General features: G+C 31.9%; 110 protein-coding genes, 1 pseudogene and 1 riboswitch (1 of these 112 running past the window's edge). Of the genes and pseudogenes, 18 read left to right on the top strand and 93 right to left on the bottom strand.

Translation table 11 applies throughout. From position 1 onward, the window contains the following. The 9 genes from RAH41_RS09535 to RAH41_RS09495 all read right to left on the bottom strand — a co-directional run. Window positions 1–756, bottom strand: the 5' portion of a protein-coding gene (locus tag RAH41_RS09535; RefSeq protein ID WP_331222131.1) for a carbohydrate ABC transporter permease. The gene continues 69 nt to the left of window position 1, outside the view; the window shows 756 of its 825 coding nt (coding positions 1–756); the start codon lies at window positions 754–756; its stop codon lies off the left edge, out of view. A gap of 19 nt (window positions 757–775) precedes the next feature. Next, entirely contained in the window at window positions 776–1,729 is a 954-nt protein-coding gene (locus RAH41_RS09530; protein ID WP_331222130.1) for a sugar ABC transporter permease, read from the bottom strand. Between the two features lie 66 nt (window positions 1,730–1,795). After that, on the bottom strand, window positions 1,796–3,133 hold the full coding sequence (locus tag RAH41_RS09525) for an ABC transporter substrate-binding protein (RefSeq protein ID WP_331222128.1): 1,338 nt from the start codon (window positions 3,131–3,133) through the stop codon (window positions 1,796–1,798). Between the two features lie 137 nt (window positions 3,134–3,270). After that, the gene (locus RAH41_RS09520; protein WP_331222126.1) at window positions 3,271–5,634 is read right to left on the bottom strand and encodes a glycoside hydrolase family 10 protein; all 2,364 of its coding nucleotides are present in this window, start codon (window positions 5,632–5,634) and stop codon (window positions 3,271–3,273) included. A 474-nt stretch (window positions 5,635–6,108) separates the two neighbouring features. Continuing rightward, window positions 6,109–6,990, bottom strand: coding sequence for a LysR family transcriptional regulator (locus RAH41_RS09515; RefSeq protein WP_331222125.1), 882 nt, complete (start codon window positions 6,988–6,990; stop codon window positions 6,109–6,111). 8 nt (window positions 6,991–6,998) lie between these two features. Further along, window positions 6,999–7,301, bottom strand: a complete 303-nt coding sequence (locus RAH41_RS09510; protein ID WP_331222123.1) for a putative quinol monooxygenase — start codon at window positions 7,299–7,301, stop codon at window positions 6,999–7,001. A gap of 16 nt (window positions 7,302–7,317) precedes the next feature. Then, window positions 7,318–8,481 (bottom strand): iron-containing alcohol dehydrogenase, encoded by a 1,164-nt coding sequence (locus tag RAH41_RS09505; RefSeq protein ID WP_331222121.1) that lies wholly within the window; start codon window positions 8,479–8,481, stop codon window positions 7,318–7,320. A 16-nt stretch (window positions 8,482–8,497) separates the two neighbouring features. Next, entirely contained in the window at window positions 8,498–9,478 is a 981-nt protein-coding gene (locus tag RAH41_RS09500; RefSeq protein ID WP_331222120.1) for a zinc-binding dehydrogenase, read from the bottom strand. Window positions 9,479–9,572: 94 nt separating this feature from the next. Next, a complete protein-coding gene (locus RAH41_RS09495; RefSeq protein WP_331222119.1) occupies window positions 9,573–10,235 on the bottom strand; it encodes a type 1 glutamine amidotransferase domain-containing protein in 663 nt (220 codons plus the stop codon). 768 nt (window positions 10,236–11,003) lie between these two features. Between RAH41_RS09495 and RAH41_RS09490 the strand changes: the two genes are divergently transcribed. After that, a complete protein-coding gene (locus RAH41_RS09490) occupies window positions 11,004–11,420 on the top strand; it encodes a hypothetical protein (RefSeq protein WP_331222118.1) in 417 nt (138 codons plus the stop codon). 76 nt (window positions 11,421–11,496) lie between these two features. On the opposite strand, the gene RAH41_RS09485 is transcribed toward RAH41_RS09490, so the two are convergent. Next, entirely contained in the window at window positions 11,497–12,054 is a 558-nt protein-coding gene (locus RAH41_RS09485; protein ID WP_331222117.1) for an SAM-dependent methyltransferase, read from the bottom strand. A 192-nt stretch (window positions 12,055–12,246) separates the two neighbouring features. Here RAH41_RS09485 and RAH41_RS09480 point away from each other — a divergent pair, with 192 nt between their 5' ends. Next, on the top strand, window positions 12,247–13,314 hold the full coding sequence (locus tag RAH41_RS09480; protein WP_331222116.1) for a pyruvate kinase: 1,068 nt from the start codon (window positions 12,247–12,249) through the stop codon (window positions 13,312–13,314). A 41-nt stretch (window positions 13,315–13,355) separates the two neighbouring features. Here the strand turns inward: RAH41_RS09480 and RAH41_RS09475 are convergent, their stop codons facing one another. The 4 genes from RAH41_RS09475 to RAH41_RS09460 all read right to left on the bottom strand — a co-directional run bounded on the left by RAH41_RS09475 (window position 13,356) and on the right by RAH41_RS09460 (window position 16,769). Then, window positions 13,356–13,586 (bottom strand): hypothetical protein, encoded by a 231-nt coding sequence (locus tag RAH41_RS09475; protein ID WP_175403448.1) that lies wholly within the window; start codon window positions 13,584–13,586, stop codon window positions 13,356–13,358. A gap of 445 nt (window positions 13,587–14,031) precedes the next feature. Continuing rightward, window positions 14,032–14,895, bottom strand: coding sequence for a PIG-L family deacetylase (locus RAH41_RS09470; RefSeq protein WP_331222115.1), 864 nt, complete (start codon window positions 14,893–14,895; stop codon window positions 14,032–14,034). A 119-nt stretch (window positions 14,896–15,014) separates the two neighbouring features. Next, complete coding sequence (locus RAH41_RS09465; protein WP_331222114.1) at window positions 15,015–16,094, bottom strand: bifunctional glycosyltransferase family 2/GtrA family protein; 1,080 nt, start codon at window positions 16,092–16,094, stop codon at window positions 15,015–15,017. Between the two features lie 351 nt (window positions 16,095–16,445). Next, entirely contained in the window at window positions 16,446–16,769 is a 324-nt protein-coding gene (locus tag RAH41_RS09460; RefSeq protein ID WP_331222113.1) for a YbjQ family protein, read from the bottom strand. A gap of 367 nt (window positions 16,770–17,136) precedes the next feature. On the opposite strand from RAH41_RS09460, the gene RAH41_RS09455 reads away from it, so the two are divergent. Then, entirely contained in the window at window positions 17,137–17,844 is a 708-nt protein-coding gene (locus RAH41_RS09455) for a polysaccharide deacetylase family protein (RefSeq protein WP_331222112.1), read from the top strand. Window positions 17,845–17,930: 86 nt separating this feature from the next. Here the strand turns inward: RAH41_RS09455 and RAH41_RS09450 are convergent, their stop codons facing one another. The 6 genes from RAH41_RS09450 to RAH41_RS09425 all read right to left on the bottom strand — a co-directional run bounded on the left by RAH41_RS09450 (window position 17,931) and on the right by RAH41_RS09425 (window position 23,891). After that, a complete protein-coding gene (locus tag RAH41_RS09450) occupies window positions 17,931–19,034 on the bottom strand; it encodes an MGDG synthase family glycosyltransferase (protein ID WP_331222111.1) in 1,104 nt (367 codons plus the stop codon). 32 nt (window positions 19,035–19,066) lie between these two features. Beyond that, window positions 19,067–19,639, bottom strand: a complete 573-nt coding sequence (locus tag RAH41_RS09445) for a hypothetical protein (protein WP_331222110.1) — start codon at window positions 19,637–19,639, stop codon at window positions 19,067–19,069. 194 nt (window positions 19,640–19,833) lie between these two features. After that, window positions 19,834–21,063, bottom strand: coding sequence for a HAMP domain-containing sensor histidine kinase (locus RAH41_RS09440; protein WP_331222109.1), 1,230 nt, complete (start codon window positions 21,061–21,063; stop codon window positions 19,834–19,836). A gap of 100 nt (window positions 21,064–21,163) precedes the next feature. Next, a complete protein-coding gene (locus RAH41_RS09435; RefSeq protein WP_331222108.1) occupies window positions 21,164–21,838 on the bottom strand; it encodes a response regulator transcription factor in 675 nt (224 codons plus the stop codon). 28 nt (window positions 21,839–21,866) lie between these two features. After that, a complete protein-coding gene (locus RAH41_RS09430; RefSeq protein ID WP_331222107.1) occupies window positions 21,867–22,451 on the bottom strand; it encodes a phosphatase PAP2 family protein in 585 nt (194 codons plus the stop codon). Window positions 22,452–22,679: 228 nt separating this feature from the next. After that, on the bottom strand, window positions 22,680–23,891 hold the full coding sequence (locus RAH41_RS09425) for a serine hydrolase domain-containing protein (RefSeq protein WP_331222105.1): 1,212 nt from the start codon (window positions 23,889–23,891) through the stop codon (window positions 22,680–22,682). Between the two features lie 172 nt (window positions 23,892–24,063). On the opposite strand from RAH41_RS09425, the gene RAH41_RS09420 reads away from it, so the two are divergent. Continuing rightward, a complete protein-coding gene (locus tag RAH41_RS09420) occupies window positions 24,064–24,690 on the top strand; it encodes a trimeric intracellular cation channel family protein (RefSeq protein ID WP_331222103.1) in 627 nt (208 codons plus the stop codon). Between the two features lie 66 nt (window positions 24,691–24,756). On the opposite strand, the gene RAH41_RS09415 is transcribed toward RAH41_RS09420, so the two are convergent. After that, on the bottom strand, window positions 24,757–25,308 hold the full coding sequence (locus tag RAH41_RS09415) for an NADPH-dependent FMN reductase (protein ID WP_331222102.1): 552 nt from the start codon (window positions 25,306–25,308) through the stop codon (window positions 24,757–24,759). Between the two features lie 277 nt (window positions 25,309–25,585). Here RAH41_RS09415 and RAH41_RS09410 point away from each other — a divergent pair, with 277 nt between their 5' ends. Beyond that, window positions 25,586–26,500, top strand: coding sequence for a DMT family transporter (locus RAH41_RS09410; RefSeq protein WP_331222101.1), 915 nt, complete (start codon window positions 25,586–25,588; stop codon window positions 26,498–26,500). Window positions 26,501–27,176: 676 nt separating this feature from the next. Here the strand turns inward: RAH41_RS09410 and RAH41_RS09405 are convergent. Both RAH41_RS09405 and RAH41_RS22610 read right to left on the bottom strand, forming a co-directional pair. Then, window positions 27,177–27,758 carry a MerR family transcriptional regulator gene (locus RAH41_RS09405; protein ID WP_331222100.1) on the bottom strand — a complete coding sequence of 194 codons (582 nt, stop codon included), beginning with the start codon at window positions 27,756–27,758 and terminating at the stop codon, window positions 27,177–27,179. A 562-nt stretch (window positions 27,759–28,320) separates the two neighbouring features. After that, window positions 28,321–28,508, bottom strand: a pseudogene (locus RAH41_RS22610) (hypothetical protein); the annotation flags it as partial. A 258-nt stretch (window positions 28,509–28,766) separates the two neighbouring features. Between RAH41_RS22610 and RAH41_RS09400 the strand changes: the two are divergent. Next, window positions 28,767–30,368: a glycoside hydrolase family 10 protein gene (locus tag RAH41_RS09400; protein ID WP_331222099.1), complete on the top strand. Its 1,602-nt coding sequence runs from the start codon at window positions 28,767–28,769 to the stop codon at window positions 30,366–30,368. Between the two features lie 64 nt (window positions 30,369–30,432). On the opposite strand, the gene recQ is transcribed toward RAH41_RS09400, so the two are convergent. From recQ to RAH41_RS09280, 24 genes are all read right to left on the bottom strand, one after another. Then, window positions 30,433–32,544 (bottom strand): DNA helicase RecQ, encoded by a 2,112-nt coding sequence (gene recQ, locus RAH41_RS09395; RefSeq protein WP_331222098.1) that lies wholly within the window; start codon window positions 32,542–32,544, stop codon window positions 30,433–30,435. A 41-nt stretch (window positions 32,545–32,585) separates the two neighbouring features. Beyond that, complete coding sequence (locus tag RAH41_RS09390) at window positions 32,586–33,026, bottom strand: YaiI/YqxD family protein (protein ID WP_331222097.1); 441 nt, start codon at window positions 33,024–33,026, stop codon at window positions 32,586–32,588. Then, complete coding sequence (locus RAH41_RS09385) at window positions 33,010–33,726, bottom strand: pseudouridine synthase (RefSeq protein ID WP_331222095.1); 717 nt, start codon at window positions 33,724–33,726, stop codon at window positions 33,010–33,012. The genes RAH41_RS09390 and RAH41_RS09385 overlap by 17 nt, the downstream gene beginning before the upstream one ends. Window positions 33,727–33,809: 83 nt before the next feature. Further along, window positions 33,810–34,313, bottom strand: a complete 504-nt coding sequence (locus RAH41_RS09380) for an ankyrin repeat domain-containing protein (protein ID WP_331222094.1) — start codon at window positions 34,311–34,313, stop codon at window positions 33,810–33,812. Window positions 34,314–34,315: 2 nt separating this feature from the next. Beyond that, window positions 34,316–35,257, bottom strand: coding sequence for a hypothetical protein (locus RAH41_RS09375; protein WP_331222092.1), 942 nt, complete (start codon window positions 35,255–35,257; stop codon window positions 34,316–34,318). 4 nt (window positions 35,258–35,261) lie between these two features. After that, on the bottom strand, window positions 35,262–36,020 hold the full coding sequence (locus RAH41_RS09370) for a 5-oxoprolinase subunit PxpA (protein ID WP_331222091.1): 759 nt from the start codon (window positions 36,018–36,020) through the stop codon (window positions 35,262–35,264). Continuing rightward, complete coding sequence (gene pxpB / locus RAH41_RS09365) at window positions 36,007–36,750, bottom strand: 5-oxoprolinase subunit PxpB (protein ID WP_331222090.1); 744 nt, start codon at window positions 36,748–36,750, stop codon at window positions 36,007–36,009. Before pxpB ends, RAH41_RS09370 begins: the two co-directional genes overlap by 14 nt. Then, complete coding sequence (locus tag RAH41_RS09360; protein WP_331222089.1) at window positions 36,743–37,354, bottom strand: pyroglutamyl-peptidase I; 612 nt, start codon at window positions 37,352–37,354, stop codon at window positions 36,743–36,745. Before RAH41_RS09360 ends, pxpB begins: the two co-directional genes overlap by 8 nt. A 264-nt stretch (window positions 37,355–37,618) precedes the next feature. Next, window positions 37,619–38,575: a LacI family DNA-binding transcriptional regulator gene (locus tag RAH41_RS09355; RefSeq protein WP_331222088.1), complete on the bottom strand. Its 957-nt coding sequence runs from the start codon at window positions 38,573–38,575 to the stop codon at window positions 37,619–37,621. A 456-nt stretch (window positions 38,576–39,031) separates the two neighbouring features. Continuing rightward, complete coding sequence (locus RAH41_RS09350) at window positions 39,032–39,874, bottom strand: protein-glutamine gamma-glutamyltransferase (RefSeq protein WP_331222086.1); 843 nt, start codon at window positions 39,872–39,874, stop codon at window positions 39,032–39,034. 887 nt (window positions 39,875–40,761) lie between these two features. Next, complete coding sequence (locus tag RAH41_RS09345; protein WP_331222085.1) at window positions 40,762–41,790, bottom strand: Gfo/Idh/MocA family oxidoreductase; 1,029 nt, start codon at window positions 41,788–41,790, stop codon at window positions 40,762–40,764. Window positions 41,791–41,830: 40 nt separating this feature from the next. Continuing rightward, window positions 41,831–42,799 carry a sugar phosphate isomerase/epimerase gene (locus RAH41_RS09340; RefSeq protein WP_331222084.1) on the bottom strand — a complete coding sequence of 323 codons (969 nt, stop codon included), beginning with the start codon at window positions 42,797–42,799 and terminating at the stop codon, window positions 41,831–41,833. Between the two features lie 24 nt (window positions 42,800–42,823). After that, window positions 42,824–43,540, bottom strand: coding sequence for a ThuA domain-containing protein (locus RAH41_RS09335; protein WP_331222083.1), 717 nt, complete (start codon window positions 43,538–43,540; stop codon window positions 42,824–42,826). Window positions 43,541–43,583: 43 nt separating this feature from the next. Continuing rightward, window positions 43,584–44,330: a sugar phosphate isomerase/epimerase gene (locus tag RAH41_RS09330; RefSeq protein ID WP_331222081.1), complete on the bottom strand. Its 747-nt coding sequence runs from the start codon at window positions 44,328–44,330 to the stop codon at window positions 43,584–43,586. Window positions 44,331–44,350: 20 nt separating this feature from the next. Then, window positions 44,351–45,427, bottom strand: coding sequence for a Gfo/Idh/MocA family oxidoreductase (locus RAH41_RS09325; protein ID WP_331222080.1), 1,077 nt, complete (start codon window positions 45,425–45,427; stop codon window positions 44,351–44,353). 76 nt (window positions 45,428–45,503) lie between these two features. Next, window positions 45,504–46,367, bottom strand: coding sequence for an AraC family transcriptional regulator (locus RAH41_RS09320; protein ID WP_331222078.1), 864 nt, complete (start codon window positions 46,365–46,367; stop codon window positions 45,504–45,506). Between the two features lie 168 nt (window positions 46,368–46,535). Continuing rightward, on the bottom strand, window positions 46,536–46,910 hold the full coding sequence (locus RAH41_RS09315) for a DnaJ family domain-containing protein (RefSeq protein ID WP_331222076.1): 375 nt from the start codon (window positions 46,908–46,910) through the stop codon (window positions 46,536–46,538). Between the two features lie 224 nt (window positions 46,911–47,134). Continuing rightward, window positions 47,135–47,818: a hypothetical protein gene (locus RAH41_RS09310; protein ID WP_331222074.1), complete on the bottom strand. Its 684-nt coding sequence runs from the start codon at window positions 47,816–47,818 to the stop codon at window positions 47,135–47,137. A gap of 424 nt (window positions 47,819–48,242) precedes the next feature. Continuing rightward, on the bottom strand, window positions 48,243–48,728 hold the full coding sequence (locus RAH41_RS09305) for a GyrI-like domain-containing protein (RefSeq protein ID WP_331222073.1): 486 nt from the start codon (window positions 48,726–48,728) through the stop codon (window positions 48,243–48,245). A gap of 44 nt (window positions 48,729–48,772) precedes the next feature. Continuing rightward, complete coding sequence (locus RAH41_RS09300) at window positions 48,773–49,213, bottom strand: NUDIX hydrolase (protein WP_331222071.1); 441 nt, start codon at window positions 49,211–49,213, stop codon at window positions 48,773–48,775. Window positions 49,214–49,542: 329 nt separating this feature from the next. Continuing rightward, window positions 49,543–49,980 (bottom strand): GNAT family N-acetyltransferase, encoded by a 438-nt coding sequence (locus RAH41_RS09295; RefSeq protein ID WP_331222070.1) that lies wholly within the window; start codon window positions 49,978–49,980, stop codon window positions 49,543–49,545. A gap of 488 nt (window positions 49,981–50,468) precedes the next feature. Continuing rightward, window positions 50,469–51,524, bottom strand: a complete 1,056-nt coding sequence (locus RAH41_RS09290) for a peptide ABC transporter permease (protein WP_331222068.1) — start codon at window positions 51,522–51,524, stop codon at window positions 50,469–50,471. Further along, a complete protein-coding gene (locus RAH41_RS09285; RefSeq protein WP_331222066.1) occupies window positions 51,521–52,399 on the bottom strand; it encodes an ABC transporter permease subunit in 879 nt (292 codons plus the stop codon). Before RAH41_RS09285 ends, RAH41_RS09290 begins: the two co-directional genes overlap by 4 nt. Window positions 52,400–52,433: 34 nt before the next feature. Beyond that, window positions 52,434–52,964, bottom strand: a complete 531-nt coding sequence (locus RAH41_RS09280; protein WP_331222065.1) for a hypothetical protein — start codon at window positions 52,962–52,964, stop codon at window positions 52,434–52,436. A 220-nt stretch (window positions 52,965–53,184) separates the two neighbouring features. Between RAH41_RS09280 and pepF the strand changes: the two genes are divergently transcribed. Then, window positions 53,185–54,996 (top strand): oligoendopeptidase F, encoded by a 1,812-nt coding sequence (pepF, locus tag RAH41_RS09275; protein WP_331222064.1) that lies wholly within the window; start codon window positions 53,185–53,187, stop codon window positions 54,994–54,996. A gap of 59 nt (window positions 54,997–55,055) precedes the next feature. Here pepF and RAH41_RS09270 read toward each other — a convergent pair whose 3' ends face one another. The 5 genes from RAH41_RS09270 to RAH41_RS09250 form a co-directional block, all read right to left on the bottom strand. Continuing rightward, the gene (locus RAH41_RS09270) at window positions 55,056–56,435 is read right to left on the bottom strand and encodes an amino acid permease (RefSeq protein ID WP_331222063.1); all 1,380 of its coding nucleotides are present in this window, start codon (window positions 56,433–56,435) and stop codon (window positions 55,056–55,058) included. Between the two features lie 222 nt (window positions 56,436–56,657). Then, window positions 56,658–57,305: a nitroreductase family protein gene (locus RAH41_RS09265; protein WP_069032559.1), complete on the bottom strand. Its 648-nt coding sequence runs from the start codon at window positions 57,303–57,305 to the stop codon at window positions 56,658–56,660. 11 nt (window positions 57,306–57,316) lie between these two features. Beyond that, a complete protein-coding gene (locus RAH41_RS09260; RefSeq protein ID WP_331222061.1) occupies window positions 57,317–59,152 on the bottom strand; it encodes an ABC transporter ATP-binding protein in 1,836 nt (611 codons plus the stop codon). Beyond that, entirely contained in the window at window positions 59,133–60,872 is a 1,740-nt protein-coding gene (locus RAH41_RS09255) for an ABC transporter ATP-binding protein (protein WP_331222060.1), read from the bottom strand. Before RAH41_RS09255 ends, RAH41_RS09260 begins: the two co-directional genes overlap by 20 nt. Window positions 60,873–61,023: 151 nt before the next feature. Further along, window positions 61,024–62,802 carry a M3 family oligoendopeptidase gene (locus RAH41_RS09250; RefSeq protein WP_331222059.1) on the bottom strand — a complete coding sequence of 593 codons (1,779 nt, stop codon included), beginning with the start codon at window positions 62,800–62,802 and terminating at the stop codon, window positions 61,024–61,026. A 627-nt stretch (window positions 62,803–63,429) separates the two neighbouring features. Between RAH41_RS09250 and RAH41_RS09245 the strand changes: the two genes are divergently transcribed. Next, complete coding sequence (locus tag RAH41_RS09245) at window positions 63,430–63,990, top strand: 3D domain-containing protein (RefSeq protein WP_025671360.1); 561 nt, start codon at window positions 63,430–63,432, stop codon at window positions 63,988–63,990. 12 nt (window positions 63,991–64,002) lie between these two features. Here RAH41_RS09245 and RAH41_RS09240 read toward each other — a convergent pair whose 3' ends face one another. Continuing rightward, window positions 64,003–64,371, bottom strand: coding sequence for a hypothetical protein (locus RAH41_RS09240; RefSeq protein WP_331222057.1), 369 nt, complete (start codon window positions 64,369–64,371; stop codon window positions 64,003–64,005). Window positions 64,372–64,517: 146 nt separating this feature from the next. On the opposite strand from RAH41_RS09240, the gene RAH41_RS09235 reads away from it, so the two are divergent. Further along, the gene (locus tag RAH41_RS09235; protein WP_331222055.1) at window positions 64,518–64,652 is read left to right on the top strand and encodes a hypothetical protein; all 135 of its coding nucleotides are present in this window, start codon (window positions 64,518–64,520) and stop codon (window positions 64,650–64,652) included. Between the two features lie 217 nt (window positions 64,653–64,869). On the opposite strand, the gene RAH41_RS09230 is transcribed toward RAH41_RS09235, so the two are convergent. From RAH41_RS09230 to RAH41_RS09190, 9 genes are all read right to left on the bottom strand, one after another. Continuing rightward, entirely contained in the window at window positions 64,870–64,992 is a 123-nt protein-coding gene (locus RAH41_RS09230) for a hypothetical protein (protein ID WP_331222053.1), read from the bottom strand. An 84-nt stretch (window positions 64,993–65,076) separates the two neighbouring features. Continuing rightward, window positions 65,077–65,985, bottom strand: a complete 909-nt coding sequence (gene thrB, locus RAH41_RS09225; RefSeq protein WP_331222052.1) for a homoserine kinase — start codon at window positions 65,983–65,985, stop codon at window positions 65,077–65,079. Next, window positions 65,982–67,040 carry a threonine synthase gene (gene thrC / locus RAH41_RS09220; RefSeq protein WP_331222051.1) on the bottom strand — a complete coding sequence of 353 codons (1,059 nt, stop codon included), beginning with the start codon at window positions 67,038–67,040 and terminating at the stop codon, window positions 65,982–65,984. Before thrC ends, thrB begins: the two co-directional genes overlap by 4 nt. Continuing rightward, window positions 67,033–68,337, bottom strand: coding sequence for a homoserine dehydrogenase (locus RAH41_RS09215; protein ID WP_331222050.1), 1,305 nt, complete (start codon window positions 68,335–68,337; stop codon window positions 67,033–67,035). Before RAH41_RS09215 ends, thrC begins: the two co-directional genes overlap by 8 nt. 132 nt (window positions 68,338–68,469) lie before the next feature. Further along, window positions 68,470–69,375 carry a homoserine O-acetyltransferase MetA gene (gene metA / locus RAH41_RS09210; protein ID WP_331222049.1) on the bottom strand — a complete coding sequence of 302 codons (906 nt, stop codon included), beginning with the start codon at window positions 69,373–69,375 and terminating at the stop codon, window positions 68,470–68,472. Between the two features lie 129 nt (window positions 69,376–69,504). Beyond that, window positions 69,505–72,882 (bottom strand): methionine synthase, encoded by a 3,378-nt coding sequence (gene metH, locus RAH41_RS09205; protein ID WP_331222047.1) that lies wholly within the window; start codon window positions 72,880–72,882, stop codon window positions 69,505–69,507. Then, window positions 72,879–74,705, bottom strand: a complete 1,827-nt coding sequence (locus RAH41_RS09200) for a bifunctional homocysteine S-methyltransferase/methylenetetrahydrofolate reductase (RefSeq protein ID WP_331222046.1) — start codon at window positions 74,703–74,705, stop codon at window positions 72,879–72,881. Before RAH41_RS09200 ends, metH begins: the two co-directional genes overlap by 4 nt. An 80-nt stretch (window positions 74,706–74,785) precedes the next feature. Further along, window positions 74,786–74,889, bottom strand: a riboswitch (SAM riboswitch). Between the two features lie 112 nt (window positions 74,890–75,001). After that, window positions 75,002–76,867, bottom strand: coding sequence for a prenyltransferase/squalene oxidase repeat-containing protein (locus RAH41_RS09195; protein ID WP_331222045.1), 1,866 nt, complete (start codon window positions 76,865–76,867; stop codon window positions 75,002–75,004). 14 nt (window positions 76,868–76,881) lie between these two features. Next, window positions 76,882–77,178, bottom strand: coding sequence for a hypothetical protein (locus RAH41_RS09190; protein WP_331222043.1), 297 nt, complete (start codon window positions 77,176–77,178; stop codon window positions 76,882–76,884). 245 nt (window positions 77,179–77,423) lie between these two features. On the opposite strand from RAH41_RS09190, the gene RAH41_RS09185 reads away from it, so the two are divergent. Beyond that, window positions 77,424–77,873 carry a hypothetical protein gene (locus RAH41_RS09185; protein ID WP_331222042.1) on the top strand — a complete coding sequence of 150 codons (450 nt, stop codon included), beginning with the start codon at window positions 77,424–77,426 and terminating at the stop codon, window positions 77,871–77,873. Between the two features lie 138 nt (window positions 77,874–78,011). Here RAH41_RS09185 and RAH41_RS09180 read toward each other — a convergent pair whose 3' ends face one another. From RAH41_RS09180 to RAH41_RS09095, 18 genes are all read right to left on the bottom strand, one after another. Next, a complete protein-coding gene (locus RAH41_RS09180; protein WP_331222431.1) occupies window positions 78,012–78,290 on the bottom strand; it encodes a DUF3892 domain-containing protein in 279 nt (92 codons plus the stop codon). 365 nt (window positions 78,291–78,655) lie between these two features. Continuing rightward, entirely contained in the window at window positions 78,656–79,363 is a 708-nt protein-coding gene (locus RAH41_RS09175; protein ID WP_331222041.1) for an HAD family hydrolase, read from the bottom strand. Between the two features lie 444 nt (window positions 79,364–79,807). Continuing rightward, on the bottom strand, window positions 79,808–80,377 hold the full coding sequence (locus tag RAH41_RS09170; RefSeq protein ID WP_331222040.1) for a dihydrofolate reductase family protein: 570 nt from the start codon (window positions 80,375–80,377) through the stop codon (window positions 79,808–79,810). A 433-nt stretch (window positions 80,378–80,810) separates the two neighbouring features. Beyond that, a complete protein-coding gene (hutG, locus tag RAH41_RS09165) occupies window positions 80,811–81,770 on the bottom strand; it encodes a formimidoylglutamase (RefSeq protein ID WP_331222039.1) in 960 nt (319 codons plus the stop codon). Then, complete coding sequence (gene hutI / locus RAH41_RS09160; protein WP_331222430.1) at window positions 81,751–82,974, bottom strand: imidazolonepropionase; 1,224 nt, start codon at window positions 82,972–82,974, stop codon at window positions 81,751–81,753. The genes hutG and hutI overlap by 20 nt, the downstream gene beginning before the upstream one ends. A gap of 54 nt (window positions 82,975–83,028) precedes the next feature. Continuing rightward, a complete protein-coding gene (gene hutU / locus RAH41_RS09155) occupies window positions 83,029–84,687 on the bottom strand; it encodes a urocanate hydratase (protein WP_331222037.1) in 1,659 nt (552 codons plus the stop codon). Between the two features lie 17 nt (window positions 84,688–84,704). Continuing rightward, window positions 84,705–86,213, bottom strand: a complete 1,509-nt coding sequence (gene hutH, locus RAH41_RS09150) for a histidine ammonia-lyase (RefSeq protein ID WP_331222035.1) — start codon at window positions 86,211–86,213, stop codon at window positions 84,705–84,707. Window positions 86,214–86,319: 106 nt separating this feature from the next. Beyond that, window positions 86,320–86,751, bottom strand: a complete 432-nt coding sequence (gene hutP, locus RAH41_RS09145; protein ID WP_114342759.1) for a hut operon transcriptional regulator HutP — start codon at window positions 86,749–86,751, stop codon at window positions 86,320–86,322. Between the two features lie 236 nt (window positions 86,752–86,987). Beyond that, window positions 86,988–87,422, bottom strand: a complete 435-nt coding sequence (locus RAH41_RS09140) for a VOC family protein (RefSeq protein ID WP_331222034.1) — start codon at window positions 87,420–87,422, stop codon at window positions 86,988–86,990. Window positions 87,423–87,897: 475 nt separating this feature from the next. Next, on the bottom strand, window positions 87,898–89,817 hold the full coding sequence (gene abc-f, locus RAH41_RS09135; protein ID WP_331222032.1) for a ribosomal protection-like ABC-F family protein: 1,920 nt from the start codon (window positions 89,815–89,817) through the stop codon (window positions 87,898–87,900). 508 nt (window positions 89,818–90,325) lie between these two features. Further along, window positions 90,326–91,078 (bottom strand): SIMPL domain-containing protein, encoded by a 753-nt coding sequence (locus RAH41_RS09130; protein WP_331222031.1) that lies wholly within the window; start codon window positions 91,076–91,078, stop codon window positions 90,326–90,328. Between the two features lie 138 nt (window positions 91,079–91,216). After that, entirely contained in the window at window positions 91,217–91,363 is a 147-nt protein-coding gene (locus tag RAH41_RS09125; protein ID WP_331222030.1) for a hypothetical protein, read from the bottom strand. A 314-nt stretch (window positions 91,364–91,677) separates the two neighbouring features. Next, complete coding sequence (locus RAH41_RS09120) at window positions 91,678–92,649, bottom strand: DUF4822 domain-containing protein (protein ID WP_331222029.1); 972 nt, start codon at window positions 92,647–92,649, stop codon at window positions 91,678–91,680. 75 nt (window positions 92,650–92,724) lie between these two features. Further along, a complete protein-coding gene (locus RAH41_RS09115) occupies window positions 92,725–93,399 on the bottom strand; it encodes an ankyrin repeat domain-containing protein (protein ID WP_331222027.1) in 675 nt (224 codons plus the stop codon). Window positions 93,400–93,745: 346 nt separating this feature from the next. Continuing rightward, a complete protein-coding gene (locus tag RAH41_RS09110; protein WP_331222026.1) occupies window positions 93,746–93,943 on the bottom strand; it encodes a hypothetical protein in 198 nt (65 codons plus the stop codon). A 338-nt stretch (window positions 93,944–94,281) separates the two neighbouring features. Then, window positions 94,282–94,968 (bottom strand): response regulator transcription factor, encoded by a 687-nt coding sequence (locus RAH41_RS09105; RefSeq protein WP_331222024.1) that lies wholly within the window; start codon window positions 94,966–94,968, stop codon window positions 94,282–94,284. Continuing rightward, window positions 94,965–96,413 (bottom strand): HAMP domain-containing sensor histidine kinase, encoded by a 1,449-nt coding sequence (locus RAH41_RS09100; RefSeq protein ID WP_331222022.1) that lies wholly within the window; start codon window positions 96,411–96,413, stop codon window positions 94,965–94,967. Before RAH41_RS09100 ends, RAH41_RS09105 begins: the two co-directional genes overlap by 4 nt. An 849-nt stretch (window positions 96,414–97,262) precedes the next feature. Beyond that, window positions 97,263–98,732 carry a long-chain-fatty-acid--CoA ligase gene (locus tag RAH41_RS09095; RefSeq protein WP_331222020.1) on the bottom strand — a complete coding sequence of 490 codons (1,470 nt, stop codon included), beginning with the start codon at window positions 98,730–98,732 and terminating at the stop codon, window positions 97,263–97,265. 267 nt (window positions 98,733–98,999) lie between these two features. Here RAH41_RS09095 and RAH41_RS09090 point away from each other — a divergent pair, with 267 nt between their 5' ends. From RAH41_RS09090 to RAH41_RS09070, 5 genes are all read left to right on the top strand, one after another. Further along, window positions 99,000–100,079, top strand: a complete 1,080-nt coding sequence (locus RAH41_RS09090; RefSeq protein ID WP_331222018.1) for a site-2 protease family protein — start codon at window positions 99,000–99,002, stop codon at window positions 100,077–100,079. A 281-nt stretch (window positions 100,080–100,360) separates the two neighbouring features. Beyond that, window positions 100,361–100,537, top strand: a complete 177-nt coding sequence (locus RAH41_RS09085; protein ID WP_331222016.1) for a hypothetical protein — start codon at window positions 100,361–100,363, stop codon at window positions 100,535–100,537. Window positions 100,538–100,564: 27 nt separating this feature from the next. Further along, window positions 100,565–101,230, top strand: a complete 666-nt coding sequence (locus RAH41_RS09080) for a zeta toxin family protein (protein ID WP_331222014.1) — start codon at window positions 100,565–100,567, stop codon at window positions 101,228–101,230. A gap of 86 nt (window positions 101,231–101,316) precedes the next feature. Next, window positions 101,317–101,802, top strand: coding sequence for a DinB family protein (locus tag RAH41_RS09075; RefSeq protein WP_331222012.1), 486 nt, complete (start codon window positions 101,317–101,319; stop codon window positions 101,800–101,802). Between the two features lie 716 nt (window positions 101,803–102,518). Continuing rightward, window positions 102,519–103,046, top strand: a complete 528-nt coding sequence (locus RAH41_RS09070; protein WP_331222011.1) for an NAD(P)H-dependent oxidoreductase — start codon at window positions 102,519–102,521, stop codon at window positions 103,044–103,046. Window positions 103,047–103,118: 72 nt separating this feature from the next. Here the strand turns inward: RAH41_RS09070 and RAH41_RS09065 are convergent, their stop codons facing one another. From RAH41_RS09065 to RAH41_RS09030, 9 genes are all read right to left on the bottom strand, one after another. Next, window positions 103,119–103,478, bottom strand: coding sequence for a helix-turn-helix domain-containing protein (locus RAH41_RS09065; RefSeq protein WP_331222010.1), 360 nt, complete (start codon window positions 103,476–103,478; stop codon window positions 103,119–103,121). A gap of 141 nt (window positions 103,479–103,619) precedes the next feature. Next, window positions 103,620–103,856, bottom strand: a complete 237-nt coding sequence (locus RAH41_RS09060; protein WP_331222009.1) for a DUF3977 family protein — start codon at window positions 103,854–103,856, stop codon at window positions 103,620–103,622. A 55-nt stretch (window positions 103,857–103,911) separates the two neighbouring features. Next, window positions 103,912–104,082: a hypothetical protein gene (locus RAH41_RS09055; protein WP_331222008.1), complete on the bottom strand. Its 171-nt coding sequence runs from the start codon at window positions 104,080–104,082 to the stop codon at window positions 103,912–103,914. An 18-nt stretch (window positions 104,083–104,100) separates the two neighbouring features. Next, window positions 104,101–104,283 (bottom strand): hypothetical protein, encoded by a 183-nt coding sequence (locus tag RAH41_RS09050; protein WP_331222007.1) that lies wholly within the window; start codon window positions 104,281–104,283, stop codon window positions 104,101–104,103. Between the two features lie 287 nt (window positions 104,284–104,570). After that, the gene (locus RAH41_RS09045; protein ID WP_331222006.1) at window positions 104,571–105,110 is read right to left on the bottom strand and encodes a PadR family transcriptional regulator; all 540 of its coding nucleotides are present in this window, start codon (window positions 105,108–105,110) and stop codon (window positions 104,571–104,573) included. 47 nt (window positions 105,111–105,157) lie between these two features. Next, window positions 105,158–106,339 (bottom strand): ABC transporter permease, encoded by a 1,182-nt coding sequence (locus RAH41_RS09040; RefSeq protein ID WP_331222004.1) that lies wholly within the window; start codon window positions 106,337–106,339, stop codon window positions 105,158–105,160. A gap of 851 nt (window positions 106,340–107,190) precedes the next feature. Next, window positions 107,191–107,817 carry a tetratricopeptide repeat protein gene (locus tag RAH41_RS09035; RefSeq protein WP_331222003.1) on the bottom strand — a complete coding sequence of 209 codons (627 nt, stop codon included), beginning with the start codon at window positions 107,815–107,817 and terminating at the stop codon, window positions 107,191–107,193. A gap of 45 nt (window positions 107,818–107,862) precedes the next feature. Beyond that, window positions 107,863–108,081 (bottom strand): hypothetical protein, encoded by a 219-nt coding sequence (locus RAH41_RS22605; protein ID WP_419471589.1) that lies wholly within the window; start codon window positions 108,079–108,081, stop codon window positions 107,863–107,865. A gap of 453 nt (window positions 108,082–108,534) precedes the next feature. Continuing rightward, entirely contained in the window at window positions 108,535–109,452 is a 918-nt protein-coding gene (locus RAH41_RS09030) for a DMT family transporter (protein WP_331222001.1), read from the bottom strand. 97 nt (window positions 109,453–109,549) lie between these two features. On the opposite strand from RAH41_RS09030, the gene RAH41_RS09025 reads away from it, so the two are divergent. Then, on the top strand, window positions 109,550–110,419 hold the full coding sequence (locus RAH41_RS09025; RefSeq protein ID WP_331222000.1) for a LysR family transcriptional regulator: 870 nt from the start codon (window positions 109,550–109,552) through the stop codon (window positions 110,417–110,419). A gap of 282 nt (window positions 110,420–110,701) precedes the next feature. Here RAH41_RS09025 and RAH41_RS09020 read toward each other — a convergent pair whose 3' ends face one another. Further along, window positions 110,702–111,166 carry an SMI1/KNR4 family protein gene (locus RAH41_RS09020; RefSeq protein ID WP_331221999.1) on the bottom strand — a complete coding sequence of 155 codons (465 nt, stop codon included), beginning with the start codon at window positions 111,164–111,166 and terminating at the stop codon, window positions 110,702–110,704. A gap of 176 nt (window positions 111,167–111,342) precedes the next feature. Here RAH41_RS09020 and RAH41_RS09015 point away from each other — a divergent pair, with 176 nt between their 5' ends. Further along, entirely contained in the window at window positions 111,343–111,627 is a 285-nt protein-coding gene (locus RAH41_RS09015) for a site-specific integrase (RefSeq protein ID WP_331221998.1), read from the top strand. After that, window positions 111,567–112,181, top strand: coding sequence for a tyrosine-type recombinase/integrase (locus tag RAH41_RS09010; protein ID WP_331222428.1), 615 nt, complete (start codon window positions 111,567–111,569; stop codon window positions 112,179–112,181). Before RAH41_RS09015 ends, RAH41_RS09010 begins: the two co-directional genes overlap by 61 nt. 124 nt (window positions 112,182–112,305) lie before the next feature. Here RAH41_RS09010 and RAH41_RS09005 read toward each other — a convergent pair whose 3' ends face one another. The 3 genes from RAH41_RS09005 to RAH41_RS08995 form a co-directional block, all read right to left on the bottom strand. After that, window positions 112,306–112,461 (bottom strand): hypothetical protein, encoded by a 156-nt coding sequence (locus RAH41_RS09005; RefSeq protein ID WP_331221996.1) that lies wholly within the window; start codon window positions 112,459–112,461, stop codon window positions 112,306–112,308. Between the two features lie 526 nt (window positions 112,462–112,987). Beyond that, window positions 112,988–114,343 (bottom strand): FAD-binding oxidoreductase, encoded by a 1,356-nt coding sequence (locus tag RAH41_RS09000; protein WP_331221995.1) that lies wholly within the window; start codon window positions 114,341–114,343, stop codon window positions 112,988–112,990. A 491-nt stretch (window positions 114,344–114,834) separates the two neighbouring features. Continuing rightward, window positions 114,835–115,140: a hypothetical protein gene (locus RAH41_RS08995; protein ID WP_331221993.1), complete on the bottom strand. Its 306-nt coding sequence runs from the start codon at window positions 115,138–115,140 to the stop codon at window positions 114,835–114,837. Window positions 115,141–115,343: the final 203 nt, after the last annotated feature.

Raw genomic sequence — 115,343 nt, 5'->3', positions numbered from 1 at the left:
TGTAGGTGTAGTTGTTAAGATTGATGCGGCACTAATCAATTTCATATTGGCACCATCAAAATTTTGAGAAAGCTGTGCTAGACCGATTGATAATGTATACATGCTGCTGTCTGTCGAATTTAATAATGGCCATAAATAATCCCCCCATGTACCCATAAATGTAAAAATGGAAAGAGTAACAAGTGTAGGTTTCACAAGTGGTAGTGCGACCATATACCACACTTTAAAACGATTTGCCCCATCTAAAAAGGCTGATTCCTCTAGCTCCTTCGGTATTCTAAGATAAGCTTGACGCATTAAGAAAATCCCGAAAGCGGTTGATACTTGCATAACAACTAAGCCAAGGTGAGTATTTCGCAGTCCAAGAGTCCCTGCCAATTGGAACAAAGGAGCCATATAGAGTTGGAAAGGAACCATCATTGTTGAAATAATTAATGCTAATACAACACTTCGACCTCGAAAGTTCATTCTTGCGAGAGGATATGCAGCTAGACTACAAAATAATAAATTTAATGGAATTGAAATAGCCGTAACAATGGCCGTATTTAAGAAATAAGAAGTAAAATTTGATTTGTCAAGAGCGTTAACAAAGTTTGATATTGTTGGATGTTGAGGCAACATATTACCATAAATGCTTTCTCCTGAAGACTTTAAAGACATAAAAATAGTTATGAGAAATGGTCCAACTGTTAAACAGGTAATAAAAATCATAATGAAATATAGCCAGATTTTTTGCGTCATTCTTTTTAATTTCATTTTTTCGTCCACCTCTTTTTTATGCTCTTAAATCATCTTCACGTTTACTTGTTAGTTTCATTTGAAGTAGTGATCCACCAATGGCAAGTAACAGTAAAACCAAGCCTGCTGCAGATGCAGTGCTAACGTGAAGACTCATAAATTTATTGTAGATATACATAACAAGCGTTGTTGTTGCACCAGATGGACCACCACCAGTCGTTAAAGCTATTTCCTCGAACACTTTCATGCCAGCGATAATCGTCATTACCGATACCAACGTCACTGAAGGTGTTAACATAGGAAATGTAATGTGTCTAAACTGCTGGAAAATAGAAGCACCATCAATACTTGAAGATTCATATACGTCCTTTTGTATTGATTGGAGACCTGCTAAAAAGATAATCATATAATAGCCTAGTCCTTTCCATACCGTTATGGCGGAAACTGCGACTAATGCCGTCGTAGACTGGACTAAAAGATTTGTTGGCGAGTCAAATAGACCAAACTTTACTAACAAGTTAGAAATGACACCACTTTGAGAATAAAGCATTTTCCACATTAATGCTGCAACAACCATTGGCGTAATAACTGGTAAGTAATATAGGATACGAAAAGTACTAACTCCTTTAATTTTCTGGTTTACTAGTACTGCTAAAATCATTGGTAAAAAGACATTTAATGGCAAAACAATTATCAAAAATAAAAATGTGTTAATTAAAGCGTTCCAGAAATCTTTATCTGAAAATATCTCTTTAAAATTAGCTAAACCAACGTACTCGCCGGTACCCGCAATGATTTTATAGTCTAGGAAACTCCATTTAAAAGCTTCTAAGATTGGTATAATTAGAAAGATTCCCAAAATCAGAATTGATGGGAGTAAAAACAACCATGGTGTAAAGATTCTCGTACGCCACTTTTGCTTTTTAATTTTTTGATCAACATTAATGTTTGTTTTGTTGGTTTGAGGTGAAATAATTGATTCTCTACTCATCTTGAACTCCCCTTTAACTTTTAGAGACTAGCTTTTTTAGCAAAAAAGCTAGTCTCTTGAAATTCTTTAGAATGTTACTTTTTCACCTGATTTTTCAAATGATTTGTTCCACTCTGAAGCTAATTCCTTTAATGCTTCTTTTGGAGTTAACTTACCTTGTAAGTTTTTTACAAAGATATTTTTGATTGATTCGCGTAATTCTGCACTATTTTCTGTTGGTGGAATTAATACTTTAGCGCGAAGTAAAGATTTAGACGCTTCCAACATGCCAAAAGCTTTTGGTGAATTCCCTGGATTTGTGAAATAACTATCTTCTAATGACTCTTTTGTAGAAGGTAGAACTGTTCCTGCTGTTTTCGCAAACTCTAACTGATTTTTAGAATTCGTAACAAATTCAGCTAAAGCAACCGCTGCGTCTTTGTTATGAGTTTTTGACGGTACAGCATAGTTCATTACTGCAACATTTACAGGTGCATCAGCTGAATTTAAAGGCTGACCAGATTTTGATGCTTTATATACGTTTGGGGAACCTTGCTCTACCGGTCCAAGGAACGTTACCCCACCTTCAAGAAATGCTACATTTCCTGCCATATATAATTCTTGGCCTGTTTTAATTGAGCCTTCTGCATTTTCTTGTGGAATGATGCCTTCTTTATACATTTTTTGAGTTAAAGTAAAAAACTCTAGTATATCTTTGTTATCTTCAAATACAGCTTTTCCGTCTTTTACAATTGGTTTGCCATTTGCTAGTGAGACCATTTTTTCCATTATGGTATTCCCATCGTTTACAACTGCATAATATGAAGGTTTTCCAGTTGCCTCTTTTACCTTTTTAGCAGTTTCATAGATTCCTTGTAATGTAGAAGGAAGTTCTTTTACACCAGCTTTGTCAAATGCATTGCCGTTAAACCAAGAAACGGTTGTTGTTAAATACCATGGCAATGCATATAGCTTCCCATCATACATTCCTGATTGGAAAGGACCTTGTAAATAGGATTCTTGCGTCTTTTGACTAACAACATCTGTTAAATCAAGTAATCCACCTTGTGCTGCAATATTGGACATATAGTGAGGGTTTAAGTTTACAACATCTGGTACATCGTTTCCTGTGAGGGAAGTTAAAACTTTTTGCTCCATCTGATCTTGAGGTATGTCTTGTATTACAACATTTACTTTTGGATGAAGTGTTTCAAATTCTTTTTCTATATTTTTGAAATATGTATCAAATGGCTCTCCAGCTAACGAAGCAGTCCAAAGTGTGACCTTACCAGAAATGTCTCCCGTCTTTTTTGTTGAGTTGGACTTTTCAGTACTAGAAGTTTGATTATTCCCACAAGCCATCAAGCTTAATGAAATTGTGGCAACAACTGAACCCATTACAAGTTTTTTCGCTCTCTTCTTCATTCATTTTTCCTCCTTAGATTGTTATCGTTTAAATTATTTTTAAAATAATTTTAATAACTAATTTATTTCTGAAAAAAATTTTCAATCATGATTAAAATTATCTATAAACAGCAACTAATGACCTGTTTTAAATCATGCTATTTTTGTTTGTTCAATGAATAGTTAACCCATGTTTTTCCTTCAAGAAGCTGCTCTTTCATTCTTTCAGCAACGATTAGATTAAGTTGGTTTGATTGAGCTGCTTTATCAATTACTTCTATAACGGTATTAAAAAGTGAAGAAGACTGATTCGGTTCTTTTTCTACCGCTTTGTATAACTTAAGAATCGCTAGTTTAATTTGATTTCCCTGCTCTTGTTCAACCGCACCTTGGGGAACATAAAGAGTTTCTATTTGTTTTTCAATCTCTTTTAATATAGTTTGTGTAGCTACAATGGGCTCTTCACCTGGGTTTACAGCTTTTTCTCTCCATGGACCTTTGCCAAGTGCATCAACTGATGGAGCACTTGCTTGCCCAAAGGCAAACATATTGACTCCAAATGTGCCGTGAGCAGCTGATAAGACATCATTCACGCTTGCCATTTCACTTAAATGATGATAGAAGGAATAAATCCCTGTATAATACATAGTTCCTTCAGGCATTAATGCTTTACTTTGTTGAACAGTTTTTTGAATGCTATTAAAGTCATGTCCATATGCCTGTGGAATCACCCCGTCGATATCGTCCTTCCAGCCACTGATCAGGGACGCCTCTGGACCTGGTTCAGGTGTCGCAGTTAACATGAACTTAGGATTAATTGATTTTGCTTGTAAATGCAACTTATCAACAAATTCATTTTCTTTTGTTTCTAGCCATTTTAACCAATCAGCCCATTTTTGAGGATTTGTTGTAGGATTAATATCATATGGATCAATACCTGTGTTTTCTTTATATATCTTTCTCACAGTTTCGCTAAACCCGTAACTCTTTTCAAAATTTTGGTGGGGATATCGCATATAGTCAATATCCAATCCTTTGATATCGTATGATTTTTCCATTTCATTGTAGATATCTAACATAAACTTTTGTACATCTGGTTGCGCTATATCAAGCCAATAATACTTGCTAGTGGAGTCTGGTGCTGGTTTTCCGGTTTGATTATCACGTTGAATCGCAGCCCACTCGGGATGGCTAATAATTTCAGGAGGTATACCAATACTGCTTTCGCCAACCATAAATCCATCAGTCCATGCCTGTATCGATAAACCGCGCTTCTTTCCTTCTTTAATATACGCTTCGAGCAAATCCTTTCCATACGGTCCATAATCAGCATTTTTAAATCTCGGATGTTGTGAAGGGAAACCATATGACTCCATCGTTTTACTAGGATAAATGGTATAACCGTGGAACGTTGTTTCTAAGTACACAGAATTAAAGCCTGCTTCTTCCATCCGGTCTAGAACTTGTTTAATCCCATCGAGAGTTGTTTCTTCTGGTCTATACCAAATTGCCCTTTGCTCTGCTTTATTAGAAGGAAGTGAATAATAATAAGCATCATAAGCAAATTGAGTAGATTTTCTTGTTAAATCAAGTGATTTTACTGGGTCTATCGACTTAAGTGATTCCGCTTGATTTAACAGCTCTTCTGCCTTTTCATATGACTCCTGGGCTTTTTTAGTTGCAACTGCTAAATATTCAGCTTTTGCTTTATCTATTGACACTTTTGCTTGATTGATGGCTTGCTTACATTGAAACTGAAAGCTTTCGACATCTTGAACAATATCAACTACACCTTTTTCATCAACAGTTACTTTTGCTCCGATAATAGAATTAGCAGAAATCCAACTAGAAGCTATTCCATGACCACTGACAACAAAACCATTTTTTGGAATCTTAGATCCACCACCGCCTAATTTAGTGACAAAACCATTTTCCACTGTAATTTCATATCCGTACTGGTTCGTTTTTGTTGTTTCTCCGAACGCTGGTGTGTAGACAATAAGTTGATCAGGACCACGATATCCATCAAATGGGGCGCCATTAGGGTTGGATTCCTTGGTAGGATTAACAGCCTGTGATTGCAATTGTACTCTCTTTTCAGTTGGCTCAAATAAAGTGATAATTTCGCCCAAACGTAATTGATTTAGGAAATTCTTAATTTCAGGCGTTGTTGTAGTGCCAGTCGAAAGAACCAGGCCTTCTTTTGGGATAGGACTGTCTCCATCTGTATCCCTTACCACACGATATGAATTAAGATCATTTTTTTCTAATACGACCTCCATACTACCTTTCCTTGTTTCAGTATAATAACTAAATGAGTCATTAAACAAAATCAGTTTATTGTCGTTGGCAAGTTGATTAACCCCATTTACAGCTATACGGTTCCCTGATGCATCCTCTACAGTCACAACCTTTACTGGATCAGACTTTTCTACTGCCTGACTTTTAGCCATTCCAAATGACGAGAATACTAAACTAGTAGTTAAAACTGAACTCGAAAGAACTTTCAATCGTTTACCCATATTTCCTCCCCTTTCAACTATTGAGGCTTCTTTCACTCAACCAATCTTCTAAAAATACATGTGTAAAGGTTTGATTGGAGTTTGGCGTTCGCCCACTTATTGTTTACGCTTTCAACTAAATTATAAACACAGGTTAAATCTAAAACAAGATAAAATTCAAAATTTTTTCTATTTTTTGAAAAAAATGAAATTAATTTTCATTTTGAACTTTCATTCAATATTTTTACTGTTCATAAAACTCTATTATTCTTATTTTCTTTTTTATTTCCCAATTTTAATTGCGCTTGTACGCATAAAAATCGCCAAATGTGGAAATATATTCTTCGACAGGTTAGATGTACAGCAGGCTTGCCAGTCAATTTAATAATTTATAAATGTCTATTTTTCGCTTCCATATACTAAAGTAAAACTTACAAAAAAAAGCAGCCGATTCGGCTGCTTTTTTTTGTCTTTTCCAATTTAATCCTCCAGTAATTATCGACTTGACACATTATTACCTTTTAATAAAGAAAAGAGTTCGTTATATAAGGGATTATCTTGATCTTTCATTTTAAATACCAATGATATTTGATTTGTTATATAGGTTTCTGGAAGTAAAACTTTAACTTTTTTTGATTCTAGTGAGTCTTCTAATAAATAGGTAGGAAGGAAACTGACTCCCATCCCAAGTTGAATTGACTGTAAAATTGTACGTAAATCAGGAATAACATATTTAGGCTGCATGCTTGGACGTTTAGAAAAATATTTTTTCCAATACCTTCTTATTATTGGCAACTCTAAACCATAACTGATCCAATCTAACGATGTAAGTTCTTTTTCTAAATTTAAATCGTCTTTAATTGGTAACATATTAAATGGAGCTACTAATACGAATTTTTCTTCTTCTAATTTTTCATATTTAATCCCAGGTAAGTCTAATTTTTGTGTTGCGATGACTAAATCTAATTGATCATTCTGTAACATCTCTAATAAGTTTAAAGTCACATCAAACTGTACTGTAAAACGCAAGTTTAATTTCGTTAATTTTTCTAATAATTGTTTAGAAAAATATTCCCCAGGAGCACCAATTCGAACAACCGGGACTTCAGTCTCTTTGTTTGAATAGGTTATTTCTAACGACATTCTCTCTAAATTTTCGATATAAGGTATTAATTTTGTATATAATTCTTTTCCCTTCTCGGTCGGAATCATTTTTCTAGGGGCTCTTATAAACAGAGCTTCTCCTATTTCTGCTTCTAAAGCTGCTAAATGTTGACTCATCGCAGGTTGAGTCATAATACGAGCTTCAGCTGCTTTTGAGACAGAACGCTCCTTATAAATACTAATAAAACTACGGTACCATTCAAAATCTATCATAATCCCATTCAATTAGCCTTTTCTTTTAGTTCGTTTAACGTATAAACTTTTCTTACTTCAACTAAATTTTCTATATTTTGTCGGTAAGTTTTATAATGAGTTGATTGAATATGCGATTGAAATGCGTTTTCATTTTCCCACACTTCATAAAAGACAAATGTATTCTCATCTTCAATAGACTCATGTAGACGATATTCTACCCATCCTTCTTCAGTCAATGACAGAGAAAGAATCTTTAAAAGCTCTTGTTTTAAGTCATTTTGCTTATGTTCTTTTGCACGAAGAATTGCGGTGACAATGATTCGCTCCAAAACGATCTCTCCTTTTTTATAGGGATGCTAATAATATGTTTTTAACATCTTCTTGATTTAAAGGTACATAGTTTCCAATAGTAGGTGCCACCATCGCTCTTTTTACCATTAAATCAATTTGTGTGTTGTCAATTCCAAAATCAGAAAGCTTTGTTGGAGCACCAATTGATTTTAAGAAACTTCGAAATGCTTCAATTGTCTCTTCAACCATCTCGTTCTTAGTTTTTTTACTAAAGTTTAATTCAAATACATTTTTCCCTAATTCGATAATTCGTTGTGGACGTTTTTTGGCTACAAATTCCATCCAATTAGGAAATAAGATTGCTAATCCTCCACCATGAGGAATATCATACACAGCAGAAACTGCATGCTCAATCATATGAGTGGCCCAATCTGACTGAACTCCCATTGACAGGGTACCATTTAATGCGAATGTACCACTTAATAGCATCGTTTCTCTATTTTCATAGTTCGTTAAATCTTTTACAAGTTTTGGAGCTACTTCAATCATTGTTTTTAAAATAGATTCACCAAACCGTTCTTGTAGATATGCATTTTCAGAATTGTGGAAGTACTGCTCAAATACATGGGACATGATATCTACAATCCCATAAACAGATTGATTTAATGGAACGGAGTAAGTTACTTCCGGATCTAATATACTAAATTTAGGGTAAGTATGAATTGAACCAAATGAACGTTTATCTTGTGCTTCCCAGTTTGTGATAACAGCCCCGCCATTCATTTCTGACCCTGTCGCAGCAATCGTTAATATCGTACCAATTGGAATAGCTTTCGTAGGAATTACTTTCTTCGTTACAATATCCCAAACATCTCCATTATAATGAGAGCCTGCTGCAATCGCTTTTGCACAATCAATCACACTACCACCACCAACTGCTAAAATAATGTCAATTTTATGTTTTCTAACTAACTCTATTCCTTTGTTTACAGTTGTTAACCTAGGATTTGGTTCAACTCCTCCCAATTCTACAATATTTAGATTGATTTCATTTAATAAAGCTATTACCTTACTATATAGTCCATTTTGTTTAATACTTCCACCACCATATAATAAAAGTACATTACTACCGAAAAGTGGAATTTCATTTTTTAATTCAGTTAATTGACCTTTACCAAAAATTAATTTTGTTGGATTATTAAAAATAAACTTGTTCATATATACCTCTTCTTTTTTATTTAATTTTTGCTACTATTTTGCCCTTTACATGCCGTTTGGAAAGTTCTAGTAACGCTGATGGTACGTCTTCTAATGAAATCACTTTAGAAATCATTGGAGAAATTTCTTTTTGCGCTAGTAATGCCAACATTTCATTTCCAATTTTAGCTAGGTCCTGTTGTGCAATCAAATCATTCCTATGATGTACTGCATTTAAGGCTATTTCATGATAAGAAATTACTTGTGTAAACGGCTTTATTTTAGAGAAATCTGGTGCACCAGCAATATATGCTATATGTCCACCATATGAAATATAATCAAGAGAGTCAGTTGCATTTACACGGCTTACTGTATCTAATACAGCATCTACCCCTCTACCATTCGTAATTTCTTTTACTTTTTCCTGTATATTTTCTTCTCTATAATCGATCACATAATCTGCTCCTAATGATTCTACATACCCTTTATTATGGGCAGATGCTGTTGATAGAACAGTTTTACCAAGTTTTTTAGCTAGTTGTATAGCAAACCCACCAACACCACCAGCACCTCCGTGTATTAAGATTGTTTCAATATTGTTCATTGGTAATTTACGGCAAAGAGCTTGATATGCTGTATAGCCAGCAGTAGGGAGAGCAGCTGCCTCTTCGAATGAGATTGTATCTGGAATTTTAGAAATAGTATGAGCTGTTGTTACTCCAAACTGAGCGAAACCACCTTTTTTCGTAAAATCACCATGATAAACAACTCTGTCGCCTATGTTCCAACCTGTGACCCCTTCTCCAATTTCCGAAATTATACCCGCAACATCTAGTCCTAAAATATGAGGGAAACTCCAATTTGGATTTCCATTCGTTGCTGTTTTATAATCAACTGGGTTTAATCCAGTAGCTACTACTTCAACAACCACTTCACCTTTTTGTGCAGTTGGCTTCTCAATTTCTTCTATTTTCATTTCTGTCCATAAATTTTTATCTTTAAGTAATAAAGCTTTCATTTTAAATCACCTTTCTTTTAAAATTTGAAAAGTCTGTATGAAACTCTACTGCTTCCTACAGACTTTCTCTTTATTTTTTATTTTAAGTACCACATTAAGCTAATTTTTGCACGACTGCTTGAGCAACCCCTACAGTCGATTGAGGATTTTGACCTGTAATTAAGTTCCCATCTACTTTGACATTAGTTGTCCAGTTAGGTGCTATGATTACATTTGCTCCTAGTTTACGTAAGCGTGACTCTAATAAGAATGGCATAAAACGATCTAATGTTGTAGCGTATTCCTCTTCATCTGTAAATGCTGCGATCGTTTTATTTGCTACTAATGGTGTACCATCCGATAAAGTTACCCCTATTAATCCAGCTGGCCCATGACAAACTGCAGCTACTATTTTCCCGCCTTCATACATTTCACGAATTAATGTATTTAATTTTGTATTTTGCGGTAAGTCAAACATTGTCCCGTGACCACCAGGTAAAAAAATTGCATCAAAATTAGAGTGGTCTGTAATTTCATCTAGTTTTAATGTGTTTTCTAAATATTTAGCTGTATCTAAAATCTCTTGTGGAACTTCTTCTATTAAACTACGCGCATCGATCGGAGCTTTTCCGCCTTTTGGACTAGCTACTGATACTTGGTAACCTAATTTATCAAATTCTACAAATGCTTCTCCGAATTCTGACAACCATAGTCCTGTTGCGTGGCCATCTTTCATTTTATCTGCTGTTGTTACAACCATTAATATATGTTTAGTCATACTTTCTCCTCCAAAAAGTTTTTTACTATTGCTTACAAAAATAGTTTAAGTTTTAAATTGCTATAATACAAATTAGAAAAAATCATCTAATGTATAAATATATTTATACCAAAACTACTTTTTAAGCTATCACAAAAAATTTAGTAATAGTGCTTCTTCGTTATAGGGAGCAATGGATTAATTTAATTACCAATGAAGTTCCACCAACGCTCCTAGTGCAACTGTATTTCCTTTAAAATCGTATGTTTTAATAGTGAAAAATTAATTAAAAACAATATAACACCTTTTAAAAATAGAGCATTTCCATAGAAGTTCACTTCTTTAATGCGTTTAGATCTTAACGAATAACCTATTGCTATTAAACTAAACCACCAGATAAGTAAAAGGAGCTGAATCAAATAATCATTACTTCCTTTAAATGATTTCAATAGATATGCATCTAATCAATCACTAAATCATAGTAAACAAATAAAACACTATATTTTTTAAAGAGCCCGATTATAATACTTCCTTTGGACACGTTAAAATAAAATTTTTCAAATGATAGAAAAAAGAGCTAAACATTTTGCTATTAGCATTTAAGTACTGCATGTTAAAAATCGAACCCTTCAATGTAAATTTTTGATGTTGTCTGATTATCAAATCTCCTCTTACACTTGAATCATTATTTTGCAAAACGAATATTGATTAATCTAAAAATGAACTTCCTAATGTTTTTATTAAAAGTTTTTAGACTAAACTATATGAATATGAAAGAGGTGTATAAAAATGGAATTTAGAAGTAGTGGAAGACTTTCCAATTTTTTAGTTGCAATATTGTTTACCATTTGTATAACTACACTCATCTTTTATGTACAAAGGCATGGATTTCCGAATACGATTAAGTCATATATGATTATGTCGATGGTAGGTTTAATTTTCATAGCTTATATTGGTTATATTCGTAGTATGGTGATCAGAATTAACGACCAAGGTGTAACATACGAACATTGGGGTTTTAAGCGAACGATTCCAGCTCATCATATTACACGAGTTAATTTACAATATCGCTATAAAGAAACGCCCTCACATAGTGCTTATCTAGTAATTAACCATCCCGAAGAATCTATTTTTATTCCTTCTATGATGTTTCAAGGTCAAATCGAACGAATAACGAAAGAAATCAGAAATATAATGATTTACTAATTAAGGTTATTTAAAAGAAAAAGAACTGAAGTGATGCTTCAGTTCTTTGTACTTTAATTAATGATATTTTGTTATATTATCGCTTTACTGCATCGACAATGATTGAAGGAAATAGAACTTTTTCCCCATGATTTCTAGGATCATATTTTTTTGAGCGGAAAATAATACCATCCTTGCCATCCCATTCTTTAAAATGAAAATTTCCTTCTTCATCGCAATATTCTAGTAGTTTTACTTCAAAACCCGCTGTTTCAAACATCTTAACTAGTGTTTTATAATTATAGACAATTTTATGGCTTGCAGCAGGATGATCTTTTGGTCCCGGTCCACCAACTTTAACAATACTTTGGTAAGTTTCGTCTTGAAAAAATCCATCAGGTACTGCACATCGAATATAGCCAGATGGTTTTAAATATTTATAACAAATTTTAGCAGCTTCTAAACCCTCATCATATGTAAGGTGTTCCCAAACATGTTCAGCTAAAATAGCTGTAATTGAATTTTCCTCAAATTTATTCTCCCAAGTTGACTTAACTAATAAATTAAGTTCTTCTTCCTGAGTTTGAGTCCATGTTGGATTATTGTTATATTCACCTGCTCCAATTACAACTTTTAATTCATCTTGTTTAATCACTAGTGGATTCTCCTCGTTCTAAATTTTGTTCGATTAGTAATGTTCTACACAATTTACATAAATCCCTTCTACACTGTAGAAAAATGCCAAAATTAAATAATGGAGAATATTAGAATTAACACCTCATAAATCATTTAGATTTCTTCTTTTAATCTTGGGTATAATAATTCCAGTAAATGGAGGCGATATCAAATGACAATCGATCGAATTTGTACGATTGGACCAGCTAGTTTTGATAAAAAAATACTGTCTGAATTGATTGAGCATGGTATGACAATCGCAAGACTAAATTTTTCACACGGAACACATGAAAGTCATCACAATGTGATTGAACTAATAAAATCAATCAGTAAAGAATCAGGAAAAGAAATTAAGATTTTGGGAGATCTCCAAGGTCCAAAAATTCGATTAGGAAAAATCGAAGGGGAAAAAATAGATCTTGAACCAAATCAAACTTTTACACTCGTAATAGATGAAATGACAGGTAATCGTAATCAAGCAAGTGTAGATTATAAAGGTTTAATAAAAGATGTGAAACAAGGAGATCGTATTTTAATTAATGATGGTGCAGTGGAGTTATCCGTTGAAAAGTTAGAAGAAAATAAGATTGTCACTTCAGTGAAAACTGGTGGCGAAATCTCCTCACATAAGGGGGTAAATGTACCTGGAGTCGTAACAAGTTTACCTGCGATTACGGAAAAAGACCAAAAAGATATCGAATTCATTTTGCAAGAAGGTTTGGATTATATTGCATGCTCATTTATTAGACGGGCATCGCATTTAAAAGAAATCCGCAGTTTTATCAATTCAAAAAGTGATAAAACACCTCAATTAATCGCAAAAATTGAAACAATAGAAGCAATAAAAAATTTCCAAGAAATTAATAAAGAAACAGATGCAATTATGATTGCTCGTGGTGATTTAGGTGTTGAACTACCCTATCAATGGATTCCTCTCTTACAAAGAGCCATGATTCATGAGTGTAATTCAAATGGGACATATGTGATTACAGCAACTCAAATGCTACAATCAATGATAGATCATTCACTTCCAACAAGAGCTGAAGTAACTGATGTATTTCAAGCCGTGATGGATGGTACAAATGCCGTTATGCTATCTGCTGAAAGTGCTGCTGGCCACCACCCAATTGAAAGCATTGAAACATTAAAACTTGTATCACAATTTGCTGAGACCGTAAAATCGAAATCTCCGTTTGATTTTGATGATATTCTTGAATTGATTAACTCAACTATTAAATAAACTTTATTTTTAAGACAAAAACGCCCTAAAAAGGGGCGTTTTCACTTTTCTTTTTTATAAAATCGTTCACCTGTATCTGGATTATAGTAAACTCTTGTTTTTTCCCCTGTTACAGGATCAATATTCACTTCGCTAGTTCGTTGAAATCCTTCTGGTATTTGGTTTCCGTGATTTCGATTAAATCGTTTATCGTAAATAAAATAACCTAGCAATAAACAAATAATGAGAAATAAAATTTGGATACCATAAAAACCGAAAATAAATGTTTCCACTATAATTTCTCGACTGCTATAGCAAATCCATATGCTACAATTTCACTCATACTGTTCTCCATAAAAACAGCCCCCCAAAAATTGTTAGTATTGCAATAGTATAAAACCTTCTTACTAAAATTTGTCCGTCATTTTGTCAGTATAAGGAAATTACTAACATTTCTCAGACATTAACAAAAACAACCTGTTCGGAAGTTCACAACTACATTTGAAGTGAAGAAAATTAAGCATACCGTATATATTAGATCTCTTATGAATTTGATTATAGCAAGCATTTTTTGTTAGGTCTACGTGAAACTTAAATAATTTAAAATGCAATATCTATCTTTGATTTATCAGTCGTAAATGTTGTTGAACATTTAAAATATGGTCTGTCTTTTAATCTTGATTACAAACCAGCGCTTTATGAATACCTGTCGTGCTCAAATCTAGTATGTTTTGCCAATTACTTCTTCTCTTCAGCCAAATAAAAATACTCCCGGTCTAGTACTCTAAAATAAATCCAATAAGGTATATACCGATGCCCTGGAAGCAATGCATCTACTGCTTGCTGTTGTGTTTTATAACCCTTGGCTAATTCATCTATCTGCTTACCATAATCTTTAACTAACACAGAATTAGTTGGTGTCGGAGGTTTTTGATTTTCCCTAAGCGGATATTTTTCGCGAAGTTTCTTTCCAAACTTCGAAATACCATCCCAGACTTTCGAAGGCAGTGTCACCATGTATAATCTTTTAGCAGAAAAAGAAGTATCGTCCATATGTTCACGAAAGACTTCTCGAACCATTTTTGCAGCAAAAATATGATCAGGGTGCCCATAATACCCCACATCATCATCGTAAGTGAGAATCGTCGTAGGTTTATATTTTTTTATTTGTTGATAAATGTAGTTTTTCAAGTCAATTGGATTGACTTCTGAAAGTTCGCCATCTGGAAAAGTTGCTTGAACAGGTGTTACGCCAAGCGTTTTTGCTGCTTGTGCTCCTTCTTTTTCGCGTGCTTTTCCTAGTTCATTCTTTGAGACTACACCACCTGTTTTTCCAGCTTCCCCTTCTGTCAATACAACCATCGTTACCTTGGCGTTTTCTTCATGAATCTCACGGAAAACTTCTCCAGAAACGGTAATCTCGTCATCAGGATGGGGAAAGATAAGCATCATTCGTTTTGGTGAGTCTTTCGGAATCAAAGAATTTGTTACAACTGCTTTTTTATCTAAAATTAGGTTATGCACTAACCCAAGTCCAACAGTCAGTATTATTAAAATAGTGAATAGCACAATAAAAATCCGACCAATGAATTTATTAACCAAATTAGTTGCTACCTTTCTTACGGCTTAGAAAAATTGATTCAGCCTTCTTTTCCAAAGAAATAAGCGAATCGTCTCAACTAGATCCGCCTAATTCAAAAAATTTCTAATCATAAATAATTTTACGTTTTACTAACTTTTTGACGTTTCTTAGTTTTTTCAAATACCCACTCGTTTTGAATTTTGAAACTACTGAACGATAGCAATAAGTCCACAACAATTTTTAATATACTAGCTCCACCGTGAAAGGCTTCTTGTAGGAAAGCTACACCATAAGCTGAAACGAGCATTTGAATTCCTGATAAAATATAGTACCGTATGACAGATTTTGCTGACGAATGTTTGAAAACTGTTTTTGCATTTAATATGTAATTGACGATTGATGAAATGACCCGAGAGATAATCCCAGCCCATAGCACCGCCGCTCTTGTGCCAATCCTATGCTCTAATAAATAAATAAATAGCACAAATAATCCATAGTCAACGACAAAAGAAATAAGAGATGATGATAAAAACTTAAAGAACACAAAATAAATTTTGATGGAATCCACGAGAGGATTAAAGTGTGAACTACTATTATTATCTAAATAGATTGTTTCAATTACTGTCTCCTTAATGTCGATCCCTTGCTCTTTACAGGCTAGTAGCATGTTCAACTCATATTCAAACCGGGCACCAGACAAATTAAGTAAAAATTTCATATATGAAACAGGAATTCCACGTAAGCCCGTTTGAGTATCTGTAACAGACAAACCTGTTAGATATTTAAAAATTGAGCGAGTTAATGTGTTCCCAAATCGACTACGGAACGGTATGTTCTCCCCAGCAAAATTTCGCACTCCTAAGATTAAATTATCTGGCGATGCCATCAAAGCTCTTGCCACTTGATCAATATCCTTCGGTGTATGCTGTCCGTCGCAGTCTGCTGTCACAAGACCAACCGAATTTGAAAAATTTTTTAAAAAATATGAAATGCCTGTTTTAAGCGCCATCCCTTTTCCTAGGTTGTGAGGGTGCTCAAGAACGGTACATTGATCCACTTTACGTAAATTCTGAAAAATTTCATTGTACTGGGCATCACTACCATCGTTAACAACTATAATATGTGGATTAAATTTAGTTTTTAATTCCTTAACCAAACGGATCAGTCGATCATCTGGACTAAGAGCTGGTATTAAAATAACGGGAAAGTGATACTGCATTATTCGCGTCCTCTCAATCATTTCCAATAGCAGTTCTAGTATCTCACAAAAGACCACCGTAAAAACGATTCCAAAACGGTGGTTTCATGGATACAGACCTATTTCTTTATAGTTAGTCATTAAATAGTATTAACAGCTTAATTGAATGTTATGAACGTTGAGTGTATTCCACTCTTTCCATAATTCGTTTTTTCTAATCACCGTGATTAGTACTATCGATATCTCTCTAATCACGACATTCAGTGTCACAAATAATTCTTTTCATTCTTGAATTTCTACATTCTGGAATGAAAAAGAATATTAAATGTATTTTTAGATTATACAAAAAAACCTTGAATTAATTATGCTTTTTTATCCTATTTTCTCGACTACTACAGCCGTTCCATAAGCTACAATTTCACTCATATTTTGACCAATTTCACCTGAATCAAAGCGCATCATGATAATGGCGTTTGCATCCATTTCACTAGCATTTTTAGTCATTCGATCCATCGCTTCTTTTCTTGCATCCTCAAGCATTGCAGTGTATTGTTTGATTTCTCCACCAACAAGACTTTTTAGACCAGCTAAAATATCGCCACCTAGTCCTCTACTACGTACAATTACTCCAAATACAGGACCTTTTACTTCAACTAGTTTATACCCTTCAATGTTTTCAGTTGTCACTACGATCATATTGTTCACCTCAAAATTTTTATACTTTACACAAATACATTTATCTAATTTTGTGTTTGTATTTCTATACCATTTTTAAACTTATTAGTTAAAAATGGATAATTTGAAACGTATAATGTATTAATTCTATGTAATAGGTTTAATTCCTTTTTATTAAAGAGAAATTCATTTTTTTAGAAAATTATTATTAGTTACTATTTCCAAGACTTTTTTATATAATATATTCATTTAAACATCTACTCATTTTTCAATAGTACAATCTTTTTTCCTCATCATATTTTCTACATTTAATTACCAACAAAATGGATTTTGGACTATAATAATGTTATATTATCATTTTTATTTAAAGGTAGTTTAAGGAGAATTTATGCTTAAAATTTTCGTCACAATCGGAGGTTTCCTTGTAATATTATTTATTCTTTATGGTCTAATCCCGAGTATACTAACACGTTTATTTAAACTTTTTTCAATGCATACAATCTCAATTGATCATCAAAAACAAAAACGAATTGCTTTAACGTTTGATGATGGTCCACATCCAGTTTACACGAATTTACTTTTAGATTTACTCCAAAGTCATTCAATAAAAGCAACTTTTTTTGTATTAGGTTCACAGGCAGAAAAGTATCCTGCAATTATAAAAAGGATACATGAAGATGGTCACTTAATAGGAATACACAATTATAAACATAAGTGCAATTGGTTTCTAAGTCCTACATACTTAAAAAATCAAATCCAAAAGACTGCAAGTATTATAAAAAAAATAACGAACAGTGAGCCAGTATATTATCGACCACCTTGGGGGTTAGTTTCTATGCCTCTCCTATTTCAAAAAAAGCTCAAAATTGTTTTATGGTCTGTAATGGCAAATGATTGGAGTACTAAAAAAGGAAGTGAAGGCATTTATACTCTTTTGTTAAATCAAACGAAACCTGGAGCAATTATTTTATTACATGATAATGGAGATACATTTGGTGCAGATCAGGATGCTCCTATTTATTCAATAAAAGCATTAGAGAGATTTATTAAACATTGCTTACAAAACCAATATCAATTTGTTAGGATTGATGGTTAACTCATTAATGAAACTAAACAACCACAAGGAAACTCTATACCTTGTGGTGTTTTTACGTATTCATAAAGTTATTAGTCATAAAACATTTAAGAAATTGAACTAAAAATATCATTGACAATTAATTGTGAACTAAACCCTTTATTTAATGCTGTTAAAGATGATTTCATTTGTTCTAAATGATTTGATTTGTAAAGAATTCGATTAATATAAAAAGTCAATTCACTTAACGATTTTACTGTAACTGAAGCACCAGCACTTTCAAAAATTCTTGAATTCTCTTTTTCTTGACCAGGTGTTGGTTTATATAGGATTGTTGGTAAATTACATGCAATACATTCTGATAATGTAATACCTCCAGGCTTCGTAATTAAAAGGTCAGATTTTTTATACAAATTACGTATATTATTTACATAACCATATACTTGTAGTCGCTCTTTGTATTCTTCATTTAACTTACTTAATTTATTATAAAGTATGCGATTATAGCCACAAACTACTGCTACATTAAGATTTGTTTCAGCAAGTAACTGCTTGGCCATTTTTTCTACATCCTTTAATAATCCTACTGCCCCAGCAACTATTAAGATTTGATCGTTTGATTTCGATTTACTTGTACCTTCATTTAAATAATCGATTTCTTTAAATTCTTGTCGAAGAGGTATACCAGATACAAATATTTTCGATAAAGAAACGCCTAAATTCACCATCTGATGTATTAATCCTTCCGTCGCTATATAATAGCGATCAATTTCATTATGAATCCATGAACGATGAATATAATAGTCGGTAACAACTGTATATAACTTACATGGATGTGAAGAATATTTTTTCCATTTTGCTACAGACCCAACTGGAAAAGTGGTAATGATAATATCTGGCTTCTCTTTTTGAAGAATACTTTTTATATTCTTTCCACATAATTCTAAAAGCCTGTCAAAAATGACTGTACTAAATAATTTCTCAGTCCCATAAAAGAACCATTTATAAATTGTTTGGGCATGTTGGAATAATTGCAAATGAATATTTTTTGCAAATACATTTATTGTTGGGTATGCTTCTTCGTAAATATCAATAATTGTTACATCGTTAAAGTTAATTTGTTCAAACTCACTTTTTAACGCTTTAGATACTTCTTTATGCCCATTTCCAAAACTCGATGTAACGACAAGTATTTTAGGCTGTAATACCATACTAATCAACCTCTTTTGAATAGACAAATTAATTAAACGAATGTATGAATTAACATTGAGATTACAACTGCAAATGAAAGATAGTAATGCCAGTTTTTATCTTTTCGTTTATATCTTAAAAAACCGAATATTCCTAATGGAAGTAGTAGCAAATAAGTTATAACACCTGAAATATAAACAGCATCTGTTTTCCATTCAAAAAAGGTCATGATCACAGAATGTACTGTTATTAAAGCAAAAGTAATTAACGAGATTGGGACATGTATTAACTTGCACCATTTCAATAATTTACCTAAGAATTTCTTAAATTGCTTTTTGTCATTTAATTTTTTAAATCGAATTAAAAAGTAAAGCGGAAAGAGAACAAATGCCGCAAATACACCTATTCTTCCAAGGGATCCTTTACCTTTTGCATACATTTTTAAAGGATTTACCTTATGAAAACCTTGTTGGATACCATTTTGTATATGTGGTCCCATATTGGTTAATAATTCAGTTCGATGCGAGACTTTCCAGCCTGCAATGATGAAAATTATGAGCGAAATTGCTAATGCTATATAAATTAATTTTCTCTCAGATTTATTTTTTATCCAATTTCTAATCATTTAGAATTGTTCCTTTCAAGTTTTGAAAAAATAGTAGAAAATACATGATCCATTTTCGCCTCCCATTTATACAAAACTAATGTACAAAATAAAAGTGAAAATTAAATGAAAATAGTATTATGTTTTACTAAGATTATGAGTTCAATTAAATTTTTAATAATCTCCATTTAACTCTAATTCCCCAAAAATTTTCTCTATCTGTTTGTCTTAAATTGAAACAAATTTGAATTCGGAATTTTAATTTTAAAACTGCTCCCCTTACCGAATTCACTATTAACAATAATTTCCCCATTTAAAGACTCTATTATCGATTTTGCAATTGATAAACCAAGTCCAGTATTACCTTCATCTCTTGACCTATGCTCTTCTATACGATAAAACCGATTAAATATTTTCTCTTGTAGTTCCTTTGCAATTCCAATCCCATTATCATTTATTTCAAAATAGAAATAGTTTGCTTTTTTTTCGGATCTTACGTAGTAATTTAACGAAATGGTAGTGCCCTCAAATGAGTATTTAATCGCATTATCAACAAAGATATTAATCAATTGTTTTAGACTTTCTTGATTCGTTTTTACGATAAATTTTTCATCATTTAGTAGCTGTATTTTTTGTTTTTTTTCTGATGCTTTATATTGCCATGCTTTTTGTATTTGTTCAGAAAATTCATCGATTCTAAATTCTTCAATATTGGTTTTGGCGATTTGTTTCTGATCGAGTCTTGCTAGAAACAGTAATTGATGGACCAGGTTACGTGTATCACTTAATTCCTTTTTTAAATCAGACAATGTTTCTTTTCCGAATTCAGATAGACGATTTTGTTCAACACTTAATACATCAATACCAGCTTGTAATACAGATAACGGTGTTCTTAGTTCATGTGAAGCATTTTCCACAAATTCTTGTTGCTCTTTATAAGACGCAATAATTGGTTCCATTGCCTGATTTGTAATTTTCTTGCCGAAATAGTACGCCATAAAACAAAAGATAATTGAGAGTAAAAATGAGATACTGATAAACTGCTTTATTAAATAAATAACTGACGATAAATCTTTACCACTATAGATTGTACCGAGGTAATGATTTGATGAATCATACACCTTTTCTGCAGCAATCATTAAATTTAGTTCTTCTTTATGATGTGAATATATCCGTTTAATAACTACTTTATTATGAAATGGTTTAATCTTTTTTAATACTTTTTCTATATCATTTGTATACCCAGGTGCTGTTTCATCATAGATTTCAAATCCGCCATTTTTATTTAAGAAATAATTAAAATAAACATTTTTACGTTTATGTTTTCTCTGAGTTATGTCATTATTTGGCCCGATTGATGCAGCATTCATTTTTACTTCTTTTATTTCTTCTTTTAAAACTGTAATTAGATCACTCTTTTGGTCTAAATAAATGTAAAACGACAATACAATTCCTACTGAAATATTAAACAAAATAATGAAAATCATTAAAATTCTAAGATTGAAAAAGGTTAATCGCTTGCTAATTTGTTGAAATAATGAGATCTCATTTTTCGATTGTATAACCAACACCTCTAACACTCTTTATATAAGTTTTCTGATTTGGTAGGTCAATTTTTTTTCTTAGATTCTTTACATACGCTTCAACAGCATTACTTGTTACCTCTGATTCTATTCCCCAAACTCTTTCAAAAATAATTTCTCTAGTGAGCACAATCCCTCTATTTTTTACTAATAAATCAAATAATTGTAATTCTCTTTGTGTCAAGATGATTTGTTCATTGTCTCTACTTAAACTAAAATTTGTCCGATTATAGGTTAAGTCGTCAATAGTGATTAATTCATCCTGAAGTGGGGCAAAATTCCTTCGATCGAGTACTTTAATTCTTGCGGCAAGTTCACTAAAATCAAAAGGTTTGATTAAATAGTCATCCGCTCCAGCTTCTAATCCTTCAACACGATGATGAATACTATCTCTCGCTGTTAACATTAAGATAGGTCCATTAAATCCATCATTCCTAAGCTTTTTACATATTTCTAAACCACTGATTTCAGGTAACATCCAGTCCAAAATAAGTAAATCAAAATCATAGTGAGAAGCTAATTCCAATGCTTGCTTCCCATTAGTAGTCCATTCGATTTGAAATGGAGTTTGAGTTTTTAGTAAATGAGTTGTCATTTTTCCTAATTTTTGATCGTCCTCAGCAAATAAAATTTTCAAATAGATATCTCCTCTATTAAGTTTTTAATTAGGAACTTAATTTCTTTTTCATATTAGATGGTAACTTTATTATTATTCTTTCGTACATTTTCAATAATATTTTCATTAATGGTTCCGTTAATGATGATGTTTTTAAAACAATAATCGCAACTATACCAGCCAAAATAAATGCACCAATAATATCAAACGGATAATGTACCCCAACAAAGATTCGTGAAATACCAACTAATATCGCCCAAACAAGTGAAATCAAACCTAAACGATCTTTTCTAAGTAATAAAATAAGGGAAGTAGAAAATACTAATGTCCCGTGATCACTTACAAAAGATGAATCGGATGAATGTGAAATCAGTTTTGTCACATGGTGATTAACAAATGGTCGTGCATGGTAATAAAATTGATGGATTATAAAGTTACCACCTAGTGCTAAAATAAGGGTTAAAACGATATAAAAAGCTGTATGCTTACGTTCGCTACCTTTTTGAATCCATAAATAACATAAAAGTCCTAATACGATTAAAATGGCAGATTTAGATAAAAGTATCATTACATTATCTAATACCGGCCAAATGCCTGCAAAACTATTTATTAATTTAAATATTGAGTAGTTCATTAAAATTTCCTCCATTTTTTTGATCGGAAATTATTATATAAAAGTTTTATGAAAAATTGATGAAAATTTAATGGGGATTTTATATTACAAATAAAAAAAGACCTATTGAAAAATAGATCCTGTTAACTGAGGCTATAGTTATTCAAACAAAATAAGTCAGATTGTGAGATTCGAACAGATAGAATAAACTGTAATTAGACTATGATTCCATATTTCTTATTATTTACTCTACATCTGTATTAATAAACGTTCTTCAATAACCTGTTTATAAATAACTTCTGCTAATTCTTTTTCTACTTCAAATCTTGAATTTTCAGATAAATCAAACTCACTTCCGTTCAAAATAAAAATCATGCCAAATTGTTTTTCTTCATGCCAATATAAGTTGCTGATTAAACCGTATGCTTCACCCGCATGTCCGATCATTTCTTTGAAACCTGGTAAGAAATCGTGACTAATATGAAAACCAAGCCCCATTTTACTAAAGAAGTGATTATTTTCTTCTCTAGACCATTGTATTGAAGTCATTAATTTGGACGTTTTTTGTTCTAGAATTTGTTTTCCATTTAAGCTCCCATTTAACAGATGTGCCCGTAAAAACTTACTTAATTCTACTGCTGAAGTTCTTAGTCCACCTTGAGGTTCAAATATTCCCCCATGATTACCGATGTTGTATTGATCCCAATGAGTTTTCGAATATACACTCTGTCTAACATCATCAATCGTTACTTTATATTCATTTGTATCTTTATTTTTCTCATATAAGTTTGCAAGTTCATGGTTTTTCTTAATATTGGAATATGAAAAAGCTACATTCTTCATTTCTAAAGGTTCAAAAATATTTTGTTTGATATATTGGTCAAAGCGTATATTCGTGACTTTTTCAATAATTGTACCGCAAATAATCGCACCAATATTAGAATACATCCATTGATCTCCTGGTTTCCAATCGCCCCATATTTCTTTCGTATAATACTTTCCATTTTCATTTAATAAATCTGTGAGTTGTAAAGTAAAATTTGAATGTCCATCTTTAATGTACTTTACATAAACACTATCTGAAGCTTCGTCAGAATTAAGTGAAGATGTATGAGTTAAAATTTGTTTTAACGTAATAGAAGAATTAGGGAATTTAGGATTTCTTACTTTAAACCCTAAATAATGACTAATATCTTGATTTAAATCTATTAATTTTCTTTCAACTAATTGCATGATTGCTGTAGCTGTAAAAAGTTTTGAAATTGAAGCAATTCGAAACATCGTATTTTCTGTAACGAATTCTTTTGTTTCTAAATTACGATAACCATAAGCGTCAGACCAAATCAGTTTATCTTTTAAAACCGCAGCAGCTTGACATCCGACAATATTAAATTTGTCCATTATTAATTGAATTTCTTTTGATACAGTCTTATTTTTATGTTGTTTCAATTCGTTTTGCATTTTAACCTCTCCAATCTCATAATTTCAAGTGATTTTTTTGTAAAATACTGTAAATTTTTTATGTAAAAAAATTTTTTTAAATGAAGCGTTTTCAAAGTTATTTTAATATTGTAATAGTCCCTACCTGTTGCTAAAATGAATCATAGAAAATGGAATTAAGGGGATAGAATGGATGATTTTGATCGAGGTTTTTGTTTATGCAGGGATTATAGCTGCTAGCATTTCTGGTACTTTGGTTGGTATTCAAAAGAAATTGGACTTATTCGGTGTTGTTTTTTTAGCAGCTTGTACTGCGCTTGGTGGAGGATTAATTCGTGATATTATTTTAGGTCAAACGGTACCGAATGCTTTCGCAAAACCTCAATACTTTATCGTAAGTACAGTCGTTTCAATTGTTACATGGTTATTTTATCAACGAACAATGCAGTTTCAATCAACTTTAATTATAACTGATGCAATTGGTCTTGGTGTTTTTACTGCTGTTGGTTCATATTCGGCAATTGATCATGGCTTAAAAGGTTCTTTTTTAATTATTTCGATGGGGTTAATTACTGGAATCGGTGGTGGAATTATGCGAGATGTTTTCGCAAGAGAAATTCCATTTGTATTCCGAAAAGAAATTTATGCAATTGCAGCAATTATTGGCTCTATCACAATTTTATTTACTCATGGTGAATTCACTAAACTGCAATCTTTGTATATTTGTTTTCTAATTACAACAGCAATTAGAATGATCGCTGTAAAATACAAAGTAAACTTTCCTATTAGAAATGTAAATGATAAATCATTTTTACTTTAAGCTTAACAAAAAATGTTAAGCTATTTTTAATGGTCCTAAACAATAATTGATTAGGACCATTTTGATTTACTTAGAAACACTATTTGATTCTATGTATTCTTTATATAATATTTCTTTTTGAACATATTCTTTTAATTCATCAATTACTTCAGCTACTTTTGCAAATGCTTCAGGCTTCACAACTGTATCATTTTCAAAATCAACTGGATCTAAAACTAATTGTTTTGGTAATGCATTTCCATATACCCCACGAATGACAGTTCTCATACTATTTAAAGCATTTATCCCACCTTTTCCACCACCAGCAACTGCTAACAATGAAATTGGTTTTTTCTTAAATGGCTCAGAACCTAATAGTTCAACTAAGTTTTTTAAAGCTCCACTCATCGCATTATTATACTCTGGCGTACAAATAACGATTCCATCAGCTTTAACTAGTAATTCCCTAATTGCCTTAACTGCTTCTATTTCTTTTTGTTCAGCTTCCCCGTTATAAAGAGGAACTTGCTCAAATGCTAAATCTAAATTTGTAAAATTATTAAAGTCCGCGATTTGTTTTGCTAAGAATCTAGTTCGACCATTTGCTCTAGGTGAACCATTTACTACTACAATATTCATTGAAATTCCCCTCACTATTAAAAATAGTTGTCATTTAATTGATAATTTTTTACCAATAATACTTTAAAACTATAAAATATAGTATAAATGAAATCAATTTATTTGCCTATTAATTTAAACAGAATTTAATGAAAACTTCGATTTTTCTTCCTAAAGAATACCCTATGAGTAAGGTATTTCCGTCTCCATGTTTTATTCGATTGATATAACACTAAAGTTTAGTATATACTTATTTGACAGAATATTGAAATTACACATGAAATGGACGTGATACATATTGGGGAATTTGACAGTAAATAAAAAGGCGACAATTAGTATCATTATTGCTATGGCTACTTTTGGTACCGTAGGCTTCGTCGCTCCTAAAACAGGCTTAAAAGCCATTGATTTAGTTTTTATCAGATGCGTTTTTGCAAGTATTTTTTTATTATCTGTTTGGTATTTTTCAGGGTTAGCTAAAAAAGAAATATTTAATAAAAAAGATATAACTCTTTCATTGTTTAGTGGGATCCTATTAGTTTTGAATTGGGTATTTTTATTTAAATCATTTGAGAATTTATCAGTTACAATTTCAGTTTCAATTTATTACTTAGCTCCGGTTATTTTATTCTTATTAGGAAGTTTAATTTATAAAGAAAGAATTACGGTTGTACCTTTACTTGGGGTTTTAAGTAGCTTTATTGGCTCAATTCTTTTATCCGGAATTAATTCTGATTTTACACTTGATAAATTTCTTTCATCTGGTGTCATTTGGGCATTTCTTGCGGCAATCTTTTATGGCTTATTAATGATTGTGAATAAAGGGATTACACAAACAAGTTCATATTTTACGACTTTACTTCAGACAACTTTAGGATTTCTACTTTTAATTCCTTTTGTTAAATTTGATTCTTTTCATAACTTGCATTTAGAAAACTGGAGTTTTATTTTAATCATTGGATTTGTTCATACAGGCGTTATCTATGCATTATTTTTTGGTAATATTCGATTTTTACCTTCTAATATGATAGCTGTGTTAACATTTTTAGATCCAGCAGTGGCAATTGTGTTAGACACAGTCATAACAGGATTTAAACCAACACTAACACAAATAGTTGGAATTTTTATGACATTTTTAGGTATTGCTTTGATCCTGCTACTGAATTCACCGAAGAAGGTATCGCAAAATTCAAATGAAAAAATTGCAAAGTAACGATTCATTCAGTTAAAAAGAACGTTAACTTCATTGTCAAACTATACTAAAAAGACTATAATGAAGTCATAAAGAATATACTAAAAAGGGATGTGCTGGGAACACACCCCTTCCGAGTAGTAATTGGTAAAGTTGCTTTCCTCGGATCTTAGTGAAAAAATAATCACCACAACCATTCGAGGGGTAGGGTGGTTATTTTTTTTTGCTAATAGAAATGATTATACCGATTATGCTTAAGATTACAGTTGCAGTTATTCCGACACATTGAATAATTAAATTTGCAATCTCATAACCAGTCACATTCTCACCTCCCTTCTTAGCGAAGAAAGGCACCTACCACAACCCTACTCTACCTAATTTTACCATAACCATATTGAAAACACCAGAATGTATGTTCTGTTTTTTGTGATATTTGATGACAAGCCATTTCGTCTATTCATGATGAGGAACCTTTCCTAAAACTTCATTTTTTGAACTTAATTAGGCTACTAGAATGAAGGGGTTATGAAAATCAATCATTCCTGAAGATAGATCAATTAAGATAATAAAAAAGAACACTTGTTTTAAGTGCTCCCTTGGTTCTGCAATTAATTATTAAGTGTAAAATTCCATATAGGATGCAACTAGCATTCCAACGACAAAACCATCGCAAACTTACTAGAATGTAATAAATGACTTATATTTCGAAATACCATTTTTTTAATTCTTCTATTTTTTCACTTACTTTCTTTAGAAATGAATTCTTTTCTTGAGTGGCTGCAGTTTCTAATAACAGTAGTTGATCTTGTTTTCTTTGTTCTCTCCATTCTTCGATCAGTAAGCTAGTCTGCTTTTCTCGTTGCTTTAATACTTCTTTATGTTGTAGATCCATCTTTTTAGAAAGTCTTTCTTCCATTTCATTCATTAGTTTTTCAATTGTTTGCAACTGGTGTTCATTGTTTATCTGTATTAGGTGCTCTGTTAAGTTTAATGACTTTTCTTCGACTATCATGTCAGTATGAGGTAGTATTCTATTGGTTTTTTCTATTATCATTCTCGCAGACTTCTCTAACGTCATACCATCATGCTTACTTAATTCAATTAGTTTTTCGAAGATCAAGACATCATAATTTGAATATTGTCTATGTCCTCTACTATTCTTCTTGATTGTATAACCAACATTTTCTAAGATGTTCTGATACTTTCTGAAGGTGCTTGGTTTTAACTCCAACTGCTCTCTAATTTGAGTACTAGTTAATATAACATCTCCGTCTATCATACCCCTCACACTCCTTACATTGCTTATATTCTATACTGACATGCTATCTCCTTGTTTCGATATCGAATTTAGCATCAGAGTTTATTGAAAGAGGAAAAATAGGTTATGTATATTTGTATGTATATTATCATTATATATCTTGTTAAAATAATTGATCTAAAATTGATATATAGTTACTTTATTTTTAAAGAAAAATAATAAAAAAACTCATTTGTATTTTTTTAACACAAATGAGTTTTCAAATGAAATTATAATGCGTATACAATAGTTAGTTTAAAAGATATGTCATCAAGAATATTACAAATACTGTTAAACCCGCTGATATTTTTAAGTTCCTACCTAAGTTTAAATGATTCATTAGATCTCCTACTTTCAAATGAAATATTGTTATTTTAAAAATATATTTTTTAAGTAAATTAGATATTTGCTACAGAATTATCATACATATTTTTCTGTTTTATTACCATGAATAAAATATGAACATTATTCTATGAAAGTTTTTTAACGATTTAAACTTTTATATTGACACATATTTTTTAGCCATTAAATAAAAAAACTCATTTCAAGATTGATCTTTGAAAATCAGTTTTTTATTATACTTATTTTGGATCAAACATTGATAAACTGCTATCATATCCCGTTTCTTTAACTTCCTCAGTTAGCTGGTTTTCAAGGAACTATTTCACTTACTTTCCCACTGAGCCATGTTTGAACTGCAATACCCTCAACAAGTTGTTGACGTCCACTATCTTTAAAATCCTTATATGACCTTTAATTTATGCAATCAATAATTTGCTAATTTCAGACAATTCAAGCTATTGTTCGTGAATGCAAAAATAATTTATATTTGTGAATTTCAAAAATTTATCAAAATCCGAAATTTAATTTCTATATTTTTTAGATTTTTTTGAAATTTTATTTCAGAAATTATAGACAATACTTTCCATTTTTGGTAGTTTTATATTATGTAAGCGCTACTATTTTAATAGAAAGTAAGGTGGAACACTTATGAAAAAAAGAAAACTTGGAAAATATGCGATTGCTGCTACAGTAGGCGCATCCTTATTATTACAACAGATTCAAAATGTTCATGCTGAAGCTACTTCACAGTACTCAGTCCCTCCTAAGCATGAGTTAAGAGCAGCTTGGATTGCATCAGTTGTAAATATCGATTGGCCATCAGCTACTGGATTATCTGAGATGCAGCAAAAATCGGAGTTTATTAAACTATTAGATGATGTGGAAAAGATGGGAATGAATTCAGTTGTTGTACAAATTAAGCCGACTGCTGATGCTTTTTATCCATCTAATTATGGTCCATGGTCAAAATATTTAACAGGTACACAAGGTAAGGATCCAGGCTATGACCCACTTGCATTTATGGTTGAAGAAGCGCATAAACGAAATATAGAATTTCATGCTTGGTTCAATCCATATCGTATTACAATGCCACGAACAGCACCAGGAAATGCGACTTTAGAAGATTTAAATACTTTAGCAGAAAACCATCCTGCAAAAAAACATCCTGGATGGGTAATTCCATATGGAAAGCAATTATATTTTGACCCAGGTAATCCTGATGCACGTCAATTTATTATTGATGGAATTATGGAAGTTGTAAAAAAATATGATATTGATGCAGTACATTTGGATGATTATTTTTATCCATATCGTATAGCAGGTCAAGAATTTCCAGATCAATCTTCGTACGAAAAATATGGTAAACAAAAGTTTGCGAATATTGAAGATTGGCGACGTGACAATGTAGATCAGTTCGTAAAAATTCTTCATAATTCAATAAAAAAAGAAAAATCTTATGTTAAATTTGGCATTAGTCCTTTTGGGGTTTGGCGAAATATAGCAAAAGACCCTACTGGATCAAATACTACAGCTGGTCAAACAAATTATGATGATTTATTTGCTGATACTAGAGAATGGATTAATAAGGAATATCTTGATTATATTACTCCGCAAATCTATTGGAATATAGGATTTGAACCTGCTGCATACGATATACTCGCAAATTGGTGGACGAATGAAGTAAAAGGTAAGAATATTGATTTATATATTGGACAAGCTGATTACAAAATTAATGATAACAACGCGGCCTGGGCTCTACCTGATGAAATACCAAATCAAATTGCATTAAATCGTACAATTCCTGAAATCAAAGGTAGTATGCATTTTTCAATTAGTGACTTAAATCGAAATCCACTTGGTATTAAGGATCGTTTAAGCCAGGACGTATATAAAACAAAGGCATTAATTCCTTCAATGCCATGGTTAGATGACCAAGCTCCAAAGAAACCAAAATTAGAAAATGCTTCTCGAACAAAAGATGGAATCCAACTTACATTGAATACTCACCCTAATGATCAAGATGTTGCGTATTTTGTTGTATACCGTTTTGATGGATTACATAAAGATAGCATTGATGATCCAAGGAACATCTTAACTACTGTTCGTAAATCAGAAGATGGCATAACAACCTATTTAGACACAACAGTAAATAATGATAAAGAGTACACGTACGAAATAACTGCTGTAGATCGACTTCATAATGAAAGTAATGTAAGTAATCAAATAAAAGTCAAGACTAACAAGAATTAAGTAAGATAAAAAGCTTCCCATTCAAAATAGGAAGCTTTTTATACTTATAGTGTAAAAGTTTATATTATGTTGCTGATTTCATAATCACTGCTTTTATCATGAAATAACTAATCTCAGAAGGTAATTCATCTTTTATAGGCCGAAGTTTTTCGCTTCCAACTGTGCTAATTACTTCTTTAATTTGTTTTTCAATCTCAAAAGGTACTACTTCATCCCAATCAAAATGATCATCTTCCATTGCACTTTGCAAAATATGATTTTCAACGGTAGTCGTATTTAATCCTCTCTCTTTTGCAATTTCTGAAATAGTAAGTCCGTTTTGATAAGATTCGTATGATATTTTGTGTGAAGGTACTTTATTCATAGTTGTCGATTTTGGTTTTTTTGTTTCTACTTCAATTTGGTTTTCTTCTTTATACTTCTTGATTACTTCTATAAATTGCTTACCAAATTTTTGTTGTTTTTGTAACCCGACACCTTTTGCTTGTAAAAATTCTTCATCAGTTGTTGGGAGGATTTTACATAAATCTCGTAAAGTACTATCTGCAAATACGACAAAGGGCGGTACGCCAAGATCTGTAGCAATTTCTTTTCGTAAACTTCGCAGTTGATCAAATAAATTATTATCAACGTTTGTTATTTCAGTAACTTGGATTTCTTCTTTTTTCATTACGTTTATTTTATTTAAAAGTACTTCTCTTCCTCTATTTGTTACAGTTAACAATGGGAATTTACCGCTTGTAACCCCAATAAATTGTTCCGATGTTAAATAATCAATTAAGTCGCCGACACTTTTTAGTGTACGATTTTTGAAAAGACCGTATGTCGTTAAAGTATGAAAATTTAATTCTATTAATTTTTTATTCATTGATCCTGTTAGTACAGACGCAACCATTGTTTTACCAAATCTTTCGCCCATTCGAATAATGCATGATAAAACGATCTGAGCATCAATTGTAATGTCTATTGCAGTCCGCTTGTCGATACAATTACTACACTTCCCACAGGAATGTTCACTTTCATCCCCAAAGTATTTTAAAATAAATGCCTGTAAACAAGTTTCGCAATAACTGTAATCTTTCATTGACTGTAGCTTTGCAATTTCTTGTTTTAATCGATTAGGTTCAAAGGTAGATTGCTCAATTAAAAATCTCTGTATTTGAACATCTTGTGCCGTAAAAAGTAAAATACATTCACTTTCTAATCCATCTCGTCCTGCTCTTCCAGCCTCTTGATAATAACTTTCCATATTTTTAGGCATTTGGTAATGGATTACGTATCGAACATTACTTTTGTCAATTCCCATTCCAAATGCATTCGTAGCGACCATTACATTAATATTATCTTGTAAAAAAGCATCTTGTTGTTTTGAACGTTCTGCATCGCTTAAGCCTGCATGATATTTACCGACGGAAATGCCTTGGTTTTTTAATTTATTGGTAACATTATCTACTTCTTTTCTAGTTGCAGCGTAAATAATACCTGATTCATTTTTATTTTGTTTTATGTAATTACAAATAAAATCTAATCGATTTTGACCTCTAATGACTTTAAACGACAAATTCTCTCTTTCAAACCCTGTAATGATTGTCGTTTCCTCTATTATACCTAGTTGATTACATATATCAGATTTAACTTGTGGAGTTGCCGTAGCAGTAAGTGCCAGTATTGTTGGCTTCGTAGGCAATTCTTGTATTAAATTTTTTATACGTAAGTAACTTGGTCTAAAATCATGTCCCCATGATGAGATACAGTGTGCTTCATCTACTGCTACAAGTAAGATTGGCAGTCTTTTTAATTCATTAATAAAGCTTTCTGATTCTAATCTTTCAGGTGCAACATATAGGATTTTGTATTCACCATAACTTAAATCCATCATTCTTTCATTTACTTCATTATAAGAAAGTGAACTATTAATAAATGTGGAAGGAATACCTACTTGATGCAATGCATCTACCTGGTCTTTCATTAAAGAGATTAAAGGAGAAATGACGAGGGTAACTCCTTGGAGAATTGTCGCTGGAATTTGATAACAAATCGACTTTCCACCGCCTGTAGGCATAATACCAGCTGTGTGCTTTCCTGATAAAACTCGTTCAATAATTTGTTCTTGTCCAGCTCTAAAATTTTCATATCCAAAATACTTTTTTAAGTTTTCTCTTGCAAGTGTTAACATGCTTGCCTCCTTTTTAATTTTATTTGTACAATTCTATTTTACTATAAAGAAATTGATGAAAGTAATTTTCTTAAACCGTTTTCGAAATTTGTATTATCAAGCTTCTGACGTTTTTTTGGTCCCTTTACTCTTCCACCTGCATTTCGAATTTTCTTTGAAACATATCGTGTATGTAAAAGTGAATCAATATTTTCATTTGTATATTGAAAACCATTTTGATTTAATACATAAGCTTGCTTTGATAGAACCATTGCAGCAAGACCATAATCTTGAGTGATGACGAGATCTCCTTTTACAACTCGATTTACTAAAGCAAAATCAACTGCATCCGCACCTTGTGAAACAACAATCGTTTCAGCACCCTCTTTTTGCATTATATGAGCAGTATCACATAATAAAAGAACGTTTATCTTAAATTCTGCTGCAATTTTAATTGTTTCTGAAACTACTGGACAGCCATCTGCATCAATTAAAATTTTCATTTGATTCTTCCTCTTTCAATTGTTCTTTTAAATTAAATAACTCGTTTTCTGTTAATTTTCTCCATTTGCCTATTTCTAGATTTTCCATATGGATATTCATAATTCGAATTCTCTTTAATTTAATCACTTTAAAACCAAAGCTTTTTGCCATTTTACGAATTTGACGATTTAAGCCCTGCGTCAAAATAATACGGAATGTATATTCATCTATTTTTTCTACTTTACATTTTTTAGTTAAAACAGTTCCGATGAGTACTCCATTTGACATACCATTCATAAAATCTTCATCAATTGGCTGATCAACTGTGACAATATATTCTTTTTCATGTCCATGTTCGCTATGTAAAATTTTATGTGCAATAGGTCCGTCGTTTGTAAGAATGATTAATCCTTCAGAATCTTTATCTAATCTACCTATTGGGAAAAGTCTTTTTGGATAATTGACAAAATCGATTATATTCCCTTCTACAGTTTGTAATCCTGTACAGGTAATTCCAACTGGTTTATTTAGAATGATATAGTCTTTCTCACTTGTTAAGTAAATCACTTCATCATTTACTTGTACAAGGTCTTTTTCTTTTACTATGCTGTTTTTTTCTGCAGTTAATCCGTTAATTTTAACTTGTCCCGAAGCAACCAATCGTTCTGCTGCTCTTCTAGAACAGTACCCTGATGCGCTAATATAAACATTTATTCTCAATACTATTTCCTCATTTACTAGTCTTTCCTTTATCATAACAAAAAGTGTTGTGAGAGAACAGTCATCACAACACCACGAATTATTTATAAAGTTACTTCTATTATAAAATTGGTAAAATCTGAATTACCACGTTCTTTTGCAATTTCAATTGGGGTTTTACCGGAATTATTCGTTTTAATTTGAGCACCGTTTTTTAACAAATGTTCAGCAATAGACGTATTTCCTTCAAATGCCGCGATATGTAATGGCGTGTTACCTTCACTGTCGCTAATATTAGGATCTGCTCCATTAGTGATAAGAAATTCGATTAATTCTATTGACTTAGCACCTGCAATTGCTGCATGTAGAGCTGTGTTTTGCGGAATGAATGAAAGTTTTGAATGAGAAAGGGCATTGATCTGAGCACCATTTTTTATTAAAGTTTTTACAACTTCATATTGACCGTAATGTGCTGCGATGCCAAGTAATGTTAACCCATGCTCATTTTCTTTATGAATCAAATTTGGCTGTTCTCTTATTAGTTCAATAACAATTTCATTTTCGCCTTTTTCTGTTGCATCAAATAATTTTGCAATTAAATTTTCCATCGTTACCTCTCCTTATTTCTACATTCAATTTGTAAATAGTTTAAAAATAAATGAAGCTTATTATTTAAAAGTCTCGCTTCATCTACATCTACTGATAATAATTGAATTGTATTTCCTTGTTGCATTTGTACAAGTTTCCAAAGATCTGAATAAATGATAGTTCCTAATGTAGCATACCCGCCTGTAGTTTGAGAATCCGCTAATAAGATAATTGGTTGACCAGTTGGTAGTACTTGAATTGTTCCAAAAGTAGTGCCTTCTGATAGAATATTTGAATCAAACTGTTTTAAATTAGCATTTTTTGATCTTAAATACATCCCCATTCTATTAAACGTACCAATTGTTAGAGGTTCAGATAAAATTTGTGTTATATGGTGTGGTATTTTCTCAAAATGACTACTTTTAATAAAATGAACCAATTGATGCTTAGGAAAGGTTGGAATATACTCATGTTTCAGTCCATTTTTAACTGGTTTATAAGAAGTGCTTGAACCATAAATTATGGTACCCTTTTTAGGAATTAATCCAAGAGAAGCAGGTTCATACGATGACTGACTTTCGAAATGAGATTCACTTTTAATTCCGCCGGGGATCGATATGTATGAATAAACACCAGTATTTCCCCCGTCAAAAGTCAAAATCTCTCCTTTTGCTATGTCGATTATTTTATTCATCTCAACTAATTTACCGTTAATTTTAGTTTTCAAATTTCCACCTGTAATGACGATTGAAAATTGATTTAATGCTTTTAGAACCGTACCACCAATCGCAATTTCAATACTAGCTACGTTTAATTTATTTCCTATTAATAGATTTCCAATTTGATAAGCTAACTTGTCCATAGCACCAGAAACAGGTATACCTAAATGCCTAAAACCATTTCTTCCTTTATCTTGAATTGAAATTGATACACCTCTTTGTAAAACTTCAAAAAACTCTTTCAAAGTATTACGCTCCTATTGACTTAACTAGGATATTATTTTCACTAAATACCTTACGTATTTCCATCGCTAATTTAATTGAAATACCTGAATCACTATGTATACAAATAGTATCAGCTTGAATTGGAATAACTTTACCGGAAATTGTTGATACGGTTTTTTTGGTTACTATTTGTAGAGCTTGATTAATAGCATCGTCCGTATTATGATGAACCGAGTTTAATTGATTACGAGGGACTAATAAACCATCATCACCATATACTCGATCTGCAAATACTTCTGAAGAAAAAGGAATATTCATTTCAATCGCCGCTTCTATTAATTTGCTATTTGCTAGTCCATATAAGGTTAGCGTAGAATCAAAGTCTTTCATTGCTTTTGTAATCGCTAGAGCGAGTTTTAAATTTGTAGCTGCCATATTATAAAGTGCACCATGAGGTTTTAAATGATGAAGTTCAACTCGGTTCGCTTTGCAGACCGAATAAAGTGCACCAATCTGATAGAGAACGATTTTATAAATTTCATCCTCACTGAAATTCATTTCTCTTCTACCAAAACCAAGTAAATCAGGAAAACTTGGATGCGCTCCAATTGATATATGATACTGTTTTGCTAATTTTACAGTTTCATAAATTACAAACGGATCCCCTGCATGATATCCGCAAGCGACATTGGCTGAAGTAATATGTGGCATAATTTGTTCGTCATTTATTTTGTAATTCCCAAAACTTTCACCTAAATCACAGTTTAAATCAATATGAATCAATAAGACGCACTTCCTTTTTAATTGAATAGTTGTCCACTTTCATTAGTTGAACAATCTCATTAAATTCTTCCATATTAATCTCAAAAAATTTAATTAAATCTCCAGGTTTAAAGTTTTCTGCACCATTATTTTTCGTAGAAAATATTGAAATTGGAGTTCGTCCAATAATATTCCATCCACCTGGAGATTCAAAAGGATAAATCCCTGTTTGATTTCCGGCAATCCCAACCGAACCCTTTAAAACTGTTTTTGGCTTTATTAGTCTAGGAGTTGATAGTTTAGGGTTTAATCCGCCGAGATAAGGAAAACCAGGTAAAAAACCAATCATATAAATGGGATACATTTTTTCTAAATAAAGTTGTACTACTTCTTCAGTATTTAGTTTATTATGCTCTGCTACTATTGGAAGTTCAGTCCCAAAAGTGGAACTAAAACAAATCGGAATTTTATAAATTGTGCGCTCTTTGTTAATTTTAGAACGGTTATAACGATTAAAATGTAACTTTATTTCTTGGCTTATTTCCTCATATGAAAAGTTAATTGAATCATAAAAAATCGTAATGGAATGATAAGATGGTACGACCGCTGTTATTTTCGTTCTTAACTTAGTTTTTAGATATTCTGAGAAAGCATGTACTAGATTATTTGTTTTGATTGAAATAGACTCACCAAAATAACAGATTAAGCCAGAGCAACCTAATGGAAAAATAGCTAATTCGGTGTTAGTCATTTAAACCAATCACTTCGATTGCAAGCTTTATCGCATTCGTCAAATCAGTTTGCGACCAACTTGGCAACTTCTGATTAATTACGGCCATTTCATGTGAAGCTGGAATATGAATAAAGCCAGTCGGAATATGCATGTTCATTTTTTTAATTTCATTAAGCATTTGATACATAACGTTATTACAAAGATAAGTACCTGCAGAATTGGATATTTCAGCTGGATATTTGTGTTTGTTTAATTCATGAACAATCTTTTGAATTGGAAGTGTTGTAAATAGTCCATCCTGGCCTTCTGGATCAATTTTTGCCCCTGCATACTTAATCCCTTTATTGTCCGCTGCACCATCATTGCAATTTATAGCGATCCGTTCTGGTGTTATTTTATATCTACCACCTGCTAACCCTAATGAGATTACCGCTGATGGGTTATACGTATGAAACAATTTTATTAACTCATTACCCGCAGTACTGAAATCAACAGGTAAAACTGCCCCGATAATTTGAAACCCTCCAACTTCTTGATTATTTAACTCTTTCACAATTTCTTCTGTAGGATTAATTGAAAAGTTCAGAAAAGGTTCAAAACCTGTTAACAATAATATGCCCAATCGTATTCAGTCCTTTGGTAAAATTTATCTAGTACAATATTTCGACATGATTAGTTTAATTTCCTTTCCTATGAGTCAAAGAGGTTAAATTCTAAGTTTGTTTTTTCAATATTGAGTACTAAAGAATTTATTTTTTAGTTTGTTCAACATAGTACGGTATGTGAAATTTTTAGTTTTTAACACAAAAAAAGAAACTTAAAACTCTCTTTTTAAGAGAAATTTAAGTCCCTTTAAGCAAAACTTAAGTTTCTGATATAAATCTACTTAAGAAGATCCACCAACAATTAATGAAACTTCAATTTTCTTATTCTCCACGACTTCGTTAGATATGAGTTTCAATAAATTTTTAGCCGCTAATGAACCCCAATCAAATGTAGAATAAGATACCGTACTTAATCTTGGTGAAACATATTGTGATAATTCAATATTATCAAAACCTACAATAAAAACATCTTTACCTACTTTGTAATTCGTTTCTTCTAAGTAGTTATAGATCCCAATTGCCATTTCATCATTTAAACAGAAAATTGCAATAGGTTCATTATAGTTTGAAAAGATTTGCTTTGCTGCTAACTCTCCTGAATCTTTCATGAAATTTCCACCGATTACAATTAACTCAATATCAGGATAATTTGCTAATTCTTCTCTAACACCTTCTATACGTTTTCTTGAATCGTATGATCCTTCTGGCCCTGTTACAGCATATAATTTTTTGACATCATTTTTAAGAAGTTCATTAATCGCTAACTTAGCTCCACCATTGTTATCTAATAAAACTCCTTTAATATTGTTGTGTTGTAATTCTCGATCCATGACCACCATTTTATAATTTTTTTCAGCATAATCTAAAAGTTCTTCATCTGAAAAAGCCTGATCTAAAATGATTCCACCATCTATTACTTTTTCAAGTAAAAGTCGATGAGATTGCACACCAGAACAAGCAATTAATTCGTACCCTTTGTCGTTTAAGGCTTGTCTCATTCCTCTTAATAGCGGTCCGTAAAAATAACCTCCATAATCAGCCAAGAATACCCCTATAATTTTTGTTTCTTTAACCTTTAACATTCTAGCAGCTGCATTAGGAACATAACCTAATCTATTTGCAATTTTCATGATTCTACTTCGAGTTTCTTCTGTTACTTTTGGACTTCCATTTAATGCATATGACACCGTTGAAATGGAAACTCCTGCTTCTTTGGCAATATCTTTTATTCCCGCCATCCCATATCCTCCATTCTATGTATACCAAAAAGCCATATTTTCTATTTTTACTTTTATTACATTTAGGTTAAATGCAGATGAATTATAGTACTGATATTAATTTTATCAAAATTAAGTAAAATTTTCCTACATTTTTTCTACCCTTTGTACACACAAATGTGTATTTTTTATCGGGTTCCAGAGGTAATAGATTAACTAAATTAATAATAAATTATCTTTTACTTTTGATGAAGTTGAGAATCATTTATTCATACAACTTAACTGCAAAATTATCAGCTTTGCATCCTATCAAGTTTTAGCTTAGTTTTACATTAAGTAATTCAGATAGGAAAAGGAATATTGGAGCTTAAATTAATGGTAATATGATAAAAAGAGTGAGGTTTAGGCAAATAAAACATTTAGCCATAACCTCACTTTGGTTTTGAATAATTTTAAGTAATATTTTACGATTTAACATCAAATAAAGTAATTCATAAAGTAGCTTAACAAATACATATAATGATCAAATGAAATTGAACTTTCATTATGATGAACTACTATATTCTTATATTTATTATTTGAGTGATCTCGTTGCCAATTCGATGATTCAGCCAAATGTTTAAAGTTTGGTCTTGTAACTGAATTTGTCAGGTAGGCTGACCGAAATGCTCCAGGCCATCTCATTTTATTCAGAGCAAAAATCATTTGTTCGGCTGTCAAAATTCCTAATCCATGACCAAAATAAGTACCATCTCCTAAAACAACAGCATTTTCTCCTCTCCACTCAGGGGTTAGTGGATTAAATTCTGGATTATTAAAATATACAATATCTCCAGGTAAAATTCGATCAGAATACTGGGCACCTATTCCTAAGTCAGGATCAGCATGCCATCCGTACAAATAGATGTTTTGAAAAATTTGATTAAATAAGTTTTCACCAATAAGATTTAGGACCGCATGGTAATTGATAATAACCATTGCCGTTGCACATTCAAACGCATAATATGAACTATTTAAGAATATATCATTAATCGCGTCAGATGGTCTTACACCTGGCCTCAATAAGAAACCTCCAGTTCTCATTAATTGCCAGTACATTGGATTACAATAAGAGCGTTCAAATACTGCAAACCTCACTCTACTTTGAGACATAGCTCGTGCACTTAATACGATATTATTTCGCAACATACCTTCAAACTCAGCGATCGATCGAAAATCATTTACAGTTCGAGCTTCACTTGTTTGTTGAATTATCCCTCTATTACTGTCAGACGACTCTTTATCAATTTGTTGAATGGGCATTTCTGAAAAATGATTCATACTGTACCTCTTTTCTACACCAAGGATTCATTTCCATATATACCCATCATATTCAAATATCGCTTTGAAGTGTATATTCCGCCATAGAACCTTTCCAAGTGATTCTTTTTTGTTTAGCACAAATACAACCATTTTTACGAATAGATCCAAATTAAAAATCGGATAAGTGACAACTGAACTCGTTGCCCATTATCCGATTAATCATATTTTTAATTCTTCATATTCTACTAGATTTCTATTCACTAACACTTTCTTTTCAATGTGATCCTTTAGGTGATCATTAAATGTTTCTTTTGGTAGGGCGGATCAATTACTAATTTTTTACAATATATTTATCTAACTGCTCAAATAGTTTCTCAGTCCACCTTTTTACGAATACTTTACCATTATTCAAACCAATAAAATTGTTCTTAAGCTTAATAACGATTAAATTTAATTTCTTTCTTAGTATGTTCTAGTAAGCTTGATTTTCTTGAAGTAAATCCTTAATATACTCAGTTCGGTAAATGAAATTTCACCGTTGAAATATTAAGATCTTTATTTCTAACTTCATTAATTGTAAATATTTTTTTTATCTAAAGTCATCTCCCCAATAATGAACTTCATCTGTTTAAAATCTATTTTTAATACCTCCTCATAATATAATTTAGTACAGAAAATGTTCACCGGATTATAGTTAAATATATGCTTTTTCATAAATGAGGATCGACCAATTTGAGTAAATAAACATGATATAATCAAAAAAATTCTAATATTTCAATTAGTCATTGAACTCATTTGAGAAAATAAAAAAAGTAAAAACATGGAAAATTACACTCCACATCATTTACTTTTTTATAAGTCTAATGATTAAATTTAAATTATTGAGGATAATATATTAGATTTATTTATAAATAGATCCTCTCTTTTTTCTTACCTGATTCATAAATTGCACAAATCATTTTTTGAGTTTTCATTGCCTCTTCACCTGTAATATGTAACTGAGAATGATCTGTCAATGATTCATAAAAATTATTAATCTGTTTTACATGACTAACACCCCAATATCCTTTCGCACCATTGCCATAATCAAAGGTTTCATTTGGATTGTTGTCAGCAATGAACTCTCTTCCATCTTTTAAAGAGACTACTCCACGGTCAGCAACCATTTTAGCAAGGCCATTTTCACAATCCAGCTCAATCGTAACTGGTGCATCATAAGAATAATAGTTTATTGTATGAAAAGCCGTAACTACACCATTTCTATACTTAATAACACCCTCTGCACAATCCTCAACTTCAATCATTTCATGTGTTCTATTACTAATTGTAGCGTCGACATATTCAATCTCATCATCAACGAACCATCGCATTAAATCCATCGTATGAATAGCTTGGTCAATGACTACCCCGCCACCTTCTTTTTCCCATGTTCCTTTCCAATCACTAGATAAATAGTATTCGTCAGAACGATCCCATGTAACTGAAAGTTTTCCAGATTTTATTTTACCTAAAGTACCATTTTGTAACATTTCTTTAATTAGAACGGATCCTGGATTATACCTATTTTGGAAAATGACACCTAATGATACTCCATTATTTTTTGCTGTTTCTACCATTTCTTGTGCATCAGAATAATGGATAGACATAGGCTTTTCAGTAAGAACATGGATTTTTCGTTTTGCGGCTTCAATTGCAACTGGCGCATGTAAATAATGCGGTAAGCAAATATGAATCACATCTAAATTTTCTTTGTCAAAAAGCTCCAGATAGTTTGTATAATAACGACATTTGAATTGTTCAGCTTTCTCTTTTGCTCGTTCTTCCTTACTATCACATACAGCAACTAATTCTACATTTTCTCTTATGACAGCAGGTTGTGCATGCATTAAAAAAATATTTCCACAGCCAATAATCGCAACTTTTAATTTTTCCATTTTTTCACCAACTTTTTTTGGATAGATTCCTAGTCTTTTATCAAGTCCACCACATTTGTGATGGCTCTTCATTTATTAATACAGACTGTAAGTTTTTTACGGCACGCGAAAAACCTTCTTCAATCGACATGATTGGGTCTTCATGTTCAATACTAACAACATAATCATATCCAAAAGTACGTAGTGCACTCATCATATCAGACCAATCTTTCAAACTTTGTCCGCAGCCTACTGAACGAAATGTCCAAGCTCTAGTTTGAACTTCACCATATGGTTGCATATCAGTTAAACCATACATATTTACATTATCTTGGTCGATATACGTATCTTTTGCATGAAAATGATGAATCGCATTTTCTTTTCCAAGTATTTTAATCGCTGCTACAGGGTCAATCCCTTGCCACCAAAGATGACTAGGATCCAAGTTAGCACCTATTGCATCGCTAGTTTCTTTGCGCAATTTTAATAATGTGTATGGAGTATGAACTAAAAAGCCACCATGTAGCTCAAGCCCAATTTTCACGTGATGATCTTCTGCAAATTTGCCCATTTCTTTCCAATAAGGAATTAGCTTTTCTTCCCATTGCCACTTTAGAACATCTCTATACTCATTTGGCCAAGCAGTTACAGGCCAACTTGGGTATTTTGCTTCTTCATGGTCACCACTTGTTCCAGAAAAACAATTTACTACTGGAACATTTAATTGTGAAGCCAGTTTAATCGTTTTAGCAAGTACATCATGTGATTCCTTCGCAAACTCTTTATCCGGTGATAATGGATTACCATGACAGCTAAAAGCGCTAATTGTTAATCCCCTTTTTTCAACTTTTCCAATATATTCTCTTCTGAGTTGCTCACTTTCTATTAAACGATCTAACGGACAATGAGCATTCCCAGGGTAACAACCAGTTCCTATTTCAACAGACTTTAATCCGGAGTCTGCAACTTTATCAAGCATTTCTTCAAATGAATGATCCGCAAATAATACCGTAAATACTCCTAATTTCATTGTTTTCTCGCTCCATTCTCTTAATTATGATAATGTCTCTATGGCTTCTTTATGTCCATATGAAGGATAATTTCTTTTTGATTTATTTGCCCAATTTACTGCATTAATGATGATTTTTTGAACTTCTTTATGATGATAAGTTGGATACGTTTCATGTCCTGGTCTAAAATAAAAGATTTTCCCATTTCCCCTTTTAAATGTACAACCACTTCTAAATACTTCTCCACCTTTAAACCAGCTAACTAAAACTAGCTCATCTGGCGCAGGTATATCAAAATGCTCGCCATACATTTCTTCCTGGTCAATCTCAATATATTCACCAATACCATCTACTATTGGATGGGACGGATCGACAACCCAAAGTCTTTCAGTTTCCGCTGCTTCTCGCCATTTTAAATCACAGCTAGTCCCCATTAATTTTTTAAAAATCTTAGAAAAATGTCCAGAATGAAGAACAATTAAACCCATTCCTTGCAATACTTTTTCATAAACTTTTTGAACAATTTGATCTTCCACATCGTTATGAGCAATATGTCCCCACCAAATTAATACATCAGTATTTTCTAACACTTCATCCGTCAAGCCATGCTCAGGTTGCTCTAATGTAGCAGTCGTAGTTTCGTACCCTACTTCATTTAAAAAAGTAGCAATGGTTGTATGTATTCCACTTGGATAAATTCTTTTTACATCTGGATTAATTTGTTCATGCCGATTTTCATTCCAAATCGTTACTTTTACCATATGACTCACCCATCTCTAATTTTTTACATAGTGTAATAGCTTATTAAGCTTCAGCTGGAATCATTTTTAAGTTATTCAATCCAATTTCAACACTTTCTAATTGTGGTTTTGTAAACGCTTCTTGCTCAACTATTAACCATTCGGCTGAATTAAGTTTTGCTTGTTGTACAATTCCCTTAATATTCATAATTCCATTTCCTACTTCTGTACTTTCCTCTTTTGATGGTGCCATATCCTTCACATGTATTAAAGGAGTTCTTCCCTTATACTGACTCATAAATTTAATCGCATCCACACCAGCAAATTCTAACCAATAAGTATCTAGCTCTGCTTTTAAGAGATCGGTCGGAACTGAATTGAATAAAATTTCAAGAATAGATTCATTTTCTAATGCATCTAATTCATGAGCATGATTGTGATAAACTAAAGATATTCCTGCTTCAGCTAACTTTTTTCCTGACTGTTGTAAATATTCTGCAAATTCTTTCCATTCTTCTAAACTAGTGAATTTTGCCCAAGGGCATACTACGTATTTGTTTCCTAATTCTTTTTCAAAAGCAATTACGTCATCAATCTGGTGAATAATTTGTTCTGCACTGACATGGGATCCTGCTATCTTTAACCCTAGTTTATTTAAAACAGATTTTATTTCCGAAGCATTTTTATTATAGTACCCCGCGAACTCAACACCGTCATAACCCATTTGCGCTACTTTTTCTAATGTACCGAAAAGGTCGATTGCTGCGTCCTCTTTTACACTCCATAATTGTAAGGCAATTGGTATTGTCATTTTTCCATCTCCTATACAAATTAATGAAAATATACTGGTTTCTTAGATTTTGAAGATTCGTAGATTGCCTCTAAAATTTGAGTTACAACTAATGCCTGCTCAGGTTTCACGGTTGGCTCTGTATCATTAAGAATACTGTCAATCCATTGTCTCGCTTCTAATACTTCAGCGGAATCAAATGCACCTTCATAAAAAGCTACGCCGCCAGTTTGAATATCAATTTTTTTATCATAAAGTCGCCCATATGCTTCCCCATTAATTCTAAGACCATTTTTCATTTCAGCTCCACCTTCAGTACCACAAAGTGTAGTTTGAGCTTCTCCAAGTTCTAATGTGTTTAAAGCCCAGCTCGATTCTAGGATAACGGTTGCACCATTTTCCATCGTAATAAAACCAAATGCGGAATCTTCTACTTTAAATTCCTTTGGATCCCATGGTCCAAAAGCGTTTGCTGCGTTTTCTTTATGTGATAATTCGTGGTAAACGTTTCCAACTACAAATTTAGGCTTATAATTATCCATTAGCCATAATGTTAAATCTAATGCATGAGTACCTATATCAATTAATGGTCCTCCACCTTGCTCTTCTTCATTTAAAAATACGCCCCAAGTAGGTACCGCTCTTCTTCTAATCGCATGAGCTTTTGCAAAATAAATTTCACCTAGTTCATTATTTTTACAAACTTCACTTAAATATTGTGAATCGTTTCGAAAACGATTTTGATAGCCAATTGTTAATTTTTTTCCTGTACGCTTAGACGCTTCTACCATCGCTTTTGCTTCTGCTGAAGTCTTTGCCATAGGCTTTTCACACATAACGTGTTTACCTGCTTCTAATGAATCAATTGTAATAAATGAATGAGATTTATTTGGTGTACAAACGTGAATGACATCAATTGATTGATCTGCTAATAATTCCTTGTAATCTGTATATATTTTTGCTTCCTCAACACCAAATTTTGCCTTCGCTTTACTAGCGCGTTCTTCAATAATGTCACAAAAAGCTACCATTTCTACATGATCTAGTGCTGCTAAGCTTGGCATATGTTTACCATTAGCTATTCCGCCACAACCGATTATTCCTACTTTTAATTTCATTATGAAAACCTCCGGAAATGTTATTTACATTTCCAGTTTATAGAAATAATTCATTTGAGTCTTCCTTACATCTTGCCTAAAACTTCTCAAATATTGTCTTTTTTTTATATTGAGTTGGGGATAAACCAACCTCATTTTTAAATAATCTGTTAAACGTTTTCACATTGATGAATCCAACATTATAAGCAATTTCTGTAATTGGTAAATCTTCATTAAACAAATACCATTGAGCCTTCGTTATTCTGTATTGATTGACAAAATGACAAAATGTCGAACCAGTGTATTTTTTAAAAAACTTTGCAAAATATGAATTCGTAAAGCCAATATAATTCGCAACATCATTTAATGTAAGATCATTCATATAATTCTCTTCTATATATCGGAATATTTTTTCTAATTTTAAAAGACTAGCCTTCCTATTAGGGTAGTTAAGCTTGTTATTTTCTGTATGAGGTAGGTCTCGATAGATTAAAAGTAAAATATCATATAATCTAGCTCTAATCGCCAATTCGTATCCTTCTTTTTTATCAATATATTCACTTTCAAGTTCTTTTAAATAGGTAATCATTTTCTGCTTAATTTCTAAATTCCATAAAACACTAGATTTTTGAATACAATTAAACAATTCAATTAGTTCCATATTATTTTTTTTCAAAAACTGTACATCGTCAAAAATAGTAAAATCAAATTGCACGACCAATCTCATACTATTCGGTGAAGATAAAAAATAATGAATGTCACCACTATTAATGATATAAAATTCTCCTTCTTCTAATTGAAGTAACTCATCATTTACACCAATCTTTAAAGTGCCTTTTTGTACATAAATGATTTCTACGAGCTTATGCCAATGATGACCAACTAACGTCAATCCATCATTTGAAAATAAACAAAATGGAAAATTTCGATCTAGTCTCCTTACTTCAAGAGTGGCGCTCATTCCGATTCCCCCTGTACAACTATTCTTACTATGTATGTATTTAACATTAACATTAAATAAAGACTTTTTCATAACATTACCATTACAAAAGTAGAAAATAAAAAGATGCTTATACTTACTAAAAAAGTATAAACATCATATAGTTAAAACGTTCATTTTTTCACAAAGTTATTTCCAATAAATCAATTGATTCTCAAGGTTTTCCTTATTTACATAATTTCTTTGCATTGGAAAAGGACAACCTAGGTTATATTTCTTTATTTCATCATTTACTTCCGAGATCATTTTAGCTATTACTTTACTATTTTCATCAGAATTTAACTTCATCAAAATTGTTTCAAGCTTCTGAAATATTTTCTTTTGTTGCATTACCCAATCTGGTTTATAGCCCGACTTCTTAATAACAGTTGTTAATAAATCATCTTTTAAAAGCTCCTTAGGTAATGGTTTACCTATTCCAGGTAGATCTTCAAATCCACCTTCTTTTTCATGTCGCTTTACGATTTCACTTAACCAATCTACATATTTCCCATTATTCGACATCGTTTTAGCCACCTTTTTGGTTAGTCTTATATCATTATTATTCGTTACTTTTTAACCATTTCCTTTATATATTATGCAAACATATGTTTTAAGTAAGTTTCAATCTTTATTCAAATTATGAATTTTTTTTGAATAAACAAAAAGAGAAACTGATCCTAACTAGTTCCTCTTAGCTTTAATATGTATTTTTTAAAACAAAATTCATCGAGGTTTTAATGAAAAATTTATGCTCGATGTCTTTGAATAAACACATTCTCTTTATAATTTTTTAACAAGCCTCTTTCTCTCAAATATTCCTTAAAATACAAGTTGGCTTCCTTTCGCTCATCATAAGGATTCTTAGAAAGTACAAATCCTAACTTATCTTCCTTTTGAAGTTCAACACCTGACATATATAAATGAATTTTATTTTGATGATAAATTTCTTTTAACGGTTCCATGAAATTAATGGTGAAAGCAGAAAGTAACTTAATTTCTGTATCGAATGTAAACCTTGTAATATAGGATAAATCTACAAAAATTACACCTATAAATCCGGTATTTGAAATTTCAGCCCTTATCGTTTTATCGTTATTTAAGTGACCAATCTCACGAAGATATTCTATAAAATAAAAAATCCCTTCTTCTTTTTCGAATGGCTTTTTTGATAAAATTAAGCCTATTTTCTTTTCATCTCTTAAATATTCACATGCAATATATGCCGGAATATTTTGTTTCTGAAATAATGCACATGCAGCTTGTAATAGACCATTTAATACTTCATGTATAATTAAAGGATGCTTCCTTGTGAAATAATATTGATTTTCTTGCAATTCTTCCATATCAATGAAACTTGCTCCGATAAAACCTGTATTGGATATAATAGGTGTTTTTGAATTCCTTTTAGTTGCTCCATTTCTTTTCATCATGCAAGTTCCTTTCCTTCTAAAATCGATATATAGAACATTAGTTCGCTTTTTATATTTTTATCATACACAATAAATTTTAAAATGTAAATCTCAAAAATGAAAAAAGGATACGAAAAATTTTCGCATCCTTGAATTGATTCATATTAAGATTTGTAATTTAAGAAACAGTTTCTTCCTCAATGTCTACGTAACAATCCATTGTATGTACTTCTTTGTCTTCATGATTTCCAAAGTAAATAGTGAAATTCATAGTCTAACACCCTTTCACAAAGGATAGTATTTTAAATTAAATTCTGTTTAATTATATTATTATTTCCAAGAAATAACAATACTTACATCTTATATGAAAGAAGATGTTTAGATTAGTAGATATTCATTTTAATTAATTACTAATTTTTTCGAGTACTATTCTATAAAACCAATTTTAAGAAGTCCGAATTTTAACTGGTACAAATAAATGAACTTTAGCTTTTCCATCTGGATCTTCAGCAGGATTATTCATACTAAATTCTAAGTTATATCGGTCGTAATCAGCTTCAAAATTACTATTAGGTAACCATTGTTCATACATAAATTTATAACCATTATTTAACTTACTAGGAGAATCATAAAATTGATACAAAGCGTACTGCCCACTATCTAATTTTTTAAACTGTATATTTTCATGTTTTTCTTTCTTAAAACCATCTGGTATAGTAACACATGCATCATGACGACACTTATCATTTTCTACTAAATCTGGATTATCTAAGGAAACACCTATGAAGGATTGTTGGGGTGGAAAAAGTCCATTATTTATTGCCCAATTTAATAACTTATCCCAATGTTCTCCATTTGCTTCAAAATATGAACCATAACGCCTGAAAAACGCAACCTCATACTCAGGTAGTTCTTTAATTAAAATATTCATTTTCACAACTCCTAATTAGTCATAAAGTCCTTTGAACAAAGATACTAAAACTCTATATAAAAGGGATGGATGTTTTCATTCAAACAATATTCTATTCTTTGTTTAAAATTTTTCCATGTAACCATTACTAAAGCTTCCTCAATAGGAAAATACCCCACCTCTAGACTTTCTGAAGAAGTTGTCAACCTTCCCCCGATTGGTTTAGCTAAAAACAAAGTGTTGCAAATAGAACTGCTTACATTTTGAAATACTCCACAAAATTTCAAAACTTCGATCTCAATTCCACTTTCCTCTTTTGTTTCCCTAATTGCGGCTTCTTTTAATGATTCCCCCTCTTCAACTTGCCCACCTGGCATTTCCCAACCTCGACGCGGACCCTTAATTAATAAAATTTCATTTTTTTCATTCATTACAATTGTTGCAGCTGAAATAATATGTTTAGGTGGCGAAAAATTATTGTCTTTATTTTTATCCTTTGATAACAAAAAGTATTCCTCCTTTCTACTTCTAACTCCTAAATCATACTTTTAAAATTCTATTAAACTTATAGAGACAATATTAATCTAACTAAACACTTAGCTTCATAAAAAATTGACTATTTAACTGATTGCTTTTCTGTATAAAACAAAACTTCCAAAATTCAAATAAAAATAGCAGCAAAAGACTGCTATTGAAGTTTTAATAAATGCGTTTGTTAAACTGTATTGTTTCATAAACTTCTTTTTTCCGTTTTTCCATTGATTTAGAGTAGCTATAGATTGTTTTAACTGGTTCGCTGATTCATAAATCATTTTATAATCTTTAAACAGTTGTTTTATATGGATAAACTCATTGTAATGGTTCTATTTTTGAATCCCATTTTTTCATATAGTCGAATGGCTTGATTTCCGGCATATACACTTAAACGTACTTCTGAATATCCATCCTGTTTAAGCTGTTCCATACCCAATTCGATCAATCTCTTTGCAATTCCATCTCCCCTAAATTCATCTAAAACAAATAATTCATAAATAAAACCATATTTCTTTTCTGTTAATTGGTCTTTACTTGTTCCTATAAGTATCCAACCCTTTAGTATATCCTCTTCAGATGCTATTAAATAGTAGCATCCTTTCTGCAATAAAGGTTCAATAAGTTGTTTAATTTTTTCATCCGTTGGTTTGACCTCACCTAATGTTCCAGCGAATAAAGCTTTTGGAGAAAGCGATAAAATCATTTTATATTCTGAATCGGTTGGTTTTCTTATTTCCATAAATCAATTTTCCTCTCCCAATATTTTAAATCAATTGCCAATTTATTATTTAAGTTAAACAGGGCCACATCATGTTGGTACAACCTTGTAAATATAATATGAACAAACTACTAAAATCACATTTTTACAATGACACCATAAATCTACGTTCATCCATATATTCTTGAACTTGAAACAACGTTTAGTACAATTATCGTACCTTTTTCCACTTTTTTCTCCTTCTGTTTTATGATCAATTGCCCACTAAAAAAAATAATCTCATTCCTACAAGACTCTTAATCCAAATCATTGTATAAAATTAAACATCTTCTTCCATAACATGTCAATTTTACATATGTTTTTCTAATCAGTTAATAATTATATTAGATAATTTATCAGGTTCGTCCCATTTTAATGCTTAAGATAACATTTTGCACTGCTCGAACCCTCCATATACAAAAATATAAACCTCTGTTCTCTATGTAGAACAAAGGTTTTCTATTACTTTATTATCTAGTTACAAGCTGCCCACTCGATTTAGGTTCGTCTTCTACTTTCCTACTAACTTCATTTAATTTTTTCTTATTTACAAAATCAAAATTATTTAATTCAGGATATAAACTTTCATTTTTAATAAATTGCTTCTTTTTATTGATTGTTAGGTTGTCCATTAACTGCTCAATGCCCATTTTAATAAGATTAAAAGCAAATATTGAAACAATAAATGCTACACTTGGCCCAACAATGACCCATGGATCGATTGATAACTCGATGTAATTTGCACCAATCATCCCGGACCATTCGTTTGCTTTTGACATTGGTCGATCAACATTTATATCTAGGGAAAGGACTTTAACTCCGCCAATAAAAAGTTTAAAAACACCTAATTGTGTTAGTAAAAATAAAGTTTGAATAGTCTGTTGTACAAATAATAAAAGAATACGGCTTCGTAAATATGGTATGACGTGTTTTCGTCGTATCCAGCCATTTCGAGCTCCAATGATTCTCGAGCTAGTAATGAAATCATTTTTTAAAAAATCTCTAACTTCTTCACCAATTGAATTCATCAATACTGGTATTGAAATAATGATTAGTAATGCTAATTGAATTGCAATCGTTTTTTCTTTAGCTGTTTCAGGAACGTCATTTAATCTCTCAAAAAATGGAAATAGAATGATAACGGCTGGTACAAATCGAAATGCATTGACAATTGGTTCAATTATTTTTAATAAGCTTTGATTCATGAACCCGAAAAATGTACCTAATAAACCGCCAAATATCACCCTCATTAACCCTACAACTATAGCAATGGATAAAGTGTATTTAGCACCATCAATTACCATCCAAAATACATCTCTTCCATACCGATCAACACCAAAAAGATATTTCATGCTAGGAGGATATCCATATGAACCTATTAATTTACCTTCAGCATTGTATAACAAAGCTGGAGGTGGCTTTAATGTATCTTTTATAAAATAAGTAAAAATAAAACTAAAGGTGATTAAGCCAAGTATAATAAAGCTTCCTATCATGATTGGTAAATACTTTCTATTTTTTATCATACAGCTTCTCCCCCTTTCATTTTAATAACAATTTGTTTAAATAAAATCTCTATCAAAAAGAATGGGATAAATAGTAAAACTAGTGCCATAAAAAAGATTTCTGGAGAGCCACTATTATTAAATAAAAATGAAAAATAACCCTTCATATTAAAGAACTTTTCTACTACTAATAAATTCGAAATCATCATCCAAAAAATTAGTTTACTATTACTTAACAAGGTAATTGCTACATTCCGCAATATATGACGAATAATAATCCAAGAATCCGAAAGCCCCTTTGCTTTTGCATACTCTACATAGTCTCTAATTTTTTCTTCCTGTATCGCTAGGAATAACATCTGGAAAAGTTGAATAGTAGGAATGATTGATACAAGGATAATCGGTAATGCATAAGCTTTTGATTCAAAGCCATTCACTGGATCCACAATTTTTACTCCGGTTTTATTAAAAATCCATAAAAAGAATATTTGTAATCCGCAAATCATTATTACATCTGGTATAGATTGCATGAAAAATAAAATACTTTTGATTATTCTTTTAAATGGCTTTGGGCCTAAATTTACGATGTAAGAAATCATTAATGCGCCGATAATTGATAGTAAAAACGCCGAAAAAAGGATCGTAAAAGAATATACGTACGGCTCTAAAAATACAGAAGAAAAAGAAACGTATTGAAAATCTTTTATATAAACTTCCAAGTTATCGAAGTAAAAAAAACTCCAAAAAAAGATTTGTAGTTGATTCCAAAACTCAGCTAACTGCTCTCCTTTTGGTAAAAATAATGTAAAAGATGTAGCTGTAATTAATCCAATGCCAAATACAGTTAAACAAAATTGAAAAAGATATTTAGAAATAATTTTACTAGTTCGTATCATGTTCTATACACAATATAGTCCGTCTAATTGTGTATTATTTCCCCTCCTTTTCTAACTTAATTTTCTCTTTTGAATAGATAATCCTCCCTTGACTATCTAATTTTCCGAATTTCCAAAACGTCCCATACTGTTTAATAAACATATAATTTTGGTTATTCTTTTTCCCGACTGTATATCCCATTGTGGTTGATCTAATGTTTTCACCATATTTACCAAATTTATCTTGAATTTTTTTTGGTTGCTTATCAGGTTTATATATTAGTAATCCTGTTAAATTTTTATCTCCTACGTCTAATGGAATTTTCTTATTTGCCGTTCCTTTTTCATCTGTTTTAATACTAGTTTTGTAGATTACCTTGTTACGATCGTCATCCTTAAACAAGATTTCTAATTTTGCATTTTTAGGTAGTGATGATTCCACATTAATGTAAATATTTTTCGGATCAAAACTACCGTCTGCCTGGATGTCTATATTTTGTGGAGGTTTTTTAATTGTACATGCTGAAAGTGCAACAGTTGCCACAGTTGCCACAGTTAGTAAACAAATCATTTTAAATTTTTTCATTCGTTCTAAAAAAACTCCTTTCTAAGTAATAAAATTTATTTCCATATTTTTTTCTGAAAGTTGGAATTTTTAACCAAATTCAATTAATTTTATCAAAATAATGACGGCTTGTGCAGTAAAATTGTTATAATTTTCAATTTTATCGAATAATTTTTACCTTTTAAATGTTTTTATACAGTATAATAGACTCGTACCAACTACTATTAAAGGAGGCAATTTGATGGAAAAAATGTTAGTAAAACGTTTAACACGTGCTGAGGTTCCAACAGAAATGACTTGGAAATTAGAGGATTTATATCAGACTCGTGCAGATTGGTTAGTCGCTATAGAACTAATTGAAAATGATTTAGTAGAGGCGAAATCGTTAAAAGGTTCTGTCCTTAAATCTGCTAAATCTTTAAAAAAGGCATTATTAACTTATGAATCGATTATGCTTCAATTAATTCGTTGTGGTACATATGTAAGCTTACGCCAGTCTGGAGATGGTTCAGATTCACAAAATCAATCTGATAGTTTACAATTTTCTAGCTTAAGTACAAAAGCAAATACAACTTTAACATTTATTCAATCAGAGCTTTTACATTTAAATAAGGAGATGTTAGAGGCATTTATTAAGGAAGAAAATGAAATTGAGGTTTTTAAATTACTATTAGAAGAAATTATTACATCTAAACAACATAAATTACTCCCTGAAACTGAAGAGGCTTTAGCCGCACTTGGTGAAGTTACTTCAGCCCTATATCGAATTTACCAAACTAGTAAGGCCGCTGATTTAACATTCGATTCCTTTGAAGATGAAAATGGAAAAGAATTAGAAAATTCGTTTGCGATGTTTGAAAACTTATATGAATTCTCTCCGAATCATACAGTGCGTAAACAAGCGTATGAATCTTTTACTAAAACTCTTACCCAATACAAAAATACATATGCTTCGATCTATGCTACTCAAGTAAAAAAAGAAGTTGCTTTAAGTAAATTACGTAAATATGAATCAGTTACGCATATGTTACTTGAAGATCATAAAGTAACTTTAGATATGTATCATAATCAATTAAATATCATCTTTAAGGAACTAGCTCCACATATGCGTAGACTAGCTAACTTAAAGAAAAAACAACTTGGACTTGAGACGATTCATTTTTATGACTTAAAAGCACCACTAGATCCAGATTTCAACCCTAGCACTACGTATGAAGAAGCAAAAGAAACGATTTTAAAATCATTAGAAATTATGGGAACTGACTATGTTTCGATTATGGAAAAAGCGTTTAATGAGCGCTGGATTGATTATTCCGATAATGTTGGAAAATCAACTGGTGCATTTTGCTCTAGTCCGTATGGGGTGCACCCATATATTTTAATTAGCTGGCAGGATACGATGAGAAATGCATTTGTACTTGCTCATGAGCTTGGACATGCTGGTCATTTCTATTATGCAAACAAATATCAACGTGTTGTAAATACTCGTCCTTCTATGTATTTCGTTGAAGCACCATCCACTTTTAACGAGATGTTATTAGGTCAATACTTATTAAAACAAACGAATGATCCAAAAATGAAGCGTTGGGTCATCCTTCAATTACTAGGTACTTATTATCATAATTTTGTAACTCATTTACTTGAAGGAGAGTTCCAAAGAAGAGTGTATGAACTTGCAGAAAAAGGTACGCCTCTTACTGCAACAACATTCTGTGAAGTTAAAGGTAATGTTTTGAAAGAATTTTGGGGCGATTCAGTTGAAATAGATGAAGGTGCAAGTTTAACTTGGATGCGCCAGCCTCATTATTATATGGGTCTTTATCCATATACTTATTCTGCTGGATTGACTGCATCTACAGCTATTTCACGAAGAATTGCATCAGAGGGCCAACCTGTTATTGATGCTTGGATTGAAGTATTAAAAACAGGTGGTGCGAAAAAACCAGTTGAACTTTTAAAAATGGCTGGCGTTGATTTAACAACAAGTGCACCAATTAAAGAAGCTGTTGAGTATGTTGGTTCATTAGTGACGGAATTAGAGTCTCTTTTCTAAAAAATATTAAAAAAACCTAAATTATTTTAATAGTAATAATTTAGGTTTTTTATTTGTTTTCATTTTTTCTTCTTACCCTTTGTTCCATTTTTATAAAGAATAAATCCAATAAATCCGAATACGATTGGGCCAAGTACAATTGGTAAATATTCTAATAATGTAGTATCTGGAGCTGGAATAAGTGTTAATCCGATTGTACCAACTACTGAAATCAGGCCAATTAGTGCAACGAATATAGCTAATGAGTTGCTTTTAATTTTAAACGGTCTGTTTATTTTTTTATCAATCATGCGAAGTTTAATATAGGCACTAATTAAAAAAACATAAGGGATAAAAAATGCCAATGTCGACATTAAAATTAACATATTTAATGCCTTTGAAACACTTGGTACAAAAGCAGATAGAATTAATATGAATGTAACTGCCACTGCTTGACCTAATACTAAAATTGATGGCATACCATCTTTATTTTCTTTTAACAAATTTTTGGGAAGAACATCTTTAGCACTTTCAGCAATCATTACACTAGGATTCAAAATTAAAAATGAAAGAGATCCTACAAATGCTAATACAAAGCAGATCCCTAAAATTTGCGAAAGTGAAAAATCAAGTCCAAATTGTGAAGTTATTTTATCCGCAAATAAGTAAAGTGCAGTCGCAGTTTGGTCAGATGAAATTGTTATGACGAACTGGAAAGCAACTGTTGCCAGTATATACACTAATGCAATAATAATTGATGTAATAAAAATTGCTCTCGGAAATGTTTTTTGTGGGTTTCTTACATTCCCTGCAATCGTTCCTAGCATTTCTGCCCCTGAAAAACCAAACATTAAGGTTGATAAAAACATAACCGTTCCAAATGATAAATTATTTGGCGTGATTGTACTTTGTGTAAAGTGAGTAGCGCTTGGTTGACCGCTAAAAATACTATAAAATCCGAAACCAAATATTAAAATTGCTGGAACTAATACGCCAAGTGGTGCACCAATCGACGCAAGCCTTCCACTCATTTTAGTACCTTTTAATGTAAGTAACGTAACAATCCAAAATATAATACTAGATATAATAGCTGTTTTCATCGGATGACTTGCCATGGATGGCTGGTTAATTCCATATGCAATTGCAATTGTAGTTGTTAATAAAAGTGACGGATAATACGTAAAATTAGCAATCCAAAAAAACCACGAACATAAAAATGAAGCTTTTTCTCCAAAAGCTTTTCGAACCCAAACACCCATACCACCTTGATTTGGATAGGTTGTAGATAATTCAGCTACAATCAATCCGATTGGAATAAAATAAATGAACGCTGCAACAACCCAATAAAATATAGCCGAAGGGCCAATTGTTGAAGCAAAAGCAATATTACGTAATCCTAAAATTGAATTTATACTTAAAAATGATAAACCCATAACACCTAGTTTTTTAGTTGAATCCATGATGATACTGCACCTTTCAATAAAAAAATCTTTACTTTTTAATCACTTGAGTAATTATACAAATATATTAATATAAATTCAATTATTGTTTTATACTAGTATAATTTTTTAAATTAATGTACTATTTCATTTTTAATTGATTGGTTATTGATGTAGTTTACTTCTTCTTCTGCAAAAACATAAAAAACCCACGAGTAATTTTCTCGTGGGCTACTTAAAATATTAATCAACGTAACGAATAATTTCTGCAACTTCTTTACGTGCAAGTTTTTTCGCAGGTTCAGATGGATAACCAAGGGAAATGACCATATTAATTTCACGGTTTTCCTCGATTTCTAAATACGTTCTAAGTTTATCTTGCGCTAATAGGACAGGACCTGTCATTGGACAAGTACCTAAGCCTAATGCATGTGCAGCTAACATTAAGTTTTGTGATGCTAAACAGCTACTTTTAATTCCTTCTTCTTTCCAAACTTCATTTTCAACAAAGCCAATCGGATCAAATATTTTTGTTCTGAATTTTGATTCATATGGTGTTGCTAAACAAATAATTAAAACTGGTGCTTCTCTGAATGCTGTTGCATAAGGACCGAAAGAACGTACTAATAGTTTACCTTCTTTTTCTAATCCTTTTTCTTTTGCTTTTTCAGCAACTTCATGTAGAGAATCCCATGTCATCTCTTCAATTTTTTTAATTTTGTCAGTGTTTTTAATAATGATAAACTCCCAAGTTTGTGAGTTTGTATCACTTGGAGCATAACGTGCGCAGTCAATAATTTCTTCAATTATTTCATTTGAAACTGCTTGATCAGTAAATTTTCGAATACTTCTTCTACCGTGAATAATTTCTTTAAACGAATTGTAATCCATGCTTCCACCCTTTATTGTATATGCTGATCTTCATTCATCCCTTGATGTTTTACTAATTCATAGTAAAAACCTTGTTTATCAATTAATTCTTCATGTGAACCTCTCTCTATACACATTCCGTTTTTCAAAACAAGTATTTGATTAGCATTTTTAATTGTATTTAGTCGATGAGCAATGACAAAGCTTGTTCGGCCTTGCATTAGTCTTTGTAAAGCTTCTTGAATTTTAATTTCAGTAATTGTATCAATGCTACTTGTTGCTTCATCTAAAATTAAAATTGCAGGATTTGCTAGAATCGCTCTTGCAATTGAGAGAAGTTGCTTTTGACCTTGACTAATTTGCTGATCATCTTGTTGTAAAATTGTATCATATCCTTTTGTAGATTTCATAATAAAACTATGTGCATTTGCAAGCTTTGCAGCCTCTTCTACTTCTTCATCTGTTGCATCTAAACGACCATAACGAATATTTTCACGTATTGTTCCTTTAAATAAAAATGAATCTTGTAAAACAAATGCCATTTGCTGTCTCAAGTTTTTTCTAGAATATTGACCAATACTTACACCATCTATGAGTATATCACCACTATTGATTTGATAAAAGCGGGAAAGTAAATTTACTACTGTAGTTTTACCAGCACCTGTAGGTCCGATTAAAGCAATTGTCTCACCTTGTGATACTTTGAACGAAACATTTGTTAATGTATTTGAATCCTTGCCATAAGAAAAATTAACATTTTTATATTCAACTTCACCTTGAATAACTTTTTGGTCGTTATGAATGTGGGATTCATCAATCGCTTCAATATCTTCATCGATAATTGAGAATACCCTTTCAGCTCCAGCGATCGCTGAAAGTAATGTATTAAACTGATTTGATAAATCATTTAATGGACGAGTAAATTGTCTTGAATACTCAGTAAAAACAACGATTGTACCAATCGAGATATGACCTTTATAGGCAAAGTACCCTCCAATACCTGCAATGATTGCAAAGCTTACATTGTTTAACACATTCATGAATTTAGGAATAAAACCGGCAAAAATAAATGCCCAAAATCCTGAGTTTTTCAATTTTTCATTTTTATTTAAAAAGTCTCGAATCATTTTATCTTCTTGAGAAAAAGTCTTGATGATTCGTTGGCCCGAAACTGTTTCTTCAATAAATCCATTTAACTCACCTAAATTACGTTGCTGGATTTTATAAAGTTGACCAGTACGGTGCGTAATCCATTTTATACCAATGATTAAAACTGGAACGATTGACAAAGTCAATAAAGTTAAGATTGGACTATACCAAAACATAACCGAAATAGTACCAATTAAAGTTAATACACTTGAAAATACTTGGATTACTGATGTATTTAAAGTCGAACTTACATTTTCCAAATCATTCGTTACCCGACTCATTAACTCTCCGTGTTGTCTTTTTTCAAAAAATGACATTGGTAATTTATGAAACATATTAAATAATTCTGTTCTCATTTTTGTTACAGTGTTTTGAGCAATATCGATCATCCAAAAATTTTGTAAAAACAAAGATGCCGAATAGCCTAAGTAAATAAACACTAAAGCAACGATTAACCAACTTAAACCACTTAAATTATTTTTTAGAATATAATGGTCGATTGAATAGCCGACTAATACAGGTCCTAATAGACCAAGTACAGAGCTTATTAAAACCATTAAAAGTACAACAACTAATTTCCCTTTCATTAATGCTAAGTAAGACCATATTCTTTTCAAAGTTGAGGAAACGTTATCTGCTCGAGAAGCTTCCTTTTTCTTCTTTTCCTTTGATAATTGTAATTGTTTATATTGGAAAGGCTTAGTTAGCTCCTTTAACATGATGAATTTCCTCCCTTCCATATTGTGAATAGTAGATTGCTTTATATAATTTCGAACTTTTTAATAGAGATTCGTGAGTCCCCTCTTCTACAAGTTCACCTTCATCTATAATCAGTATTTTATCTGCATTCTTAGCAGTACTAATTTTTTGAGTGATGATTAATGTAGTACACTCGTAATTTTTTAAGGCTTCAATCAAGCTAGCTTCAGTTTTTAAATCTAATGCACTAGTACTATCATCTAGTAATAAAATACTAGGTTTGCGAAGAATTGCTCTTGCTATTGAAAGTCTTTGTTTTTGCCCACCTGAAAGATTAACCCCTTTTTGTCCAATTAAACTTTCATATCCATTTGGAAAAGTCAAAATTGAATCGTGAATTTGAGCATGTTTAGCAGCTAAATAAACTTCCTCATCAGTTGCACTTTCTCTACCCATTAGTAAATTTTCTTTGATTGTTCCTGTAAATAGTAGAGCTTCTTGTGGTACATATCCAATTTGTCCTCTAAGTTGCTTACTGTTTATTTTACGTATATCTTGATCATCAATTAAAATTGTGCCAGCATTAACATCGTAAAGGCGAGGGATTAATTGGAATAAAGATGTCTTTCCAGACCCTGTTGAACCCAAAATTGCAATCGTTGTTTGAGGATATGCAACAAATGAAATAGTTTTTAGTACTTCTTTTTCTGAATTCGGATAACTGAAAGATACTTGATGGAATTGAATTTTTCCTTCTAATCGATTAGCTAGCTGATTTCCTTCATTCTTTTCTACAAAGTCTTCTTCAATCGTTAATATTTCATCGATTCGTTCAGAAGAAGCTCTCATTCTTGAAAACGCACTAATGATAAATGAAAAGACACTAAATGATGACGTAATACGGGAAATATAATTTACGATTGCAACAATATCACCAATATTTGTTTCATGTGAATGAACTTTGCTATTACCAAACCACAATACGATTAGTATAGAAGCATTCATAAATAGAAGCATGACCGGCATCGTAATTTCCATTGTTCGTAATGCAACAGAGGTTTTTTGTTTTAAATTTTGATTTATATGTTGAAATCGATTATTTTCATAGTCATTTCGTACAAAGGCTTTAATTAATTTCATTCCAACTAAATTTTCTCTAAGCACACTATTTACGATATCCACATTATCTTGAACATTCTTAAACAGCCGTCTACCTTTTTTAACCATCCAATTTAGGAACATAAATAAGAAGGGTAAAATTAAAAATAGAATAAATGAAAGCTTCCAATTCAAAATTAATGCCATCACGACACTACCAGTTACGATTAATGGTGCTCTCAAAATAATTCTTAAGCTCATAAATACTGCACTTTGTAATTGCGATACGTCATTTGTCAATCTAGTAATGATTGATGAAGTTGGTAAATAACTAAACGTTGTAAATGAAAAACTTTGTACTTTTTCAAATAATGTTTTCCTTAACGTATATGAATAGCTTTGAGCAACATGAGTAGCATAAAAAGTATTTAATACTCCTCCAATAAAAGCAACGATCGATAACACGATCATCACGATTCCCCATTTTGTAACATAAGCCATGTCTTTATGAACGATTCCATTGTTAATGATATTAGATAAAATATATGGTTGAAATAATTCAACTACTAATTCTAAAAGTAAAAAGACTATGCTTGCGAAAATGGTTATTTTATATGGTTTTAAAAATTTAAAACTATTCACTTTAGTCACTCCCCTACTAAAGAGGTAATGATTAAAAACCCCTCCGTATTTTTTATCTCTTTTTAATAAATCTACTAAAATCTTAATAAAGGCATTTAAAACAGGAAAAGAACTCGTAATGAAACGAGTCCTCCTCATAAAAAATTATCATTTAAGTGATTGATAAAAATTCTTCAACGTCTTTAAGAGATAGTTTTACTGCCTTCTCCCAGAAATCACGTTTTGTTAAATCTACACCTAAATGTTTTTGAGCTAATTCTTCAACTGTCATAGAAGCTGTATCTTTTAATAGGGCAATATATTTCTGTTCATAGCTCTTTCCTTCTTCCAATGCTTTTGCATAAATTCCTAATGAGAATAAGTATCCAAAAGTGTATGGGAAGTTATAAAACGGCACACTTGTAATATAAAAGTGTAATTTTGATGCCCAGAAATGCGGATGATACTCTTCTAAAGCACCACAATACGCTTCTTTTTGAGCTTCTTCCATCAATTGATTTATTTTATTTTTACTTACAACACCGTTTTTACGCTCTTCGTAAAAACGCGTTTCAAATAAGAATCGAGCATGAATATTCATATAAAATGCTACACTACGTTGAATTTTGTCTTCTAAAAGAGCTAAACGCTCCTGATCGGAACTCGCATTTTTTACAGCTGCATCAGCTACAATCATTTCTGCAAATGTAGAAGCTGTTTCAGCAACATTCATCGCATAATATTTATTAAGTGTATGAACATCTTTCATCGCAAATGAATGGAAAGCATGACCTAATTCATGTGCTAATGTTGAAACATTCGAAGGTGTACCTGAATATGTCATGAAAATACGGGATTGGCCGCTTTCAGGAAATCCTGTACAGAAACCTCCTGGACGTTTACCTGCACGATCCTCTGCTTCAATCCAAGAGTCTTCAAAAGCCATCTTTGTAAAACTAGTTAATTCATCACCAAATTTACTAAATTGATTTAATATAAATTCTGCACCTTCAGAATATGAAACGGTGGAATCAATATCAGCAATAGGCGCATCTAAATCATACCAACTTAATTTTTCTACGCCTAGTAATTTAGCTTTTCTTTCTAAATAATCAACAAATGGAGCTTTATTGTCGATTATCGCACCCCACATTGAATCAAGTGTTTCTTGACTCATACGATTGATTGACAATGGTTCTTTTAATACATTATTCCATCCACGTTGTCCATATACACTTAATCGGAAACCTGCAAGATGGTTTAATATTTTAGCGAAATATTCTGATTCTTCACCCCATGTTTCTTCCCATTTTTCAAAAATCTCTTTTCGCACATTGCGTTCTTTAGAAGAAAATAAATTTGATGCTTGACCAACAGATAAAACTTTTTCATCATGTTCAATCTGCATTTTTCCAACTACAGTATCGTACATTTGGCCCCAACCATGATATCCGTCAACTGAAAGGGCAGTAATTAATGCCTCTTGTTCAACTGATAATAATTCACTAGCATTTTGACGACGCTCATTTAATGCGAAAGAAATTTCCTTAAACTCATCAGTTTCTAAAATATCTTTCCAAACAGATTCTTCAATTTTAGTTAATTGACTATGAAATTTTGTTAAGGAAGTAGAAAATGTTGCATATAGCTGCGTTAAAGTTCCTCTTAATAAATTAGCTTTTTGGTCAGCCATATTTTGAGCTTGTAAACAGCTAACAAATCCACCAGCTTGTGATAATTTCCTACCTATTACTTCAATTTTACTTATGATATCAGCTAATTCCTCAACTTCATTACTACTTTTAGGAGCAGAAAACAAAGATACTTGTCTCTCTATTCTTTCTACTAAATTCGTAATTTCTTTTATGTAAGATGCAAATGCAGAAGATTCACTGCCTCCTTTAAAGAAAACATCTAAATCCCATGTAAGAGAATATGTATTGGTTGACATACGACCCCACCTTTTGGTTTTATAAGTACATTTGTTATTATACATTATTCAAAATATTTAGTCTAATCATACTACTTTTTACTAATTTTAAAATCCTACACAAGCTTGTTGAATTTTAGTGTAATCGTTCATTTTGTCTATTTATAATAGTAAGTTACGGTTATCTTGATTCATTTTGAATGTAATCTTTAGTAAATTTTAGTAGTTTTTAGAACTAAATTCAGATTCTGTTAACATGAAATTCAAAGGTAATATTACAAAACTTCACTAATTGTTACATAGTTTTTAATTCTAACTTAATAAAAACTTTCTCAATAGGACTAAAAAAGTATGTTTTTCTAAACTATTTACTACCTTTTTGAAAAGTTTTTACTGTTTAATTATCTTCTTATTAACTTTTCAATTCACCTCTTAAACCCTTAAAAATCAAGCATTCTGGCTTATAAATTAGCGACAGATATTCTTAAATCGGAAATATGTCGAAACGAGCTGTAACTATTATGCAGAATTTATAGAAAATTATAAAAAAAGGTAATGTATTTGTAACATAAAATAAAACTACTGAAATCTTACTGTCATATTCCCATGGTAAAGTATTATACATAGAAGACGAACAGGAGCGGAAATATGAAAAAATTAATGACATGTTTTGTTACTACTGTTATTCTAACAATGGGATTTACGACAAATACATACGCAGCAACTTACAAAGTTAAATCTGGAGATACTTTATCTGCTATCGCAAAAAAGCAAAAGGTAACAGTTTCTCAGATTAAATCATGGAACCATTTAAAATCAGACCTTATTAAAGTAAATCAAGTATTGCAAATTAAACCTGCAACTAAGAAAAAAACAACAACGACTAAAAAAACAACAGCTAAAGCTGCTACACCTTATAAAGTAATTAAAATGAAAGCTACAGCTTACACTGGTAGTTGTAAAGGCTGTAGTGGTAAAACTGCTACTGGTATCGATTTAAAAAAGAATCCAAAAGCAAAAGTTATTTCAGTGGATCCAAAAGTAATTCCATTAGGTTCTAAAGTATATGTAGAAGGCTATGGCTATGCAATTGCTGGAGATACTGGCGGTTCACTAAAAGGAAATAAAATTGATGTATTTATCCCAAGTCAGAAAAACGCCCAAAAATGGGGAGTTAAAACAGTTACTGTAAAAGTTTATAAAAAATAAGTAAACGAGCCTTTAATTTGGGCTCGTTTTTCTAATTCCACTTAAATTTAAGTCAAATAACCTTCGATCTAATTCTTTTATGAATTCATTTCTTTTTTCTACATTAGATAAAATTTCATTCATATTTGCTTTTAAAATTAACTTTTGAATACTTTTTCTTTGAGATATTTCTAGTAAATAAATCTCGTATGGCTTAAACCACTCTTCTTTTTTCAATACAGTAATTCTCTTTTGAATCAATTTATCATCTTTTTCATATAACGAATAGCCAAAAAATCTTTTTGGCAAATAATCAAAGAAAAATTGAACGATTATTTCGATAACAAACCAAGATATTATACGAAAAATAAAACCCAATACCCCAAAAATAATCTCATGCATGGTTTTATCTCCTACTCTTTTTATTCTTAATATTTTAACATATCTTACCCATAAAATTAATTGTTTCTTTATCAATCCTTTATTGGATATTTTCCATTTAACTAATAAATAATATAATTATAATTTTGTTTTGGAGATGAAAACAAATGAAAGATAAACGCTTTACGATAACTGGAACTGATATTAACGATGTGAAAAGAAAAAACGCAAACTCTGGTTTAACTTATAATCAAGTTAAACAATTACTAGCAGAAAAATATATGAAAGAACGGGAAAAATAAAGAATTCATTATTTCTTATTCTTATTTATTGTTTATTCCCGTATTGTTTGCTAAGTTTATCACTATTTATGTTCCCATTTGCAGATTTACAAATTTTATTAACAGTTTCGATTTTTTGCTGTTTGACAATTTTTATTTGCAGTTTTAGCTTTTTTAATTGCAGCTTGAAGTAGATTTAATTGCATTTTCCTCTACTTTATTTGTAGCTTAACAGATTTTAATTGCGGTTCTCCTTTTTTATTTGCACTTCAAATTTAAATGCAGTTTCAGTCATTTTATTTGCAGCACCTTTTTTATTTGCAGTTTCACCTTTTTTATTTGCACATCCACTGATATTCAATGCAGCTCTACCTTGTTTTTTGCACTTTAGATTTAATCTTAAAAATAAGAAACCACTCAACTCTCACAAGTTGAGTGGTTTCTTTTAATTCGAGTGAATTGAATGTTTAACGGTTGCACCTTGGTTTTCTATTTTTATTTCGCTTACATCACAATTTGGAAATAAACATGTAAAATAGTCAATTGCTTCAGGACAGCCCTCGATCGAAACGAATGCAAGTACAGTCGGACCGGCACCACTTAATACAAATCCATGTACATATTCAGGTAATTCGATCTGTTTTAGGGTATCTAGCTCTTTTACAATTTTACATCGATATGGTTCGTGAAATAGGTCTCGTTTCATCATATCGCCTGCTAATGACCAATTTTCCGTTAATAGTGCTGATACTAATAGATTACTAAAGCTGCTAGATTGGATAGCATCCTTATAAGGAATCGTTGAAGGTAATATATTTCTTGCATGAACAGTTTCTAATTCGTATTTTGGTATAATTGCAACTATTGACACTTTATTCAATGTCGAATGTTGGATATATGCTTTTCCATCTATAAAAGTCCCAATAACTAAACCGCCATAAAGTGAAGCTCCCACATTATCCATATGACCTTCAATTGCAGTTGCAATTCTAAGCTGTTCTTCTAGAGATAATTGAAGATTACAAAGTTCATTTGCTAGAATAATGCCGCCTACGATTGCTGAGGCACTACTTCCTAAACCTCTTGTTAACGGAATATTACTTTCAAGCTTTAAGTGACATGTTGGCAAAGTTTTGTGATTTTTTTTTGCAACATCAATGGCTGTTTTTAAGATTAAATTTGTTTGATCTAGTGGAATATCTTTCAAATATTCACTAAATCCCTCGCAGCTATATTGATCGTGATCATACACTTCAATTGTTAAGTATCGATCTAAAGCGATACCAATCGAATCAAAACCAGGTCCTACATTTGCAGTGCTTGCAGGAACTGTTATTTGGAAAAGTTTTTTCATATCGAAACCACACCTTGTAAATGTTCTAATACAATTTTTTCTTCATTTGGTAACAATATTGACTCAATTTTACTTGATTGAATTGCGATATCTGGATCCTTTAATCCATTACCTGTTAAAATAGCGACTACTTTTGAGCCTTTTTTGATTACACCTGACTGTACTTGTTTAAATACACCAGCTATACTTGCACATGAACCTGGTTCTGCAAATACGCCTTCTTTTGATGCAATCCATTTATACGCTTGTAGGATTTCTTCATCTGATACACTATCAATTGCACCGTTTGATTGCCCAATTGCATTAACCGCGTGCTCCCAGCTTGCTGGATTACCAATTCGAATAGCTGTTGCAATTGTTTCAGGATTATCTATCTTTTTATTATTAACAATTGGCGCTGCACCTTCTGCTTGAAAACCATGCATTTTAGGTAATTGATATCCTTTAGATAAATTGTATTCATTAAAGCCTTTCCAATAAGCTGTAATATTTCCAGCATTTCCAACTGGGATTGCTAAAATATCTGGAGTTTCTTCCAATTGCTCACAAATTTCGAATGCAGCTGTTTTCTGACCTTCGATTCGATATGGGTTGACAGAATTTACTAGTGTGATTGGTTCTGATTCACTAATTTTTCTTACCATTTGTAATGCGTGATCAAAATTCCCATCGATACTAATGATATGTGCTCCATACATGACAGCCTGCGCTAGTTTACCATATGCAATTTTGCCTTTAGGAATAATGACAAAACATTTCATACCAGCTCTTGCAGCATAAGCAGCAGCGGCAGCAGATGTATTACCTGTCGATGCACATATAATAGCTGAACTGCCTGCTTCCTTCGCCTTAGCAACTGCCATTACCATCCCACGGTCTTTAAATGAACCTGTTGGGTTTAGCCCTTCTAATTTTACAAATAATTCAATTCCCCACTCCTCTGATAAGTGAGGTAAAAATAGTAATGGTGTATTACCCTCATTTAAAGTTAATTTTGGTGTTTCTTCATTGATAGGTAAGAAATTTGAATATTTTTCGATTAATCCTTTATACATCAAGATCTTCACCTGCAATTCGATAATAGCTTCGTACTTCATCGACAACATCAGATGTTTCTAAATTTTCCAATACTTTTTTGTATGCTGAATATGACGCATGGTGTGTTACTAGAATGATCTCAGCAAGACCTTTATGCTTTAATGGAACTTGAATAATTTTCTCAAAGCTTATATCAGATTCTGTAAAAATTGAAGTAATTTCAGCGAACGAACCTAATTGATCTTTTACTGTAAAGCGGAAGAAAGATTTAAAATAGATTTCATGATCTTCTTTAATTTCTTTTGGATATTGTGGTAACACAGCACTTGTACCGTTTACACCAAGTCGCATATTCTTCATTACCGCAACTAAGTCTGATACGATTGCAGTTGCAGTTGGTAAACTACCCGCACCTGGTCCATAGAACATCGTTTCTCCTACAGCTTCACCATAAACATAAACTGCATTAAATTCATTGCTAACAGATGCTAGTGGATGATTATGTGCAATTAAAGTTGGCCCAACACTAACCTCAATTCGATTATCGTTTCTCTTCGCATAACCGATTAATTTCATTGTATAACCAAAGTATTTAGCAAAATCGATGTCTTCTGAAGATACTGAACTAATTCCACGTACTTGCACATCTTCTAGTTCAACATCCATTGAAAAACCTAATTTAGCTAAAATTGTCATTTTTCTCGCAGCATCAAGACCTTCTACATCTGATGTTGGATCTGCTTCTGCAAAACCGAGTTCCTGAGCTTCTTTTAACACATCCTCATATGCTTTTCCTTCATTACTCATCTTTGTAAGAATAAAGTTTGTTGTTCCATTTACAATTCCCATTAATTTCGTTACACGGTCGGAAGCTAAACCATCTACTAAACTCCGAATAATAGGGATACCACCAGCAACACTAGCTTCATAGAATAAATCGCATTTATTCTCATTTGCTACTCGGAGTAATTCAGTTCCATATAAAGCCATTAAATCTTTATTAGCTGTGACTACATGCTTTTTATTACGAAGAGCATGGAGTATGTATTGTCTAGCATCTTCAATTCCACCCATTACTTCTACAACAACATCAACTTCTGCATCATCTAAAATGTCATAAGCATCTGTCGTTAATACATCCTTTTGAATTGAAACTGAGCGTTCCTTTTCAAGGTCCTTAACAAGAACCTTTTTTACTTGAACAGAACAACCGATTTGATGGGCTAATCTGTCCTGATGATCTTCAACAATTTTTACAACACCACTTCCAACAGTTCCAAGTCCTAATAGGCCGATAGATATACAGTCCTTCATATGATCTCCTCCGTTAAAATTTGATATTATTACCATTATGGGAATGTTTTATGAAAATAGCAAACACTTTTTTAAATTTTCCAATTTTTTTTTTTTAATGTTTGACAAAATTATGAAACTAAAAATATAACATTATAAATTGTAAGGGGTTTCTTGATAAACATAATAATTTAACCAATTTGAGAAAAGTAGATTAGCATGACTTCTCCAACGTACAACCGGTGGTTTTTCTGGATTATCATTTCGGAAATAGTTTTTTGGAATAGAAATTTCCGCTCCCCTTTGTACATCTCTTTCATATTCAGATTTTAAAGTATTAATACAATATTCATGATGTCCAGTTGCAAAAATTTGCTTTCCGTCCTCACTAGTAACAAGATGGACACCTGCATCATCCGATAAACTTAAAATCTTCAATTCTCCTATTTGATCAATATCTTCCTTCCTAACTTCAGTATGTCTTGAATGTGGTACATAATACTCGTCATCAAAGCCGCGTACTAGTTTCACAAAGCGGTCCTCTACTGAATGTGGAAAAACACCAAACATTTTTTGATCTAATGTATATTTAGGAACTCCGTAGTGATGATAAAGACCAGCTTGTGCACCCCAACATATATGCAATGTAGATGTGACATTCTCTTTTGTGAAATCCATGATTTCTTTCAGCTCCGACCAATATTCAACTTCTTCAAATTCCAATGTCTCTACTGGAGCACCTGTAATAATAAAGCCATCATATTTTGTATTTTTAATTTGTGAAATTGTTTTATAAAAGCTTGAAACATGCTCCTCTGAAACGTTTTTTGGCTTGTATGATTCAGTACCAATTAAATCGATATCTACTTGTAAAGGTGAATTTGCAATTAAACGTAATAATTGCGTTTCTGTTTCAATTTTAGTTGGCATTAAGTTTAAAATGCCTATTTGTAGCGGTCTTATATCTTGTGACTCCGCTCGCTCTTTCGTCATATAGAAAACATTTTCTTTCGTTAGTATTTCCGTAGCAGGTAGATCTTTGTTGATAATTACAGGCATTTTTTCCACTCCTCTTTTTTCTTAAGAAAAAGGTAGTAGATTGATGAAAGAATTATTTCTACTACCTATTTGAAATAGCTAAACTAAATTTTAATTTTATTGAATCAAATGAATAAATATTCTCACATATTAAACTGAAAAATATCTTCCATCTTTATGCGAGAATACCATTGCAGTTACAGATGCTTCTGGTAGCATCATAAATCCTTCTGTCAGATTAATCCCAATTTCATTTGGGTTAATTAGCTTAAATAGCTTTTCTTGATCCTCAAGATTTGGACATGCGGGGTAACCAAATGAAACCCTGATCCCTTGATATCTTGCTTTAAAACGCTCAGACATTGTGAAATCTGGACGATCTGGGAATCCCCATTTTTCTCTCATCAGCATATGAGTTTTTTCAGCTAATCCTTCTGCTAATTCTAGAGCTAAGGAGAATAAAACGTGACTCTTTAAATACTCCCCTTCTTGTTTCAATCTTTCGGCAATATTTCTTACTCTTGGTCCTGATGTTACAGAGAAGAATCCAACATAATCCATCTCTTCTCCAACAGGATTTAAAAAGTCGCTTATACAAAGGTTTGGTTCTTTTCTTTGTCTTGGAAATTGAAAACGTTCAATCGGTTTTTTCGTTTCAGAGTCATAGATAATGACATCATTGCCATCACTTTGAGCCGGGAAAAATTGGTAGATTACTTGACAATCAAAATATTCATTTCCATCTTTTAAGAATTCTTGAACTAGCTCGAATAACTCTTGGCCACGTTCCTGATTTTCCCATTTACCTTTTACCCCCAAATGATGTCCTATTAGCATTTGATAATTAATAAACGGTGCCACTTGAGCAACTGGAATATTTTTTATGACCGTTTTACTTAATGATGAAGGAACTAGACAATCTGATTTTTGTATTGCAGATCTCGTAGTATTAATTTCAAGAGCAGGTAATTCAATCATATTGTCTATTTTTTTAATTGCCTTTTTCTTTTCTTCTAATGCTTTTAATTCATCAGGATTTACAATTTTATTTGCTAAATCTAAGCCAGTCATTGCGTCATTTGAGTAAACAACTAATCCATCGTATATTGGTTGAATACGGTTTTCAGTAAATTTTCTAGTTAATGCAGCGCCACCAACTAATATTGGTGTGTTAATTCCTGCACTTTTTAAATCACCAGCTGTAATAACCATTTGTTGAGCAGACTTGACTAATAATCCAGATAAACCGATAATGTCTGGTTTATTTTCACGAATCTTTGTAATTAAATCATCTGGTCGAATATTAATGCCTAAGTTGACAACATCAAAACCATTATTCGTCAAAATAATATCAACTAAGTTCTTTCCAATATCATGAACATCGCCTTTAACAGTTGCTAAAATGACTTTCCCTTTTCTAGAGCTTTCAGTTTTCTCCATAAATTGCTCTAAAAAGTTTACAGATGCTTTCATAACTTCTGCACTTTGTAATACTTCAGCTACGATTAACTCATTATTATTAAAAAGTCTTCCAACTTCATCCATCCCAGTCATTAGTGGGCCATTAATAATATTCAACGGTATGTCACCACGGTCAAGACAAGCTTGCAGATCTTCTATTAATCCTTGTTTTGAACCCTCAATTACACACGCCGCTAATCTTTCTTCAATCGGAAGCTGTTCTTTTGGTTTTTCTTCTTTCTTTACTGAATTTCTAAAATGTTCAACAAATCGATCTAATGTTTCTTGAGACGTTTGGAATAATAAATTCTCAGCAAGATCACGTTCTTCTTTTGGAATTGAAGCGAATCGTTCTAATTTTTCAGTATTTACAATCGCGTAATCAAGACCAGCCTTTGTAGAATGGTATAAAAAAACGGCATTTAACACTTCACGACCAGCATTTGGTAAACCGAATGAAATATTACTTAAACCTAAAATTGTTAAACATTCCGGAAATTCATCTTTAATTAATTTAATGCCATCAATTGTCGCCTTTGCAGAACCAATATATTGCGTATCACCTGTTCCAACTGGGAAAACAAGTGGATCAAAGATGATGTCCGTCGCACGAATTTTATATTTTTCAGTTAATAGTTGATAGCTTCTTTTTGCTATTTCTAATTTTCTTTCTGCCGATACAGCCATCCCATCTTCATCAATTGTACCAACTACCACTGCGGCACCATATTTATGAATGAAAGGTAAAATTTTCTCAAATCGCTCCTCCCCATCTTCAAGATTAATCGAATTAATAATCGCTTTACCTTGAATATAAGTCAGTGCTAATTCAATTACTTTTTCATCGGTTGAATCAATCATGATTGGTACTTTCACTTTATTAACTAATTGCGTAATGAAATTTTCCATATCTTCAACTTCATCACGATCAGGATCTGCCATACATACATCGATGACATGGGCACCTTTTTTCACTTGAGCTCTAGCAATCTCTGAAGCTTCTTCAAATTTTCCGTCAGCTATTAAATTTTTAAATTTACGCGATCCAATAACGTTTGTTCTTTCACCGACGAAAAGTGGTCTCATACTATCGTCATAGCGAAGTGATTCTAAACCACTAACTGCATGATCCTCTCTTTTTTTAGGTTTTCGTGGCGTTATTCCACTTATCGCTTCTTTCATTGCCCTAATATGTTCCGGAGTTGTTCCACAACAACCACCTATAATATTAATCCATCCTTGTTCAGCAAAATCACGTACTTTGTATGCTAAAGATTCTGGTGATTCATGATAATGACCATCTTCATCTGGTAAACCAGCATTTGGATAACATGATACAAATGTTTCAGATAGGTCGGATAATGAACGAACATGGTCCCTCATAAACTCAGGTCCTGTTGCACAGTTTAATCCAATTGAAATAGGAGAAATATGTTCGATTGCTAAATAAAAAGCATCAATTGTTTGACCTGCTAATGTTGTCCCCATTGGTTCAATCGTTCCGGAAATCATAACTGGTAATTTTTTATTTAATTCTTTAAATGCATTACTAATCCCAATACAAGCAGCTTTTACATTTCTCATATCTTGACAAGTTTCAACTAATAAAACATCTACACCACCATTCATTAAGCCAGTTGCTTGTCGATTATATGCAGTAATTAATTCATCAAAAGTCACGCCACCTGTAACACTGATTGCTTTCGTTGTTGGCCCCATCGCACCTGCTACATATACATCTTTACCAGATGCTACAACAGCTTGCTTAGCAATCCTTGCTGCAATTTCATTTAATTCAATATCTAAATGCTGTAAATTATAATCGGATAATACAATATTTGTTGCTCCAAACGTGTTCGTTTCGATAATGTCAGACCCAGCAAATATATACTCCTCATGAATTTCTTGTATAACATCCGGTCTTGTAACAACTAAATATTCATTACAGCCCTCGTATTCTTCTCCACCAAAGTCATCAGCTGTTAAGTTTCTTTGCTGGATCATCGTTCCCATTGCTCCATCAAGAAGTAATATTTTTTCTTTTAAGGCTACGTCTAAAGTTTTCATAGTTGAATCTCCTCTTTATTGCTGCTTTTCGTAAATTGAATTAAGTCCTCTGTTATTTCATACTTCAAAAATGGAGTAATAAAATAAATACCGTTAAATTTATCCTTAACATAATCAATTAGCTCTTTTGCAATTTTTTTACCTTCGTCAACTGCTTTTTCTGGTTCAACTGATGAAATTCTATTTCTTACCTCTTCGGATAAAGTAATTCCAGGAACTTCATAATGGATAAAATCAGCATTCTTCTTACTAACTAGTGGCATAATCCCGATAAAAATTGGTTGGTTAATATGTTGGGTTGCCTCATATAACTTATCAATCGTTTCAAAATCATAAATTGGCTGAGTTAAAAAATAATCCGCTCCCGCCTCGACCTTTTTCTCAAGTCTTTTAATTGCCGCATCAAATTTTCGAACATTCGGATTAAAAGCAGCAGCCACAGAAAATCTCGTTCCATTTCCTAGGCTTTTACCGGAATAAAGTCTACCTTCATTCATTTCTTTAATCATTCGGATTAGTTCAAGTGATGCTACATCATATACTGAAGTTGCACCTGGAAAATCTCCTACCCTTGCTGGATCACCTGTTATCGCAAGAACTTCATTTAATCCTAAAGTTGATAACCCCATTAAATGAGACTGAAGTCCAATCATATTACGATCTCTACAAGTTAAATGGGTCAAGACTGGTACATCCAATCTTTGAAGAAGTGATGCCATCGCTACATTTGAAATTCTAGGTGAAGCTAATGGATTATCAGCTAACGTAATTGCATCAGCCCCTGCCCTATGTAATGCTTTTGCTCCTTCAAAAAACTTTCTCGTTTGTAATGTTTTTGGAGGATCTAGTTCTGCAATGATCGTCGTTCTCTTTTTTGCCTTTTCTGCTAAAGTTTCATTCTTTTGTTCTTCTTGTTTAGGGATTTTAATTTTAATTGTTCTGTTTTTCACTTCTTTTTTTGTAATAGGCTGTAAAGTATCAATTTTACTGCGTAAGGCAGCGATATGCGCGGGTGTTGTACCACAGCATCCACCAATTAGTCTTACACCTTGTTCAATAAATGGTTTAGCCATATCTTCAAAATATTCTGGATTCGATTTATATACGTATTTCCCCTCATTGTATAGCGGTAATCCTGAATTAGGAAATGCCGATAAGTAACCATTCGTTGGTAATGAAACAGTATTTAATGACTCCAACATATGAAGTGGTCCTAGATGACAATTGATTCCAACTACATCTGCTCCCAAATCGATTAAATTAGGAAGAATTTTTTCAATATATTGACCACTTTGCATGACGCCAATTTCTTGTAGTGTTACTTGTGCAATAATTGGTAAATCCGTTCTTCCTCTTAATAGATTAACAGCATCATATAATTCATTTTCATCATAAAATGTTTCAAGCATGATCCCATCTACGCCTTCTTCTAGTAACGCTGATGCTTGCTCAAGCAGCATCATTTCACGTTCTAAAGGTGTCGTAAAAGTAGAACCAATATATTTCATTCCACCTATCCCGCCAATTACTAAAGCTCTTCCTTTTGAAGCCGCTCTAGCATTTCTAACAGCCATTTGATTAATTTGCTTAACTAACTTTTCCAAACCATATTGTCTCAGTTTTCCAGCATTGGCACCGTACGAATTTGTTTGAATCACTTCTGCGCCAGCATCTATATATTGTTCATGTATATGAATGATTCGATCACGCTCAGTAATATTCAGTTCTTCAAAACAGCTGTGAAGTCCGCCAGAATACAAAAGCGTTCCCATTGCACCATCACCTAAAACAATTCCATCTTTTAACTTTTCCAATAAGCCCATTTAATCACTTCCCGTTTAGATAAAATAAAAAACGCCATTCTCTCAAAAAAATGAGAGAATGACGTATAAATACAGATTACGCCTTATCTCTCATGTTTTAAACATGCTGGATTTAGCACTTTTTAGCTTTCGCTAAAGTTGCCGGGTTTCAAAGGGCCAGTCCCTCCACCACTCTCGATAAGGATTATTTAGTTATATTCAATATAAATCAGTTTACTATATTTATATGATTAAGAAAAGACATTTATGGAAAAATTCCCAAAAATAAATCTATTTTGTTTACATAATAGTATTATTTAACTATTTTTATAGTGTGCTAGTGCTAATAGGGGATAAATTTCATTATAGCTATGATAGTGAATATAAAACTGACCAGGTAAGCCTAATCCAGTTGGATAAGTTAATGCTTTATTTGTTAATTCACTTTGAGTAGTTAAAAATTTAATCCCTTTTCTAATTACTTCATCTTCTTTATTACGAATTGAAAGTAAAGTATCAACTGCCCATGCAGTTTGACTAGGTGTACTAAATTTTAAAGGAACAAATTTATTTTTAACAGGTGAAAGACCCGACTCTCCCCAACCTCCGTCTTCATTTTGAATACTAACTAACCATTTCTCAGCTTTTTTAATTGCCTCATGATTTTTAGGAATTCCCACAGCTCTGAGACCAGTAATGGCTGCCCAAGTTCCATAAATATAACAAATTCCCCATCTACCATACCAACTACCATTTGATTTTTGGTTCTTAAGAAGCCAATTAACTGTCTTTTTCACAATCGGATCATCGTTTGAAATCGTTGAATAGTGTCCAATAAATTCTAAAACGCGTCCAGTTAAATCTGCAGTTGAAGGATCGATGATTGCATCTTTTGCATTTTCAATGGGTAATAATGTTAACCATTTATTCGTTACATTTTTTTCGAAAGCTCCCCAACCACCATCGTCATTTTGAAGTCCAAGTAAAAAATGAACCCCCCTTAACCAACTTTCATGAATTGTGGACTGAACCAAAGCACTTCTTGTTAATGCCCTTAAAGCTGCACCAGTATCATCATTATCTGGTATAAAAGAATTAACATCAGAAAAGCCCCAACCGCCAGGACTTAAATTTTTAGCATGAACCTTCCAGTCACCATTCATATTTTGCTGTTTCTTAATTAGGTAGCTTATTGATTTCGAAACAGTCGGATCACTTATTTGGTAACCAGCTTCTTGAATTGCATATGACAATAATGCAGTATCCCAAACTTTTGATGGCGAATTTTGAATATGAAGTCCCGCTTCGGTATTGGCTGAATATGAAAGAAGTCCTTGTAGAGCATTTTGAATGACAGATGAAGTTGCTTCATAGCCTAATGCCATTAAAGCATAGATCATATAAAATGTAGAACTAGCATAGCTATAAAAAGTTCCATTCGTTTCAATACGATCTAGAATAAATCTTTCAGCCTTTTCATATCCTTTTTGGTGAAAATAGAGAGGATATGAAGCTAGCTTCTTACCTTCTTCAAGTAAAAATTGATAAAAACTCCCTCTCTCCTCGTAAAACCATTCTACCTCACAAGTTTCCAGAAGGTGATCGATCGTTAAATCATCATCCAAATTCACTTTAAATCGCTTATTTATACAAAGAATCATTGGAACTAAATGTACTCTAGCATAATTACTTAAATCAAATAAACTTAGCGGCACTTTATCCGGTAGCAAAAAATAACTCATTGGAAAGTAAAATAATTTTGGATACTCAATCAAACCATGAATAGCTAGAATCATTTTTAACATAAAATGTGTTTTTTTAATACCACCGTTTTCACGAATAAATTTTTCAGCTTTTTTCATACTAGAATGGTCTTTTGTATACTTTTTCGAGATTAATAAAGCTATGTAAGCTTGTACTGTTGCATTTAAGTTTCCATCTTTTTCATCATCGTATAGTTTCCAAGCTCCATTCGGATGTTGAAGGTTGATGATCCGATCAATAATCCCATCAATCACCTCTTGATTTTTGTATTCAAGATCCTTCATTAGTAAAATCATAAAACTATCCGTTATTAAAGAACCTTCAAAACAAAATTCCCAAGAACCGTCTTCATCTTGTTTTACTCTTAGTCGTTTGATCCGCTCTTCAATATTTCGTAAAACAATATTTTCGAGGTCCATTTTACCACCTCAGTTCAATTTTTTTCTGCCTGATGGTATTTTTCCATTCTTGTTGAATGCTCAATTTGAATTTCTTCAAGATCATCAATTTCTTCTGATGCCTCGATTTCTATTTTTTTACTAAAATAAACAATTGACATAATGAAAGTTAAAAGACTAAACGGTAAAACAATAATTTTAAATCCAAACCAAGTAAATGAATGTAAAATATGAAAATAACTACCTAGTAACAAGCAATAAGTAAGTAAAAACAGGTCAATAACAATTACACAACAAAATGATTTTACTATTTTTATTAAAAAAGGATTCAACTAGATCACACTCCATTACTAATCTATGATTTAAATGTGAAATAATGAATTATTCTGTGTAATTAGTACCTATTACTTTGAAAAAACAACAATTTGTAGTGAGAATTTTATAGGAAATAAATAATTTACTGGAAAACTTCTTTCTCTAAAGTATTAAAAAAATTGAAGAATCTATTAAATGTCTAATCAGAAACTATTAAAAGTGAATATAGTGAGAGTATTGATAGAAAGGAGTGTTTTTTACAATGGCAGCAGAATTTGATGATTTTAAAGCTTTAAAACAAGAAATTCAAGAGGTGCTTGCAGCAGCTAATCAAGATGGTTCAATCAATTTTAATTTTTTCAACATTGAAATTAAAGAGAACCGCATCCAAGTCGAACAAAGAGCTGAAGGCGGAGGACAAATTAATCGAAATGTTGGAATGAACGCAAATCAAGGCGGACAAAATGCTAGAGACAATAGCCAAACAGCAAATGATCGTTCACAATTCGCAGATGGAAATGGTAGAAGTGGTATTGCTGGCAAAAATAATGATGAATTAGGCGGACAACAAGGAATTAAAATCAGAGACAGCAAAATCAAAAGAAGCAGAATCAGAACAGATTCCGAACACAACGAAGGCGCTGGAACTGAAGAAGCGAACGTCGAACAATTCCAATTGCCAAGATTAAATAGACTTAATCGAACAGAATAAGTTACTTTCCAATTTACGATTATTTCTAAGACTTATTTTCTTAAAGTGTGGACAAGCTATCCATCAATTGATAACAAATGAGTAAATCTAATACTAAACCCACTAGGAAAAATCCTAGTGGGTTTAGTTATTTTTGACTTAAAACTCTGGTAAATTACTCAAATTATTCTCTGCTATTCCATCCGGTTCACTTCTGAGAATGTCACGACCATACTTATGGATTACATCTACATGTGCTAAATTTCCACTTTTTGCTTCCTGCAAAGCTTGAAGATAATCTAGTTCACGATTTAAACTTGTTCTGAAACCAATTAAATCCCCATCTTCATTTTTACGAACAGCAATAATATGCTCCTTGTCCTGATTTACTGAATCCTCTACCATTATTTGTTCGTCATCACTTTGATTTCTATACATTTCATATGCTTCTTCAAATCGATCTTGAGTCACTTTATTATCCTCCTTTTATCATTAGTTTTGCCTTTAATAGAGAATGTAAAACTAATTAGTCCTATCATTGATCGATTCCCTAAGTGATGTGTATAAGAACAACTTCTTACTATTAGGAGGCTGACTAAAAAACTAGTTAAAAATAAAAAGAGAGAATCCCAGAATAAAGAGATTCTCTAAAAAAATAGGTGATATTGGTAAAAAACAAGAAAGTAATCGTACATTATTATATAGAAATTAATCTAAAGTGTTTCAGTTTAACGCCTGTTTATTGGATAAATTTTCCATTTTATATAAACAATCTATAAATAAAATGAACGATTTAATACAACTTAAAGCTTTGCCAAATTACCAAATAAAAGTAATTTTATTTCAACTAACGACTTAATACCCTCTATTTTGTAATTATGTTCCAGATCGTCATAAGACCATGAATCTCTAATAATATGAATCGCTTTCATCCCTGCATCTAAAGCAGGAACAATATCACTCCTTAAAGAGTTTCCGATCATTACTGGATTACTTAATTTTTCATTTAACTCAAGATAGGTATTTATATCTTTTTTATTTGTAATAAATACGTTATCAAAATGTTGGACTAAGCCAGAATCCATTACTCGCTTTGATTGGACGTCTTTTTCACCTAAAGTCAATATTGTCATACTTGCTACATCTTTATGATTTGATAATTCTTCTATTATAAATGTGTCATTTTGCAACGGAATATTTACTTTAAATATCGTTTTTGCTAAAGATTGTAATTGATCATTGACAATCTTTGATATCTCTAAATTAAATCGTGTTGCCAATATATCTAAAGTGGATTCCCATGCATAAGGATAACGAGCTTTACTGAATCCCATATCTTTTATTAGTTCCAGATCGATTTGATTAAAAACTTCTTTAATGTCATTTATAAATACTTTTTCACCTAGCGCCTGATATACTAGATTTGCACATAAATCTGTATTATGCCTAAATGCGGCTTGGGTTTGAATTAATGTATCGTCTAAATCAAAAATTAAATCATATTTCATCATTCATTTATCTCACTTTCCAATTGAACCATATTGTATTAATTTTCACATATGCCTATTAATTCGGCTTTTCTAATTATATATGCTATTTTACTAAGTGTCCCTAATTTATTCTTAAAATAATATAAAAGTAAACCTTTTGCCAATTTACTGTAAAATTTACATTATTTAGATTCTCTTAGTAAAAAAGAGGAAGATCCTAAGATCATCCTCTTTTGGTTATTCAGTTAATTAATGCTTAAGTTATCAATACCTAAGAAAAAATTATAAAAATTAATAACAAAGAAATTCATTCGTTTTTATGAGTGTGTATTTTAGAACTAGTCCCAATGATTAAATATGATTTAAACTATTCTTTAGGTTCCCAGTAATCTATTTGCTTTAATTCTTCACTATTCACAGTGACAGTTATACGACTAATTAATAGTAATAGAAATCTTAACAAAATTATTCTTCTTTCAAATGATAAGTGACCTGCACAACTCCAGAAGAAAACGTTCTTGTATTCATCATGATTAAATTCTTTCTCTGTTTTATGTCAACAAACAAAGGTTTCCCTTCCCCCAATATAACAGGATGAATAGATAATCTAAATTCATCTACTAGCCCTAAATTTATAAATGATGTAATAAGGCTTGAACCCCCATACAACCAAATGTCTTTGCCGGGCCTTTCTTTTAACTTATTTACTTCTTCAATGATATTTTCATTTATAAATGTTGCATTATTTTCATCTTTTGAAATGGTTCTGGAAAACACATATTTTTCCTTGCTATGTACTAAATCCCACATTTCTTTATCAGATTCAGAGTCATCTATATTGGGACTATAATTTCCCCACAAATCATAGCTTTTTCGGCCATATAAAATCGTATCAATTTGATTCAAGAATTTAGTAAATTCCATTTCAGGATCCATTATACACCAATCAATTTCTCCGTTTTCCCCTTCGATAAAACCATCTAATGTAACCGCTAGATCTAAAATTATTTTTCTATGTTTAATGCTATTTGACAAAACTAATCCGCCTCCTACTTTGTTCTTGTAACTCATACTTATAAAAAATCGAATATTTGTTCTTATTTTGATTATAACAAGCAGCATCGTTGCTATCAAATATGTATAGAAATGTTTAAAAAAACTAAAAACCTTAAAATTTGTTATTTTAGATTGTGTATTCTAGGTTTATTTACACTTTAACAATTTAATTTGCAGTCTTGAAATTTTTATTTGCAGTTATCACAATTTTAATTGTAGTTTTGTTATTTTTAATTGCACTTCTGCCAATTTTAGCACCCCAACTTTTATTTGTAGATCGAACCTCTTATTTGCACTTCTCGAGCTTGATCTGTAGCTTGTTAGCCCTTATTTGCACCCGATCCCCTTATTAATACCCCTACCCAAAAAAGCAAAAAAACTCGCAAACATCTAAGTTTACGAGTTTCAAATTTTACTTATTTAACAGTTTAACTTTCTCAACAAGAAAGTTTAAGATAACATGTGCTGCGATTCTGCTTGTCATGTCACGGAAATCGATTGTTGGATCAAGTTCAACAATATCCATTCCACTAACTTTTGGATGTGATGCTAGATAACATATGCCATCTAATAGAGTTTGACTGTCCATTCCACCAGGTCCAATTGCAGGGCATCCAGGAGCGAAGGCTTGGTCTAGTACGTCCATATCTAGGCTAATGTAAATTGCATCTACTTTGTCTACCAAATGATTGATACTCTCTTTAATAATTTTTGAGATTCCTACTTCACGAACATCACGCATTGAATAGATTGTTACTCCGTTATTAACTCCGAATTCAGTGTATGGAGCACTATTTGAGAAATTTCTGATTCCAATTTGAACTAAATGTTCACCTTTTAGAATCCCTTCGTCAATTAAACTACGGAAAGGTGTACCGTTTGAACGTCCACCATCTTCTGTATTTCGTAAGTCATGATGAGCATCAAATTGGATAACTCCTACTGTTCCTCGTTCTTTTGCAAAAGCTGAAATGCTTGGAAAGCTAATTCCATGATCACCACCTAAAATGATTGGCATCGTTTCTTTATATTGACCTAGCAATTCAGAGATTGTTGATCTAATACGATTTCTAGACTCTTCAAAATCAGTCACATGCATCGTAATATCACCAAAATCAGTAACCTTATAATCTTTTAAATCAATTTGGTCTTCAATATGATATGTGCTGTAACTACTTAGCATTTTTCGTATTGAAGCAGGTGCGAAGCTTGCGCCTGAATGACTAATTGATGTTTTGGACAATGGTACACCAATAATTGAGAAATTTGATGCTTCTGTTCCATTCCATGCAGAGATGATTTCATTTGCTTTTGTTACTTTTGAATCAATGAAAATGGCATCTCCTGCTTTTTTAAGATGTGATAGCGACATCGTGTTCACCCCTACTTACTACTAATTTACCATTCTTAAATACTGATTCTACATGATTTACACCAAAATGGTAAGGTACATAAGTATAGTTTGGTACATTCCAAATAACGACATCTGCCTTACGTCCAATTTTTAGTTTACCAGCTTGGTCTCCACGATTAATTGCGTAGGATGAGTTAATCGTAACGGCATTCCAAATTTCTTCAGGTGTCATTTTAAGTTTAAGCATTGCGATTGTCATGATTAATTGTAAATTTTCAGTTGGGCAGCTTCCTGGGTTGAAATCAGTTGCTAATGAAACTGCTACGTTATTTTCGATCATCGATCTTGCAGGTGCAAATTCAGGTTTATTTAAATAGAAAGTAGTTCCTGGTAAAATGACACCGATTGTATTGCTCTTACCAAGCATTTCTACACCTTTTTCAGACGCTCCACATAGATGATCGGCAGAAATAGCACCAATTTCAGCTGCCATTTCAGTGCCACCTAGTGGATCTATTTCATCAGCATGAATCTTAACATTAAAGCCATATTCTTTTGCTTTTAGTAAAAATCCTCTTGATTGTTCAACTGAAAATACACCTGTTTCGGCGAATACATCTACAAATTCAGCTAGTTCTTCTTCTTTAATTACATCTAATAAAGAAAGCATTTTTTCTAAGAAAGCTTCTTCATTTCCTTTATACTCCTTAGGTACTGCATGCGCACCTAAGAAAGTTGAAACTAAATCAATATCATGCTCGGCTTGTAATTCCTTTACAACTCGAAGTTGTTTTAATTCAGTTTCTTCATCAAGTCCATAACCACTTTTTGCTTCAACTGTTGTTACACCAAATGAAAGCATTCTGTTTAAGTGATGAATCGTTTTCTTTTTTAAATCTTCATGAGAAGCTAATTTAGTTTGACCTACAGTTGAATGGATCCCGCCACCCATTTCTAATATTTCTAAATAAGTGGCACCTTGTAATTTCAAACTAACTTCATGCTCACGTGATCCTCCAAAGACCACGTGAGTATGAGGATCAACTAATCCTGGCGTGACTAGCTTTCCCTGGCAATCAATTACTTCTTTTGCATCAATTTTTTGTTCATTCATTTGTCCAATATAAATAATTTGCCCGTCTTTCCATGCAATTTCTGCATTTTCTAATACAGGAAGATTACTCATGTCTTTTCCATGAATTGGACCATCGCCATGATCCATCGTTAATAATTGACCAATATTTGTTAATAGAATATCTGCTTTCAATTCTAGCACCTACTTCATCATTGGGATGTTTACGCCTTTTGCTTTCGCAGTTTCAACAGCTAAATCATAACCTGCATCAACGTGACGAACTACACCCATTCCTGGATCTGAAGTCAATACTCTTTCAATACGTTTTGCAGCTGCATCAGTACCGTCAGCAACGATTACCATACCAGCATGTAAAGAGTAACCCATACCAACTCCACCACCGTGGTGTACACTTACCCAGCTTGCGCCATTTACACCATTAATAAGTGCATTTAAAATTGGCCAGTCAGCTACTGCATCACTACCATCTTTCATGCTTTCTGTTTCACGATTTGGAGATGCTACTGATCCACAATCTAAGTGGTCACGACCGATTACGATTGGAGCTTTTAATTCGCCATTTTTAACCATTTCGTTAATGATTTTACCGAATTTAGCACGCTCACCGTAGCCTAACCAACAAATACGTGATGGTAAACCTTGGAATGCTACCTTTTCACGAGCCATACGAATCCAGTTACATAAATGCTCGTTATCAGCAAACTCACGTAAGATTACTTCGTCTGTTTTGTAAATATCCTCTGGATCACCAGAAAGTGCTACCCAACGGAAAGGACCTTTCCCTTCACAGAATAATGGACGAATAAATGCAGGTACGAAACCAGGGAAATCAAATGCATTTTTAACGCCTTCATCTAATGCAACTTGACGAATGTTATTACCGTAATCAAATGCGATTGCACCACGTTGTTGCATTGCTAAAATTGCTTCAACATGAACTGCCATACTATGCTTTGCACGTCTAATTACTTCATCTGGATTTTCTACACGAAGTTTCTTTCCTTCTTCCATTGTCATTCCTATTGGTAAATAACCATTTAATGGATCATGTGCTGAAGTTTGGTCAGTAATTAAATCAGGTACAAAATTACGTTCAACTAATTGAGGTAAAATTTCAGCAGCATTACCTACTAAGCCGATTGCTAAAGCTCTTCCTTCGTTTTTAGCTTCAGTAGCAAGTTGTAAAGCTTCCTCTAAATCGTGAGTTAATACATCACAATATCTAGTGTCAATACGACGTTGAATTCTAGTTTCATCTACATCAATACCGATTACAACTCCACCATTCATTGTGACAGCTAGAGGTTGAGCTCCACCCATACCACCTAGACCTGCAGTGATTGTAATTGTACCTTTTAAGCTTCCACCGAAATGTTGTTTAGCAGCTTCACCAAATGTTTCATAAGTACCTTGTAAGATTCCTTGTGTACCAATGTAAATCCAGCTACCAGCAGTCATTTGACCATACATCATTAAGCCTTTTTCATCTAACTCACGAAAGTGTTCCCAAGTTGCCCATTTTGGAACTAAATTTGAGTTTGCTAATAAAACTCGTGGTGCATCTTCGTGAGATTTAAAAACTGCAACTGGTTTACCTGATTGAACTAATAATGTTTCATCGCTCTCTAATTTCTTTAATGATTCAATAATCGCATCAAAACTTTCCCAGTTTCTTGCAGCTTTACCGATTCCACCATATACAACTAAATCTTCTGGTCTTTCTGCTACTTCTTCGTCTAAGTTGTTTAATAACATACGAAGTGCTGCTTCTTGAATCCAACCTTTCGTGTTTAACTCAGTACCTCTTGGCGCTTTTAGAGAACCTTTTGTGATTTCCATTTTAATTCCACCTCTTCTTATATTTGTGTTTGTTTTGTATAGTTTCTTGCTATGAAATTTTCTTTTAAATAAGTTGTTAATTTTTCAATGTCTTTAGAGAATACGCGATCTTTAGTAATTGATGGAACTGTTTTACGAGCATCTTCCATAAACTTTCTAGTTGTTTCAGACATTTTTTCAATTCCTTTATATTCAACACCTTGCATTGCACAAATACATTCAATTGCTAAAACTCTTCTAGCGTTTTGTAGAATTTGATATGCATGACGTGCACCGATTGTACCCATACTTACATGGTCTTCTTGGTTTGCAGAAGAAGGAATTGAGTCTACACTTGCCGGATGTGCTAACGTTTTATTTTCTGAAACTAAAGAAGCTGCCACATATTGCATAATCATTGCACCAGATTGTAATCCTGGTTCTGGACTTAAAAATGGCGGTAAATCATTTAATTGTGGGTTTACTAAACGTTCAATTCGTCTTTCTGAAATATTTGCTAACTCGGCAACACCTAATTTAAAGAAGTCCATTGCAAATGCGATTGGTTGACCATGGAAGTTCCCACCAGAGAATACATCATCACCGAATAATAATGGATTATCAGTAGCTGCGTTCATTTCGATTTCTAATTTTTCTTTAGCATAGTTCAGAACTTGCCAGCTTGCTCCATGAACTTGAGGGATACATCTTAATGTATAAGCGTCTTGAACTCGGATTTCACCTTGTCTAGTCGTTAATTGGCTTGTTGCTAAAATATTACGGTAACGTTCTGCTACTTCAATTTGCTCCTTATATCCACGAGCAATATGAATTCTTTCATCAAATACATCTGTAATACCATTTAATGCTTCAAATGTAATAGAAGAAATTAATTCACTTTGATAAGCTAATTCTTCACCTTCAAGATAAGTAAGAATGCCCATTGCCGTCATTGCTTGAGTACCATTTATTAAAGCTAAACCTTCTTTAGCTTGTAAAGTAATTGGTAAAATTCCTTCTTTTGCTAAAGCCTCTGCTGTTTCCATACGTTTTCCTTTATAGAAAACTTCACCTTCACCAAGTAAAACTAAAGCTAAGTGAGATAAAGGAGCTAAGTCTCCACTTGCACCTAATGATCCTTGAGATGGGATAACTGGATGAATTTGAGCATTAATTAATGAAAGTAATTTTTCAACTACTACTAAACGCACACCAGAGTGACCTTTTAACATTGTATTTGCACGTAGTACTAGCATCGCTCTTGAAACTAATTCTGGGAACGGTTCACCAACACCACATGCATGAGAAGCGATCAAGTTATATTGAAGAGTTGAAACATTTTCTTTTTCAATTAATACATCACTAAATTTTCCAAAACCAGTTGTGATACCATAAACGACTTTGCCATTATTTACGATTTCTTCAACCTTTTCTCTACAAGCTTTTACCGCAACTAAACTCTCTTCACTTGCTTTTACATATGCCTTATCGAATAAAATACTTTTCATTTGTTCCATTGTTAAGCTATTACCAGTTAAAGTTACCATTAAAAACACCTCCGAATTTTGTCAAAAAAAACACAGAAAGAGGCTATGAAACGTAAAGTTAAACTTACGAATCATAGCCCCCTATCATCTAATAAACTATGGGCGATTATATGTGATTAATGCCAAGTCCTGCTGATTCATGCTCCGATCCTTTAATTGGAGCACCAATCGTTCCGTATAGTGCAACTGCTATCCAGTCACCTTCGTTCACGTTTTTATAAGGCTTTCCTCTCACAACAGCAAATCTAAGTCCTACTGTTCTAAGAACATCACCTAATTGAACGTGACCTCTTGTTACGCCTTGTATTGCTTCAAGTGTTGCATGATATAATGAATGAACTTCTCTATAAAGAGCTCCATTAATTACACCATTTTGTTTGGCAGCGGTTTCAATCGCAGCAACGACCTTTTGAGCATCCATTGTACCGACCTTACCTACACACCATACAACGTTTTCATTTTTCATTAATTCTTCTTCATGATCAGTCAAAGCAAGCATCATAGCTGTTCGACCAATTCGTTGACTTTGCTCTGCCATATCGCTAATACCTCTTACTTACTTTCTCTAATAAACTAGTATCTGATTACATTATATGCCAACAATTAGTAAACTTCAATATATTCAGATTATTATTTTTAAAAAATATTTTTTTATTAAAAATTGACGGAATATTCTAAATACTTACAGATAAATTATTATTTAAATAAACTTGTCCATTTGTCATTTAATCATCCTAAAAATATCATGCTAAATGGCGAAAGATTCACTAGTTGTTAAGATTTTTTTCTCAACACTAGCTGCCAAGTGACACCAAAACAATCAGTCAACCATGTAACCTTACTAAAATCATTCATTTCTACTGGCCCCATAAGTACTTTACCATCACTCTTCAAGCCAGCAAAAATTAAATCAAACTCTGCATCGTTTTTGCATTCTAAATAAAAGGAAACAGCCCAAGTAAAATCTGGGCAAGATTCTTTTTCCATATCCAAAACCATAAAAGTTAGCCCTAAAATTTCAATGATGCCATTAAGGATTTTTCCTTCTACACCTCGGTCACCTTTTTTAAATCTTCGAAGGGAAACGAGTTTTGAATTCGGAAAAGTACGCACATAATAATTCATGGCTTCTTCAGCATTGCCGCTAAATGTCAGAAATGGCGTAATCCTTTGCCCTGTTACAACCGGTATTACTTGTTCTTGTGTCATCTCCTTAAAACCCTCCAAACAATTTGTATATACCTAATTTTAAACTTTAACAAACCAGTTCGAAATCATTTGTTTCCACTGGAGATTTAGTTTTTAAAAAGTAAATATATAATAGATAGTACCATATTTTTACAGATCAAAAAACTTCACATTAAATTGAAATAAATGCGAAGTTAATGAAGGGTGAGAACAGTATTATCCTATTTACGAAAAACAAGGAATATTATCTTAAATTCAATCTTATTTCTCACAAAATCTATTTTTCACTTTTTTGAAAAAAAAATTCCACCAACAAGACAATTAGCAACTCAAAGGCTTATTGTCTTGTTGGTGGAATAGTTCATTAGCAAAAAAATTTACTAAATTCCATTCCAATTAAGTTTAATGAATTTAATTGTTTCATAACATATACATTACCTTGCATCCATATCACTGGATTTATCATTGCTCCAATATTCATGATTTTCCTGAGGTCTTATAAACCTAACCACATTTCTATTGCCGATTCTAAGACTTTACTTAATTCTATCTTCCTACAATATAAATCATTGAGCATATTATAATCTTGCTCACAATTCATCGCTAGTTCTATCTCGTTTATTTCTTTTTCAATTCGTTCAATTTTTACTAAAACTTCAGCATTAATTTTTTCTTGCTTACTATCCTCTTTCTTATTAACTTTTTTTTTAATGCCTTTATTTTCAACCGGTTCTTTTATTTCTTTAAAACTTATTTTATCTTTCATTCTTTTATAATCATCATAGTTACCCAAATAGCTTTGTAATTTATAAGCTTCAATCGCTATCAAACGTTGACTCATTTTATTAATAAAATATCTGTCATGTGAAATAAATAAAATTGTCCCCTTAAATTCATCAAGTGCTTCTTCAAGCGTTTCGATAGAATCAATATCAAGATGATTTGTCGGTTCATCAAGTATTAACAAATTGATATCTTTAAATAACAACATTCCTAATTTCAGCCTAATTCTCTCTCCACCTGACAGGAATTTAACTTTTTTAAAAACACTTTGTTTATAAAACATAAATTTTGAAAGATATTCCCTTGCTTTCCCTTCAGGAATTGAAATATCCTCTCTAAAACATTCAAGTACTGTCATTTCTTCGTTATTAAAACTTATTTTTTGAGGTAAATATGCAGTCAGTACATTTGCACCTAGTTGTACCACGCCATTATCTGATTTTTCTTCACCTAAAAGCATCTTTAAGAATGTAGTTTTCCCACTCCCATTAGAACCGACAAGCCCAACTCTTTCCCCATAATTAATCAATAAATTTGTATCTTTGAATAGCACTTTATCTTCATAAGATTTCGAAAGCCCAATTGCTTTTATGGTCTCATTTCCTGATCGTTTAGATCCTTTTAAATCTAATTTCATATTTTCTTTTTCAAAAACTGGTTTTTCAATTCTACTTAGCTTATCAAGTTTTTTCTGTATACTTGAAGCTCTTTTAAAAAATTTATTATTATCAGCACGCATTGCCCAATCTCTTAAATTGGTTACTGTATTTTCCATCGCTTTTATCTTTTTTTGTTGTTCTTTAAAATTCTCAAATTGGATCTGTATGTTTTTTTCTTTTTGCTCTACAAAAGATGAATAGTTGCCTTTATACGTGGTTGATTCCATTTCTTCAATTTCTACAATTTTTGTTACGACATTATCTAAAAAATAACGATCATGTGAAACAATCAATACAATTCCTTTATAATTCTTTAGAAAGTCTTCTAACCATTCTACAGAGTCCATATCTAAATGATTTGTCGGTTCATCAAGCAATAATATATCAGGACAATTCATTAAAAGTTTCCCTAGTAATACAGTTGTTTTTTCACCACCACTTAATAAATCAAAATCTCTGTTTAAAAAACTTTCTTTCAATTTAAGTCCGGTACATACCTTCCCTAACTTTTCTTCCCGTTCATAGCCACCATTCACTTCAAATAATTGGACTAAATCACTATACTTTTTCATTACTCTTTCTAGGTCATTATTTTCTAAAACTTTCATTTGATCTTCTAACTCACGCATTTGATTTTCTAATTGAATAACTTCATCAAAAGCCATATTTAAAACATCAATTACTTTTAAGCCTTTAGAATAAACTGGCGTTTGTTCCAAATATGCAGTAGATAGTCCTTTTGGAATGAAATTAATTAAACCTTCATCATAACCATAACTAGAAGTTTGTGGGTACCCAGGATAATAGTGCATCGGCACAATGCCAGCTATTATCTTAAGAATGGTACTTTTACCACTCCCATTTATTCCGATAATACCAATTTTATCCCCCTCATAAGCTTCAAATGTTATATTTTTAAGAACTAAATTTGCATCCATATATTTTTTAAGGCCATTTATTTTTAATTCGAACATAAAATTTCCTTCTTTCACCCATAAATTTCGTTATGCCTTATATGGACAAGGTAAAGAAGTGAACTTTGATACCGATTTAATTATTTAATTAAGACTCAATTTTTAATTTTGCTAAGATTTACGGACCAATAAAAAAGACTATAAGAAGAAAGTATCTTCTCACAGTCTAATAAACTTGGTGATTTATCATTTATTTAGAGCTATATAATCATACAATTCTTATATAAGCCCCAAGTATTCAATAAATAATCATCTCGTTATCAGTAAAGTAAGTTACCTTCTAATTTGCCTTAATTCCATAAGAGCATAACAAATAAGCCTAAATATTAGGCAATTTTTTCAACTCATTTGGAAAACATATTAATTTAAATTAAATTAATATCAGCAATTAGTTGGCATCATAAACTTACTTTCCTCCTTCGAAATTTTTCTATATTATCCCATTTTTTCACTTTTTTGTAAATTGTTTTATAAAATTTATCGATCTTTTTACTAATTTTTCAAAAATTCATCTTACATAGTTAAACATCGCCTGCACTGAAGCAGTTATTTTAATTTGCCCTTCTTGAATTGGCGTAGTTGGACCGCTGAATGCTGCTGCAGTCATTGTTAATGATGACATCGGACGTACAACTTGAATTCCTTCCTCAGCCAACCAAATAGGTATGTTATTAATCGATAACCCTAGGGATTTTGCGATGTTTTCTGCATTCATTTTTGCATTTAAAGTTGCCTTTTGTAGTGCTTCTCCGTAATACGGTTCGGGGTTTGATACTTCGAATGTAAGATTCCGTACTTCATTTGCTCCATTTTCAACTGCAACGTCAATCACTTTCCCAACATTTGCAAGATCCTTCACGATTACCTTAAAAATATGACTCACACGATATCCCTTAAAGATTTGCTGTGAATCTTGATAATCAACAATTCGATCAATCGTATATGAGTTCGTTTCAATTTCGTCTTGTTTAATTCCTATCCCTTTTAATGCTTCTATTATTTTATTCGAAATGACTGCATTCTCTGTTTGAGCCGTTTGTACTTTCATATCTTCTACTACTGATCCTAATAGTACAAACGATTGGTCGGGCTTTACTGATACTTCGCCTTTTCCTGTTGCTTTAATCGTATAATTAGTGTTCATATTGCGTGATTGGAAAGCACTTTGATATTGAGGGGTTGAATAATCATATCGCATACCTGTTAAGTTATAATGATTTAATGGATAAATCTTCCTCACATCCTTTAAGATGAAAAACATTGTATTTGTGCCCATTTATTGTATGTATAAAGGTGTTTATTTGTGTGTAGTTCGACTATTGTTTTGTGAATAGAAATAATTAAAAAAGCTTGTAAACTTCGGGAAATCCCACTGTCTACAAGCTTTTGAAATTTGTATTTACCCAATTATATACAGATTAACAAGGTCGTTTATTTTTAATTCTTCTTCATCCAGTATATCATCATAGTCTTTTTGTTTCCCAATTTCTATTGGTACTTCATATTCTGGTACACAGCCATTGTTATATGTAGAATTGTTTTCCATTTGAATTCTCCTTTTTAAATGATAGATTGGAAGTTGTCGGATAATTTTTCGTTTTAAATAGGTTAGACTCAATCCACATTTAATTAAACAAGATAATCCCTTTCAATACTATTGGGGGAATTTTATTTTTTCCAATAAAAAAATATTGTTAAAAACACTAATTTTTTGGTTAATTCTAGGTAGGAATACCTTTGAAATCAAGTATTTAGATACTAAATTGTATTGGGGGAATTTTAAAATTTACTAAAAAAAACGAACATTTAATAAAAAATATACAAAAAAAGAATGGATTTCTCCATCCCTTTTTAAGTTTATTAGAAACTAAACTTCGGTTTAAAATCACCTTTATAAGGTTCATGCTCAACAAAAACAGTTATATCCTTGCCATCTTTGTCTTTACCTGTTCTTTTATAAGTAAATTTATTTTTATTAAGCTCTGTCAATTCAAGAACAGCACCATACTTATTTATACCGATTGAAACATGTGCTCTAATTTTATTTTCGTGGGCAATATCGAAATATCCATAGTCACCACGGCTTTTACCTGTTTCAAGATTAAAAAACTCATATTGATTAGTGTATCCATCAAATTTTGCAAGACTAATAAAATTCGTATTATATTTCGTTACGTCATTCCCTTGTTCATCCAGTACTTTTGTACCATTCCAAAGTGTTCTACCTAATATTTTATCGCCATCAATGTTTTTTACAATCTCGCCTGTTTTAGCATCTAATTTTTTATCAGGATCTGTAAAAGAAAGTTGTTTTTCTTTATATGGAACATGATCAACATATACTTCTACATCATTACCGTTTGCATCTTTCCCCATTCTTTTATAAGTAAATACGGTTTTAGTTAGTTTTGTCATATCGACTACAGCTTGGTAATTCATTGATTCCGAAATTAAAATTCGTTTTTTACCATCATTTGTAATAAAGAATGTTCCTTTATCACCGCGACTTTGAGCAGTTTTTGCATCAAAAAATTCGTATCTTCCCGATTTTGCATCATATTTAGCTAGACCAATAAAATTTGCATTTTCTTTTGTTAAGTCATGATGATTTTTATCATACACTCTTGTACCTTGCCAGTTTGTACTACTTAAAATATTAGCCATTACCTGCCCTTTTGTTAACTTGTTCTTTACTTTTTTTGGAGCTTTGTATACTCTTTCTTGCTCTTGTTTACTATGTACTACTTGAGCGTTTGCATTCGTTTGAAAACCTGTTACTACTAGAGATACTCCAAGTAAAATTGATGAAATAGTTTTTGTTTTTTTTATCATTTTAATTGTCTCCTCAAATTTTTATCACTATTTATATAATCTCCAATTATTCATCCAATTGGTCATGAACTTTCATTATCTAGCACCTGCTTTTAGCAAAATCTCTTCAATCTTTTTAAAACCTCTCTCACGTGCATGCTGTAAAGGGCTAATATTTTCACGATCGGACAAATTAACATCTGCTCCATTATCAATAAGTAATTGGACTGTTTGCTGTTGCTTTTCACTTCCATCGTTCAAAATAATTGCTTCCAAAAGAGCTGTCCATCCTAAATTATTAACATGATTAACATCTATCTCGGTATTAGTAAGAAGTTCATTGACCACATCTACATATCCATGTTCTGAAGCGGGAATCAATGCTGTTCCACCATACCGGTTCGTAATGGCCGGATTGGCACCAGCTTTTATTGTAAGTTTTAGAATATCAATAAAACCTTCAGCACCAGCATATAAAAAGGGATTGTTTTTCATATGATCTCGAATATTGACGTCTGCTCCTGCATCAATTAGTACGTTTGCAGTCTTGAAATCATTATGATAAGTTGCAATCATTGTGGCAGTTTGTCCATTAAAATTCTGTGCATTCATATTCGCACCATTTTCAATCAACTTCTTAACGATATCAGTCTCTCCTCGTTTAGCTGCTTGAAATAACTGTTCGTTCACTTTTTCTTCCCCCTTAGCAAATGAGGCACATCCATTTAGCAAAAGTATGCAGCTGGTAATTACTGCAAATAACTTCCACATAAAATTCAACGTCCTCCTTTTCCATTACAAACAACATGAAAATATCATTTTATTCCTGGGAAATTTTCCTCCAATCTTCTTCACAAGTTAGACCAATGTTCGTCTGAAATCTATGTTAATCCTTAAATGAAAACTCCTTCTAAACAAATTATTAAAAAAGTATAAAATTTTTAATAATATTTCTTTATAGATGGTATTGATGGTTTTTTTTAACTAAAAATGACTGTCCAATTAGACAGTCATACGAAATTAAAAAATATATAATTCTTTTTGTTGAACTAAAGGAAAGTTTTTCAGCCCCCTATATATTATGTTGCATTTTTTTGTTAAACAAAGAATTTTCACTTTACCAACCAATAAAATAAAAAAATAATCCAATTGCTATACTTAGTAATATTCCTCTTTTGTATAAATACCTTTTATGATGTTTTTCAAACTTAATACCAGATAAACCCTCTTGTATCTTGATCATTGAAAGTACTATAAACCAACCAAATATAATACTACCAATTGCATTAAACGTTAAATCAAATAGTAATCCCATTTTTTTCCCTATAATTTAAAATCTTGTTTAAATCAATTATATCAGTCCTATTTCTCTCTAGCGTAATATTTTCTCCAAGAAAAAACAAAGACTACTTAATAATATCTTTAGAGATTTTAGATATTCCTATTTCATAATTTCTTGAAAAATAAACTATATTTTTATATTTAACAATTAATTAAAAAAACCATGACGAATAAAGTTGCAATATCTTTCCTCAAAATAGTTATTTCACTACTACTAATCATCTAATTTATTATTTAGTTTTCGTAGAAAAACAACTCTAATGGTTTCTATATAATAAAAACCGCCACTATGTGACGGTATTAAAACATAATTTATACATTAAATCGATACCCCGCTCCCCAAACTGTTTCCAAGAACTTTGGGTTGGTAGGGTCTCTTTCTATTTTTTCACGTAATCTACTAATATGGACAGTTACAGTTGAAACGTCTGCAGCCGATTCGAGGCCCCAAACCTTTTCATAGAGCTGTTCTTTACTTAAAACTTGGTTTGGATTCATTACAAAAAATACCATTAAATCAAATTCTTTTGTCGTAAAAGGTACTTCTTCTTCGTTAATAAAAACTTTACGAGCTGAACGATCGATTGATATTCCATGAATGAAAATTGTATTTGAAACGGCATTGTTCCCTGCTAGCCTTTCATATCGCGATAAATGTGCTTTTACTCTTGCGACTAGTTCACTTGGACTAAATGGCTTTGTAATGTAATCGTCTGCACCTAAACCGAGGCCTCTAATTTTATCGATATCTTCTTTTTTAGCAGATACAAATAATATAGGAATGTTTTTTACTGCACGTATTTCTTTACAAATTTCAAAACCATTTTTTCCTGGTAGCATGATATCCAATATGATTAAATCATAATTTCCATTAAGTGCATGTTGAAGGCCTTCATCGCCATTATGTTGAATATCTACACGAAAATCATTTATTTCTAAATAATCTCTTTGTAATTCTGCAATACTTATATCATCCTCAATCAGTAATATTTCTTTCAATTTCGCTCACCTTTCTTTAAGGAAAAGAATATACTTGTTCCATTACCAATCTCACTAGTTGCCCAGATTTTTCCTCCGTGCTCTTCAACAATTTGTTTTGCGATTGCTAATCCTAAACCACTTCCGCCAGTTTGTGAATTTCTAGATTGTTCTGCACGGTAAAAACGTTCAAAAATAAATGGTAAAGCAGCCGGATCGATTCCTTGTCCATTATCTGTAACTTCAACAATTACTTCATTTAACTGTTCATTTAAGGTAAATGAAATTTTCTTTTCTTCTTTGCTCATATATTTTACACAATTGCTTACTAAGTTTGACAACACTCTCTTTAATTTTTCTCGGTCCGCTGTGACATTAATTGATTCATTTGAATGACTAAAATCGATCTTGATGCCTTGTTGCAGTAAATCCAAATATATTTCCTCTATATAGCTTCCAATATATTTATTTAATTCAAAAGTTTCAAAGTGAAATAGTTCTTTCTTTAAATCCAGCTTAGAAAATAAGAACAATTCATCGATTAATGAATCCATATCCTTTGCTTTAGAGTAAACTGTTGATAAATATTTTTCCATTTTCTCAGGAGTATTTGCTACCCCATCTTTTATTCCTTCTACATATCCAATTATTGAAGTAATCGGTGTTTTTAAATCATGTGAAATATTGGACAATAGTTCTTTACGATTTTCCTCATATTGAATCTGGAGATAGATTGATTCTTTTAATTTGATTCTCATTTCCTCAAATGCTTTATTTAATACACCGATTTCATCATTTGAATTCGTATCAATTTCAAAATTTAAATCCCCGACTTTAATTTTTTCAGCACCATTTTTAAGTTTTGAAATTGGCTTAATAATACTTCTTGAAACTAAGTAATTTAACATTCCAATTACCACAATAAATAAAAAAAGCAATAAACCTAGTAAAATTGGAAAAAGATTACGAATAACCTCGGTATATGAGCTTGCCTTCTTTAAGACAAAAATACTCCCTTGATTTTGATCTGGAAAATAAAAATCAAATTTCACATACGTAAAAAACAAATCATTCATTTTAATCGTATCGCGAGTATTAATATTCGTTTCCTCAAACCCAGGAAGCGCTTGTTCCAACACTTTTTTGTCTAAAGACGGAGAAGCGTACTCAATATGTTTTCCCATACGCACTACAATACCGATATTCTTATGCTCAATACTTTTAAGTTCCTTCTTATTAAGTAACTGTTTAGGATTATGTTTAGCAAGGAGCTTCAAATCTAGAAACACACTTTCTTCAACTGTAGTCAAAGGCTTTTGTACATAAGTCTTTTTGTAAAGATTTTCTACTGCCTTTACATCTCCTGTTATTGCAAAAATTATTAAAAAACCTGCTGCCAATAATAATGTGATTGAAAAAAGAATCACTCCAATATAAGACAACAGAAACCTCATTTTAATTGACATTTCTTTCACTCGCTTGGTAATAAATTTTATTAAAATTATCTTATTCATAGCATGCTAGTTACTTTCGTAAACTACACACTCTAAAAATAAAACTTATTTTCAATTGAAATTAAATGAACTATATCATATAAATCTTAAAAAAGTGTAAAATTTGTGTGAAATAAGTCTAAACAACAAACTTTCTTGTTATATTCTTTAACTAACTCATCATTCCAGAATCATTTAGTAAGTATCCGATCCTTTAATATATGTCAAAAAAAACCACCAGCATAAAGACAGCTGATGAAAAAAAAATAATGTCATGGATTTTTACAAAACTAAAAAAAATACACCTTTATAAAGAGGTGAATTGCATTTTCATTTATTAAGGAAAGAGGTTTCAAATGATATTTTATTTCTTTATTTTGTGTTTCCCATCCTTTTCTATAGGAATTTAGCAAATTACGAAACTACCTATCGATCTTCCCCTTTATCAATTGTTATTGGTAATGAAACAAGATCATCCTGCCGATTGTAAAATTTCTATCTCTTTTGTATAATGATTAACTTAATAGTCATAAACACAAAGAGTTAATATGGAGAATTCTTAATACATGCTGTTAAAAAGGAAATTGACAATATAATAAAAAATAGTGATTTCATCTTCTTAACCATTTTTAACCCTTTCTTATATTGGACAGAAAAATTATTCTACTAAATCTCACCAAAAATTAGTAGTATTTAGTTTATAGTAATTTGACAAATATACGAAATTTAGACTAAAGTATTTTCTTAATTTTGTTGGTCTATAAGATAAGAGAATGGCCTAAATTTACAAAAAAAAACCAATCAAATTGATTGGTTCCAAAATTATTTAAGTTTTCTTTTTAAAATTTTCCCTGTACTATTTTTAGGTAGTTCTTTTATAAAATTAATTTCTTTAGGAACTTTATAATAAACAAGTGCTTTTTTACAGAAATCAATGATTTCACTTTCTGTAAGTGAATCATTTGATACGACTAGATAAGCACATACACTTTCGCCTATTAATTGATTAGGTTTTCCGACTACCGCTGCTTCAATAATATTAGGATGTTGATAAAGGCGCTCTTCTACTTCTCTAGGATATACATTAAATCCGTACGTTATAATAACGTCTTTTTTTCGATCTAATAAGAATAAATATCCATCTTCATCTTTCTTACCGAGATCACCTGTTTTAAACCAACCGTTAAAAAATGCTTTTTCAGTTTCTTCTATATTATTTAAGTAACCACTCATCACATTCGGTCCACTCGCAACAACTTCCCCAACTTCACCAGTTGGAACTTCTTCGCCATTTTCATTTACTATTCTTGTCTTAACACTAGGCAGATCAAGTCCAACTGATCCTGGTTTACAAATTCCACGATATGGATTGAAAGTAAGAACTGGAGCTGTTTCAGATAGTCCATAGCCTTCTACAATTAATACATTGTATTTTTCTTGTATTGACTGTAATAATTCAATTGGAATAGATGCCCCGCCTGAAATACATGCTCTCAAACTACTAAAATCGTTTGCTGTCACACTATTTAATTGATATAAATAATTGTAAATCGTCGGTACTGCCGCAATTAAAGTAGCTTTTTCTTTTTTGATTACCTCAACTAATTCAGCTGGATTAAATTTAGGAATGATGATTGTTGATGCTCCATTTAACAAAATCATATTTACACATAATGTTAAGCAAAATGAATGGAACATTGGAAGGACGGCGATCATTTGATCATTTTCACTTAATTCGATTAACTTGGAAAAATCATTTGCATTTTCAATTAAATTAAAATGAGACAACATTGCACCTTTAGGGTTACCAGTTGTTCCTGATGTGTATAGAATAACAGCCGTATCATCTTGTACTATATCAACTTCATCTATTTGATTGTTAAATTTCACAGTCGTTTGTATTTCATCTATTAAAATAATATTTAATATTGTAGGACACTGATTTTTAACACTTTTAAGTTTTTTCTCCTGTTCACAAGTTGAAATAACAAGTTTTGTAGAAGAGTCATTTAAAATATAGCTAAGTTCACTTTCCGTAAAAGCTGGATTTAATGGAATGACGATTGCACCTAGTCTTAAAATTGCTAAATAGGTTTGTATAAAATCAGGAGAATTCCCTAATAAAATCGCTATTTTATCTCCCTTTTCAATTTTATTTTCAATTAATAGTTGTGCTATGTTTTCACACGATGAAATGAGTGTTTCATAATTCATTTTACTTCCATCGTAACGATAAGCTATGTTTTTACCTTTCATATGTGCTACTTCTTTAATCATCCCATATATATTCATTACTTTATCAATCCTTAGTTAATTTCATTGTAAGTCTTTCATATAATAAAATATTCTAGAAAAATGCAAAAGTTAGAAAGATAAACTTTCTAACATTCAATTAATCCATCTATTTTTGTTATATTTATCTTTCATTTTTTCTTTTTAATTCAGTAAAAGGACAGACTTTAGCCCTATTTCTTTATTATTCTATCAAACAAATAATCTTTAATGATATAATTTTTATACTACATAATCATATCATAATTAGCGAGAAGGTGAAAATGAATGACACAACCAATGATCAATAATAAAACGAAAAAATCGTTAACAAGAATCGGTATTGTAATTGCACTAATCGGTACAAAATTAAAGCTACTTTTACCGCTATTAAAAGCTGCAAAATTTTTATCTTTTTTAAGCATGATCTTGTATTTATTTGTATACGGTTTTACATTTGGATGGTATTTTGCTTTCGCACTTGTTTACTTATTAATTTGTCATGAAGGCGGTCATTTAATTGCTGCCAAACAAAAGGGTCTACCCACTTCACCAGCATTTTTTATTCCTTTTGTTGGAGCTGTTATTTCCCTTAAAGAAATGCCAAAAGATGCTGTTACTGAATCTTATGTAGCGTTTGGTGGTCCGTTTTTAGGCTTAATTTCAGTTTTACCTGCAATTCCTCTTTATCATTACACACATAATGAATTTTTCGGATTAGTAATTGCTTTAGGCTGTATACTTAATTTGTTTAATTTAATTCCAATTTCTCCTCTAGATGGAGGGAGAATTTTAAGTGTATTACCTCCAATATTCTGGTTTATAGGGATTATGATGATGCTAGTGTATTTATTTTATCAACCTAGTTTTCTCGCATTTTATATTATTATTTTAGGTATTACAACCTTCATTAAACGAATTCGAGAAGCTTATCAGATAAAGGTAATTAAGGAAAAAATAAAACTATACGAACATACGATTAAACAATTTCAATTTGGGATTTTTAATGTCTATTCAGATCGTACGATTGCAAAACGATTCTTTTTCCCATTTTTTGAGGATAATAAGAAATTAGAATTAGAAATTCATAATGAACGCCTTGAAATAAACTATCTAATTCGTTCCGTTCGAGCACGCTTCCATGAAACAGACTTAGACTGGAGAACTTTTATTGATGAAAAGATTCAAGAAATTAAGCATAGAAGGATTGCCCCTTTACTGAAACAACAAGAAACATTAGAAACTTACTATGTTTCTAGTAATCGTAAAAAATGGCAAATTTTTATTGCCTATATCATTTTAGCGAGTAGTTTAGCTTTACTTGGATTTTGGAGTTATGGGTTAATTGAACATGTTTTAGGTAGATAAGAGAAAAAGAACCTATTATGAAAATAAATTTCAAGATAGGTTCTTTTATTTTATTTATAAAAGCTTCTTGATTTTCGTGACTGTGTTCATTTCCTTCGGTGGTTTTGAAGAATAGTTCAGGGTAAATAAAATGCCGTTGTTAAAGCTAAATGAAAGCTAGTACAATAAGGAAGAGGAATTTAGTGGTAAAAAATGGAATATCTTTATAGAAAGCACTAGAACGAGCTCTTTATTATACATACATTTTGTGTAACCATTATAAGGTCAGGAGGTTTACGACAGTGTTTGGATTTATAATTTTGGGATTTGTTCTTATTATAATTGCATTTGTTTTTTTTATGGAAAAGAAGTATGGTACTGGCGCTCCAACTAAAAGTGATCATCAAACATTTAATGAAGAAATTGGAAAAAATACAACAAATCCTACTAATTCAAATAATATTAATGGACCCAATTAAAAAGTTCTTCACTAAAAAGGAGGATATATGTTAAGGAGTAAATTAATTTCTGTTTTGGTAGATAAAATATTGTGCTTAAAAGTAGATCATCCAATTCTAGTGGGAGTTAGTGGCATTACGGCATCTGGTAAGACAACAATTGCTAATGAAATCGCAGAAGAACTTAAACGCAGGAGAAAGAACGTGATTAGAACAAGTATAGATCATTTTCATAACCCGAAAGTAATTCGTTACAAACACGGAAAGGAATCTGCTTTAGGTTATTATGAGGCTGCCCATGATTACGAATCTTTTAAGCAAAAACTTTTAATACCTTTAGGACCAAATGGGAATATGCAATATCAAACAACCTCCTTCGATTTGCAAAAGGATGAGTATGTTAATTCAGATTTAAAAGTTGCAACAAATGATATGATTTTTATTATAGATGGAACATTTTTATTTAAAAGGAATTTATGTAACCTGTACGATTTTAAAATATTCGTAGATACCAATTTTGATCTAGCAAGAAAAAGAGGGGCAATCCGAGAAGAACGAGCATTTGGAAGCTATGAAAAAGCCGAAGAAATGTTTATTAAAAGGTATCATGCAGCTTCGAAACTCTATTTAGAGCAACACTCACCTCAACTCTCTGCTGATGTAATCATTAAAAATAATGATTTAAATAACCCGAGCTTTGTATATAAAAAATAAATTTTACTCTGCGTAAACTAATAAAGAACTTCATAAAAATGAAATTATGTTAGTGGCTTAATTTTCTATATTAGGAGGAGTTTTAATTGCAAATGTTTTTTAGATATAATTGGTCGGTAAGAGAAGAATGGTATAGATGGTGTGAAGAGTTAAGTGAAGAAGAACTACTGTTGACCCGTTCTGGTGGAATTGGAAGTATTTTACATACGCTTTTTCATATAGTTGATGTAGAGTGGAGCTGGATTCGTGTCTTACAAGGTAAATCTGATTTTCAGGAGAGTTTTAAAAATTATAAAAGCTTAGATAAAGTTCGAGAATTGGACGCGAAATTTCATATTGAAGTGAAAAATTTTGTAGACAGCTGGGATAATGAAATGGAAAATCGTTTATTTTACGATACCTTACCTGATGGAAGAAATGTGACGGATACTTGGGGTGAAATCATTAGACATACCATCGCTCATGAAATTCACCATATTGGACAATTATCAATTTGGGCAAGAGAAATCGGGAAACAACCTATTTCAGCAAATCTAATTGGACGGGGTCTTGCCACTCATTCGAATAAATAATTAATAAAGAAATAGTTTAATTGATTTCTGTTTTATAATTGGATACGTTGTGGAATTGTATATAAAAGCAAGAATAAAAAACCACACAGCTTATTAAAATATTAGGTTTGAATAATTTGAATTATGAACAGCACTAAAAAAGTTGCATTACAGATAATTTGTAAGCAACTTTTTTTAATTTGTTCAAAATATCGACCAAAAATTGTTGATTATATTTAGGTTGAACAGATAAAACACTTGAAATTAAACGGACTCATATTTTGGATATGTTTTAGTTTTTTAATTTTAGTTTCTTTTAAATTAAATTGTTTTTTGAACTAAAAAAGATTGTCAATTTTAAGAAAAACTTATTTAACTACCATGGGAGTACGTTTTAAACTTCCATTCACTGTTGTGAATCTGAGGATTCATGGATGGCTAACGCATGCTTTTGTTGAAGTGTAAACCTTCACACTCTATTAATCTTGACAAAATCTAATCTATTAATTTTTAGGGACGCATATCATAAAGACGCCATCTTACTACAGTAAAGAGCACTTTTTCTTAAAAAATTAATAAATGACTAAGAACACGTACTTTCTACAACATACGGTACCCTCTTTTTGTAACTAATTTAACACTCACCTTTAGGTAAGTACCTGTACTAAAAGTGCATACTTACATATTTGCAGTGCGCACGTTATTATCAAGATATAAATCTTAAGGAGGACAAATCATTGAAAACTCTTATAATTGTTACACACCCAAGCTTAGAAACATCAGTTATTAATAAAAGCTGGGTAGAAGAGCTTAAAAAACACACAGAGAAATATACCATCCACGAATTATATAAAGTTTACCCTGATGGGAACATAAACGTAGAAAAAGAACAGAAATTGGTTGAATCTCATGGGAATCTTATTTTTCAGTTCCCAGTATATTGGTTTAATTGTCCACCTCTATTAAAAAAATGGATGGACGATGTTTTAACTTATGGATGGGCCTATGGTTCAACAGGAGATAGCTTAAAGAATCGTAAAGTTGCTTTTGCTGTCTCTGCTGGAATTAAAAACGAAGATTATGATGAAAACGGAAGGTATAAATATACGCTTGAAGAAGTATTGGTTCCGTTTAAAACTACAGCTTTGTATTGCAAAGCAGATTATCGTTCGTTCTTTGCTTTTTATGGAGCTGAATATAAACCTTCTAAAAGTGAAGTAGAAAAAAGTGTCCAAGACTATTTCAATTTTGTCGAAAACATATAATAGTAGCTTTAGTAAAGTTACAAAAAAGAAGTATTTCTTTGTTTAAGAAATACTTCTTTTTTATGGATATACCTACTTCTGTACTGCCTCAAAATCTGCCAAGTTATTTTTCTCTCCCCATTCACACATCATATCTAACAAGGGAATAAGGGAACAACCACGTTCAGATAATGAATATTCAACTTTTGGAGGAATTTGAGGGAATTCATTACGTATAATAAGACCATCTGCTTCAAGCTCTTTTAACATAACGCTTAACGTTTTAAAGGAAATGGTACCAATACATCGCTTTAATTCATTGTGTCGCATGACCTTATTTTCGGCAAGCCAATATATAATGATCATTTTATATTTACCACCTATTAAGGACAACGTATACCCAAATCCAGTATTTTTTAGTTCTACGCCAGTCGGAACACAGGTTTCGCGCACAAGTTACACTCTCCTTTAGGTACTATATAAAAAAGTCTCATACAAAAATCACCTGGAAGTATAGCATCATTAAAATTCATTTCAGACCTGCCTAAGCAACACAGGTTGTACAACTAACGCATGCGTTAGTTATATATGGAATTAACTACTACTAAACCCAAATATAAATTTAAAATGATTACGTTTCTTTTTTATTTTTTTAAATCCTTCTTTAGAGTCAATTATTATAACTGTTTTAGCTAGCCAAATTCTTAAATAAAAAGAATTAATCTTTACAGGTCCAATAATTCCCTTTTCTTCAAATTCAGTCCCATCTTCTAATTCTGTTTCTGTCCTAACTAACCAAGTATTACCGATTCCAAACTCAATAAATTTCAAACAAAAATCTCCCTTTTTATGACAAGTTATACAACTATTGCATGCGTTAATTGAATTAGAATTTAGTTTTGTTAGTTATCAAAAAGGAAGTGCTACTTCCCATTATTATGCCTCCCGAGATTCCTATTAGAATACCAATTACAGACAAATGAGTAAATAGAAAAATACCAAGCATAAACATTAGTAAACCGAATAAAAAGATAAATGAACCTCTTTTATTCTTCATAAATAGAACCTCCGAAATTCAAGATAGATTGTTAGTTCTTCTCCAAATTAATGAAAAAATTAAGATTAATAAGCCCATTGAAATACCTATAATTTGGTCTATTAAAAGTTCACCCGTTCTAAAATAACGAATAATGAAAGTACCACCAAAAATAATTATTATCGTAAATGCTAATTGAATCAGATAACTGTTTATTTTCATAATGAACATCTCCATTTACATTTATATCTTCAAATTGATTATCTTAAAATTTTACCATATTTAACCATTTTTCAGTGTAAGTTTTATGAAATTCTAATTGAACTAATCTGCCATTTAGTGATATAAAAAAATCGACTAAACAGCCAATCAAATTGTACAACTAATGCCCCCGTTTGTTTAAGTAGAACTCTTCACAAACGATCAGCTCAATATATAAAGAGAAAAGCCAGTTTCCCTTAAATAATGAATACTGGCTTTTCTTTATTATGGACTAAACTACAATCACCTTATATTTCCCCTTGTTTTATTCGTTTAATTAACTCATCTAGCCAATAAATGGTGTGCTCTGTTTTAGTCGATACATAACCAACCATAAATTCTACAAACATCTTGTTAACTCTGTCTACCTCAATCTTCCCTTCAAATCCACGCACTTGTTCCCAACGAGCCTTAATATTTTTTAATTTTTTTTCTAGTATTTCTACTATCTTATCACGTTCTACATACTTGATATTTGCTAAGCCAACCACCATATCTTTAATTTCATTCGTATTTTCAAAAAACTTATAGATTAATTTCGGTAGTTCTTCTCGACCTTTGTCTGTAATCCTAAATACTTGTTTGTCAGGTCGATGTTCTTCTTTTATAATTTCGACTGCCTCAATTAATCCTTTTTTTGCTAAAGTTTCAAAATGGTAATACAGTTTACTTTCTGTCAACCCGCCCAGTTCATCCAGTGGGATGGGTTCCGAAAGCTGCTTTTTTAATTTATAAGGATAATTGTTATCTTCCATCAGTTTGCTCAATATAAAAATTTGAATAGACATTCTCATTGCTCCTTGTAAGAAGAATCATCACCTTATTTTAGCAGAAACTAAGCCTTGATTTCACCTAAATTAGTTTCTACCTTCCTTTCCGTACTCTCTACTGGCATTGGTTTATGAATAAACGTGACAATAGTAACATTAATCAACATCGCACCAGCACCAACCGCAACCATTGACCAAATGTAAGGACTTGGACTAATGCTGCCATATAGGTTTGCGACGTATGCCTGTACTGAGTAATACATTGGTGAAATGTGGCTCATCCATTGATATGGTAAGTACATCATATCACGTGTCATAGTGGCACCATTTGCTAATGTTTGTATTAATAAAATTGGTAAGTTTAAAATCATACCACCTTCACCAACTAAGAAGATAAGAATCGCTGTAAAGTTGAAACAAACCATATAGTTTAAAATTTGTTGTCCTACTAAGCCGAAGAACAGGTCACCATTTGGCTTATTGATTAAATATGTTACACCTAGAGCAATTAATGATGATACAACTGCAACCAATAACGCAGTTAATTGTACATAGGTAAACAAACGCTTTTTACTTGCTTTACCACGGCTTTCTTTAAATGCACCTACTAATTGCATCGCTCCGATCATCGCACCCGTATAACCAGCCAACGTTAAGAACATTGGTAGCATATTATTATTCATACCGTCTGGTACTTTGTTGATTGTCACTACTTTTCCTACGTAAGCTGTTTCAATCTTTTTTGCTAATTCTGCAGCTTGCTCTTTTGGTACATTAAATTTCATTAATACACCTTGAGCTGTTTGTTGTGAGAATTGTGTACTTAATTGGTTGTTAATTTCCTTAACCACTGAATTCATAGTAGAAGAAACAGTTGTTGCCCCTGCTTGATTAATTGTAAAGTCGATACTTGATGACACTTCACCTTTTTGCAGGTCAGCAGAGAATGTTTCTGGGATGTGTACGACTAACCCTAAATCATTTTGTTCTAAATCGTTTAAGGCATGTTTATTTGTTAAATCCGTCTTGATCTCTTTAAATGGTAATTTTTTTTGTAACTGGTCGGCAATCTTCGCCCCATATTCACCACCATCATCATTGACAATAGCAATCGGTAATTTATCGATATTCCCTGGAATAGCTGCATAACCAGGCAAGTAGATGCCTAACATTGCAATGGCATAGAAAATCCCCATAAAGATTGTAGCCTTTGCACCTTTTATTTTTAAAAACTGAGTAAATTTCATTCGGTTGCATCCTTTTCTGTAGTTAGAATTTATTTCACTTTAATTAAAGCACTTTTTGTAAAGTACTCTAATCAAAGTACTTATATAGTTTATTTTACTCATCTTTCAAAGTCAATTAAAATATGCTCTAATTGTTTGTTAAGGAACATTAACCAATAGTGATAAATATAATTAAAAACAATGAAAAAAACTCCCTATACAGCAGATAGATAACAGTAAACGTTCTGCTGTATGGGAGTTTTTTATAATTTTTATTCTTTGGCTGACCTTAAACATAGGCATTACAAATTCCTTGTTAAACTAAACTGCCATTATGTTGAATAAGAATAAGCGATCTTCTAATGAAGAATCGCATGCTTTAGTTCAATAAGAATATAATCTTATTGTTGTTTAAAATACAATATTTTTTAGAAACAGAATTCCATATAATAAAGCGATACCAATTAAAACTAACAATCCAACCATTGCAAATCCATATATAAAGCCCTTACCCATTGCAAATAAATCTAAAAACATATTTTTAAAGGTTCCAAGTAATTTATTAATAAATTCATCCCCTTCATATCTACTATTACAAATATATTACCATAAAATCCCAAATTCTTAAGTAACTAAATTGCCATTTTGTTGAATAAAAAAATCGACTAAATAGCCGATCAAGTTGTACAACTAATGCATGAGTTCGTTGAATAAGAACTATCAATTACTTTCTTTAAATAATCCTGAAAAATTTCTACATTCCAAACATTTCTTTTTGCTGACTCAACTGACTCCTCAGCATACTCGACTGCCTTTTTATGATCAACTTTAACTGCTACTTCTGCTATCCCTTGGTAGATACTAGGGATATCTTAAAATTGCAGCTGTTTTTCCATGATGTTTAAGGCTTCACTATATCTACCTTGAGAAATATATAGATTTCCGAGGTAGTTGTAAAATAATGACGCATTAATAAAATAATCGCCTTGCTCGTTTATATAAAGTTGCATTTGTTTTTCTGCTTGCACTTTATCAGTTGCGATAAGTGTTTCAAATCCTCTTATTTCTTCACTATTATCATTAAATTTTGAATGGTAAGTCTTTAAATCTAGAGAGGTCAGTTCATTAAAGGCTTTTGAAAAGTCCTTTGTTTTTTTCGTTTGATCGACAAGATTGCTAAAAATTTGTTCATCATGATGATGAATGAGATATTCAACTGCAAACATCATCAATAAATAGGTACTAGGTTTATACCCGCCTTTTCCATCGCTTGTTTTTACAGGTTTTATGTTCATTAATGGTTGGGTCTTATATTCTTCTGATAGATTATCAAGTGGGACAGGAGCAAGTTTCTGCGCAAATGTACTAGCCATTCCTTCATGACCGAGATAAGAATATTTTCCGTATCTATTCATATCATACTGTTTTTCAAACGACAAGTAGTCTTCTTCCGTTTGAACTGATTCAAAAATAGGTAATACTCCTTTTTTAAACTGCACAACACATTCATCCACGACTTCTTTTATGCTTTGAAGCTTAAGAGGTTAATGAAATTCGCCCGATTCGTATTCGACGAAATCATATAACCTATAATTGCCTTCTTTTAAAAGATCCTTATCATTATCTCTTGAGGAAGGAAGAATACCAATATTTAAGGTGAAGTCGAATGAAGATTTTTTAAACGTGTTAACTGTTTGTATAATCTCTTCGTTGATTACGCGTAGGAAGAGAGAGCCTTTCAATTTAAATCCTAAAGGTAACAGTACTTCTTTAAACTTTTCTTTGTAAACGTTTGAAAGAGTAGCAGTTAATTTCCACTGAATTCACCTTTCTTATCGAGATTGTTACAACTAAAAAAGTAATAATTTCAACTATTTTTATAATAAATATATCATTCCTTATTAAACTAACCTGCCATTTACTTCATTAAAAAAACGAGCTGCAAGCAACTCGTTTTCTTTTAACTTATGCACTGCGTTAGTTCAATAAGCAGCAAAAAGGATCTTTTTCGGAAGATCCTTTTTTATTGCCTATTCAATCCATTATTTTAACTAATACTGTGTGCTATATTCATTAAAAAAAGAAACTCAGGATAACGATTTACTCTTTAGATGATATAAAAGGTAAAAAAAGTAATTGCCCCATTAAAAATGAGTTGAATTATAATAAATAAATTTGGAAAGATAAAATTTTCATTTTGGGGATAATACAAAATATTAGCTTGATTTACTTTTAGGTATAACCGATTGTTCCATCAAATGTGATTTTGGTTTTTTATTTACAAAGTAAATGCTCACCACAATGAATAGAAAGCCAACAAATAAGCTAATTGTAATCGCTTCGTGTAAGAAAATAGAACTTGTAATAATTGCGATAAGTGGAATAAGAAATGTATAGGAACCAAATTTACTTACTTCTCCAGCTCCGACAAGTGCAAAGTAAGAAAGCCACCCCATTGCAATTACCAAGATTGAATTGAATAGTAGTATGCTTACAAATGGTACATTCCAAGTGATGCTAGACCAACTTTCAAATCCTGAACCGAGCCCAATTAAAAACAATCCACCGATAATGAGTTGAAGAGTCACCATCCACATACCGTTTACACGGTTCTCAGTTCTTTTTACAAAAACAGCCCCTAGCGACCCTCCTATTGCAACTCCTAAAGCAAGAGTAATACCGATCTTGGAAATATGTCCAGTGAAGCCACCAGAGCTAATAATAGCTACGCCTGCAAATCCAAGAATAAGACCAATAATTTTCAAGCCATACATTACTTCTCCAAGCCAAATCCAAGATAAAATTCCAATTAAGACTGGTTGGAGAAATGTAATCACGCTAAAAAGTCCAGCAGGCATATACTGAAGTCCTATAGATTGTAGACCGTAAAATAAAATAACATTGAGTAAAGCTGCAATAAAGTATAAATGCCAAGTTTCTTTTAGATGTAATTGTTTGTATTTTGGCAATGCAAATATAAGTAGAATGAATCCTCCCATTACGGTTCTAAGTCCTGCAAATAATACAGGCGGTGCATAATTAAGAGCGAATTTAGATAAAGGCCAATTAATCCCCCATATAAGAACGAGAAATGAAAGGTGCATAACAAACCTTGTTCGTGAAAGCTGTTTCATGATAATGCCTCCTTTTTGTATTTCATTTCCCTATGATATAATATTGAACATGATAAATAAAATGAATCTTTTTTATAAGGAGTATAAGTAATTAGTTATGACCATTACACAACTTCAAGTTTTTGTAAAAGTAGTTGAACTAGGAAGTTTTACGAAGGCAGCTCGAGTTTTGAATATGACACAACCAGCTGTGAGCCATGCTATTTCTAGTGTTGAATCGGAACTAGGTGTAAAGCTTATTATACGTGATAAAAGGAATGGCCTAATTCTGACTGACATAGGAAATCGGATTCTTGTTCATTTTCGGCAAATTTTAAATGGCGTTGAGAAAGTAGAGCAAGAGGTTGAGATGGAGAAAGGGCATGAAGTCGGGACCATTCGAATCGGAAGCTTTCCAAGTGCATCAGCATATTTCTTGCCTAAAATGATTAAAATCTTCAACGAAAAATATCCGAATATAAAGCTGGTTCTCTATGAAGGAACACTTAAAGAAGTGGAAGAATGGCTATTATCACGTGAAATTGATGTGGGAATTGTTTTTTTGCCCAATAATGAAATGGAGACTGTATCGTTAACAAAAGAAAAAATGGTTGTTGTCTTGCGTGATGATCATCCTCTTTGTGAGAAAGAAGTTATTACAATAAATGATTTAGAAAATGAACCAATTATTTTAGGTAAGGGTGGATATGAACCACCAATTATTGATATGTTTAAACAAGCAGGTGTAACACTTCGGATTGCGTATGAGGTGTCTACCGTTCCAACTTCTTTAAATATGGTTCAAGAGGGGTTAGGTTTAGCGATATCAGCTAAATTAGTATTAATGAATTTACCTCCAAATGTCAAAACGAAAGAATTGGTACCTCAGGTATGGAGAGAAATCGCGTTAGCTGTTCCTTCATTAAAAGAGTCTTCACTAGCTGTTCAACTTTTTATTGAGGAATTTCAAGGTTTGTTTTCAGAATAGCAAAAGGCATCTTGTTTGTAAGGGGCCTTTTGACGTATTGTTTTCACAAGTCAAAAAATTTTATAGAAAGGGTGACTTATAATAAAGTTCTAGCCCCATTACAAAATTATTAATATTGTCAGGTTCTCTAATAAAAAGAATAGTTATTTAATCTTGGTAGTATCTTCCCATTTTCCCTCTCTCCTATTTAGTTACTTTCATTATAAATCAGTATAAGAAAAACGATTCTTCGTTATTGAAGAATCGCATGCGTTAGTTGGATAAAAGTTATTTTGTCCTAAGTTATTCCTCTAAAGAATCATTTAATAAATCTAAAAGAAAATCTCCAAAGTTCTTCGATATAATTTCAAACGGTTGTTCACTTAATGGCAGTCCACTAACATAAGAAACAACTGGGGCGTTATCATCATTAATTCTTTGAACTTTTGAACAATCTAGGAAGAAATATTCTCCATCATCGGCAAAGTAAAAACAAATTAAATTATTAGGCAAATTTTCTTTTTCCCTAAATTTATTGGTAATCCAAACCATATTTGGGATTCCTGTTTCCTCTGTTCCCAGACCATATATTTCTTCTCCGAAAATATCTCCCAAACCATACTGTTTTAAAAACTCTCTATAACTTTTAGGAAATTTCACCTTTAACTTATTTTCTGCATCAATTATTGTTTGTTCATCAATTTGACCTATAAAGTCAGATTCTTCTATATTAGCTTCTATAATATCTAGTGCTTTATCTATCGACATGTATTCTCCTCCAAATTAATCCATTTTTAAGCAATTTTAACATGATTCCTTATTCAACTATACTGCCATTTGGTTAAATAATATTGATCCTATTTCTAGTTTTAACCCACCTATTTTAATCATGAATTTCGTCAATAATGCCAGGTAAAACACCAATTATTGGAGGGAATTCACTAATGTTAGTATCTAAAGCATGGAAAAGTTACTATAATGATAAGTTAATTGAAGGATACTCAACAACTACTCTAAAAGCATATAAAATACAGGCAACACTCTTAATTAAACATTTCAGTGATATTGAGATTGCTCAAATCACTACTGATGCTTTGAAAGAGTATCTTGTATTTGTTGGTGAAAAGTTAAAACCTGCAAGTCTAACACATCGAGTCCGTTTTATAAAATCTTTATTCCGTTTGCTCATGAAGAGGGTGAAATACAAAGCAATCCTTCCTCAAAGTTAAAAGAACCAAAAGCTGGAACCAGAATCCCTAAATTCTTAACTGTTAAGGAAATTGAACTCCTTCGTGAAGCCTGCAATACTCCAAGAGAACATGCAATAATTGAATTTATGTATTCATCAGGATGCCGTATCGGCGAAATTGTCTTAATTAATAAAAATGATATAAATTGGACGAATCACTCTGTAATAGTACGAGGAAAAGGTGATAAAGAAAGAGAAGTATACTTTAATATTCGAGCTGAAATTTGGTTATTTAGATACTTAAACGAACGACATGATGAAGATCCTGCATTATTTGTAACCGAAAGAGCACCTCGTCGGTTAAGTTTTGCTCAAATGCGCCATATAATTAGGACGGTTTCTTTACAAGCAGAGTTTAACAAAAAGATTTCCCCCCACCAACTAAGGCACAGTTACGCAACTCATTTAATGGATAACGGAGCTCCACTTGAATTAATCCAAAGTTTATTAGGTCACGAAAAGAGTGAAACAACACGAATATATGCGAAACTAAGTGGAAAACAACGCCAAGATCAATATTGTAAATACTTTTAAAAAAGGACCTGCACGGTCCTTTTAATAATAGATTCTTATAAAGCTAATGCATGCGTTAGTTCAATAAGATTTATAAAATTTGTTTAGCTTTCCTTACCTCGTTAGCTCTTTTTGACTAATCACTTCACCAAATGTTCCCCATTAATCGAATTATTAATCGAATTATGATTCTTGGTATAAACATTAAGATATTCCAAATCACTTCAAAAATCACTTCAAATATAAACTCAATTAGAGAATCTTTAAAAAAGCCGTCTCTGTTTCTTTTTTTATATTTCATTTTCTAACTCCCAATAATCTATCATTGTTTAACTTTTCTGAATCGGAATTACAAATTTAATTTCTTTAAATAGAATCTACTTTTATTATACCATTTGGTTATTCCATTAACCTGCCAAATACATAAATAAAAAAGCAGCCAAAGACTGCTTTTGCTCTTAAACTAATGCATCATTAAGTTGTAGAGCTAAATGGAAAATTTTTCCAATAAAATATGCGTATAGCTAAAACAATAATTATTAATTTTTATATAATAATATTACTTGTTTTACTTTTCTTCAAATATTTCACCTATTTTTAGAGAAACTCCTTTCCCTGTGAGTTTCTCTCTTTTTAGATTCTTATGTAACTAATGCATGTGTTAGTTGAATTAGACAATTATTCATGTTTATCTAAAATTCCAAAATAAAGAATTAGTTTGTAATAACTCAACACAACTATACCGATCACGTTGTTCTACTAACGCATGCTTTAGTTGCAAAAATAATGTCTTATTATCCTTACATCCATTCTTCAGCTGTATTGTTCTACTCCTTAAGCAAGGAAGCAGGTGGAATACTTTGTGGGAAATGAAAAACATTCTTAGGGTCATATTTGGCCTTCACACGGGTCAATTGCTCGAAGTTGCTACCATAGTATTCTCTGCGCCAGTTCTTGATTGATAGGTCTATTGTATTGACATATATTCCTTTGGTATAGGAGAGCATCGCCCTGCGGAAACGCTCTACCCATCGAATACCTGCGGCAGCCCCTTCTGGTTTGCTCCAAGTAGCAAACAATGACATGTTTGAAAGTGCCTTACGGTAGAAGTAGGCCGTAGCCTGATTCGGTATATCCGCAACTGCACCGTTAAGTCCATGAAATAAAACGGAGGTCGTAGTATTAGGTGGCTGATCGTTGATGAATCGTTCGATAGTATTCAGGGCCTTTTCAGGTAATAGGTCATAAACATACGGACCTACACTCTTAAAAGGTAAAGGAGTCGAAGGGTTACGTGCATATACCAGAGGTGCAACTTCAACCCAAGGCATTTCTTTTATGGTCACTTTCAAAGGAGAACCAGCTTGAAGTAACGGTTCCAATACTCTTCGAAATTCTTTTAAAGAGCCAAGAAAGACACCTTGCATTAATAGATTGGGCTCAACTCCTTTAGACATAAAGAAGGTGGTTGTAAGTCGGTTGTCTGCTTCAGGAAGTGTATAGTCCTGCCATACTCGAAGCACAGGTTTCAGATCCTGCAAATCCCAGCTTATTTCAGCAAATCCGACCGTCCTTATTCGGTGCGTATTGAAGCGAAAGGAAGTACAGATGCCGAAATTTCCTCCTCCGCCACCACGAGATGCCCAAAACAAATCAGAATGTTCGTTAGCATTGGCACGAATTACACTTCCATTTGCATCAACCATTTCAAGCTCGAGTAAGTGATCTTGTGTAAGCCCCCACGTTCTAGATAGAATACTATGTCCACCGCCCAAAGTAAGACCTGCTATGGCTGGGGTAGCACATATGCCTGTTGGTACCACCAATCCTTCAGAACCAAGAGTCTCTGTTAAAGCAACGTTCCTCCAACCTGTTCCCAACGTAACAATGCCACTCCTGCGATCCACATCCAACTGTTTCATTTCGCTGACATCAATAACAATACCAGCGTTTTCAACAGATAAAGCCTCGTAACTGTGGCGGCCAGATCGCATACGGATTGGCACTTTTCTTTTTACTGCCCAGCGTACAGCGTTTACTACGTCTTGAGTATTTTTAGCAAAGACAATTACCAATGGATACTTATCAAAGAAGGTGTTAAACTCATAACGGGCTGAATCGTATTGTGGATCCCCTGGTACTACGATACGTCCTGTCAGTTCAACTTTTTTATAATTGGTCATACATTCACCTCATCTCATAATTTGGTTTTCAATTGTTCTAACAGATTACCTTCTCTTATTGGACAAAAATTGTGAAAGGTACAAATTGCTCTGTCTGATTTTTTGTTTTGAATTGCCGTCTTTTAAAAGTAAAATAATATTTACAAACTGATAATATGAAATAATATTTGGAATTATGTTTGGAGCGATTCCAAAGAGAGTGTAACTTTGTTATATTCCATTATTCAATAGCTCACTCGTACTTTACATAAAAAATAAGTGTTATTCAATTACCTATCCTGATAGGGAACGTCTTAAGGCAATTAGTTATTTGAGTTTGATTTCACAATCAATTTGTGAGATTTTTCACTTAAACTATCCTGCCATTTAGCTAAATAAGAAAAACGATCCTTTGTTATTGAAGAATCGCATGCTTTAGTACAATAAGATATTTATTATCTATGTGTTATAAAGTTATTAATGCTTACCAAGTTTGGGGCTCTAATCCTTTATTACGTCATGCACCAACATAAAGGATCAGTTCCACCACAATGAGGGCAACACCCTCCTGTATAAGTAATTCTAATTTGATCTGATTGAAATACACAATAATCAATAATAGGTTCAACGCCAGGGATCACTAGCCCACCTGGAATCTCAGGTAATTTGACCTCCCGCACTGTCATGTCTGACCACTTACCGATCCAGGAACAAATACTGCACTTTAATATCTCTTCCGAAAAGTTCGGAGCATTTTGGATGACAATAATACATTCTCTACTATTTGTATTACAATTAGGACAATCGTGTACTTTCACGAATCTCCACCTCTCATCAAATTTAAAACTTTTCAAGTACCTTCTTTTTACTATTCTTCTTAACAGTCAATTAGTCCTTTTTAATAAAATAGAGGATAATCAAATGATTACCCCTCTAAATGTTGTAAAACTAACGCATGGTTAGTCATAATGAACGAAACGGCTCCTTTTGCTTAGCGTAGGTTGCACTTGGCAATAATGGG

The organism is Gottfriedia acidiceleris, from assembly GCF_036421055.1.
Taxonomy (GTDB): domain Bacteria; phylum Bacillota; class Bacilli; order Bacillales; family Bacillaceae_G; genus Gottfriedia; species Gottfriedia acidiceleris_C.
This window is presented reverse-complemented; position numbering and strand designations above follow the sequence as displayed.

Coding starts and splice junctions, on each gene's coding strand:
- RAH41_RS09530 (WP_331222130.1), bottom strand. CDS start 1,729: ATGAGTAGAGAATCAATTATTTCACCTCAAACCAACAAAACAAACATT.
- RAH41_RS09525 (WP_331222128.1), bottom strand. CDS start 3,133: ATGAAGAAGAGAGCGAAAAAACTTGTAATGGGTTCAGTTGTTGCCACA.
- RAH41_RS09520 (WP_331222126.1), bottom strand. CDS start 5,634: ATGGGTAAACGATTGAAAGTTCTTTCGAGTTCAGTTTTAACTACTAGT.
- RAH41_RS09515 (WP_331222125.1), bottom strand. CDS start 6,990: ATGATAGATTTTGAATGGTACCGTAGTTTTATTAGTATTTATAAGGAG.
- RAH41_RS09505 (WP_331222121.1), bottom strand. CDS start 8,481: ATGAACAAGTTTATTTTTAATAATCCAACAAAATTAATTTTTGGTAAA.
- RAH41_RS09500 (WP_331222120.1), bottom strand. CDS start 9,478: ATGAAAGCTTTATTACTTAAAGATAAAAATTTATGGACAGAAATGAAA.
- RAH41_RS09495 (WP_331222119.1), bottom strand. CDS start 10,235: ATGACTAAACATATATTAATGGTTGTAACAACAGCAGATAAAATGAAA.
- RAH41_RS09490 (WP_331222118.1), top strand. CDS start 11,004: ATGGAATTTAGAAGTAGTGGAAGACTTTCCAATTTTTTAGTTGCAATA.
- RAH41_RS09480 (WP_331222116.1), top strand. CDS start 12,247: ATGACAATCGATCGAATTTGTACGATTGGACCAGCTAGTTTTGATAAA.
- RAH41_RS09465 (WP_331222114.1), bottom strand. CDS start 16,094: ATGCAGTATCACTTTCCCGTTATTTTAATACCAGCTCTTAGTCCAGAT.
- RAH41_RS09460 (WP_331222113.1), bottom strand. CDS start 16,769: ATGATCGTAGTGACAACTGAAAACATTGAAGGGTATAAACTAGTTGAA.
- RAH41_RS09455 (WP_331222112.1), top strand. CDS start 17,137: ATGCTTAAAATTTTCGTCACAATCGGAGGTTTCCTTGTAATATTATTT.
- RAH41_RS09450 (WP_331222111.1), bottom strand. CDS start 19,034: ATGGTATTACAGCCTAAAATACTTGTCGTTACATCGAGTTTTGGAAAT.
- RAH41_RS09445 (WP_331222110.1), bottom strand. CDS start 19,639: ATGATTAGAAATTGGATAAAAAATAAATCTGAGAGAAAATTAATTTAT.
- RAH41_RS09430 (WP_331222107.1), bottom strand. CDS start 22,451: ATGAACTACTCAATATTTAAATTAATAAATAGTTTTGCAGGCATTTGG.
- RAH41_RS09425 (WP_331222105.1), bottom strand. CDS start 23,891: ATGCAAAACGAATTGAAACAACATAAAAATAAGACTGTATCAAAAGAA.
- RAH41_RS09420 (WP_331222103.1), top strand. CDS start 24,064: ATGATTTTGATCGAGGTTTTTGTTTATGCAGGGATTATAGCTGCTAGC.
- RAH41_RS09415 (WP_331222102.1), bottom strand. CDS start 25,308: ATGAATATTGTAGTAGTAAATGGTTCACCTAGAGCAAATGGTCGAACT.
- RAH41_RS09405 (WP_331222100.1), bottom strand. CDS start 27,758: ATGATAGACGGAGATGTTATATTAACTAGTACTCAAATTAGAGAGCAG.
- RAH41_RS09400 (WP_331222099.1), top strand. CDS start 28,767: ATGAAAAAAAGAAAACTTGGAAAATATGCGATTGCTGCTACAGTAGGC.
- recQ (WP_331222098.1), bottom strand. CDS start 32,544: ATGTTAACACTTGCAAGAGAAAACTTAAAAAAGTATTTTGGATATGAA.
- RAH41_RS09390 (WP_331222097.1), bottom strand. CDS start 33,026: ATGAAAATTTTAATTGATGCAGATGGCTGTCCAGTAGTTTCAGAAACA.
- RAH41_RS09380 (WP_331222094.1), bottom strand. CDS start 34,313: ATGGAAAATTTAATTGCAAAATTATTTGATGCAACAGAAAAAGGCGAA.
- pxpB (WP_331222090.1), bottom strand. CDS start 36,750: ATGACTAACACCGAATTAGCTATTTTTCCATTAGGTTGCTCTGGCTTA.
- RAH41_RS09355 (WP_331222088.1), bottom strand. CDS start 38,575: ATGGCGGGAATAAAAGATATTGCCAAAGAAGCAGGAGTTTCCATTTCA.
- RAH41_RS09350 (WP_331222086.1), bottom strand. CDS start 39,874: ATGAATCATTTTTCAGAAATGCCCATTCAACAAATTGATAAAGAGTCG.
- RAH41_RS09345 (WP_331222085.1), bottom strand. CDS start 41,790: ATGGAAAAATTAAAAGTTGCGATTATTGGCTGTGGAAATATTTTTTTA.
- RAH41_RS09340 (WP_331222084.1), bottom strand. CDS start 42,799: ATGAAATTAGGAGTATTTACGGTATTATTTGCGGATCATTCATTTGAA.
- RAH41_RS09335 (WP_331222083.1), bottom strand. CDS start 43,540: ATGGTAAAAGTAACGATTTGGAATGAAAATCGGCATGAACAAATTAAT.
- RAH41_RS09330 (WP_331222081.1), bottom strand. CDS start 44,330: ATGACAATACCAATTGCCTTACAATTATGGAGTGTAAAAGAGGACGCA.
- RAH41_RS09325 (WP_331222080.1), bottom strand. CDS start 45,427: ATGAAATTAAAAGTAGGAATAATCGGTTGTGGCGGAATAGCTAATGGT.
- RAH41_RS09320 (WP_331222078.1), bottom strand. CDS start 46,367: ATGAGCGCCACTCTTGAAGTAAGGAGACTAGATCGAAATTTTCCATTT.
- RAH41_RS09315 (WP_331222076.1), bottom strand. CDS start 46,910: ATGTCGAATAATGGGAAATATGTAGATTGGTTAAGTGAAATCGTAAAG.
- RAH41_RS09310 (WP_331222074.1), bottom strand. CDS start 47,818: ATGATGAAAAGAAATGGAGCAACTAAAAGGAATTCAAAAACACCTATT.
- RAH41_RS09305 (WP_331222073.1), bottom strand. CDS start 48,728: ATGAATATTTTAATTAAAGAACTACCTGAGTATGAGGTTGCGTTTTTC.
- RAH41_RS09295 (WP_331222070.1), bottom strand. CDS start 49,980: ATGGAAATAAGAAAACCAACCGATTCAGAATATAAAATGATTTTATCG.
- RAH41_RS09290 (WP_331222068.1), bottom strand. CDS start 51,524: ATGATAAAAAATAGAAAGTATTTACCAATCATGATAGGAAGCTTTATT.
- RAH41_RS09285 (WP_331222066.1), bottom strand. CDS start 52,399: ATGATACGAACTAGTAAAATTATTTCTAAATATCTTTTTCAATTTTGT.
- RAH41_RS09280 (WP_331222065.1), bottom strand. CDS start 52,964: ATGAAAAAATTTAAAATGATTTGTTTACTAACTGTGGCAACTGTGGCA.
- pepF (WP_331222064.1), top strand. CDS start 53,185: ATGGAAAAAATGTTAGTAAAACGTTTAACACGTGCTGAGGTTCCAACA.
- RAH41_RS09270 (WP_331222063.1), bottom strand. CDS start 56,435: ATGGATTCAACTAAAAAACTAGGTGTTATGGGTTTATCATTTTTAAGT.
- RAH41_RS09265 (WP_069032559.1), bottom strand. CDS start 57,305: ATGGATTACAATTCGTTTAAAGAAATTATTCACGGTAGAAGAAGTATT.
- RAH41_RS09260 (WP_331222061.1), bottom strand. CDS start 59,152: ATGTTAAAGGAGCTAACTAAGCCTTTCCAATATAAACAATTACAATTA.
- RAH41_RS09250 (WP_331222059.1), bottom strand. CDS start 62,802: ATGTCAACCAATACATATTCTCTTACATGGGATTTAGATGTTTTCTTT.
- RAH41_RS09245 (WP_025671360.1), top strand. CDS start 63,430: ATGAAAAAATTAATGACATGTTTTGTTACTACTGTTATTCTAACAATG.
- RAH41_RS09240 (WP_331222057.1), bottom strand. CDS start 64,371: ATGCATGAGATTATTTTTGGGGTATTGGGTTTTATTTTTCGTATAATA.
- RAH41_RS09235 (WP_331222055.1), top strand. CDS start 64,518: ATGAAAGATAAACGCTTTACGATAACTGGAACTGATATTAACGATGTG.
- thrB (WP_331222052.1), bottom strand. CDS start 65,985: ATGAAAAAACTTTTCCAAATAACAGTTCCTGCAAGCACTGCAAATGTA.
- thrC (WP_331222051.1), bottom strand. CDS start 67,040: ATGTATAAAGGATTAATCGAAAAATATTCAAATTTCTTACCTATCAAT.
- RAH41_RS09215 (WP_331222050.1), bottom strand. CDS start 68,337: ATGAAGGACTGTATATCTATCGGCCTATTAGGACTTGGAACTGTTGGA.
- metA (WP_331222049.1), bottom strand. CDS start 69,375: ATGCCTGTAATTATCAACAAAGATCTACCTGCTACGGAAATACTAACG.
- metH (WP_331222047.1), bottom strand. CDS start 72,882: ATGAAAACTTTAGACGTAGCCTTAAAAGAAAAAATATTACTTCTTGAT.
- RAH41_RS09200 (WP_331222046.1), bottom strand. CDS start 74,705: ATGGGCTTATTGGAAAAGTTAAAAGATGGAATTGTTTTAGGTGATGGT.
- RAH41_RS09195 (WP_331222045.1), bottom strand. CDS start 76,867: ATGGACCTCGAAAATATTGTTTTACGAAATATTGAAGAGCGGATCAAA.
- RAH41_RS09185 (WP_331222042.1), top strand. CDS start 77,424: ATGGCAGCAGAATTTGATGATTTTAAAGCTTTAAAACAAGAAATTCAA.
- RAH41_RS09180 (WP_331222431.1), bottom strand. CDS start 78,290: ATGTATAGAAATCAAAGTGATGACGAACAAATAATGGTAGAGGATTCA.
- RAH41_RS09175 (WP_331222041.1), bottom strand. CDS start 79,363: ATGATGAAATATGATTTAATTTTTGATTTAGACGATACATTAATTCAA.
- hutG (WP_331222039.1), bottom strand. CDS start 81,770: ATGTCGCTATCACATCTTAAAAAAGCAGGAGATGCCATTTTCATTGAT.
- hutI (WP_331222430.1), bottom strand. CDS start 82,974: ATGGATCATGGCGATGGTCCAATTCATGGAAAAGACATGAGTAATCTT.
- hutU (WP_331222037.1), bottom strand. CDS start 84,687: ATGGAAATCACAAAAGGTTCTCTAAAAGCGCCAAGAGGTACTGAGTTA.
- hutH (WP_331222035.1), bottom strand. CDS start 86,213: ATGGTAACTTTAACTGGTAATAGCTTAACAATGGAACAAATGAAAAGT.
- hutP (WP_114342759.1), bottom strand. CDS start 86,751: ATGGCAGAGCAAAGTCAACGAATTGGTCGAACAGCTATGATGCTTGCT.
- RAH41_RS09140 (WP_331222034.1), bottom strand. CDS start 87,422: ATGACACAAGAACAAGTAATACCGGTTGTAACAGGGCAAAGGATTACG.
- abc-f (WP_331222032.1), bottom strand. CDS start 89,817: ATGTTCGAATTAAAAATAAATGGCCTTAAAAAATATATGGATGCAAAT.
- RAH41_RS09130 (WP_331222031.1), bottom strand. CDS start 91,078: ATGTTTTTCATCTTAAAGGATGTGAGGAAGATTTATCCATTAAATCAT.
- RAH41_RS09125 (WP_331222030.1), bottom strand. CDS start 91,363: ATGGAAAACAATTCTACATATAACAATGGCTGTGTACCAGAATATGAA.
- RAH41_RS09120 (WP_331222029.1), bottom strand. CDS start 92,649: ATGATAAAAAAAACAAAAACTATTTCATCAATTTTACTTGGAGTATCT.
- RAH41_RS09115 (WP_331222027.1), bottom strand. CDS start 93,399: ATGTGGAAGTTATTTGCAGTAATTACCAGCTGCATACTTTTGCTAAAT.
- RAH41_RS09110 (WP_331222026.1), bottom strand. CDS start 93,943: ATGGGATTACTATTTGATTTAACGTTTAATGCAATTGGTAGTATTATA.
- RAH41_RS09100 (WP_331222022.1), bottom strand. CDS start 96,413: ATGTCAATTAAAATGAGGTTTCTGTTGTCTTATATTGGAGTGATTCTT.
- RAH41_RS09095 (WP_331222020.1), bottom strand. CDS start 98,732: ATGAATATATATGGGATGATTAAAGAAGTAGCACATATGAAAGGTAAA.
- RAH41_RS09090 (WP_331222018.1), top strand. CDS start 99,000: ATGACACAACCAATGATCAATAATAAAACGAAAAAATCGTTAACAAGA.
- RAH41_RS09080 (WP_331222014.1), top strand. CDS start 100,565: ATGTTAAGGAGTAAATTAATTTCTGTTTTGGTAGATAAAATATTGTGC.
- RAH41_RS09055 (WP_331222008.1), bottom strand. CDS start 104,082: ATGAAGAATAAAAGAGGTTCATTTATCTTTTTATTCGGTTTACTAATG.
- RAH41_RS09050 (WP_331222007.1), bottom strand. CDS start 104,283: ATGAAAATAAACAGTTATCTGATTCAATTAGCATTTACGATAATAATT.
- RAH41_RS09045 (WP_331222006.1), bottom strand. CDS start 105,110: ATGTCTATTCAAATTTTTATATTGAGCAAACTGATGGAAGATAACAAT.
- RAH41_RS09040 (WP_331222004.1), bottom strand. CDS start 106,339: ATGAAATTTACTCAGTTTTTAAAAATAAAAGGTGCAAAGGCTACAATC.
- RAH41_RS09030 (WP_331222001.1), bottom strand. CDS start 109,452: ATGAAACAGCTTTCACGAACAAGGTTTGTTATGCACCTTTCATTTCTC.
- RAH41_RS09025 (WP_331222000.1), top strand. CDS start 109,550: ATGACCATTACACAACTTCAAGTTTTTGTAAAAGTAGTTGAACTAGGA.
- RAH41_RS09020 (WP_331221999.1), bottom strand. CDS start 111,166: ATGTCGATAGATAAAGCACTAGATATTATAGAAGCTAATATAGAAGAA.
- RAH41_RS09015 (WP_331221998.1), top strand. CDS start 111,343: ATGTTAGTATCTAAAGCATGGAAAAGTTACTATAATGATAAGTTAATT.
- RAH41_RS09005 (WP_331221996.1), bottom strand. CDS start 112,461: ATGAAATATAAAAAAAGAAACAGAGACGGCTTTTTTAAAGATTCTCTA.
- RAH41_RS09000 (WP_331221995.1), bottom strand. CDS start 114,343: ATGACCAATTATAAAAAAGTTGAACTGACAGGACGTATCGTAGTACCA.